This is a genomic window from Actinoalloteichus sp. GBA129-24 (assembly GCF_001941645.1).
Classification (GTDB): Bacteria; Actinomycetota; Actinomycetes; order Mycobacteriales; family Pseudonocardiaceae; genus Actinoalloteichus_A; species Actinoalloteichus_A fjordicus.
Map to the genome: position 1 here is coordinate 1376123 of NZ_CP016077.1, position 115343 is coordinate 1491465.

A 115343-nucleotide genomic window follows, 5' to 3' on the forward strand; every position below is an offset into this window, starting at 1 on the left:
AGGCCGACGGCGGCACCCGCACCGCCGCGATCAGCGGCGCCTACGTCGCCTTGGCCGACGCGATCACCTGGCTGGAGGCGGGCGGGCTGCTGGCCGATCCCAAGCCCCTGTCCTGCGCGGTCGCCGCGGTCAGCGTCGGGGTGGTGGACGGGCAGGTGCGCCTGGACCTGCCCTATGAGGAGGACTCCAGGGCCGAGGTGGACATGAACGTCGTCGCCACCGACGCGGGCACCCTGATCGAGGTGCAGGGCACCGGGGAGGGCGGCACGTTCGCCCGCACGACCCTGGACACGATGCTCGACGTCGCGCTGGCGGGCTGTGCCCGGCTGAACGATCTGCAGAATGAGGCGCTCGCCGCGCCCTACCCGGGCGAACTCCCGCCGAAGGTCAACCGATGACGGCCCGGTCGGTGCGGCTGCTGCTCGCCTCGCGCAACGAGAAGAAGCTGCGTGAGCTGCGGCGCATCCTGCTCGCCGAAGGAGTGGCGGGCATCGAGGTCGTCGGCCTCGGCGATGTTCCCGAGTACCCGGAGGTGCCGGAGACCGGCGCGACCTTCGAGGAGAACGCGCTGATCAAGGCGAGGGCGGGGGCCGAGGCCAGCGGGCTGCCGACGGTGGCCGACGACTCCGGACTGGCGGTCGACGCGCTCAACGGGATGCCCGGTGTGCTGTCGGCTCGCTGGAGCGGCGGCCACGGCGACGACGCCGCGAACCTCGAACTGGTCCTCGCACAGCTGGCCGACCTGCCCGACGAGCGCCGTGGCGCGGCCTTCGTCGCGGTGGCCGCGCTGGCCCTGCCCGGCGACGGGGCCGACTCGGAGTACCTCGTCCGAGGGGAGTGGGCAGGCCGCATCGCGCGGGCGCCGCGCGGGGAGAACGGCTTCGGTTACGACCCGGTCTTCCTGCCCGCCGGGGAGTCCCGGACCTCGGCCGAGCTGACGCCCGAGGAGAAGGACGCGGCCTCGCATCGGGGCCGCGCGCTGCGCGCCCTGCTGCCGCGCCTGCGGTCTCTCACCACCGATCAGGGCGAGTAGAACGCTTCGGCGCCGTGCCGCCGATCCGGTGTGCCGGGGCAGCGTCCCCGGCACACCGACGCGCTCCCGCCCGAAAGGCGGCGTGCTCGGGCGTCAGGCCGACGCGGCCAGGCCCAGGTCGCGACGCAGCTTGGCGACGTGACCGGTGGCCTTGACGTTGTACATGGCCTTGGTGATCCGGCCGGACTCGTCGACGACGAAGGTCGAGCGGATCACCCCGGTCACGGTCTTGCCGTACAGCTTCTTCTCGCCGAAGGCGCCCCACCTGGTCAGGACGGTCTTGTCCGGGTCGGACAGCAGCGGGAAGGTCAGGCCCTGGTCCTCGCGGAAGCCGTGCAGCTTCGCGACCGGGTCCGGCGAGATGCCCAGCACCGTCAGACCGGCCTCGTTCAGGTCACCGAGGTTGTCGCGGAAGTCGCAGGCCTGCTTGGTGCAGCCCGGCGTGTTGGCCGCCGGGTAGAAGTAGACGATCACCGAGGAGCCTCGATGGTCGCGCAGTGAGACCGGGTTGCCCTCGGAGTCGGTGAGGGTGAAGTCCGGGGCCTCGTCTCCCTCGGCCAGGCGTGTCTGTTCGCTCATGGCCGCCGACGCTAGCCCGTCCGGCCGAGGCCGTTCGTCGGGGTCGTGCGGTGGCCTGCGGAACCGGCGTCGTTCGAATCCCGGACGTCGCTGCCGAGGGAGTCGCTGACCGACCATGCGGACGGTGGACCGAGTGACCGATTGGAACCTTGGACATCGGCGTGCAGCGTCGACAGCACCGCCCCCAGCAGTATCCCCACGATCGCGGAGGCGATCATCGCGATCGCGCTGACCAGGAAGAATCTCAGACCCATCGCTTTACATCCTGACTACTCGTGCCTTCCCCCACTCCGTGCCGGGCCGAAGACACCATCGTTTCCCCGTTCGGTGGGTCATGCGAGCGGACGGCGACTGATTAGCCGAGAAGAGTGATTCTCGAGGGACGCCACTCACGCGAAGGTGTCGGGAAGGTGACGATGCAGGTAACTGATTGACATCATCACGCTTGGTAAGCGCTTTCCGGCCCCCGGCGTGATCGACACGGCGCTCCCGGCGAGTGTCCGACCTCCCGCCGCGTGCCGCGTGTCCCGTAAGGTCCGCTGGCGTGAGAGCAGTGCGCCGCTTCACCGTGCGGGCCCAGTTGCCCCGGCCGCTCGCCGCCCTGAGCACCTTGGCCACCAATCTGCGGTGGACTTGGCACCCGCCGACTCAGGACCTCTTCGCCGAGGTCGATCCGCAGGCGTGGGCCCGTGTCAAGGGCGACCCGCTGCGGCTGCTGGGGGAGGTGTCGGTCGAACGCTGGAACGTCCTCGCCGAGGACGACGACTTCCTGGCGCGGGTCGCCGCCGCCGAGGACGACCTCGCGCGCTACTGCGACGACGACCGCTGGTACCAGCGCAGGGCGGGCGAGATCGAGGGGCTGCCCGCAGGCATCGGCTACTTCTCCATGGAGTTCGGCGTCACCGAGGCGCTGCCCAACTACTCGGGCGGCCTCGGCGTGCTGGCGGGCGACCACCTGAAGGCGGCATCGGACCTCGGTCTGCCGCTGGTCGCGGTCGGCCTGCTCTACCGGGCCGGTTACTTCGGCCAGGCGCTCTCGCGGGACGGCTGGCAGCTGGAGCACTATCCGGTGATCGACCCGCGCGGTCTGCCGCTGGACCTGGTCACCGATCCCTCCGGGGCGCCGATCCTCGTCCACGTCGGAATGCCGCGCGGCCGGGTGCTGCGGGCCAGGATCTGGCGTGCGCAGGTGGGTCGCATCCCGTTGCTGCTGCTGGACTCCGACGTCGAGGGCAACGATCCCGACCTGCGCGGCATCACCGACCGGCTCTACGGCGGCGACCAGGACCACCGCATCAAGCAGGAGATCCTCGCGGGCGTCGGCGGGGTCCGCGCCGTGCGTGCCTACTGCGGACTCGTGGGCACGACGCAGCCGGAGGTGTTCCACACCAACGAGGGCCACGCGGGCTTCCTCGGCCTGGAACGGGTTCGCGAACTGGTCGCGGGCGACGGCCTGGACTTCGATCAGGCCCTGGCCTCCGTGCGGGCGGGCACGGTCTTCACCACCCATACCCCGGTGCCCGCGGGCATCGATCGCTTTCCCGTCGACCTGGTGCGTCACTACTTCGGCGACGGTCACGAACAGGACCTCCTGCCCGGCGTCCCCACCCACCGCGTGCTGGCGCTCGGTGCCGAGGACAACGCCAACATGTTCAACATGGCGAACATGGGCCTGCGCCTGGCGCAGCGGGCCAACGGCGTCTCCGCCCTGCACGGCGAGGTCAGCCGGAAGATGTTCCGCGGCCTGTGGCCGGGCTTCGACTCCGCAGAGGTGCCGATCACCTCCGTCACCAACGGCGTCCACGGTCCCACCTGGTCGTCCCGCGAGATGATCGACCTGCTGGGCGACCCGGAGCAGGGCGTCGAGCACGGCGAGGGCGCCCACGGGTTCGAGCCGGTCAGCGACGCCCGACTGTGGGAGCTGCGCTCCACGCTGCGCGGTCGGCTCGTCGACGAGGTCCGCCGCCGGGTGCGTGCGGCCTGGATCGAGCGCGGCGCCGCCGAGCTGGAACTCGACTGGACGGACTCGGTCTTCGATCCCGAGATCCTCACCATCGGCTTCGCCCGCCGGGTGCCCACCTACAAGCGGCTGACCCTGATGCTGCGCGATCAGGACCGCCTGCGGAAGCTGCTGCTCGACCCGAAGCGCCCCGTGCAGCTCGTCGTCGCAGGCAAGTCCCACCCGGCCGACGACGGCGGCAAGGCGTTGATCCAGCAGATCGTCCGCTTCGCCGACGAGGCCGACGTCCGGCATCGCATCGTCTTCCTGCCCGACTACGACATGTCGATGGCCCGCTATCTCTACTGGGGCTGCGACGTGTGGCTGAACAACCCGCTGCGCCCGCTGGAGGCCTGCGGGACCTCCGGGATGAAGTCCGCGCTCAACGGCGGACTCAACCTGTCGATCCGCGACGGCTGGTGGGACGAGTTCTACGACGGCCGCAACGGCTGGGCGATCCCCACCGCCGACGGCGTCACCGACCCGGTGCGGCGCGACGACCTGGAGTCGCAGGCGCTGTACGGGCTGCTCGAGTCCGGGGTCACCCCGCTGTTCTACGAGCGCGGCACCGACGGCGTCCCGCAGCGCTGGATGTCGATGGTGCGGCACACGCTGGCGGGTCTGGGCTCCAAGGTGCAGGCCTCCCGGATGGTCCGCGAGTACGTCGAGTCCTGCTACCTGCCTGCGGCGCGGGCTGCCTCGGCGATGCGAGCCGACGGATACCAGGGCGCCAGGGAGCTGGCGGGCTATCGCGCTCGGCTCCAGGCCGCCTGGCCGCACATCAGGATCGTCGACAGCACACTGACCGCCGACGGCGAGCCCGCGCCCTCGCTGGGCACGCCTGCAACCGTGCGAGCGCGGGTGGAGTTGGGCGGCCTGGACCCGGCCGAGGTGGACGTGCAGGCGGTGGTGGGCCGCGCCGACGAGGCGGGCGAGTTGAGTGACGTCGTCACCCGCTCCATGGATCACCTCGGCGGCGTCGACTACCGCGCCGAGGTCCCGCTGCCCCACGCGGGCCCGTCCGGCTACACGGTGCGGGTGCTGCCCCGGCATCGCCTGCTGTCCACCCCGGCCGAATTCGGGCGCGTGGTGCTGGCGGACTGATCTGGACGACGGCGGCGAACTCCGGGTGTGTGGCTCGGCGCCGCCGTCAGATCCGCTCGTAGACCGAGACGTGCCGCCTGCTGGCCGTGGTGAACGGGCTGCGGTCCCAGTGGTCGTATCGCTCGCGGAGTCGCATTCCGGCGAGGCGGGCCATCAGGTCGAGCTCGCTCGGCCAGCAGTAGCGCAGCCGCAACGGGCTCAGCGTGATGCCGTCGGCGCCGATGCGGACGCGCTGATAGGTGACGGTCTGCTCCACCGGGTCGTGCAGCTGGTACTCCAGCTTCACCGAGTCCTCGGTCAGTGCGCGGGTGGCGACGCGCTGGCCTCGGTCGAACTCGCTCACGTCCTGGATGAAGCACTCGAGGACGAAGAGGCCGCCGGGTGCCAGGACCTTCGCGACATTATGGAAACAGTCGAGCTGACGTTGTTGGGTGACCAGGTTGAACAGCGTGTTGAACACCAGATAGGACAGCTGGAACGGGCCGGTCACCGCGACCTCGGCCATGTCGCCGACGGTCGTCGGGACGGCCGCGCCGCCCGGCTTCGCCCGCAGGCGCTCGACCATCGCGGGCGAGCCCTCGATGCCCTCCACGGCGATGCCCCGCGCCGCCAGCGGAAGCGCGATCCGCCCGGTGCCGACGGCCAGTTCCAGGACCCGCCCGCCGTCGGGAACGAGACCGGCCAGGAACTCCACGGCCTAGAGTCGGGTCGGGATTCGTTCCCTGGTCGTAGTCGGCCGCATAACGATCGAAGAATGCCGGATCACCGAATTCGATCATGCGCGGCAACGTAGTCGGCTGCTCGTCGGCGAGGCCAGCGAGTTTCTCGGTGACGACTTCGCCGGGGTCTCGGCGGCCTGCCGGTCGTCGTCCCGGCAACTCCGGGATTCCCGGCCGTCGTCGAACGTCGTGCGTGGCGGCGCACCGAACTCGCTCGCGACGGTGCACGGGCAGGGCTGATGCAGTCCCGGACGGCGCATGCCCGGCTCGGCGTCAGCCTATTGATAGATCGATGCCGGGGGCCTGGCCGGTGGCGACGGTGAAGGGCAGGTCCTGCACGGGGACCGGTGTGGACCGGGCGGCGGCGACGATCACGAACAGTCCGGAGTGGTGGAACGTGAGGCAGGTGGCGGCGCGCGAGTGCAGCAGCGTCGCCTTCTTCGGCTTGCCGTTGACTCGTGGCGACGCGTGCGACCTCTCCTCGACAGCGGTCCGCGACGGCCGCACTCTGGCGCGGCCGGGGCCGCTGAGGAAGCTCGCCGCCACTGCACCGATGTCCGACTCGCTCCGGTCGTCCGCGCAGGACTGCACCAGAATCTCCTGGTCAGGAAGCGAGAGGCGCAGGCTGATCGCGGACACGATCCCGTCGGTCATGCTGCGCTCGCATTCCACGATCTCGGCGCCGCTGACGGTCACCACGGCAAAATCCGACTCGGTGCGAAGCTCGTCGAAGTCCACCGGCGGCGGGAAGAAGCTCAGGTCCCACTCTGACTGCTCGTGCACGTCCGACACCTCGTCTCGTCTGGGCGGGCCGTCATCGACCTGCGTTCGGCGGACTCTGCCACAGTGCACAGTCGGGCCGGAGCGTGATCGGCGGGACGGAGGCGTCACACGGTTCCCATTCTCAGGGGGCAGTTGAACAGCGTTGGCAGGTCCGCCATCCCGTGCAGGCTGGATTAGGGATCGTCTCTCTCACGAGTTCACAGCTCCCATGCGGTGATGATCCGCCTCATCGGCGACGGCGATCAAATCGTTCCGATCCCGTACCACGGGCCTTCTTCGTGCTGGGTAGTCAGCTCGGCAGCGCGGCCCGGGTATCGGTCAGATAGTCCCGGAGTTCTGCGGCGGCGGGATCTCGTGGGTAGAGGCGGCGGGTCTCGGCATGCACCTCCTGCGCGAGCATCGTGAAGGGCAGCAGTGAACGTCGATCTACCTCGACGGCGGCTCGGGTCCAGGCGTGGGCGCCGTCGAGGTCGCCGTTGCGTAGCGAGCCGATACCGAGGGTGAACCGGGCTTCCGTGGCGCGCATGGGACTGCGCTCTGCCCCATGGGGCAGCCGAGAGAGCCGGAGAACCTCGTGGGCATGGTCGGCCGCACGGGTGTCGTCGCCGACGAGGCGATAGCAGTCCATGGCGTAGAAGTCCCATTTCGTCGGGTCGATGACGAAGTGATTCTCCGGTCGAGTGGGGTGATCGTGCCTGCCGAGGAGCCGGAAGCCGTCGTCGAGTTCGCGATGCACGGCCTGGATGTCGCCCATGCGGGCCTGAGCCTTGGCCGATTGAGCGGCGAGCTGGACGGCGACCGAGGAGTTCGGTGCTGCGCAAGTGCCCGCCGCCGCGTAATCGGACACCGCCCGCAGCCTGCCCTGAGTCAGGGCGAACCAGGCACTGAGTTCGAACGACCAGGCGATGATCTCGCCGTGCCCGATCTCCCTGCCGATCTCCAGCGCCGCCGCGCGGGTGAGGTCGGCCTGCCGAGCCAGGCCGAGGTCGTACTCGAGGCAGCCGAGGAGGAGCATCAGCCAGCCACTGACGAGCAGGACCTCGCGATGTTCCCGCAGGCTGGTCGGACCGTCCAGCAGCGAACTCGCGTAGGAGAGCCAGCCCATGGCCTCGCCATGAAGTTCCCGCGCGTCGCGCCAGGCGTAGTCGCAGCACATCTGCTCCGTGGCGAGTGCGAGCTGGTCGAGTGTGTGGACGCCGACGTCGCTGCGATGGAGTCTCCGCACGATATCGGTAATTCCCCACGGCTTGATGGACATCGGCATCTGCCCCTTCTTTGTCTCGGTGGCGACGAAGAAGGCGGTTAGCGCACCGTTGCCGGCAAGGATCTCGTCCAAGCGTTGAACCGTCGGTGCATCGGGCGTGCACTTGTGGGACTCGGCTCGGCTGATCTGACTTTGACTCCAGTGTGCTGCGTCGGCCAGCTCGGCCTGTGTAAGGCCGGCCTGCCTGCGTAGTCGGGCCAGTACGTCCCCGAAACGCTCCATGTCTGACCGACCTCCCGATGCATGGTCATGCGCATGTCATGCGTGGTTCCCGGATCTCTTCGAATCCGCGAGTACCGAACTCGATAGTAGACGTGACGAGTAGATCACCGAAAGTGACATTCAGCCGATAAGGCGAGAACAGTCCGCATCCCGACTCCTGATTGATCCATGACTTCGATGTGAGGTGCGATGACCAAGGGAATGCCTGACAGTCCGGAATTTGCTGGGCTTGCCGAAGACGCCGCCTGCCGAAGGACTTCTGCCGACGAAAGCGAGCTTCGGACGCTCCTCACGGGGTCCTCGGGATGGTCCTCATGACAACCCCCGCCGCCGACGCCGTCTACGCCGTGCTCCTCGTCCTGTGCATCGGCCTGCCGACAGTAGACGTCGTCTGGCGCTGGTGGCGGGTGGCGCATCCCGCTCGACGGTCGCCGTCCCGTCGTGACTGGGCACGCGTTCGGGCCGCCGAACAGCGGGCCGCCGACGCCCGAACCGTGGCTGGGCGGTCGCGCGTTCGGGCTGATGCCGAGCTGCGGGCGAGGCGTGCCGCCGTGCGGCGTCGGCTCGACGTGGTCGCGGCTCAATGTCGGCAGGCTGCCTTCAAGAATGCCGGTCGGCCTGTCGATCCGCCGCCGCCGGGATGGACGCGGGTGCTCACCGGGACTCTGACGTGACCGGGCTCGTCGTGTGGGCAGGGAACGTGGGACCGCAGCGGGGCGGCGACTCGACGTCGCCGAGCGAAGGACGTCTGCCGCTCCCTCAGCCGCCGCAGCGGTGGGCGGGACGATTCCGTCGGCTGGAACACCGCCGAGACGAGTCGTACCAGACGGTCGACGTGGCGGTGTGCGGGGCGGTGCTGGTGTCGGTGGAGGAGTGGGTACGCCTCCTGCGGTGCCCGAGGTGCTTCCCGGTGGAGGGACCGTGACCGGCATGGCCTGGTTCGTCCGCACGGTGCGCTCCGGCGACACGCACCTCTGGAGCGCAGCCTGGAACGGCTACGACCTGATCCGCCCCGTCTGCGCGCCAGAAGTGGAGTTCCGGGCGATGAACCGGCGACCGATGCGAGTGTGCTTCTACGACGACCAACGCTGCCCGCTGTGCCTCAGACACTCCACCGCGCGGACGCCTGCCCCGCGACCGCTGACGGCGGTGTCCGCGTGAGCGTCGACGACCCGACGTGGTTCACCCTGGACGCGGCGCCCTCGGCCGGGCTGTGGCTTGACCGCCATCTGGTCCTCGGCGCCCGGCCCGTGGACGGCACCGCTGTGACGGCGGCATGTGGGGAGCGGCTACGGGTGGGGCCTGCCCAGCAGTGCGATGTGGACGGTCTTCGGCTGATCGGGCTGCGCCCGTGCTGGTCATGTGCCGAGCGGGCGACGGATCGGTACACCGGCTCCGCTCCGGGACCCTGCGGCTCCGGACGATCCCGCCCCGACCGACCTGCCGACGCCCGCCCACCCTCCGCACGTCGGACGTCGATCGGCTCACGGGTCGCGGCGGCCCGCGATGTGGACGCGGCGCCGATCGGCGGCCATCCCGCAGTCTCGTCCTTCGATCGCCTCGGGGACGCACGACCCCTCGCAGCTCCGGGACCGCGACAGCCGGGCGACTCCGGTAAGGCCGGTCGTCCCGACCAGTGCTGACTCCCGTGCACCTGCTGATGACCCGAATGCTCTGCCGCCGGCCTTCTGCCTGCCTGCCGGACACCCGACCCGGATGACCGGACCTTCTGCGGAAGGGCTCGCGCCAGCAGGCCGAGAACGAGCCGACACCGACCACCCCTGCACCCGACCATCCCGAGGAGAGAACGGCGAATGTCCGCCACCAGTTCGACTGATTCCATCCTGTCCGGCAGGCGGGCGCTCGGCGCTCAGGCCGGCGGTTCGTCGGCGGCCGCGTCAGTGGCCGCGCCGCCGGGAAGGCCGTGCGACGCGCGCCCGCCGATGCCCACTCCGCGCCCTGTCCCGCTCGACGTCGCCGTGGGCGCGAGCGCGGTGGCGGCGGAGCCGTGGGTGATGTGCGAGACGCTGATCGCCGCCGTCCAACGCTGGACGGTCCAGCCCGCCGACGCGCTCCGGAACTGTCACGGCATCTCCGTCTACGACTACCGACTGCTCCGGCTGCTGGCCCGCTCGCCCCGACCGATGCGCAAGGCCATCGCCAACACCGCACTCGACCTACGGCCCCGCAGCCTCGACCACAGCGTGATCCGTCTCGCCGACCGCGGCTACCTCACCGTCACCGGCCGAGGCAACGAGAAACGACTGGCACTCACCGACTACGGCATCGAATTCCTCGAAGCGGTCGTGGACACCCTGCGCACGGCGACGGCCGACGGCCACGGCGCGGCCTCGCTGCCGCCTCGGGAACGGGCCGTGCTGGTCGCGCTCCTCAATCGACTGCGGCGCTGAGCGTTCCGCGAAGACCGATCGCGTCGGTAGACGGGGACGGACGTGCAGGCGCAGGCGCGGCCGCTGCTCAGGCGATGTCCAGCCGAGTCCGCAAGGCGACCACTCGCGGCCACCAGGCGGCGTGCTCCTCCGCCTGCGCCAAGGCCTCGCGGGCGGATCGGTTGTCGCCTGCGGCCATCCTGGCGCGGGCGAGGGTGGCGAAGTTGTCGGCGCGGGCCAGCGGCCCGTGGCTGAAGTCCTCGGCGAGGAGCGCGAGCCGGATGGCCTCGGCGGTCTTGCCTTCGAGCAGGGCGAAGGCGGCCTTCGTTCCGTGCAGCTTGTACGCGGGGAAGCCCAGCTTCTCGGCCTGCTCCAGGGCATGGCCGCCTGCGGGCAGTGCCGCTGCGGCGGGCAGCTGGTCCGCCTCGACCGCCGAGACCACCAGACCCGCGAGGCCCACCAGTGTCGCGGTCCGACGGCGCAGCTCGATGGACTCGTCGGCGCTCAGCCGCATGGCCAGGCCGACCGCCTCGCGGTAGTTCCCCTCCGCCTCCCACACTGCGATCCGGCAGGCGGCGGTGGCCCAGCTGTCGCCGTGTCGGTCGGTCATCTCGGCCAGCGCGGCCCGTGCGTCGGCCAGCCTGCCCGCGTTCAGGGCCTCGGTGATCTGCCCGGCCAAGACGCTCGCGGACATCTCCGCGACCTCGGCGGCACCGATCCTGGGCAGGCTGAGCACTAGCCAGCCGATGGACGTCACGCTGCTGTCCCGGCGCGGCACCAGCGACGCCAGCACCGTCGCCGTCACACCGACGGCCACCCCGCGACCGAGGGAATCCGCCGACAACACCAGCCAGGAGGCGGCGGTGCTCGCCAGGCCCAGCAGCGCGGCCCAGGCTCCGGTGCCCCACATGCGCAGGCGGACCGGTTCCCGGCCTGCGGCCACGCTCACCGAGAGGAAGAGCGGGACCGCGCGCAGCACCACCGTCCGGCGAGCCGCGGTCCACGCGTGCAGCCGAGGGCCGACCCCGATGATCACGCGGGTGATCGCCGCCCTGGTGAGCAGGCCGCCGGTGAGCATCCCGAGCTGAAGCACGAGCTGCGCGACGATCACGCCCGCCGCCGCACCGAGCAGCGCCGTCAGGATGCCGAGCAGGGCCATGGGCAGACCGGTCAGGCTCGTCTCGATCACGATCACCGCGAGCACGCTCGCGACGAGCAGGAGCAGCGCCGGGCGTCGCAGAAACCGCAGGAGTCGCACGCACACACGATGCCCGACGCCGCTGCGCCGCCCTCGACCGGGACTGATCTCGTGGAGCCCCGCCGGGGACCCGTGCCGCTACGCGCGCATCGAGATCACCGACTGCAAGAAGGCCGGCCGACCTTCCCGCCGCGCGCGGGCTCCCGGCGGCCCGCCCGGCCGAAGACAGGCCGAGCAGGTCCGGCGGCGGCGAGCCCCACCCGCTCCGCCGCCGCCCGGACCATGCCGCTCGGCACACCGTCGGCGCCGAGACGAGCCCGCGCGCCCGCCGTCAGTGCGCCAGGAATCGGTGCTGCGTCTGGTCGGCACGGGCCTGCGTGGGTGAAGGCTCCCGCCGACACCGACTCCAGGCCGCATCGGCCCGGGCCGGTGCCGTTCGTGCCTGCGTCAGGGCACGGCGGGCCCGCCCCCGTCGACGACCGGCAGTCCCGCCGCCCGCCAGGCGCGGAAGCCGCCGATCAGGTCCCCGACGTGCCGCAGCCCCAGTTCGCTCAGATCCCGTGCCGCCAGGCTGGAGGCATATCCCTCATTGCAGAGCAGGACCACCGGCCGCTCGGCGTCCACCTGCGGCAGCCGGTGCGCACTCGCCGGATCGAGCCGCCACTCCAGCACGATCCGCTCCACCGGGATGGAGTCGGGGATCTCGCCGTCGGCCGCCCGATCGTCCCTCGGCCGGATGTCGATCAACAGGGCGCCGTCGCGCTGCAATGCGGCGGCCTCCTGCGGATCGTGCCTGCGCAGGCCCGTCCTGGCGGCGGCCAGTCGATCGTCGATGCTCACGACGTCGCCCTGGCCACGCTGGGCAGCTCGGCCGGGACCTGGCTGAGGTCGGCGTACTCGCGGGTGGGCAGCAGCGGCGGGGAGTAGGCGTGCACGGTGGCCGCAGGCCCCGCGCTGAGGTTGAGCACCTGATGGGCGCGGCGCGGGCCGAAGCCGATCCCGGCCCCGCTGTGGTGTGTACGGGTGCGGACCGGGCCGGGCGCATAGACGTAGTGCTCGGTCAGCTCGCCGCTGAGCACGGTGAACGAGCCCGCCGCGCCTGCATGGTCGTGCGGCTCCGTCCCCTGCGCGGGCAGCCAGGTCAACAACCACAGCTCGACGCCTTTGGTCAGCGCCAGCCGCGCCCACCAGCGTTGCGCTGGGACATATTCGGCCAGCTCATGCAGCGGTGTCGCGAGTTCGCGAGCCACCGTGACGGTGAGATCGCGCAGCTCGGTGGGCGTCCACAACAGACGTGCGGCCGGGATGTGCGCGCGCAGTTCCTGATGGTCGAAACCCGGATGCACGTCGAACTCGGGCAGCGCGAGCGACTCCGGCGCGGCAGGGGAGTCGGACAGCGTCGGCAGCGGAGACAGTTCGGGCAGCGTGCTGGTCATCGGATGCTCCTCGGCGTGGTGACGGGCTGCCGAGACGGGGCCGCCTCAGACGGACTCCCGCACTCGGGACACGGCGGCGGGGGAGGCGAACGGACCTCGGCAGGGCGCACGCGACGGCAGGGGCGGTCGTGGATGCCTGGGACACGCCGGTCAGCGGGAGGTCTCGTCCTCTCCCCGACTACAGGTGCTCGAAGAGACCCGCTGGAGGTCGACCGGGCGGTCGGACCACGTCAACAGCGAGCGGAACATGACGTTGATGGTGGCACGCCCGGACGCCGTGGTCACGCACTGCTCACTGGGTGAGACGGCAGGCTGCGGGAGCCCGGCATGAGGAGGATCAGGCCTGCCGTTGATTGAAGCGACCGCGGAGCTTCCTGCTGTTCTTCGAACGACAGGTGGATGACCGATCCACCAGGACGGGCCGAGCTTCCCGGGGGCGAACCGGCGCAGCTGCCCACCGGGTGGGACGCCGAGCCCTGGTCTGCCGCCTCAGCCGTCGGCGCGCACGGCGTCGGCGCGGAAGAGCAGCAGCGTGTGGCCGGGGAGGGCGAGGGAGTCGCCTGCCGGCAGCGACGTGGCGTCCGAGGGCCTTCCGTCGGGGGTGCCGGTGGTCAACACGGGCGTGTACCGGGCACCGAAGACGAGACCGGGCAGGGTGAGCCGAACCTCGTCGCCGCCCGCGTGCAGTACGAGCAGCCACGAATGATCGTTCACCGGCAGTCCGGACCTGGTGTGTGATCGGCAGTCGCCGCCGTCGATCCACATTCCCAGGGTGCGGCGATCGGGGTCGAACCAGTCGATCTCGGTCATCTCCTCGCCGTCGGCACGCAGCCAGGCCAGATCGGGCGCTCCGCTGGGCGTGGTGCGGCCCTCGAAGAACTCGGCCTGCCGCAGGGCGGGGCACTCGCGGCGCACGGCGATCAGAGTGCGGGTGAAGTCGAGCAGCTCCCGCGCCGTGCGTTCCTGCGGGCCGCCCACGGCGACGGCTTCGCCGTTCATCGACCCGGTCCGGGCACCCGGCCAGGCGAGCCAGGACGTCTCGTCGTCGAGGCAGTAGGCGTTGTTGTTGCCGCCCTGCGTCCGCCACAGCTCGTCGCCCGCGGTCAGCATCGGCGTCCCGGTGGACAGCAGCAGGGTGGCCAGCAGGTTGCGTGCCTGGCGGGCTCGCAGCGTCGTCACCGACGGGTCCGTCGTCTCGCCTTCGACTCCGCAGTTCCACGACCGGTTGTCGTCGGTGCCGTCCCGGTTGTCCTCGCCGTTGGCCTCGTTGTGCTTGCGCTCATAGGAGACCAGGTCGCGCAGGGTGAAGCCGTCGTGGGCGGTGATCAGATTGACCGAGGCCCACGGCCTGCGCCCGCCGTCGTGATACAGGTCAGAAGAGCCCGCGAGCCGGTAGGCCAGGTCTGCCACGCCCGTGGCGCCGCGCCAGAAGTCGCGGACGGTGTCGCGGTAGCGGCCGTTCCACTCCGACCACTGCACGCCGAAGCCGCCGACCCGGTAACCCTCGCCGGTCGCGTCCCACGGCTCGGCGATGAGCTTGCGCCGAGACAGCACCGGATCACAGGCGATGGCCGTCAACAGTCCGCCGTCCGGGTCGAACGGACCGCCCCGACCCCGGCCGAGCGCGCTGGCCAGGTCGAAGCGGAACCCGTCCACGCCGAGGTCCTCCGCCCAGTACCGCAGCGAGTCCGTCACCAGCCGGATCACCGTCGGCGATGCCGCGTCGATCGTGTTGCCGCAACCGGTGATGTCCACCGCCCGGCCTTCGGCGTCTTGAAGGTAGTAGGCAGGGGCGTCGATGCCCCGGAAGCTCAGTGTCGGCCCGTCGAGGCCGCCCTCGCAGGTGTGGTTGTAGACGACGTCGAGCAGCACCTCGATCCCTGCCGCGTGCAGGGCCGTCACCATCGTGCGGAACTCCGCGACCTCACGGCCCGGCACGCTCGCATAGCCTGCATGCGGCGCATGGAACCCGAGAGTCGAGTAGCCCCAGTAGTTCTGCGCGCCTCGGCGCAGCAGGCCCGCCTCCGAGGACGCGGCGTGCACCGGAAGCAGTTCGACCGCCGTGACGCCGAGTCGGGACAGGTGATCCAGCGCGGCCGGGTGGGCCACGCCGAGGTAGGTGCCGCGCAGGTGCTCCGGAATGTCGGGATGGCTGCGAGTGAATCCGCGAACGTGCAGCTCGTAGACGACCGTCTCCTCCCAGGGCACCTCCGGCCGCACGTCCCGCAGCGGTGCCGTCGGAGCCGTGACCACCGAGAGCGGCACACTGCCCAACGAGTCGACGTGGTCCGGCCTGCCCGTCATCGGATCGTCGCGGTAGCCCAGTGCGGCATCGACGTCGGTCAGGCTGCCGCTGATCTGTCGGGCGTACGGGTCGACCAGCAGCTTCCTCGGATTGCAGCGCAGGCCCCTGGCAGGCTCGTACGGGCCGTGCACGCGGAATCCGTAGCGGCTGCCGGGGGCCACACCGGGGACGATGCCGTGCCACACGCCGTAGGTCCGCTGCGTCAGCTCGACCCGGCGTTCGACCAGCCCGCCCGCGTCGTCGGAGTCGACCAGGCACACCTCGACGGCATCGGCGACAGCGGAGGCCAGCGCGAACCGTACTCCGTCGGGGGTCAGGTGCGCGCCCAGCGGGAAGGGCCCGCCCGACCGCGTCGGCAGCTCGACGTGCCTGGTCTGCGTCACGTCGACTCCTTCGCCTCGGTCCCGGTCGTCGGTGAGGGTAGCCGGGGCGGCGGGGGCGAGGTAACCGAGTTCGCGCGGGCGGGCGACGGGCGGGCGGCCTGTCGCGGTAAGGAAGGGGTAGGGGTACGTCGGGCGCGAGGTCGGCGACCGTTGAACGGCCTGCGGGCGTGGCAGGCGGCGGGGCTCAGGCTCGCTGTCGGTCCGGCGGCAGCCTCAGGCGAGCTGTTCAGGCGGTCGACCGGGGACAGCCGGATCACCGGAAGCCGCCGTGGCGCGGAGGTGATTCGCGCGGGCGAGCAGGATCGGCCCGAGCTTGTCGGCCTCGGTGATCGGCAGGAGCCATTCGCCGTCGCCGGTGTGCAGGACGAGGGCCGCGCCCGCCGGACACCGCAGACTCTCGAACCGGCCGCGCATCCAGACCCGGCCTCGGTCGGTGTCGCGAACGATGCGGACACCGGTGTCCAGTACCTCGGTGAGGGGCAGCGAACCCTCCACGTCGATCTGCCTGCGGTGATTCCGCTTGCTCAGCGAGCCGCGCAGCGCCTGCCAGCGCAGCAGGCCCTCATCCAGTGTGACGTCCGCAGACCACCGCCTGCATCGAATCCGATGGACCAGCTGGAAGTCGGAGGCTCCGACGACGGTCGCGGGCGACTCGATCAGGATTCGGCCCGCGCGGACCACGAGAATCAGACACACCACGGGAAGCAGCACCGCGATGACGACGAGCGCGCCTCGGAAGCCTGCGAGGTAGTCGACAGGATCTCCGCCGAAGACGGGGAACGCCAGGAAGGGGACGGTGAACACACCGGTCAGCACGGTGCTGGACCGCCACTCGGACGGCGACAGCAGCAGCCTGTTCCGGATGAGCTGCGTCAGCACGATCGCCAGCGGGACGCCGGGCAGGAGCGCGGTGGCAGCACCTCGTGGTCCCAGGTGATCGAGGAAGATTCCCACGAAGACGACCAGTTGACCGGCGGGCAGCACGAGGAGCCCGAGCAGCAGCATCGGGCGGATGCGATCCCAGCGCTGTTGCAGCGCTTCGCGGTTGTGCTCGGGGACGGCGCCGGGAGTCGTGCGGGGGATCAGCGACACTGCGGTGACGACCTCTCTTCGGTCGGGGCGGTCCACGTGCTTCTGATGGTCGAGTATCCGCCTCGTCAGAAGGCCTTGGTCCCGCCCTCTCTTCTGGCGCGGGCGCGTTCGGCGCGGAGGTGCTCGGCTCGGGCGAGGACGATGGGTGCGAGCCGATCGGGTGCGTTCATCGGCATCAACCACTCGCCGTCCTTGGCGTGGAGTACCAGCGCCGGGCCCAATGGACAGTGCAGTTTCCAGAGTTGACCGCGCATCCAGGATCGGTGGTCGTCGTCCTCGCGGACGATGCGGACGCTGGTGTCGAGGACGGCGGAGAGCGGAAACGCTCCGGTGACGTCGACTCGGGAGCCGTGTGATCCATACCCGTTGCCCACTTCGTTGGTGGTCGCTTCCCAGCGCAGCCGATCCTTGTCGAGGATGACCGAGGCGGACCACCGCTCGGAACGGAGCGGATAGGTCAGTACGAAGTCGCTGCCTGCGACGACGGAGACGGGCGCCGCGACGAGGATGCGTCTGGCCTGCAGGACGAGCAGCAGGCACACCGGAGGAAGTAGGACTGCCGTGAGAATGAGCGGACCTCGGATGCCCGCAATGTACTCGACACGGGCCGGGCCTAGCAGGGGGATCAGCAGGAAGGGAATGGACAGGATTGCGTTGATCAGCGTGCTGTATTTCCACTCGGACGGCGTCAGCAGGGTGTTCTTGCGTGCGAGCTGCCAGAGTACGAACGCTGTCGAGAACCCAGGCAAGATCATGAGGAAGATGGAGCCGAGACCCATGCCGTCGATGAACACCCAGCCGAATATCGTCAGCTGACCGACGGGCAGTACGAGCAGCCCGAGGATCAACATCGGGCGCACCTGGTTCCAGCGCCGTCGCAGCGCGGCCCGGTTGGCTTCTGGCACGGCGCCGGGCACCGTGCTGGGAATCAGTGACACCGAGCTGACGACCTCTCTTCGGCTGGTCTGGCAGGGCCTGCGCGTTACAGGTGCGCGTGTCTCTGCGGGATGGATCAACAAGATCGTCGAGGTCGCCGGCACACCGGACTCGCCTACGAGCTCGCTTCCGGTTCAGGCCTATGCGGACGGAACTCCGGTCGTGACGTCCCCTGCTTGATCCTGGCGCGGATGTGCTCGGCTCGTGCCAGCAGTACCGGCTTCAGCGCTTCGGGTCGAGTCATCGGCAGTACCCATTCACCGGAGTGGGTGTGCAGAACCAGCGCAGGGCCGGGACGAATCCTCAATCGCCACAGATGGCCACGCATCCAGACACGTCCCCCCTCGGTGTCGTGCACGATGCGGAGACTCACATCTCGCACCGCGGCCAAGGGGATGGAACTGCTCACGTCGACCTTGTTGACCGCGACCCCGTAACTTCGCGCGAGTGAGTTTCGCCATGCCTCCCAGTGCAGCCGGTCCTTGTCCAGGGTGATGGTGGCGAACCACCGATTGGAGCGCAGTCGGTAGTCCAAGACGAAGTCACTGGCCGCGACAAGCCGCAGCGGTTCAGCCATGAGGATGCGGCGTGCCTGCCAGACGAGTAGCCGGCAGATGACGGGAATCAAGACGATGGCGAGGACGAGTGCTCCTCGGAACCCTGCGGAGTACTGCTGTGCCGCTGTGCCGGTCAAGGGCAGGAGGACGATCGGGATGGACAAGATGGCATTGAGAGCAACGCTCGCCGTCCACTCCGACGGTGTGATCAGCTTCGGTCCACGCCTCAGTTGTCGGACCACCAGTATCACGCCTGCCGTCGGAACGAGGGTCAGCAATACGCCAGGCAGCACGACCCAGCCGATCATCAGGCCACCGAACAACACGACCTGGCCGATCGGCAGTATGAGAAGGGCGAGCATGAGTCGCGGACGTATTTGGTCCCAACGCCGTTGCAACGTCGCCTGATCACGCTCGGCGGCCTCGCTCGGGACCGTACGGGGAAACAACGGCACCGGGGTGATGTCCTCTCCTGTCTACGGAGCGGGATGATGACTCGTCACACGGTGAACAGTAAAAACCCAAGTGTGAAGAGGAACACCGCATCGCGGGATGTGAATGCGAGCGGCGTCCTCGTTCCGCTCAGGCGTGTTGCGTGCCGGAAGTGCCTGGCTCTTGTACCTCCGGCATCGGGACGGAGCCTCCGTCGTTCTGCATCTCAGGCATGGTGGGCGGAGCCGTTCCGGGCGGCCCGAACCATGGCACGTCACTCGGTGCCGGCTGGCTCGAGAACTGCTGGTCGTTGTAATCACCGGGTGAGACGGGGTAGTTCGGCGGGGTGACGTCGAGTGGACGGTCTCCAGTGCGGCCGCCTGGGTTGCCGTCCCAGAGGTTCTGAGCGTGGCCGTTCGCACCGGAGACGGCTCCGTTCGTACCGCCGACAGTTGCGCCCTGGGCACCCGATTGCAAGTAGTCGCCGAAGGAGGAGGCCTCCCCGTTGCGAAAATCGTTGATTCCTCGGTCGAGGAGGTTTGCACCGGCGCCGGTGATCGCTCCGTTCGTGGCGCCCTGGATGGCCGCGTCGGTGAAGCTGCCGACTGCTGCTGTCGGTAGGAATGCGTCGCCGAGGCCGCCAGCGATCCCCGAAGCCAGCCCGGTGATACCTGCGCTCACCGTCTTGCCGGTATCCCAGGAATCTCGGTTCCCAGCGAGCATCTGGCTGCCCTGGATTGCGATGTCGACGCCCAGGTTGATTGCCAGTTGCCTGACGAGTTCTCGGAAGAGAATCTGAACCACCGACCGCGTCGCGGCCTGTGCGATCGGAATTCCGGCCGAACTTGCGCCGAGGGTTACGAACGCGGCCGCGACCATGCTGGCGATCGAGGCGGCCAGCATTACCAGCGCGGCGATGATGCTCAGCTTCGTGTACTCGACTTCCAAGGCCGCGTTGTCACACGCCGCGCCGAGTTCGTCGCACAGCTCCTGAAGTTTCGGCAGGAACTGCGGATCATTGACGACGTACTGGCCCCAGAACTCGCGGAAGGCGTCGGCCGTGTCGCCCTCCATCGTGGACAGCGCGGCCTGTCCGGCCGCCTCCGCCGCCTCCGCGACCGAGCCGACCTCGGCGGCCGTGCTCGTCCAGCCCTCGCCGAGCCTGCGCAGCGCCGTCTCGTCGCCCTCCGGCCAACTCGCGCCCACCACGATGGGGGTCAGCCACTGCACCCATTCGGGAATCTCGATGCCCATGTCAACCCCTCACGCCATCTGGCTGAAGCCGTCGGCCGCGTCCTGGTCGATCGACTCCCAGGTGTCGGCGGCGGCGTCGAGCTGGAGCTTGATTCCGCGCAGCGCCTCCACCAACGCGGAGATGTTCTCCTGGGCGGCCTGCGCAGCGGGGACATAGTCGGTGGCGAAGGTCATGCCGGACTCGTCACCGCCCCAACACTCTCCCTCTGTCGAGACGATGCCGTCAATGGACGTTCCGGCGCCCTCCAACTGGTCCGCGGCCGCGTCGAACTGCGGCGACCGTGCGCGCAGCGCAGGCGGATCGACTTCCATGTTGTCATTTCCCATGGCGGTGTCCTTCTCGATGAGACGGATAGCGGTGCACCGGTCGACGTCCGGACTAAGGACGTCCGACTGGGGACGCCCGGCTGGGGGACGGCATGACTCGGTGCTGCGGGTCTCGGTGAGTCACGGCCGCGCGAATCACCGATGTCGTGGCGCACGCGGACCCTGGTCCGTGTGGTCGCACCGACGCGACGGCTCAGCGCATGAACGAGCCGCCGCCGAAGTCCTCGTCGTCGTCTTCCGGCGGACGCGGCCTGCGCGGCGGCGCGGGCGGCGCCGCGCTGGGCGGGGTGGGCGGCGGCGGCATGGTGGGCAGCAGATCCCGCAGGGCGGGCGCGCCCTCGATCAGGTCGCCGAGATCCATGCTCGGCCCCTGCTGGGTCGCCGTCATCGCCTCGTTGACCTCGGTCCTGGCGCGCGCGGTGGCGCGGACGATCGTCTCCACCACGGTGCGCGAGAGCTTCTCCGGGGTGCTGCGGTTGAACGCCGTCACCGCGAAGTCCAGGCGGGTGATCGTGCCCGCTGCGTCGACGACGGCGGTGACCAGTCCGTCGGGCGACACCGCTTCGCCGGTCACGGCCATGGCCCTGGACTGCGCGTCCTTCAGATCCGACATCTGCTGCTGGAACTGGGTGGTCAGATTCGCCACCTGCTCCCGCATCGCCGCGTTGCGTGCCTCCAGCGCGGCACGCCGGTCAGTCTGTTCGCTCATCCCGTCCCCTCAGCGTCGTTGAGCAGCTGCCAGGGCGGACAGTAGACAACTCCGCTGGACACCGGGGCCGTCTTGACGAAAACCACACGATTAACGCACGACGACACTCCCGGTGCAGGCCCGACCGGCGGCGACGGTCAGAATGGCCTGGTGACCGACCGGGGCTTGCAGGGCACGACAGACGGACGGCCGCACAGCGGCGGCCACGAGGCGGCGGACACCACGGACCTGGTGATCCGCATGGACGGAGTCGGAGTTCGGCGCGGACCGACGAATCTGGTCCGGGACATCGACTGGCGCGTCGAGGTCGACGAGCGGTGGGTGATCCTCGGGCCCAATGGCGCGGGCAAGACCACCATGCTGCGGCTGGCAGGAGCGGAGCTGCATCCCAGCAGCGGCACGGTGCACCTGCTCGGTGAGCGGCTCGGCGGCGTCGACGTCTTCGAGCTCCGGCCGAGGATCGGGCTGTGCTCGGCCGCGCAGGCCGCCCGCATCCCGCCGGACGAGGTGGTGCGCGACGTCGTGGTCAGTGCAGGCTACGCGGTGCTCGGCCGGTGGCGAGAGGACTACGACGCCCTCGATCTCGACCGGGCGACCGAGCTGCTCGGCTCGCTGGGCATGGGCGCGTTGGCCGACCGCAGATTCGGCACCTTGTCGGAGGGGGAGCGCAAGCGGACCCTCATCGCCAGGGCATTGATGACCGACCCCGAGATGCTGCTCCTCGACGAGCCCGCCGCCGGTCTGGACCTCGGCGGACGAGAGGACCTGGTCGCTCGGCTGACGATGCTGGCCTCCGATCCGGACTCGCCCGCTCTCGTGCTGGTCACCCACCACGTCGAGGAGATCCCGCCCGGCTTCACCCACGCGCTGCTGCTGCGCGAGGGCGGGGTCGTCGCGCAGGGACTGCTGGCGGACGTCATCACCGAGGAGAACCTGTCGGCGACCTTCGGCCAGGACCTCGTCCTCCAGCGCTCCGGTGATCGCTTCTTCGCCTGGCGACGCCCCGGCAGCTGACCGCCTGGGCGGTCTACCGCGCGGTAACCTGCGTGCGCGACGGTCGATCTTCGACTGTCGGCGGCGCCGCCGGAGCGCCACGATGATGTCGAGGAGGACGCGGGCGTGGGCGAGTTCGTCAGGCTGGAAGTGGACGCGGGAATCGGCACGATCCGATTGGACCGGCCGCCGATGAACGCCTTGAACATCCAGATGCAGGAGGAGATCCGCGCCGTCGCCACCGAGGCGTCGGTCCGCGCCGACATCCGGGCCGTGGTGATCTACGGCGGACCCAAGGTGTTCGCCGCCGGGGCGGACATCAAGGAGATGGCCGATCTCACCTACGCGCAGATGGCCGACCGCGCGCCGCAGCTCTCCTCCGCGTTCCGCGCGGTGGCGGAGATCCCCAAGCCCGTGGTCGCCGCCGTCACCGGCTACGCGCTGGGCGGCGGCCTCGAACTGGCATTGTGCGCGGATCGCCGCATCGCGGGCGACAACGTCAAGGTCGGTCAGCCCGAGGTCCTGCTCGGCGTGCTGCCGGGTGCGGGCGGCACACAGCGACTGGCCAGGCTCGTCGGCCCGGCCAAGGCCAAGGACATCATCTTCACCGGTCGGTTCGTCGAGGCCGCCGAGGCGCTGACGCTCGGCGTCGTCGACGAGGTCGTGGCACCGGACGACGTCTACGCCACCGCGTTGAGCTGGGCGGATCGCTTCACTCATGGTGCCGCGCAGGCGCTCTCCGCAGCGAAGACCGCCATCGACACCGGGTTGCAGACCGACCTGGCCAGCGGACTCGCGCTGGAGAGCAGGCTGTTCGCGGCGATGTTCGCCACCGAGGACCAGAAGACCGGGATGCGCTCGTTCGTCGAGAACGGCCCCGGCAAGGCGAAGTTCGAGGGCCGTTGAGATGAGCGAGACACCGATGCGACGACCCGGCATCAAACGGCAGGGCACCACTCGTCTCGACGAGGTCGACGACGTCACGGCGCACGACGTCCCGCGCCACGAGCCGACGGGCACCGACGGTCGCGTCCCGACCGATCCAGCGCCCAACCCGCACGCCACCGAGGCCGAGGTCAAGGCCGCCTACGCCGATCCGAAGCTGGCGAACGTCCTCTATCACGACTGGGAGGCCGAGACCTACGACGAGAAGTGGTCGATCTCCTATGACGATCGCTGCGTCGACTACGCCGTCGGCCGGTTCCACTACGCGGCGGGCGTGCCTGCGAAGCCCTACGGTCGAGCGCTGGAACTGGGCTCCGGCACGGGCTTCTTCCTGCTCAACCTGATGCAGGGCGGGATCGTCGAGAAGGGCTCGGTGACGGACCTGTCGCCCGGCATGGTGAAGGCGGCGCTGCGCAACGCGGAGAACCTCGGCCTCGACGTGGACGGGCGGGTCGGCGACGCGGAGCGCATCCCCTACCCGGACGACACATTCGACCTGGTGGTGGGGCATGCGGTCCTGCACCACATCCCCGACGTCGAGGCGGCGATGCGGGAGGTGCTGCGGGTGCTCAAGCCCGGCGGCCGGTTCGTCTTCGCGGGCGACCCCACCCGGATCGGTGACTACTACGCGCGCAGGCTCGGCCGGGCCACCTGGTGGCTGACGACCAGGATCACCCGGCTGCCCGCGCTGGCGGCCTGGCGGCGCCCGCAGCAGGAGCTCGACGAGTCCTCCCGCGCCGCAGCCCTGGAGGCGGTCGTCGACCTGCACACCTTCGTCCCGTCCGAGCTGGAGCAGACCGCTCGGGCGGCGGGCGCGGTGCGCGTGCACGCCAGGACGGAGGAGTTCGCCGCAGCGCTGTTCGGCTGGCCGGTGCGGACCTTCGAAGCGGCGGTTCCGCAGGGCAAGCTGGGCTTCGGCTGGGCGATGTTCGCCTATCGCACCTGGCAACGACTGTCCTGGTTGGACCAACGGCTGGCAGGCCTGCTGCCGCGCGACGTCTTCTACAACGTCCTGATCACCGGTCGGAAGGCCGCTCGATCAGACCGGGCCTGAGGCCTCGGACGCCGACTCTGCCCCGCTGAAGTCGCCGCGCCGCCGGTCGCCGCCGACAGGGGCGACCGGCGGTCGGCGTCGGGTGAACTCCCGCCGATCCCGACCGCGCCGTGGCCGAGGCGATCGGGCGGCGGGGTGCTCGGGCGGCGGGCCGGGCGGAACGCCGTCGAATTGATCGTTCCTCGTCCCGCTCCGCCTCGGGTGCTAGCTTCTGGACCGGTGAGCGGTATGTCGAATCTGCTGATCGGCCTGCGGTCCTGGCTGCGCCCGGACCCGAGGCAGGCTCGCTTCCTCACCAGGGAATCGCTGCGCTGGGTGCTGCGGAATCGCGCCTACACCCCCTGGTACCTGGTGCGATACTGGCGGCTGCTGCGGCTGCGCCTGACCCGGCCGCACATCGTCCTGCGCGGCATGGTGTTCCTCGGCAGGAACGTCGAGATCGACTGCGAGCCCGGTCTCGGCAGGTTGGAGATCGGCCGCTGGGTGCACATCGGCGACGGCAACGCCATCCGCTGCCACGAGGGCTCGCTCCGGATCGGGGACAAGGCGGTCTTCGGCAGACAGAACACGGTGAACTGCTACCTGGACGTCGAGATCGGCGGGGCGACGCTGGTCGCGGACTGGGTCTACGTGTGCGACTTCGACCATGTCATCTCTGACGTCGACCGACCGATCAAGGACCAGGGCATCGTCAAGACCCCGGTGCGCATCGGACCGGACTGCTGGCTGGGCACCAAGGTGACGGTGCTGCGCGGCAGCCGAGTCGGCCGGGGCGTGGTGCTGGGGGCTCATGCCGTGGTGCGGGGCGAGGTTCCGGACTTCGCGGTCGCCGTCGGGGCGCCCGCCAGGGTCGTCCGGGACCGCCACGCCGACTTCGTCGCCAACGCCGATGCCCGCGCCCGCCAGGCCGCCGCGCTGGCCGACATCACCCGCAAGGCGGAGGCGGCCGCCGGACGGCGGCCCGTCGCCGTTCGCCATGACGCCGAGGAGCCTCCCGCCGCGGAGCCGGCCGCCGCCGCGCCTGCGACGAGCACCGCCGCCGTGCCCGCCACCGCATCCGCGCCTGCGTCGATGAGCCCGATGTCCTCGGAGGACCCGACGTCGGCGGGTGCCTCCGACTCGGCAGGCACCGCCGAGAGCACCGCTGACCAGCGCTGAACGCACCGCAGACCGGTCACGGATCTCGTGCCGCTCTCGCGACGTTCTCGAAGATCCGGTGCGGGTCCTCGTCGGCTGATCACGGGGAAACCCGATGGGCGAGGTCCGGTCGGGGGCGGACCCGTCGGGATCGGCCGCGTGTCCTGCCGCCCGGCTCGGCACGAACAGCCGCTCCTGGTGACCAGGACACGGCCCCGCAGGCCCGAACGCCTCGCCGCCCACTCGTAGCCTGCCGACCAGGCGTGCGGCAGGTACGGACGAGCGCCCGCCGTCGGCGCCGTGCGCGAGCAGCCCCGAGGCGACCGGCGAGATCGTGAACCGACCTCTCGAATCGCGGGCCTGCGCCCTGAACCGGCCGGCCAGCCCCGATCAGGACCGCCGGACCGCGAACAGTTCGGCGAGGGCGTCCGCCCGGCCCGCGAGATCGCCGGTGCTCACCAGCCTGGTGAGCTCGTCGGCGCGGCCGACGTCGAGCCTGCGCAGCAGTTCGGCCGCCTCGGTGAGGGGCGCGCGAGCCTCCCAGGCCCGGCCCGCCTCGATCAGCTCCGTGCCGAGCCTGCCGAGGGCGCGGGCGATGCTCCAGTCGTCGTCGGCGATGCGCTGGTAGTCCAGCGCGAGGGAGAACATCGCCACCGCGCTGTCGTGGTTGCCGAGCAGTCGTTGGCATTCGCCGAGGTTGTGCAGGCACACGATCCGGTCGACGGAGTTGTCCGCGATCTCGAAGTCCCGCAGCGCCGCCGCATGCGCCCGCACCGCCTCATGGAGCAGTCCCGCGCGTCGATAGGCCTGCCCGAGCGAGTCCAGGGCCCGCCCGCGGTCATCGTTCAACAGGGGGTAGTCCAGGCCGACCAGCACCTCCAGGCTGCGCCTGCCGGTGGCGACGGCCTCGTCGGCGCGACCGGTCTGGAGATAGCCCATGGTCAGGTTGTTCAGTCCGACGTGCAGGCGCTGTGGTGCGTCGAGCTGTTCGCTCTGCGCCACCGCCCGTTCCAGCAGCTCCACGCCGAGCGCGTCGTCTCCGTGCAGCGAGTGCACGATCCCGAGGTTGCCGACGACCATCAGCTCCGCCTCGACATGGCCCAGTTCGCCGAAGGTCCGCACGCTCTCGGTCAGGGCCTCGATCGACTCGGGCAGCCGATGGAGCTGGGCGAGCAGCTTTCCCTCGGCGTTCTTCAGCCAGGCCCGGCCCTCCCGATCGTCGGCGGCCTGCGCCGCCGAGGTGCCCAGTTCCGAGGTCTCCTGCCACTCGGTGAGGCGAAGCCGCTGCTGGAGATAGCTGGTGAGGCAGTAGCTGAGCATCCAGCAGACCCGGTGGAGGCCCCGATGCATCGCGGTTCTGGCCGCTGCGGCGATGGTGGCGCGTTCGAGGTCCCACCACCGCAGCGTGGTCCAGCCCGCAGGCAGGGCGAAGGCGGCCGGGTCGAAGTCGGCCAGCTCCTCGTCGAGGCCTGTCGGGCAGAACGCGCGGTCCTGTCCGATCGCCGTCCAGGCCCGGCCCAGCTGCCAGCGCAGCACCCGGCGCACCGCGACCGACCGATCCCGCTCCGAGTCCTCGTGGTCGCTGCGTTCCTCCGCGAACTCGCGGACCGCGTCATGCAGGCGATAGCGCCCGGCACCGTGCTGCTGGAGAAGCTGATCTGCGTCGAGCCGGGCCAGCAGTCGGTCGGCGCTCTCGACGTCCCCGTCGAGGACCACGGCCGCCGCTCGCGCGTCGATCTCCGGGCCTGGCAGCCAGCTCAACCACCGAAACGACCGACGGGTCTCCTCGGGCAGCGTCGCATACGACTGATCCAGGACGGTGCGGACGGACGCTGCTGGATCACCCTGGATCTCCAGGGCCGTCAGCAGCCTGCCGGACGCCAGCCGATCCGTCAGTTCCGCGAAGCGTCGTTCCGGGGCCTGCCGCAGCTGCGCCCCCAGGATGCGCAGCGACAACGGCAGCCCGCCCCCGAGCCGGACCAGTGTGTCCAGCAGATCAGGGCGATCCGCCGACTCCGGCCCGATGACCTCGGTCAGCAGGGTCCGCGCATCGGGTTCGGCCAGCGGGTCTAGCGGCACGGTCCGGACACCGTTCGGCGCCGCGAGCCCGTCGAGTCTGCCTCGACTGGTGACGACCAGCCGGGAGCCCGCACTGTCCGGCACCAGCGGGCTCACCTGCGCCGCGTCCCTGGCGTCGTCGGCGAGGATCAGCAGCCGTCGGCCCGCCGAGATCGCGCGGTAGCGGGCGGTCGCCGCGTGGAGTTCACCGGGTATCTCCTCGCCCGACACGCCCAGCGCGTACAGGACCCGGCCCACGGCGGCGAGCGGGCTCAACGGCTCGTCGCCGGAATGCCCACGCAGGTCGATGAAGAGCTGCCCGTCCGGATACTGCTCGGCCGCGGCTCGACATCCGCGCACGGCCAGTGTGGTCTTCCCCGAGCCTGCCATTCCGTTGACCGTCACCACCGTGGCGGCCCGAGGATCGGTGGTGTCCAACAGGTCGCCGAGGACGGCGATCTCCTCGGCCCGCCCTTCGAAATAGGGCGAGACGGGCGGCAGCTCGGAGAGGAAGGCGTCGGGACGCGGCGGCACGGCAGGCGCAGCGCTCACCGCCGACGTCGGGGCGCTCACCCCCAGGATGCGCAGCAGCGCGGCGGGCGGCTCGCCGTCGAGGACGCCGACATAGACCCGTCGCATCTCCTCGCCAGGCTCGATCCCGAGCTCGGTGGCCAGGGTCGCGTGCGCCTGATGAAAGACGTCCATCGCGTCGGCGCGGCTGCCGAGCTGGTTGCACAGCAGTGCCTTGCGAATCCACAGGTCCTCGCTGAGCGGGTGCCTCGTCAGCTCGGCGTCGATCTCACCGCCGAGTTCGCCGAGATCGCCGGTGGCCAGCCGCGCGTCGATCAGGCCGAGCTGGCATCGTCGCATCGTCGCCAGCACGCGGGGGCGCTCGGCGAGGATCAGCGGCGAGGCGGGCACGTCGGAGAACGGGGTGTCGCGCCACAGGGTCCTCGCCCGATCGAAGGAGTCGATCGCCTCCCGGAAATGCCCGGAGCGCATCGCCTGAACGCCCGCGTCGACGTCGGCGGTGAACACGGTGACGTCCACGTCGTCGGGACCGAGGTCGATGCGGTATCCGTCCTGGTCCTGGCGGATCGGATCGCCGCCGTGCTCGGCGAGGAGCCCGCGGACCTCGTCGACGTCGCGCCGTACGGCCGCCGCGCCGTCCTGGGGTGGCTGCTCCGGCCACAGCTCGCCGAGCAGGGCTGCGGAGGAGACGGTGTGGGGTGCGTGCAGCAACAGGACGGCGAGAGTCAGTCGCTGCTGGGGTGAGCCAGGACTGACCCACTCGACGCCCGTGCGGAACTCCAGCGGGCCGAGCAGTCGGTAGCGCACGGCTCATCCTCGCACCGTCGTCGATCGACGACCATCGGCCGCGTAACCGTCGTGACGCAGGGTGTTGGTCTACGGCCGTGCGTCACCCGAGCAACAGGTTGCCAGAGGGAATCTTGGGTCGGGGCAGGTCCCGTCCCCGATCCGCCCCCGGATGATCGACCTGCGGCGGCGAGGCAGGCCTGGGGCGTGCGGCCGCGAGGGTGAGCGCGCTGGCGGCGTAGACGTCCGCCGTCGCGGCGGCGATGGCGGGCCAGGCGAAGTCGGTGCTCAGCCGGTCTCGTGCGGCCGAGGCCCGCCGGGCCGCACTCGCGGGATCGGCCAGCACTCGACGCACCCCGGCCGTCAGCCCCGCGACGTCGCCGGGTGCGAAGGACAACCCCGTCTCGCCGTCGCGAACCACCTCGCCGAGGCCGCCCGCAGTGGACGCCACCAGCGGGGCACCCGCTGCCGCCGCCTCCAGCGCCACGATGCCGAAGGGCTCGTATCGGCTGGGCAGCACCACGACGTCGGCGGCGGCCAGCAGCGCGGCCAGCTCCTGATCGGGCAGCTGGCCGGTGAGTCGCACGGCCCGGCGTACCCGGTGTCTGCGAGCCTCGTCGACGAGTCGGTCCTGGTAGCCGCCCTGACCGGCGATTGCCAACACTGCTCCGGGATGACTGCGGCGGATCGCGGGCAGCGCGGCCACGGCGTCCTGCGCGCCCTTCTCCCATTCGATCCGGCCGAAGAACAACAGCAGCGGGGCGTCCTTCGCCTGCACCGAGGCCCGCGCCTCGGCCACCTTGGCGGGTGACACTCGCCAGGGGTTCGGGCTGATCCCGTTGTGCAGCACGGCGATCTCGGCAGGCTCGACGTCGAAGAGCTGGGCCGCCTCGTGGCGCATCGCGACGGAGCAGGTGATCAGCTGATCGGCCCGATTGGCCAGCCACCACTCGATGGAGTGGATTTGCTGGTTGAGCGGCTGAGACAGCCAGCCGCTGTGGCGACCGGCCTCGGTCGCGTGCAGCGTCGTGACCAGCGGCACCTCGGCGGCCTCGGCCAGCGCGATGGCGGGATGAGCCACCAGCCAGTCATGCGCGTGCACCACGTCGGGTCGCCAGCCGCGCAGCAGCGCGTGTCCGGCCCGGACCATCGCGTGGCCCATCGCCAGGGTCCAGGCCACCAGGTCGTGTTCGAAGGACAGGTGGGCCGGGTCCTCGGCGACGCGCACTACCCGTACCTTCGCCCTGTTCTCCACCTCGGTCGGATGAGTGCTCGCGTCGGTGCCGGTGGGCTGTCTGCACAGCAGGATCACCTCGTGTCCCTGCGCGGCCAGCTGCTCCGCCAGGGCATGGACGTGCCTGCCGAGCCCGCCGACCACCACCGGTGGGTACTCCCAGGACAACATCAGGACCCGCATCCACAGATCCTCGCAAACCCACGTTCAGGATCACCCGGTCGGTACGGTGGAACCACGGTGGTAGCGAGCTGACTTGACTGGGGGAGTCGACATGGAGCCGTTCGGATGGGTGCTGCTGGCGCTGGCGGTCTTCCTGGTCGTCAGCGTGGTGGGCATCGTCGTCAAGGACCGGTTGCGAGCACGGTCCGCGCCGGACACTCCGGCGGCCGTCCGCCCCGTCGACGTCAAGGGGATGCGCGCGGCCAGGCAGGCCGAGGGCTCGCACTACAGCGTGGATCAGTCCACCCAGGGCACCGGCGTCTTGTGATCGCGGCCGGGCATCGAGCCTGCCGACCACGGTTCCTGCCTGCGTGGCGATGCGGGCCGGAACCGTGGTCGGGTCGGGTTCATTCGGAAACCGCCTGATCAGCGTGCCGTGCCGCGCCCGCGAAGCAGACCGCGCGCGTCCAGTCCGCCGAAGGGCGCGTCGATCACCCGCAGCCTGCCCGCCTCCGTCTCGGCCGCGGCACGGTCGCCCGCCGCCAGCAGGTCGGCCAACCGGTCGAACGCGGCGGTGTGCTCGGCCGCACGGGCCCGCGCGTAGTCGGCCGCCGAGTCGCGGGTGACCATGAAGGCCCAGTCGCTGGAGCAGGCCAGCAGGGCCTCCTGCCAGAGCTGGTCGAGCACCCGATCCCGCCCCGCGCCGAAGCGGTGCCCGTCGACCACGGCGAGCAGCCGATGCTGGAGGCGCTCATTGGTCGCCACCAGGTCCGCCACGGCGGGGCCATTCCACACCCGCCAGTCCTTGCCCGCGCCCCAGGACGAGGCGGGCAGCTCCACCGGAGTGCCGACCCGGCCTGCGGCGAGCACGCGGCGGGGCGTGGTCACCGTGACCCCGGCCTCGGGCAGAGCACGCAGGACGCCCGCCAGCCAGGCAGGGCCCTCGTGCCACCAGTGACCGAACAGCTCGGTGTCGAAGGCCGCGACCACCAGGCCGGGTCGGCCGTCCGAGTCGCGGTGCTCCCGCAGCCGCGTGACGACCGCGTCGACGAAGTCCGCGACATGCTCCGCCACCGCCGCCGCCGCGAGATCGGGCCGATAGGGCTGCTTGTCCTCCGGTGCGACGGTGCGACCGGTGACCCTGGCGGGCTTGAGCCCGGTCGGATGGTCGTAGGTGTGGAAGTCCCGATAGGCGGGGTGACCCGGATAACCGACCTTCGGCGACCACACCCGCTCGGCGATCTCGCCGTCCCGGCCGAAGCAGACGACGTCGGAGCCCCACACCGGCCGCGCCGCCGAGGTGCGGCCCGCCAGCGCGGGGGAGTCGACGAGGAAGTGCGTCACCCCGGCGTCGGCGTAGCCGGTCTCCATACCGGGGTCGAAGCCGCATTCCGGCGCCCAGATCCCAGTGCTCCGACTGCCGAGGCGCAGTGCCCCGTCGGCCAGCCCCACCCGCAGGGCCTCGGCCCGCAGTCGGGGGTGCAGGAGTGGTTGGAACGGATGCGTCGCGGGACCGCCCAGCAGCTCGAGCACGCCTGCGTCGACCAGCGGCCGCAGCAACGGCGAGGCGCCGTGCCGCCAGCGGGTCTCGAACAGCTCCAGGGCTCGGGTCGCGCGTCGATGCTCGGCGGCAGCCAGTTCGCGCAGCTCGGGCCTGCCCTGCTGCCAGCGGACGGCCGCGTGTCTGGTGCGCAGCACCCGGTTGCCGAGCCAGTCGTGCAGACCGCGCAGGCTGTACGGATCGTCCAGCTGGGCGGCGAGCACCGGGGTGAGGCCGAGCGCGAGCTGGTCGCGGAGCCCCGCTGTGGCCAGCCGCTCCAGCAGCTCCACCAGCGGCAGATAGGAGTCGGCCCACGCCTGGTAGAGCCATTCCTCGCCGACCGGCCAGCTGCCGTGCCGGGCCAGCCACGGCAGGTGGGTGTGCAGGACGAGACTGAACTCGCCGAGTGGTTCGCCGGACCGGATGCCGGTCACGGTCGCCGTCCCACGGCCACGAGATCCAGGCTGGTGTCCACGTCGGTGTCGGTGATGACGAAGTCCTCGGCGCGCACGGCGTCGACCTCGGCGGCCAGCTCGGCAGGCCAGTCCCGCCCCTCGACCGCCAGCCGGATCTGCTCCTCGATCAGCGAGCCGCCCCGGCGTCGCTCCCGCTCGTGTAGAGCGGGGCCGTGTCGCAGGCCCGCGAGCCGGTCCACGACGAGACCGGCGTCCGACAGCAGTTCGGCCAGCTCGGCAGGGTCGAGCTCGCGGGTGTGGAAGGGGTTCGTGGTGCCGTCCGGCGAGAACGTCAGTCGGTTCGGCGTGGTGAGCAGCAGCAGTCCGCCCGGTCGCAGCACCCGGCGACATTCGGCCAGGAACGCGGTCTGATCCCACAGGTGCTCGATGACCTGGAGGTTCGCCACGACGTCCACACTCGCCGTCGCGACGGGCAGCGTGGTCAGCTCCGCCCGCACGGCACCGACCCCGGGATAGGCCCGCCCGACGTGCGCGACGGCCGGGGCGTCGAGGTCCACGGCCACGACCACTTCGGCCACCGAGGCCAGCATGGCGGCGCCGTAACCCTCCCCGCAGCCCGCGTCCAGCACCCGGGCCCCACGACAGTGCGGCAGCAGAGCGAGATACGCCGCCTCATGACGACGGAACCAGTAGTTCTCCCTGGCGATGCCCGGCAGAGTGCGCTCCCCGGTGAGCGGTAGCGACACGAGGGCGTGATCGGCGGACATCGCCGCACCCTATCCGGCTGCGGCGGGGGCGAGGGTGGGCAGTTCCCCCGGCGGTGAGTGAGACTCCGGGTCGGCCATGTCCTGTCGTGGAAACGTCATTCGCTCTGGATGCCGACGGGCCGTCCGGTGACCTCCTCCACCCGCGCGACGAGGGTCCTGGCCAACTGCTTGAAGTCGCGGAGGCACTTCTGCACGTAGCTCTGCGTGCTGCCGATGGCTCCGTCGGCGGCACGCAGATCAAACATCGGCCTGCGCGCATCGTGTGCCAGCGGTATCAGGCTTCGGTAGGACAGCGGCCGGTGGTTGTCCGCGAGCACCTCTTCCGAGACGAGGGACGGCAGATACGTCGAGCGGAACAGCGCGAGGTCGTCGGTTCGCTCGTCATCGCGGGTCGCCTGGCCGGGTGGCGGGCCCGGGCCGGACCCAGACGACACCTTTCCGTCGGCCTGCCGGGCCGCCCTCGGTGCGACGCGGGGCGCGGCCCGGCAGGGTGCCGAGTGAGTGACTCAGAGACGCCCGAGGATCTTGTCCGGAGTCACCCGCACGGTCGTCATCGCGCCCTCGTAGGAGGCCGTCGGCGTCCGCGCGACGTGCTCCGCGTAGGGGACGCCGACGTACTTCGTCGCCAGCTCGTCGCGCAGCGCGCGGGTGCGGTCCGGTTCGAAGGTCGCGATGCCTCGGATCACCGCGTAGGTGTGCGGGGCGTCGGCGGGGTTCAGCAGCACGCTCACCCGAGGATCGTGACGGAGGTTCTTCGCCTTGCGGCTGTCGACGGCGAGAAAGAAGAGCACGTCGTCGCCGTCACGGCCGACCCAGACCACGGACTGCTGCGCGGTGCCGTCGGGCTGGATCGTCGCGACGATCCCGAAGACGGGCGTGTCCAGCAGGCGGCGCAGGCTCTCCTGCGTCACGGGCTGCATCATGTCGGTTCTCCAGATCGGGGGAGCCGCGGCCTACGCGACCGGGCGGGGCGGGCGGGCGTTCGGGGGAACGGTCCGAGACGGGGGGAGGGCGGCGCGTCGGGTGCGACTGCCTGCACCGAACGGCGGCCCGCTGCTACGAAGGCGGCGGTCATCGCGACAGCAGCCGCTCGGTCTCGGCGTAGAGCCGTTTCGCGTCCTCGACGTCGAACGCCGGTCCTTCGATGCTGATCGGCACGCCCTGGACGACGGCGCTGAGCGGCGCGGCGGGCGGCTCGTCCAGGACGGCGAGGATCGGGCGGACGGCCTGCTCGACCGGTGCGGCGATGTCGCGGATCGCGGCGACGTGGGCCGCGTCCGCCGCGTCGTACTGCCCGGAGAATCCAGTGTCGACGATGCCGGGGTGCAGGAGCACGTAGCGCACCTTCGACGTCGGCTGGCGCAGCGTGAATCCGACGCCGAGCAGGTCGTTGAGCGGGCCGCCGTGCTGCATCGCCGTCCTGCCGTCGTAACCGTGTTCCAGACCGAGGTCGTCCCAGCGGATCTCGGCGGCGCCGGTGCCGGTCGGGCCCGCCACGTTGAGGATCACCGGTTCGGGCGCCGCGTCGAGCAGGTCGACCATGTCGTGGCTCGTCACGAACCGGCTCAGATAGAACAGGGCGAGGTTGCTCTCGAAGCCCTCTGTGGTGACCGTCCTCGTCGAGTGGAAGTGCCGCGCGCACAACACCAGCGCGTCGATCGAGTCGACCAGCGAGCGGACCTCCTCGATCGCGCTCCTGGTCTCCGCGATGAGGCTCAGGTCTGCGGCGATGAAGTGCGCACGACCCGGTGCGCCGCGCCGCGCGGCCTCGGCGAGCAGCGCCGCGCCCTTCGCCGCGTCCCGGCCGATGATCACGACCTCCGCTCCCCTGGCCAGGTAGTGGAGTGCGACCGCCCTGCCGAGGCCGTCCGTGCCGCCGGTGACGACGAGCGTCTTGGCGGCCGAGGCACCAATGTACCCGTCGGTTTGTAAAAATGAACTCACGAGTTCACTATAGCCGGATTGAGGCGCGGAGGGCGTGCGGCGGTTCATCAGGATGAACTCGATGGTTCAGTCAGTCGTCGCCGACGCTAAGGTTTCGGCGTGACCGGAGCGACGACCTCGGCCGCGTCGGGGCACGGCGCCGCACGGGGACGCATCGACAAGCGGCAGGCGATCCTGGCGGCCGCGTTCACGGTGTTCGCCCGTGAGGGGTATGCCCACGCAGGCGTGAGTGTGATCGCGGCCGAGGCGGGGGTGGCGAAGCCGACCGTCTACAACCACTTCGGCGACAAGGAGAGCCTCTTCCGGGCGGCGATCGCCGCCGACGCCGATCGAGCGATGGCACAGAACCTTGCCGCCGTCGAGCGACTGCTCGACCACGGTGACGACGTCCGCGTGCTGTTGGAGGACGTCGGCGAACACCTGGTCCGCTGCTACTGCGACGATCGTTCCTGGGCGCTGCGCAGGCTGCTCTACGCCGAACTCGCCCAGTTCCCCGACCTGATCGACATCGTCCGGGGCCGTGCCACCGACCGAGTGACCGATGCGCTGGCCGATCGGCTGGCCAGGCTCTCCCTTGCAGGCAGGCTGCGCCGATGCGACCCCGTCGAGGCCGCCGAGCAGTTCAGCGCACTGCTCACCGGGCCGTTGGAGGGCCGGGCCAGGCTGGGTACTCGTCGTCTCCCCGACGCGGAGCTGTCGGCCGTTGCGCGGACGGCGGTCCGCACCTTCCTCCATGCCTACGGCCCGGACGTCGCCGAGGCCGAGTAGTCGCCCGGCCGGATGGTCACCGCCGCCGACCCGCCGCCGCCCTGAGCCGCAGCGAAGTCGGTCCCGCGCCGCGTCGAGACGGCGCCGGACGCCGGTCCCAGGTGGGCGAACTCCCTCGCCCGCCCGTCGCCTGCGAGCCGGCCCCGGCAGGCGACCACGGCAGGCGGTCGTTCCGGACGGCGCCCGCAGCGGAACATCGCAGACCTGAGGCGGCGGGAGAGCGACGAATCCGGAAGAGGCGGTCCTCGTCCCGAGAAGAAGCGCCGAGATCGGCGAGCACTGGTCGCTTTCCGATTCCCACCCACTCTTTCGTCGCCCGAATGACACTCGATCGAGATCGTCGGGCGCCTCGGTTCCCGTCTCCCCGAGGAATCCCGCTTGTTAGCCTGCTCACAGATCGGGGGGATGATGGCCGCGATGTTCGATGGGCTTCGACGATGGCTCGGGCGGTCGGGCGAGACCGTGGAATGGCAACGTCGAGCTCGCCCGAGCCAGACCGAGTATCCGTTGTGGTGGGTGCGTGCACTCGACCAACCGGTTCAGCACGGGATCAAGGCCTCGCAGATCGGCCAGCCCGCTAATCCTGCGGGTTACGTCCCGGTCTGTGGTCGGGTGATGGTCCCCGCGGCCAGCGATCTTGACCCGATCGTGGCGCGCTGCGGTCGATGTGCCCAATGGGCCAGGGATCACGTCTACGAGACCCCGCCGCAGGCGCCGTGGAACGGCGACGAGGGCGATGCGGACTTCTACTGAGTCAGTTGCTGCCCGTCCCCTGGCAGAACGGGCATTCGACCGGCCTGCGATCTCTGTCGATCACGGTCCCGGTCCCGTTGCAGGTGGCGCACACAAGCATGTGATCGACTGCCTTTCGGCTGGGCTTCGACAAGCGGAATCGAGCACGTCCGAGATTAGAAGAGGCCGCCGATCTCGGCTACTCAGCGTCGGCAAGCGGTTGCCTCGCGTCGCCGGAAGGGCGCCGGGCGCCGCCGCTCCTCGGGTGCGCCGCGCGGGCGTCGGTCGGAGTGCGCGATCCTCTCTCGAGCAGGTCTTCCCGCCGTGGGCGGTTCTTCGATCGCCGGGTGACGACGGTCACCCGGCGGTTGTCGTCCGCTGCGGGTCGGGAGAGGCTACTCGCAAGTAACATTGGTGTCGGTTGTGGCTGACACCACCGTGCCGCTGGGGCATGGACCTGGCAGGGTCATGGCGATGATCCGCCGGGCGAACCCCGATTCCGCAGGAGGTCGACGAGGACCCATGAACATTGTCGTGCTGGTAAAGCAGGTGCCCGACACCTACTCCGAGCGCAAGCTCAACGACGCCGACCACACGTTGGACCGTGACTCGGCGGACGCGGTGATCGACGAGATCAACGAACGTGCCGTCGAGGAGGCGCTGCTCCTCCAGGAGGCCCACGGCGGGGAGGTCACCGTCCTGTCCATGGGACCGGACCGCGCCACCGAGGCACTGCGCAAGGGCTTGGCGATGGGCGCGCACAAGGCCGTGCACGTCTCGGATGCAGCCCTGCACGGGACGGACATGATCCGGACCGCGACGGTGCTGGCCAAGGCGATCGGCACCGTGGCCGACGTCGACCTGGTCGTGGCGGGCAACGAGGCCACCGACGGCCGTGGCGGCGCCGTGCCCGCGATGCTGGCCGAACTGCTCGGCCTGCCGCAGCTCACCCACGCCCGCAAGGTCGAGATCGACGGGCAGACCATCCGGGTGGAGCGGGAGACCGACGAGGGCATCACGCACCTCGAGGCGGAGCTGCCCGCGCTGGTGAGCGTCGGCGAGAAGATCAACGAGCCTCGCTACCCCTCGTTCAAGGGGATCATGGCGGCGAAGAAGAAGCCGACGACCACGCTGACGCTGGCCGATCTCGGCATCGACCCGGCCGAGGTGGGCCTGGGCGGCTCCTGGACCACCGTCGTGGAGTCCGCACCCAAGCCGCCGCGCGGCGCGGGCGAGCGCGTGGAGGACGAGGGACAAGGCGGCACGCAGATCGCCGAGTACCTGGTCGGCCAGAAGCTCATCTGACGGCTGACGACGAGAGGAAGGCAACGTCATGTCCGAGGTCCTGGTCCTCGTCGACCACGCCGACGGCGAGGTCAAGAAGAGCACCTTCGAACTGCTGACCCTGGCGCGCGGGCTCGGTGAGCCCTCCGCCGTCGTGGTCGGCGCTCCCGGCGTCGCCGCCAAGGCCGGTCAGGCGCTGGCAGGCTACGGCGCGGCGAAGGTCTACGCCGCCGAGTCGGGCGCCGCCGACACCCAGCTCATCACCCCCTCGGTGGATGCGCTGGCGGTGCTCATCGAGCGGTCCGCACCTGCTGCGGTACTGGTCAGCGCGTCGATCACCGGTAAGGAGATCGCCGGTCGGCTGGCCGTGCGCACCGGCTCCGGTGTGCTGGTGGAGATCGACGGCGTCGATGCGGACGGCGTCGCCACTCAGGCGGCCTTCGGCGGCGCCTACGTGGTGAAGTCCAAGGTCACCACCGGCGTCCCCGTGCTCAGCGTCCGTCCCGGCGCGGTGGAGGCCGAGGCCGCCGAGGGTGCTGCGGCCGAGGAGTCCGTCGAGGTCCCCGAGCGAGACGCCAGGCTCATCACCCGCATCACCGGCCAGGAGCCGGTCGTGGGTGGCGACCGCCCCGAGCTGACCGATGCGTCGGTGGTCGTCGCAGGCGGTCGCGGTGTCGGCAGTGCCGAGAGCTTCGCCGTCGTCGAGCAGCTCGCCGACGTCCTCGGTGCCGCGGTCGGCGCCTCGCGTGCCGCCGTGGACTCCGGGTACTACCCCGGTCAGTTCCAGGTCGGCCAGACCGGCAAGTCGGTGTCCCCGCAGCTCTACATCGCGCTGGGCATCTCCGGTGCCATCCAGCACCGGGCCGGGATGCAGACGTCGAAGACCATCGTGGCGGTCAACAAGGACGCCGAGGCGCCGATCTTCGAGATCGCCGACTTCGGTGTGGTGGGCGACCTCTTCTCGGTCGCGCCGCAGCTGACGGAAGAGGTCACCCGGCGCAAGGCCTGACCAGGCCCGCAGGCTGGGGATGACGCCTGGCGGAGCTGATCCACCCGCCAGGCCTGGTTCTGGGCGAGACGGTTCGGCCGAGGCGTGGCCGGGCCGTCCGCCCATGCCCGCCGCCGACGAAGTGAGACGCCGTTCACAGCCGAACCACGGAGAGTCTGGCGGCGCCACGCCTTCCGACCCTCGCGGTTACGCTGGTGAGACCATGGCTTACCTCGACCACGCGGCCACCACTCCGATGCGGCGATCGGCCGTTCTCGCGATGACCGAGGCGTTGACCGTGCTGGGCAACGCGTCCTCGTTGCATGCGTCCGGACGACGTGCCAGACGGCGAGTGGAGGAGTGCCGGGAGCGGCTCGCCGCCGCCCTCGGCGCCCGCCCTTCGGAGATCATCCTCACCGCCAGCGGCACCGAGAGCGACAACCTGGCCGTCAAGGGGATCTACTGGGCGCGGCGTGATCAGGATGCCCGCCGCCGCCGGGTGCTCGCCTCGCCGACCGAACATCATGCGGTGCTGGACGCCGTGCAGTGGCTGGCCGATCACGAGGGCGCCGAGGTCGACTGGCTCCCCGTCGACGAGACGGGTCGCGTCGAGCCTGCCGCGCTGCGCGCCGCGATCGGCTCGGAGCCCGAGACCGTCGCCCTCGTCACGGTGATGTGGGCGAACAACGAGGTCGGCACGATCAACCCGATCGAGCAGCTCGCCGAGATCGCGGCCGAGTACGACGTCCCGCTGCACACCGACGCCGTGCAGGCGGTCGGGATGCTGCCGGTCGACTTCGGCGCCAGCGGTGCCGGCGCGTTGACACTCACCGGGCACAAGCTCGGCGGGCCGATCGGTGTCGGAGCGCTTCTGCTGCGCCGAGACGTCTCCTGCACCCCCTTACTCCACGGCGGCGGGCAGGAACGCGACGTCCGCTCCGGAACGCTGGACGTGCCCGCCGTGATCGCGCTGAGCGCGGCGGTCGAGGAGTCGGCGGCGCAGCAGACGGAGACGGCGGCCCGGATCACCGGACTGCGGGACGAACTCGTCACCAGGGTCCTCGACGCCGTGCCCGACGCGGTGGTCAACGGGGCCGCAGGCGTGCGGACGGCCGCCGGGGCGCCGTCGGCGGCGGCGCTGCCGGGCATCGCGCACTTCACCTTCCCCGGCTGCGAGGGCGACGGCCTGCTGATGCTGCTGGACGCCAAGGGGATCGAGTGCTCGACCGGCTCGGCCTGCACCGCAGGCGTCGCGGAGGCGAGTCACGTGCTGCTCGCGATGGGTGCGGATCGTGCGGCGGCCAGGGGGTCGCTGCGCTTCTCGCTCGGGCACGCCTCCACGCTCGACGACGTCCTGGAACTCGGCGCGGTGATCGGCTCGGTGGTCGACAGGGCGAGGGGCAGCGGTGCGCTCCGGCGGCGCAGGCCCGAGGGGGGCCGCGGCGACTCGCCTGCTTCGGCGGGCGCCCCGGCAGGCAACGGGAGACCGGCGGGCAACGGCAGTGCCGTCGGCTCGACCGATTCCACAGACTCGACTTATTCGGCACGTACCGTGTCGGCGGAGGTGTGAGGTGGCGCGGATACTCGCGGCGATGAGCGGCGGCGTCGACTCCGCCGTGGCGGCGGCCAGGGCGGTCGAGGCGGGACACGACGTCGTCGGCGTACATCTGGCGTTGTCGGCGAAGCCGGGGACGCTGCGGACCGGCTCACGCGGCTGCTGCACCATCGAGGACGCGCACGACGCGCGCCGCGCGGCCGACCTGCTGGGCATCCCGTTCTACGTCTGGGACTTCGCCGAGCGGTTCACCGAGGACGTCATCGAGGACTTCGTCGCCGAGTACGCGGCAGGTCGCACGCCGAACCCGTGCATGCGATGCAACGAGCGCATCAAGTTCGAGGCACTGCTGGAGAAGGCGCTCGGACTCGGCTTCGACGCCGTGTGCACCGGGCACTACGCACGGCTCGCCGTCGACGACGACGGCCGGGTGGAGCTGCGGCGCGCGGTGGACGCGGACAAGGATCAGTCCTATGTGCTCGCCTCGCTCACCGGCGACCAGCTTCGGCACGCGATGTTCCCGGTCGGCGACACGCCCAAGTCGGAGATCCGCGCCGAGGCGGAGCGGCGCGGCCTGACGGTGGCCAAGAAGCCCGACAGCCATGACATCTGTTTCATCCCCGACGGCGACACGCGCCGGTTCCTCGACTCGCGGATCGGCTCGACCGACGGGGCACTGGTCGATGACGAGACGGGCGAGGTGCTCGGCACGCACGGCGGGGTGCACGGCTTCACCGTCGGTCAGCGCAAGGGCCTCGGCCTGCGCACGCCTGCGTCGGACGGCCGCGCTCGGTACGTGCTGTCGGTCGAGCCGGTCTCGCGCACCGTGCGGGTCGGCGCCGCCGAGCGGCTGGAGGTCCGGGAGATCATCACCGACGCGCCGGTCTGGCCGGGCGGACGCCCCGAGGGCGGCCCCGCCGAGTGCGTGGTGCAGATCCGGGCCCACGGTGGCACGGCCTCGGCCGTCGTCGACCAAGAGGGCGATGCGCTGCGGCTGCGGCTGAACGAGGGTGTGCGCGGCGTGGCGCCGGGCCAGGTCGCCGTCCTGTACCGCCCGGACGCCGACTCGGGTGATCTGGTGCTCGGCGCCGCCCGGATCAGTTCCACGCGCTGAATCGAAGACGGCACAAGCGGAGTCGGAGCGGACCACCGGCGGTGGTCGCGTCCGGCTGCGCTGCCGCTCGGGTCGGGTTTCGCGGGCAGGTTCGGCCGCGCCCGATCGCCCGCCCTCGGGTTCGCGGGCCGAAGACGCCGCCGGACGGGGAACGCCGAGGTCGAGAGTGGCCCGGCGTTCCGTCGCGATCTCGCCGTCGGGTGGCGCCGCGCGGAACGGCATCCCCGACTCGTCGCCGTGTGTGCTTGTTTATCCCTCTTATCGAGTGAACGGCTGCCTGAGTGAGCGGCGCTAAGCCGTCTGTCTCTTGATGGGAAAATGCTCCATTGAATCCTCACTTAGGGTGTAATTCCCACGGCGGGGCAATCATTTCCGACACCTTCAGGTAATACGGCCATTTGGGTGTCGAGCCCGCTGTTAGAGTCTTGTCTGTGATCGATTTCGAACACGATCGGCCGAAGACCCTGTCGGACCTGGCCGATCTGCTCACTCCTTGGGCAATTCGGGTGGCCGTCACGCTGCGGCTTCCCGAACTCGTCGACCAGGGCGTCACCACCGTGAGCGAGTTGGCGGCGCGGGTCTCTGCGGACGAGGTGGCGTTGGCCCGGCTGCTCCGTCTGCTCGTGTGCCGCGGTGTGTTCGTGGAATCGGCCGCAGGCGATCTCGCGCTCACCGAGGTCGCTCGCGAGATGATGGGCGGGGCCGCACGAAAGTGGCTCGACCTGGACGGCGCGGGTGGGCGGATGGAGACGGCCTACTCCGGTCTGCTGGAGTCGATCCGCACCGGTGAGGCCGCCTATCCGAAGACTTTCGGCTGTTCCGTGTGGCGTGACTTCGAATCGAGTCCTGCGCTGTCGGAGTCGTTCGGCTCCTATCTCGCCGAACTGGCAGGCGAGTGGGGTCAGGAGCTGGCGGAACGGCATGACTGGTCCGGCGTGTCGAAGGTCGTCGACGTCGGCGGCGGCGACGGGACGCTGATCAGCACGTTGCTGCGGATCCATCCCACGATGCGCGGCGTGCTCGTCGATCTGCCCGCCACCGCGCTGGCCGCGCGGCAGCGACTCGCGGCGGCCGGGCTCGTCGATCGCTGCACGGTGGTCGAGGGCAGCTTCTTCGAACGGCTGCCCGACGGCGGTGACCTGTACGTCCTCGCGCAGGTCCTGCACGACTGGCCGGACGCCGAGGCGGTCGCCATCCTGCGTCGCTGTGCCGAGGCGGCGGGCCGGGGCGGCAGGCTGCTGGTGGTCGAGCGGATCAGGTCGGACGAGTCGCCGAGCCGGGCGGCCGACGCCGCGTTCGCCGCGATGGACCTCCGTATGCTGCTGCTCTTCGGCAGTCTGGAGCGGTCTGCCGATCAGTTCGCGCGGCTCGCCGCCGAGGCAGGGCTGAGCCTGCGGTCCCGAGGGGACGTCGGAGAGCTGGGGCTGCTCGAATTCGTCGTCGATCCCGTGACCGCCGAGCGCGACGAGGCGAGGCGACTGTCGGTGGCGGCAGGCCGGACCTGATCTTCCTGCTCTCGCCGCGCCGCGCCGTGGTCTGCTGACGTCCTGGTCGCCACTGGAGCTGCCGCCGTCGAACCGGCGGGACGTCACCTGGCCGTATTCGACGGCGAAATCTGCTCGATCCGAGAAATCGTGTCGGATCGGCTGCCGTGCCGATCCTGAAATCAGCATGACGATTATTCAAGACTCGATCGACTCGGTCGGGTCACCGTGTGGCGAGATCGGATGATCGTGACGATAGACGACAGACCGGCGGACTGGGAGGCCCTGTCCACCTGGATTGCCGAACTGATCGACGGCGCGGCCGACGACGTGGTGTGGATTCACGGCGATGAGAACGTGACCAGGGGCGATCTGATCGCCCGGGTCGAGGAATTCACGGATCTCTTTCAGCGGGACGGAATCGGCCCCGGCACTACGGTGGCCCTGCGCATCGGGCCCAGTTGCACGTTGTTCTACGTTCTGTTCGGGCTCTGGCGCTGCGGCGCCCAGGTCCTGTTGGTCGATTCACGCGCCAAACCCGCCGAGGTCGATCGCCTGTTCCGTCGGTACGAACCGCAGTTCGAACTGCACTCGGACACCGCAGGCGAGATTAGGGCGGTGTTCCGGGCGACCCGCGAGGTGCTGACCCGATCGACCGGCGGCGGTCGGCCTGCGCAGGGGCCGCACTGTCTGGTGCAGAGCAGTTCCGGGTCCACCGGACGACCCAAGATCATCGGCAGGACCGCGGCGTCGCTCCAGACCGAGCTGGACCGCATCGCCCTGCTGGCAGGCGCGCCCGCTGCGGGCGAACGAGTCCTGTTGCTCGGATCGATGTCGCACTCCTTCGGGCTGATCGTCGGGGTGCTGCACTCGCTGCGGGTGAACGCGACGCTCGTGCTCACCTTCAGCGTCCGACCGCGCGAGCTGCTGGATCTGGCCGCCCGGCAGGACGTCGCGATGATCCTCGGCGTCCCCACCCACTTCGAACTCCTCGCCTCGGTGTTCGACCCGCCCCCGCTGCCGAGCCTGCGGGGTGCGGTGTGCGCGGGCGACGTGCTCGATCGCGGCGTCTTCGATCTGGTCGAGCGCAGGCTCGGCATCCGGCTGGGTCAGGTCTACGGAATGACCGAGGTCGGCGTCATCGCCGCCGACCTGACCGGGCGGCTCGGCCCGCAGGCCGTCGGTGTCCCGCTGCCGGGGATCACGGTGCGCTGCTCGGGCGGCGAGTTGTTCATCGCCATCGACGAGACCCCCTATGTGCGGTCCGACGGCATCGTGCGGGTCGTCGACGGCTGGCTGCGCACCTTCGACCGCGCCGATCAGGACGCCGAGACGGGCGCGCTGCGCATCCTCGGCCGGACCGACTCGGTGATCGCCATCGGCGGACTCAAGGTCGACCTGACCGAGATCGAGGCGGTTCTGCACGAGCACGAGCAGGTCAACGAGGCCGTCGTGACCTACCACGAGGTGATCGAGGCTCACGTCGGCGTCTCGGGCGTGTTGAGCACGGCGGACCTGTTGTCCTGGTGCCGAGAGCGCCTGAGCCACGTGAAGGTGCCCAAACGCGTGCACCTCGGTCCGGCGCTGCCGCGCACCGCCACCGGAAAGCTCATTCGTGACCGTGACCTGCTGCATGCCGCCCGCCCCAGGGTCGTTGACTGAACCGACAGGAGAAGTGAGTGAAGACAGAGGTACGTGACTTCGTCGTCGAGGTGCTGCGTGACGTGCTGCACCTGGAGATCGGGCAGGACGTCACCGACGACACTCCGCTGGAACTGGAGTCCTTGTTCCTGGTCGAGCTGGTCGTGCAGGCCGAGGCGCGGTTCGGCGTCGGGCTGGACGACGAGGAGTTCTATCAGGACCCGCCCGGCACCATCGGCGCCCTCGTCCAGTTCATCGTCGACCGGCGCTCGGCGGCGCAGCCTTCCGGGGCCGTCACGTGATCAGCATGGAGGTCCTGCGTGCACTGCTGACGGAGGCGGGCGTGCCCGGTGCGACGGAGGACGTCGACGCGAACGCCCACGAGCTGGTGCTCGACTCGTTCTCGCTGGTCTGGTTCCTATACGTGCTGGAGGAACGGCACGGAGTCTGGATCGATCCGCGCGATGAGGAGCTGACCGAGTTCACCTCCGTCGCGGGGCTGCACGAGTACCTCAACCGGGCCGGGCGATCAGTCTCGGAGGCACGGAGTGTCTGGTGAGAAGGTCGTGGTGACCGGCTTAGGCGTCTTCACCGCCTTCGGGTTCGGTCTCGATGCGCTGCTGGGCGGCGTCTTCGCCGGTCGAGCCGCCTTCGGCCCCGTCCGGCGGTTCGACGTCAGTCGGTCTCGAGCGAGCCACGCCGCGATCTACCCGGCGGACGGGCCGGACTCGACGCGACTCGCGGCGTGGTCGGGCGGCTCCCCCGGACAGCGGTCCGTGGTGCTCGCCTGTGCACGGGACGCCCTGGCCGGTGCGGGTCTGCAGGGTCCGCTGGATGCCGCGTTGCTGCTCGGAACGGCAGGCGACGACGTCGCACACACCGACTTCTGGTCCGGCTTCGACAAGGCCGAGGCCCGGGCCTCGCAGGAGACCGCCACCTGCCCTTGGGACACCGACGGCGAGACGACCGACGAGGGCGGCGCCCTCGGCCTGTCCGACTGCGTGCCCGCGCATCTCGCCGAGGACGTCGCCCGCCGCCTGGGCCTGACCGGGCCGACCCGTGCCTTCGTCAACGCCTGCGTCGCGTCGACCAATGCGATCGTCCACGGCGCTGCCCTGATCCGCAGCGGTCGAGCCCACACCGTGGTCTGCGGCGGCGCCTCCCTCGTCGGCCCGCACGCCTTCCGGAACTTCGACGCCGCCAAGGCCCTGACGAAAGCTCCTCGGATGCACCCCTTCTCCACGGACCGCGCCGGTCTGCTGCTGGGAGACGGCGCCGCCATGCTCGTGCTGGAGTCCGAGACCAGGGCTCGACGTCGGGGCGCGGAGCCGTTGGGACGCCTGGAGGGCTGGGGGATGTCCGCCGACGCGCATCATCTGGTCCGGCCCGATCCGACCGGGGGAGGGGCGGCGGCCTCAGCGGCCTCGGCGTTGTGTCTCGCAGGCGTCGGCCCCGAACAGGTCGACTATGTCAACGCCCACGGCACCGCGACCCGGTCCAACGACGTTGCGGAGACGGCCGCCCTGCATCGAGTGCTGGGATCACACGCCTCCTCGGTCCCGGTCAGCTCCACCAAGGGCAGCACGGGTCACCTGCTGGAGGCCACCGGAGCGGTCGAGCTGGTCATCGCGCTGCTGGCGTTGCGGGAGGGCATGGTGCCGCCGACCGTGGGCTACGGCGATCCCGATCCGGCGTGCGACCTGGACTACGTGCCGGAGGGACCCCGCCGGATCGCGCTTCGCCGGGTGCTCACGGTGAACTCGGCGGTCGGCGGGCTGAACACCGCGATCCTGGTGGGCAGGCCGTGACCGCCGCGACGGGCTCCGGTCCCGCCAGCTCCGCACCGGTCACCGATGCGCCTGTCCCGCAGGGAGTTCTCGAGGTCGTCGAGGCCGCCTGCCTGCTGCCCTGGGGGGCGGCCGCCGCCGGTCTGCCCGGTGCGGCCGAACGGGCGCTGCCGCCGTTGCCCGGCTTCGCGATGTCCCGGTTCTCCCCGCTGGTGGCCGAGACCGCCCGGCGGCTCCTCAGGGCGGCGGCTGCTCGGGCGCCGATCGACGGCGGTGCCACCGGGATCGTGCTCGCCACCTTGTTCGGCGACTCGACCACCGTCGACCAGCACACCCGCCGCCAGCTTCGCGGCCTGCCGCATAATCCGTTGTTCTTCTACGAGTCGGTGCACAGCGCGGGCGTCGGCATGGTCGGCATCGAACACGGCATCAGCGGCCCGGTCTCCTGTCTCTCGCTGCGCCGCGATTTCACCGCGGAGGCGCTGGCGAGTGCCGATCTGCAGCTGGACGACGACGGAGTCGAACAGGTTCTGCTGATCGGCGTCGAGTTGGCGCCGACCGAGCGCACGCGCGCCGTCCACCGGCAGTGGGCGGCTGCGGACCGAGGTGAATCGCTGCCTGCGGACGATGTCGGCGTCGCGTTGCTGCTCCGTCGACCACGCGATCACGATGCCGTGGTCACCGACGGTGCCGTTCCCGACGACGAGCAGGCCACCGCTCTTCCCGGCCGTCGGCCCCGTCCGGCGGGGAACACCACCGGCCTGCTGCCCGCACCCGGCGACTCGGAGCGCGAGCTGCTGGGACACCTCGCCGGGCTCGTCGCCGTCTGCTCGGCCCTGGACCGGGTCCGTGCCTCGGATCTCACCGGCTCGCTGCTGGTGAGATCCACGTCCGATTTCCGTCCTCACTCGTGACCAGCAGGGAGTGCCACCGTGTCCGCAGCGACGGGTAGCGATGCGATGACCCCACAGCGGCAGGCCGCTGGGGCTCCGGAGCGGCAGGCCGCTGGGGCTCCACAGCGGCGAGCCGCTGGAACGCCGGAGCGGCGAGCCGCTGGAACTCCACAGCGGCAGGCAGCAGGCGGGACGCCGATCGTCTCGGCGGACGACCTGATCGACGATCCCGTCGACGGTGTGTCCGGGGCCTTCGGCGCCGCGATCACCAGGCGAATACTGGAGCATCGCGGTTCGACGACGGCACTTCTGACGGAGCTTTCGGGCGCGACCATCTCGCTACGGCTGCTGGAGCAGCGGATCGTCGATCGGTTGCTGGTGCCCGCCGACGTCGCCTCGGTGCTGCGTGCCACCGCCGAACGGGCCGAGGTGATCCTGCGCCGCTCCGCCCTGTTCGACGTGGGGGAGCGGTTGCTCTCGCTGAACTGCACCGTCGCGCCGGTCGGTCTGCCGGAGGACGTGGCGACGGCGCTGACCAGTGCGCAGACTCCGATCGGGATCGGGCTTGACGGTCTGGGCCTCGCCCAACGACGCGAGTTCAGGGCGCGTGGTCGCACGCGCTGGCCCGGCCGGGCCACAGGACGCTGTGCCTTCCGTGAGTACCTGATCCTGCTGGACGACCAGCCCGTGTTGTTCGTGCACGAGGCTTTCAACCCGGCGCTGTTCCCGGTCGACGAGGTGCCGGTGGGCCCGACGCCCGCCTTTCTGCAGTCCGGGCCCGCAGGCCTGGTGCTCGGCCCGGCGGATGGTCGATCGGCATGACTGACGCGATCGACCCGCCCCAGTCCGTCGGTGCGACATCGCGGGCCGCACCACCCGCCGACGCGGCGCATCCTGCCTCGGCTCTCGGCTGCCTGACCAGACAGGACGGTTCGTCACTCGATGCATCGGCGGCCGAAGCAGGAACGCCTGCCGAGCAGGCGCTTCCCCTCACCGTCGCCCAGAACGAGATCTGGCTGGCACAGCGACTGAATCCCGCCGATCCGGCCTACAACACCGGCGGATGTCTGGAGATCCCCGGTCGGCTGCGTCTCGCGGAGTTCGTGACGGCGCTGCGGACGGCGGTGCGTGAGACGGAGTGCCTGCGGGTCCGTTTCACCGAGCAGGACGGCGAGATCCGACAGATGGTCGGCGACGCGGACGAGCTCGACCGCGTCGTGCGGGAGTGGCTGGTGATCAGGGACGTCAGCGGCGAGCCGCTACGTGGTCCCAGCGGCGAGCCGCGATACGGCTCCAGCGGCGAGCCCGATCCGGCGGCCACGGCGGTGCGGTGGATGCACGAGGACCTGGCGGTGCCGCGTGATCCGCTGCGCGACCGGCTGTTCGGGTTCGCGGTGTTCATCCTGTCCGCCGATCGGGTGCTCTGGTACCAGAACGTGCATCACCTGCTGCTCGACGGCTACAGCAGCGCCCTGCTGCTGCGGCGGGTCGCCTCGGTGTACTCGGCCTTGGTCGCGGGCACGCCGCTGCCCGCGACGCCGTTCGGACCGCTGGCCGCCCTGCTCGCCGAGGAGACCGCCTACCGAGGCTCCGCTGCGGCGGGGCGCGATCACGAGTTCTGGACGGATCGGCTTGCCAAGGCCGCCGAGACGGGCGGCGAGGCCGTCGTCTTCGGCGCCGCGCGGCGCGGACGCGGCGCGGAGGGGGTCGCTCCCGGTGCTTCCGCGGTGGTGCCGCATCGCGCGACGGGTCCGCGCTCGTCGGACGGGGCGACGCCGGAGCGCATCCTGCCCTCGGCGGTCGTCGTCGAAGCCGGTGCGGGGGAGGCCGCCGTCATCCCCCTTCAGCCTGCGCCGCAGGTGCCCGGGACATCCCGGGGATCGGTCTCCCTGCCAGGGTCGACCCTGCCCGGATCGAACCCGATCACCGACTTCCCGCTGTTCGCACCCGTCGTCCCGTTCACCGTGCCTGCCGACACCGTGCCCGTCGTGCCGACCTCGACGGCGTCGGTCTCCACGGCGTCGGTCCCGGTCGACGCCGAGGAGACCGATCGGAGCGAACGGGCACCGTCCGACTCGTGCTCGTCGGCCCAGCACCGCACCTCGGTCCTTGCCGGACCTCCGCCCATCACCCCGCCCGCCCTCCCGGCGGCGTCGGCAGCCTGCTCCGCGCTGCCGGATTCCGCGTCACGGAGCCGATGGCGGCTGCGGTGGTCTCCCGAGGACACCGCCCGGTTGTCGGCGGCGGCGCGTCGATCCGGCACCGGGTGGAGCGTGTTCCTGCTCTCCGCACTCGCGGGCTTCCTGACGCCGCCGAACGGTCCGCAGGAGGTGACGCTCGGCCTGGCCGTCAAGGGCCGTACCGGCGGTCTGGCCCTGAGCGTGCCGGGCATGACGGCCGACATCCTGCCGCTGCGGATTCCGATGCCGCCGTGGCAGACCCCCGCCGAACTCATCCGCCAGGTGGCCGCCGAGGCCAGGGACGTGGTGCTGCATCAGCGGCTTCCGCAACGCGAGCTGCGGGCGATGCGTGATTCCGCCGACCATCGACCGCTCTACGGCGTGACGGTGAACATCAACCGGGTCGGCAGGCCGCTCCGTTTCGCCGGTGAAGTCGCGAGCCTGCATCAGTTCGAGTCCGGCGGGCGCCAGGCAGGCCTGAGCATCGACGTCCACGACGGCCCCGACGGCGGCATCGACATCGATCTTCTCGGTGACCCCGGCCACGGTGCCGAACCGGACCTCGCCGCGCTGGGCCGTCGGCTGGCGGACTACCTGGCCGAGTTCGTCGCTCTCGACGCCGCCCGGCCGATCGCGGCGATTCCTCGGGTCCGGGACGATGAGCGAACGACGCTGCTGCGCTGGGGCGCGGGCAGCCCGCCTCCGCCGGAGCGAACCCTTGCCGCGCTGTTCGCCGAGCAGACCGCCGCCACGCCCGCCGCGCCCGCCGTCGTCTTCGAGAATCGGGAATGGAGCTACACCGAGCTGAGCGCGCGAGTCAACCGACTCGCCAGGCTGCTGGTGTCCCGAGGCGTCGGACCGGAACGAGTCGTGGCTGTCGCGCTGCCTCGCACGCCCGACTCGGTGGTCGCGACGCTCGCGGTGATCGTGGCGGGCGGTGCCTTCCTGCCGATCGACGGCGAGCTGCCCCCCGATCGAATCCGCACCATGTTGTCCGATGCGAGGCCGATGCTGCTGATCACCGATCAGGCGGGCGCCACCGCTCGGCGCGACGACGTGGACCGAAGCTGGACGCTGCTCGATCAGGACTCGGCCGAAGTGCGGTCCGAGCTTGCGGCGCTGACCGCCGAGCCGCTGGAGGACGCCGACCGCCTCGCGCCGTCGGCCCCGGCCGATGCCGCCTATCTGATCTACACCTCGGGCTCGACCGGCGTCCCCAAGGGCGTCGTCGTCGAGCATCGAGGCCTCGCCGCGCTCGCCGCCACCCGGCGCATCGGCTGGACGGTGGAGCCGGGGGATCGGGTCCTGCGGTTCGCCTCGCCGGGATTCGACGCCGCCGTCTGGGAGCTGCTCCAGGCGATCACCAACGGCGCCGCACTGGTCTGCGCGCCCGCGCACCGGCTGCGGCCGGGACCGGAACTGACCCGGCTCCTCGCCGAGCAGCGCGTCACCCACGTGGTGCTGTCGCCGTCGACGGTGGCGGCGCTGCCTCCCGACGGCCTCGCCGACGTCCGGACGCTGGTGGTCGGCGGTGAGGCGTGTCCGCCGGACCTGGTACGGCAGTGGGCAGGCACTCGCGTGCTGATCAACGCCTACGGCCCGACCGAGGTCACGGTGTGCGCGACGATGAGCGATCCGCTGGCCGAGACGGACCGGCCTGCGGTGGGCCGCCCCGTGCCGGGAATGCGAGTGCTGGTCCTGGACGCCTCGCTGCGGCTGGTGCCGCCGGGAACGGTGGGCGAGGTGTATCTCGCTGGCCCCGGCGTGGCCAGGGGCTATCTGAACCAGCCCTCGTTGACGTCGCTGCGCTTCCTGCCCGATCCGTTCGGCCCGGTCGGCGCCCGGATGTACCGGACCGGTGACCTGGCCTGTTGGGATGCCGACGGCAGGCTGCACGTGACGGGGCGGACGGACTCGCAGGTCAAGATCCGGGGCGTCCGCATCGAACTCGGTGAGATCGAGTCGGTGCTCGTCGACCATCCCGAGGTCGCCTCGGCCGCCGTCGTCGTCCGCGAGGACCATCCCGGCGATCCCCGGCTGCACGCCTACCTGCGGCCGGTGGCGGGGGCGTCGCCCACCTCGGACGCCGTGCGCGAACACTGTGCCAGGACGCTGCCCCGACATCTGGTGCCCTGGCGCTGCGAATTCCTCGTTGACCTGCCGCGCACCACCTCGGGGAAGGTCGATCGACGTGCACTGGCCGCCAGGAGCCTGCCCGCCGAGCCGGTCTCGACGCGATTCGTCCCGCCACGCGGCGGGCTGGAGAAGCGGGTCGCCTCGGTGTGGCGGGAGGTGCTCGGCCGCTCGATGATCGGCTCGCAGGACAACTTCTTCGACCTCGGCGGGCACTCGCTGTCGATGACCCGACTGCACACGGCCCTCGTCGACCTCGTAGGCCGTGACATCCCGCTCGCCGATCTGTACGCGCATCCGACGGTGGCCGAGCAGGCCCGACTCCTTGCCGACGGGGCGGAGTCCGCCCCGGGGCACTCGACCCCGAGGCAAGCGGCGCCGTGGGACGGGCGAGGGCGGCCCACGAGCCCGGCAGGCCCGGCGGCCCGGGCAGGCGCGGAGTCGGCGCCCGGTCCGGAGCCGGGGCCGGGGGCGGGTTTCGCGGGCTTCATGGCGGTCTGCCCGGAGTCGGAGCCGGTTGCAGACGGCGCGGAGCCTGCTGCGGCCGCGGAGTGCGAGGTGGCGGCTGGCCAGGAGTCTGATGTGGCGGCCCGCCCGGAATCCGATGTGGCGGCCCGCCCGGAATCCGATGTGGCGGCCCGCCCGGAATCCGATGTGGCGGCCCGCCCGGAATCCGATGTGGCGGCCCGCCGCCGTCACACCATCGCCGCGAGGAACTCGGTCAGGACACGAAGAGGAGCACCGCACGATGGCTGATGGTTTCGCAGGCGCTCGCGAATGGGACGTCGCGATCATCGGGATGGCGGGCCGGTTCCCCGGCGCGCAGGACCTGGACGAGTTCTGGGCGAATCTCGTCGCGGGCCGCGAGGCCGTGCGCCCGATCAGCGACGAGGAGTTCCTCGCCGCCGGGGGCGATCCGGCGCTGCTGACCGACGACACCCATGTCCGGGTCGCGCTGTCCATGCCGGACGCCGATCGCTTCGACGCCGAGTTCTTCGGCTTCCTGCCCACCGACGCGGCGATGCTCGATCCGCAGCAGCGCGTCTTCCTGGAGACCTGCCAGCACGCCTTGGAGGACGCAGGCCACGACCCGGACCGCCCGGCAGGCCCGATCGGCGTCTACGCCGGCTCCAGCCAGAACGAGTACTACCTGTCGCATGTCTACCCGCGTTACGGCGGCGAGTTCTCGATGACCAGCATGGTGGCCAAGGTCGCCAACCTGCCCGACACGCTGGCGAACCGCGTCTCCTACGCGCTGAACCTGACCGGGCCCGCCTTCGCCGTGCAGACGGCGTGCTCCACCTCGCTCGTCGCCGTCCACCTCGCCTGCCAGGACCTGCTGAACCTTCAGTGCGACACGGCGCTGGCGGGCGGCGTCACCGTGATCCCCGACAAGCTGGGCTATCGGTACGTCGAGCAGGGCGCCTACTCGCCGGACGGCCGATGCAGACCGTTCGACCGGGATGCCGCGGGCTTCATCGGCGGCGACGGCGTCGGCGTCGTGGTGCTGCGGCGCCTGACCGACGCGCTCGCCGACGGCGACCACATCCGCGCCGTGATCAAGGGCACCGCGATCAACAACGATGGTTCCGGCAAGGCGAGCTTCACCGCGCCGAGTCGGGCGGGCCAGACCGCCGCGATCCTGGCCGCGCAGGCGAACGCCGAGATCGACGCCGCCGACATCGGCTATGTGGAGGCGCACGGCACCGGCACGTTCGTCGGCGACCCCATCGAGGTCGCCGCGCTGAGCGAGGCCTTCCGACGGGGCACCGATCGCCGAGGCTTCTGTGCGCTGGGCTCGGTGAAGGCCAACGTCGGTCACCTGGACGCCGCCGCCGGAGTCACCGGGCTGATCAAGACGGTGCTCACGCTGGAGCACGGCCTGATCCCGCCGCATCCGAACTTCACCCAGCCCAACCCGACGATCGACTTCGAGAGCAGTCCCTTCCACGTCAACACCGAGCCGATCGACTGGCCGGGCACCGGGCCGCGCCGGGCGGCCGTCAGCTCCTTCGGCGTCGGCGGCACGAACGCGCATGTCATCCTGGAACAAGCCCCGCCGAGCAGCACGGGCGAGGCGGCTCCGGAATGGACGGTGCTACCCCTGTCGGCCCGGACCCGAGGCGATCTGGAGCGGATGAGCGCCGACCTCGCGGACCATCTGGCCGCCCGGCCCGGACTCGACGTCCACGACGTCGGGCACACCCTGCGCGTCGGCAGGCGTGCCCTGCCCTACCGGCGGACGGTGGTGTGTCACGACCGGGACAGCGCGGTCCATCGCCTCCGACTGCCCCTCGCACCGCAGCTCGCCCCGGCAGGCGCCCGCCCCGTCGTCCTGCTCTTCGGCGGCGGCGGCGCCCAGTACGACGGGATGGGACGAGAGCTCTACGAGACGCAGCCGGTCTTCCGCGCCGAGTTGGACCGCTGTGCGGAGATCCTGCGGCCGGTGCTCGACCGGGATCTCCGCGCCGTACTCCACCGAGGCGAGCGGGGCCTCGTGCCCGGCGTGCTGGCCGGGCTGCTGAGCACCCAGTACGCGGTCGCGCGGCTGCTCATGGCCGCCGGCATCACCCCGACCGCCCTGCTCGGACACTCGCTCGGCGAGTACACCGCCGCGTGCCTGAGCGGGGTGATCTCGCTGGAGGACGTCCTGCCGCTGATGGTGGAGCGCGAACGACTGATCAGGCGGGCGGGCGGCGCCACCCTCAGCGTGTTCCTCGGCGAGGCGGAGCTGACGCCGTATCTCACCGAGCGACTGTCGTTGGCGGCGATCAACGCGCCACAGGTCTGCTCGGTGTCCGGTCCCGCCGAGGACGTCGCCGATCTGCGCGCCAGGCTCGACCTGGCGGGCGTCGGGAATCGGCGGCTCGACGTGGCGGGCGCCGCGCACTCCTGGCTGCTCGACGCGATCCTGCCCGACTACGAGGCGGCATTGGGCCGGGTGACGCTGGGCGCCCCGACCGTGCCGTACGTCTCCAACGTGACGGGCGAGTGGATCACCGAGGAGCAGGCGACCGACGTGGGCTACTGGCTCGGCCACCTGCGCGGCACGGTGCGCTTCGCCGACGGTCTGGCCACGTTGGCCGGGCAGGACGACCCGATCCTGATCGAGGTCGGCCCCGGCCGAGGGCTGGGCAGGCTGGCCACGGAGTGCCTCGGATCGGAGACGGTCGTCGTCCAGGCCGCGAAGAGCCGCGAGGAGGAGCGCCCGGACTCGGCCGTGCTGCTGGGCGCACTCGGACGACTGTGGACCGAGGGAGTGGCGGTCGACTGGGCGGGCGTGCTGCCGCCTGGCAGGCGAGTCCCCCTCACCCGCTACCCGTTCGCACGGCGACGACACTGGCTGGACCGGGTCGTCCGTCACGCGACGGGCGAGGCCCTGACCGGCGATTCGGTGGATGCGCCCCTCGCGGCACCGGATCGCCGGGACGGGTCGAACGGCACCGGCGCCTCCGCCGCCGTGGATCGAGCGGAGCGCCGGACGACGGTGAACGGCTCGGCGAAGGACGGGAACGGCCGGGACCTCGGCGATCTACGGCCGACCTCCGATCCTCGGGACGGCGGAGTGGCTGGGAACGACTCGGGAATGCCGTGCGCGCTCGGCCGCAGCAGTCTCCAGCCGCGTCCGATGCTGACCACGCCGTTCCGCGAGCCCGCCACCGAGCTGGAACGAGCGGTGGCCGAATGCTGGCGAACGGTGCTCGGCATCGACCAGATCGGCGTCGACGACGGCTTCTTCGAGCTCGGCGGCGACTCGCTGCTGGTGCTGCGGATGGCGTCTTCGGTCCGCGACCGGCTCGGGGTGCGGTTGGTGGTGCGCATGGTGTTCGACCTGCCGACGGTCGCCGGGGTGATCGCGGCCATCGCGGCGGCCGAGCAGCCGTTGCCGAGCCGAGACTGAGTGAGCCGGTGCGTGCGCGGGCCGAGTACGGGCGGATCGAGTACGGAGCAGCTGCGTGCGAGGGCCGGGCCGAGAACGAATGAGGTGTTCAGACGATGACCGACTTCTTCGCCGACCCGGCGTCGCGGGTCCGGGTGCTGGTGGACGACGAGGGCAGGCATGCGCTCTGGCCGGTCCGCGCGCCGACGCCGCCGGGCTGGCTGGTCAGCATGGCGGAGGGTACCCCGGCCGAGTGCCGCGATCATGTGATCGCGCACTGGCCGGGACCGGTGTTCGGCGTCGACGACCCGGCCGACACGGCCGGGCCGGTCTAGGCCTTCCTGGACGAAGGCGCCCGTCCACCCCGCTGGAGAGGACGGGGCGGATCGGTGACGCCTGCGCCCCGCTAGCGTCGGGCCGACCGGCCCGTCGAGGCGAGATGTCGGGTGAGGTCGCTCGTCAGCTCCGACTCCTGATCGACCAGGTAGAAGTGCCCGCCGACGAACGTGCGGTGCGCGAACATAGCGGTGGTGACCTCCGCCCAGTCCACGACCCTGTCGATCGGCGCCAGCGCGTCGTCCGATGCGGCGTAGGCCACGACCGGGGTGGACAGCGGTCGGCCTCGCGTGGGGCGATAGGTGGTCAACACGTTCCAGTCGGCGCGCAGCGCGGGCAGCATCAACTCCAACAGGGTCGGATCGAGGTCGGCCAGCTGCGGCCCCCCGATGGCCCGGATCTCGGCGAGCATCGTCCGGTCGTCCTGCGGCGCGAAGGGCCGGGCGTCGTGATGCAGCGGTGCGGGGTATCCGGACACGAACAACACGAGGGCGGGCGTGCCGAGCTGTTCCAGCCGCACGGCGACCTCGTAGGCCACGGCGGCGCCCATGCTGTGACCGAACAGGGCGATCGGCTCCGTCCGGAACGGCGCCATCGCGGCGACGATCGGCTCGACGAGATCGTCCATCCGCTCGGCGCCGGGCTCACCGAGCCGGTCCTGTCTGCCGGGATAGCGGACGGCGAGCATCTCGACGTCTCGGGAAAGGCCCTGCGGCCAGCCTCGGAAAGCACTGGCGGCGCCGCCCGCATGCGCGAAACAGAAAAGCCGGACGCGGGGCGCGGTGATCGGCAGGAAACGGCGGAACCACAATACCTCCGCCGGTACAACGGGAATGGTCACGAAGAAACCTCATGGTCTCGGCTGATTGACGGCCGGACTATAGCGACCATTCGGCGCTAGTTCGGGTGGACGGCAATTTTCTACTCGAAAGTGCGATCAATGCCGGGATCGATGCCTGCGAGCCGGACTGCTTAGCGCCGGTCGCTGATCGGCGCTGGAGTCGTGAGCGGGGCCAACGTGGAGGAACCGCCCGGCGGCAGGAGGCAGCCACGGTGGGGGCATGGCGACCGACGACGCCGCGGATCGCCGTGCGGGCCCGCGCAGCAGGAACGCAGGGATCAGCGACGCGCAGCGCTGCGGCGTCGAATGAGCGGTCTCGCCTGCCGCGCGACGAGTCGCCGCCGACTCGTGCCGCGCCGCAGGCGGTCTCCCGCCTCGGCTGTGGAGACGGTCCGTCGCAGCACCGGACTGTTCGGCTGCCCGCAGGTCGTCGCGGGGCTGTCGCGGGCGGAGGCTCCGGGCCTGCCGAGCTGGTGGAACCGGGCAGGCGAGGACGAGGGGCGATGCTCTCCTCGCGCGACGTCGAGTACTCGGCGAGTCTCGGGCCTCTCGAACCAGACCTGCGCAGTGGAGGCCGAACACGTCGCCGGGTCGGTGCGCGCAGGCCGGAGCACAGCGGGGCAGCGCGCCTCGGAGCCCTGCTGACGGGCCGGGCGTCCGGCCCGCCCGGTTCCGTTGCCTTCCCTCGGCGCACCCGTCTCGCCGATCGCGCCGAGGCGTCGACTCCGCGCAGTCGTGATCAACGGTCCTCGGCCTGCCCGCCGCAGGCTCCGCGCTGCCCCCCGCTCAGCCCGGTTCACATCCCGGCGGCTGACAGAGCTGGCTGCCCAGGGCGCCGAGGAAGATCTCGCCCATGTCGGCCGGGTCGTCGGCGGTGAAGACCCGGCCGCCCGTGACGTCGGCGATCTGTTGCAGCGCATCGACGTCGATGTCCGGCCCGATGCCGATCAGCACGATCGGCAGCGGCGCGGTCGGGTCTTGCAGATCGCGCAGCGAGGAGAGCAGCCGGGGAAGCCCGATGCTCTCGGAGTCCTCGTCGCGGCCGTCGGTGAGGACGACGACGGTGTTGGTCCGCCCCGGCTCCCAACCTTGTCTGGCCGCCTCGTAGGCGGCCAGTGTCGTGTCGTAGAGCCCGGTGCCGCCGCCGGGCTGCGCGGTGATCGACCGCAGGTCGTCCAGCCCACTGCCCTCGGTGTGCTCCCGAACCGGCAGCACGGGCAGGACCTCGCGATAGTCCAGGTCGCCGTCGAGCCGGGTCGAGAAGGTCCACAGGCCGAGTCGGGTCGTGGGCAGCAGCATCCCGATGCCCTGCTCCGTTGCGCCGATCGCCAGTTCCATCCTGGTCCGACCGGTGCCGGGGACGTCGTCGTTCATCGAGCCGGACACGTCCAGCGCAGCCAGGAGCCGACCGCTGCGGGAGGCACCCGCCCACATGCCGAGCGTCTCGTCGACGTCCGATGTGTCCGGCTGCGAGACGGGCGGGATCGACTCCGGCGCGTCCTGCTCGCCGATGGCCTCGCCGCCCGGCGTGCGCAGTCGGTGGTCGCCCAGCAGCCGCACGGTCTCGGCGGACCGCAGCACCGAGCCCAGCGCGCCCGCCGCCGTCCATTCGCGCTGGGTGGCGTCGAGCAGCGGGACGAACGGGAAGTCCAGGGAGGGCGCGTCCCGCTCGGGGTAGGCGGCCCGCAGTTCGACCTCGGGTGCGTCGGCCCGGTACTGGAGGAGCCGCTGCTCGCTCGTCGTGAGTGCGGCGGGCAGCTCGTCGGTGTCGGCGAGCCGCTGGTACAGCTCGTCCTCGTCGGCGGCCAGCTCTTCGGCGAGCAGCCGGAAGCGGCCGGTCGCCGCCGCCACCGGGTCCTCGGCGTCTCTCGCCAGTCTGCGCACGCTCCACAACATCGAGGTCGCGGTGGCACTGCGCGAGGGATCGGCCGTCCAGACGCTCGGCTCGCCCGCCTCCGGACCCAGCAGCGCCGACCACGAGGGGTCGTCGCCATGCTCGGCCGCCGCGTCGGGCGGCAGCGCGAGAACCACCGGCGAGGACGCGATCGAGCCGCCGGAGTCGGGCACCTCGGTGGCACCGTTCGCCCGTGCCCGCCGCAACCACATGCTGGACTCCGGGAGCCAGGCCGCGTACTCGGCCGCCTCCCGAGGATCGGCGAGCACCTCCACGGCCTCGGCGGAGTCGACGGAGCGCACGTCGACGTGATAGCAGTCGTCGTTCTCGTCCGTCCTCGGCTCGGTCGTCACCTCGTCGAGCAGCGGCGCCACGGACGGCGCGGCCATCACGGTCAGCGTCACCGAGTCCGAGCAGTCCGGTCCGCCGAGCAGACTCGGGAAGCGGTCGACGGCCGCCCACGCGAGCAGCGCGGTGACGAGGACGGTGGCGAGCAGCAGCCAGGGCAGGCGGCCACGGCCACGGTGCCTGATCGGCTCCGACATCGTGCCTCCTCATGCCTGCCGAACCGGGTCGATCGCGTGCGGGCATCGTGTCTGTCGCGGCCCCGGCGCCGCCGATCCTGTCAAACTCGGTGCATTCTCGACAGGCCCGATATGGCAGGCCCGCGGATCGGCCGACGATAACGCCGACGGGCGGAATAGGAAACACTGATCACGACGCCAAGAACGGCGGCGCGATCCGCAATTTCGATGATTCGTGATCTGCCGGACGGCTTTGTTCCCCCGTTCAGCGGCAGTGGATCAGCCGAACAGCGGGCTCATCAGGCGCGTTCTGCCCATCCGAGCATTGCCACGCCGGGCCGCCGTCGTCGCCGACACGCCGGCCGATGTCAGCCGACCCCGACGTCGTTCGACGGCCCGACCTGCTCCGCCGATCCGAGCTCCGATGCCGGGCCTCGGCTGCGGCGCCTCAGCGCACCGCCGAGCTGCCCAGCGGGGCCCGGCCCAGCAGCCGGTTGACGTCGCGGACGGCGAACCGACCGGCGCGCGTCGCCCCGACGGTGGAGGCGGAGGGGCCGTATCCCACCAGTTGGACGCGCGGCTCGGCGGGGACGCGGGTGTTCTCCACGACGATGCCGCCGCCGGGCTCCCGTAGTCGCAAAGGACGCAGGTGGTCCAGCGCGGCCCGGAATCCGGTGGCATACAGGATCACGTCGGCGGACACCGCCCGCCCGTCGTCCCACACCGGGCCGTCCTGCGACAGACTGTCGAACATCGGCAGCCGATTCAACAGGCCTGCCTCCTGCATCTGCCGCACCTCCGGGGTCAGCAGCAGACCGGTCACACCCACCACGCTCTCCGGCGGACGGCCCGCCCGCACGGCCTCGTCGACCAGCGCGACCGCCGCCCGGCCGTGCTCGTGGGTGAAGGGGCCCTCGTGGAAGACCGGCGGTCGACGCGTCACCCAGGTCGTCTCGGCGACGCCTGCGATCTCGGCCAGCAGCTGGATCGCGGAGGAGCCGCCGCCGACGACGACCACCCGCGCTCCGGCGAACTCGGCGGGGCCCTGGTAGTCCACGGTGTGCAGCTGTCGACCACGGAAGTCGGCCTGACCGGGCACGCTCGGCCAGAACGGGCGGGTCCAGGTGCCCGTCGCGTTGATCACCGCCCGTGCCGAGTACTCGCCCCGGTCGGTCTCCACCCGCAGCCTGCCCTGCGGATCGTCGTCTTCTGGACGCACCGAGCGGACCTGCACCGGGCGATGCACGGGCAGCGCGAAGTGCTTCTCGTAGTCCGCGAAGTAGGCAGGCACCACCGTCGCGGCGCGCGCGGTCTCGTCCACCGGCCCCATGGGCAGGCCGGGCAGGTCGTGGACGCCATGCACGGTGGCCATCCGCAGCGTCGGCCACCGGAACTGCCAGGCGCCGCCAGGACCGGGCGGCGCGTCCAGCAGCACGTAACCGGTTTCGGGCCGATGGCCGGTCCGGCGCAGGTGGAAGCCGGTGGACAGCCCGGCCTGACCCGCGCCGATCACCACCACGTCGACGTCGGCAGCCGCTTCCTCGGTCCTCACCCCTGCTTCAACCCGCAGTGTCCGTCCGCTCTTCCCCGCCGGGCGGCGGGCCTGGTCACGGCCGCTACCGGCTCGGGAAGACCGTTTTGGGGCGTCGAGCCCACTCCGCTGCGGGCCCGTCGTCCGATGGCGAGTTCAAGAATTCATCCGGGAATGTGGGGCGGATGGCTTACGGTCTGCGACATGCCCCCGGGAACGCTCCTGCCCGTCGCCGAGACCGAAGATCAGTACGACGCGATCGCGGACGACGACGACCTCATTCGCCCAGGTGTCGACGCCCTGTGCGCCGAACTCGGACTGGACGGGGAGGAGGTCGACCGCTTCGACGACGGCTCGCTGCCCGTCTATGCGATCGGGGCGAACCGAGTCCTCAAGCTCTACCCCGGCGTCTACGCCGAGGAGGCGGGCATCGAGAGTTCGGTGCTCGACGCGATCGACGGCAGACTGTCGATCCCCACGCCCGTCCCGGAACGGGTGGGCGAGTTCGAGGGCTGGACGTACCTCCTGATGAGCAGGCTGCGCGGCACCAGCCTGGCGCGAGTGTGGCGACGGCTGCCGCCGGACAACCGGGCGTCGGTGGCCGAGAATCTGGGCACCGCCCTCGCCGAGCTGCACGCCGTCAACACCCCGGCCGTCGACGAACTCGGCCCGGCCGACTGGGCGGAGTTCATCGAGGATCAGCGCGCGAACTGCCTGGAGCGGCAGCTCGAATCCGGGCTCGCACCCGCGTGGGCCGAGCAGATCCCGGAGTTCCTGGACTCGGTCGACCTGCACACCGAGGCGACGTCGGCTCTGCTGCACTGCGAGGTGATGGGCGAGCACCTGCTGGTGACGCCGGGGGACGAGGGCTGGGAGCTGTCGGGACTGTTCGACTTCGAGCCCGCGATGCGCGGCGCGTCGGAGTACGACTTCGCCTCGGTGGGCCTGTTCGTCACCGCGGGCGACTCCACCGCGTTACGCACCCTGCTCACGGCCTACGGCTATGGCGCGGACCGGCTGACGCCGGAGACCTCGCGGCGACTGCTCGCCTATGCGCTGCTGCACTGCTCCGGAACGCTGCCCTGGTATCTACGGCGCCTGCCCGCCCCGGCTGAGCCGACCCTGGAGGCGGCGGCGCAGGCGTGGTGGGGATTGGGGTGAGGTGAGGGGCGAGGCCGGGCTCGGGCCCGGCCTCGGCTCGATTCGACGGGCTTGAAACGATGCGGTGGGGGTTCTCGGGCGTCGGTGGGCGGCGGGCTTGGGTGATCAGCGGGGATCACGGCCATGCCCGCGCTGGGCCGAGCGCCGGTTCCGAGGCTTGGAAAACGCAGGTTCCGTCCTGGTAGTAGCCGTCGGCCTGGTAGTCGACGGCGGCGACGATCGGGAGCTCCCGCTTGACTCGCGCGGCCAGCCCCTTGGTGCTATCTCGGCAGGCGCGTTCGGCTGCGGGAGTGGGAAACCTGGCGTCGGGGGATATTCTTGATCAAGTGCTAGTTAGTATTCATCGTTCCAAGCGATGAGATCGCCGACTATGTTGGCGCTGAGCTGGGGTTCCTCCGCCGCCTCGTCAATTGAATGGTGTGATCGGAGCCCCCTGCCGCAGAATTATAGAACGGTCCTTCGTCGTAGCCTGCGAGCATGGCGACGTCGATGGGGAGAAAGTCACTCCGAAGTTGTCGTGAGCGAGCCCCTCCCCGGCTGTTGGTTTAGAAGACGTAGCTTCCCTTGTCGTAGCATCCGTCTGCCTGATAGTCGACGCTGGAGACCACGGGAGACTCTCGCTTGATCTGGGCGGCCAGCTCCTTGCCGCGTTCGACCCAGGCTTGTCGGACTGCGGGACTAGGGAAGGTCGAGTCGGGCGGGTACTCGTGGTTCAGGGTGGCTTGGTACTCGTCGTCCCAGGCGGTGAGAGCGCGGGCTAGGCCATCGGTGAGTCCGAGCTGCTCCGCTGCCTCGTCGACGGCGTGCAGCATGTCCTGGTCCTCGGTCAGCTGATACCAGACGGGGTCGTCCAAGTAGCCAGCGAGAATCGTCACGGAGACCGAAATAATACTCTCCTCGCTCATCGTTTCTTACTTGGCATCACCGGCTGGGCTTGTCAAAAGACGCAGGTCCCGTGCGGGATGCTCCCGTCCGCTTGGTAGTCGACGCTGGCGACTACGGGAGACTCTTGCTTGAGTCGAGCAGCAAGCTCTCGGCCTGTCTCGATCCAGGCGCGTTCGGCCTCCGGGCTGGGGAAACCGGACTCTCGCGGGTCGTTCATGTCCAGGATTCCCTGATAATCCTCATCCCAGGCGGTGAGAGCCTCGACAAGGCTGGGTTTCAGCTGTAGATGCTCCGCAGCCTGCGTGATTGTCCAATTGGTTCCTTCGCCTTTTTTTACATGATAATAGAATGGTCCTTCGTCAAATCCGGCTAGTAGTGCTATGGGCAGTTGGTTCAAGTTCACTCTACTTCTTCCTTCGCTGGTTCTGAATCTTGTCGCTAAGCTTGATCGGATGCGCAGTGATAATGTAGCCGTTGGATCCTATCAGTACTGCAAACCTCATCCTCGTGCCATCGATGTCTATCTCGTAGACTTCCCTGTCTCGTTGGTATCCCACTAGCTGGCCGTGTTCGATGCCTTCGCGGAGTAAGGTCGGGATGCGGCTGACAGGGACACCCTGGTCGGAAAAATTTCCTATCCTAGTGGTCGTCAAGACGTGTCGCAGGCCTGAACGGTCCGTGCCGACTTCTAGCCAGACGAGATGTCCATCCTGATGTCGGATCATCCAGACGATCCGGTCCGGACTGACTTTCGTGCCGCTGCGGCGGAGTTCCGCGATCCAATCGGTGTAGCGGTTTTCGGGTTCGGTAATTTTCGGCGCAGAGGATGACGACGACTGGGCGATGTCGGTACTGCTGTCGCCGATGCCGTGTCCGGCGATGTCGTGGCAGTAGGCGTCGATTACCTCTTGCGCTCCGAGGAGTAGGGCGTGGGCGGTGCGAACGTCCTCGCTGGAGGCGGTGGCGAGGTGGTTGATGTGTCCGACTTCGGGCTGGGTGGAGCCGGCCGTGGCGTTGGCGAAGAGGGTGGCGCCGTCGGTGATGGCTGCGTCGGCTTGGGTGGTGGCGTGGCGGGCTTCGGTGAGCAGCGCGTGTGCCTGGCGAAGCCGGGCGACGACGTCGGTGACCGACAATGCTCGACTCCTCACTGTGTGTGTCCGGCCATGGTGCCGCAGGAGGGGGTCGGGTCGTCAAGCGGGTTTGGGGCCGGCGGGATGCCGATTCAGTCCACTGTGGACTTGGACTCGACTGGTGACGGGACCGCGAGACTCGGCACGGTGAGGCGCAGGAACCCCGGTCGCCGTGTGCGGCCGGGGTCCTGGAGGCAGGTGATCAGCGCAGTCGGCCGTCTTTGATCGCGGTCACTAGCGAGCCGAAGGCTGCCGGCGCGACGGCGAGTGTTCCGCCGTCGCGGTTCTTGGTGTCACGGATGCCGACCAGGCTTAATGCATGAGCGACCTCGACGCAGCCGCCTCCGCCGTTGTTGCTGCGGCTGCTCTTGCGCCACCTTGCGTGTGACAGGTCCGAGGTAGCGGTCATCATCGGTCCCCTTGTCTGATGGTTCATGCGCGGGCCGCATCGGCGATCAGCCGCCGGCTCCGCTCAGGGTCAAGTGCTGTCGCCTTCAACCCCTCGAAGTTCAGGCTATACGCACTTACCTCTTCGGGTTCTTCCAGGTAGATGCCGTGTGTGAGGTGTTCTTCATAGACCACGTCATCGAGATGCGGCTCGGTGAACGACAGGAGTTCGAAGCCACTACCCATCGCTGGAAACGCACCCGTTCCAAGTGGTAGAACCTGGATGGAGACGTTCGGCAGTTGCGACAGCTTGCCGAGATGGGTGAGCTGCTCGCGCATCACGTCCGGTCCGCCGACGCCTTGACGCAGCGCGGGTTCCCAGATGACGGCCTCCACGGACAGACTGCGATCTCCGGTCAGCCGTGACTGTCGTGTTCGTCGCACTTCAGTGCGGTTGGCGACCGTCGTTGCAGATGGTTGGGGTACCCATGCGCGGCCGAGCGCGGCAACGTAGCTCTCGGTCTGGAACAAGCCGGGGACGAGCTGCGCGGTAAAGGTGCGCTCTGCTGCTGCGTCGGCTTCGAGTTCTACGAAGTCTTGGGTTGCCTCGTACAGGACGTCGTCACCGTATTGCTGCCACCACCCAGGCTCTTGGGCTGTCAGCACTGCGTTGCTGAGGCGGTCGCGCTCGGCCTCGGGCACCGAGTACACGAGCGCCAACGCGAGCACGTCGATGACAGTGATCGTCTGCGCAGCGTTTTCGATCTTGCTCAGTTTCGACGTTGACCAGCGGAGTCGCTTGGTCACGTCGGCAAGCTTGAGGTCGCCTTCGTTCCGCCACTTCCGCAGCTCACGGCCGATCCGGCGCATGCGGACCCCTGCGCGGAAGTCCTCTGCCATCTGTCCTCCTGTTCTCGACGTCGCTCGGCCCTTGGCCGCCTGACTCTACGGGGTAGGCGTGACTCGACCAGGTTAGTCCGTCTGGGCTAAATCGAAAATTTTCCCTTCGGCTACCTTGATCCTCGGATATGGGTCGTCCATGCTGGCGGAACTCCAGGAACAGCGAAGGGGCCGGACACCTCCAAGCCTCCGGCCCCTCCACAACGAGAGGAGCTACGACGTGGCAACCGTCGTGACTCATCCCGCCGAGAGCCTAACGGCGGATCGTCCAACACAAGATCTATCTGCTGGCCCGGTGGGTGCGTTGGGATCGGCGCGGTGAGGTTCATCGATGATCATCTGTTCGCCACGTTGACCGCCGTCGGTGCGTCCCTGCTCGTCTTCGGCGTCTTCGACCTCGCCTGGCGGCGGTGGCGGGAGTCGCATCCGCGTCGACGTCCACCGTCGCGAAAGGACTGGCGGCGGATTCGCGCCGTCGAGGAGCGGCTGCGCGCTGCTCACGTGATCGCCAGGGTCCGGGCGGAGGCGGCGTCTGCTGAAGTCGAGGCCGAGGCCCCCGCCCGGCGCGAGTCGCCGTCCCGGCGCCGAGCCGCGCAGTACTCGGCGCCGCCGATCCCGTCGAGCCGGACCGTGGCCGTCGACTCGACGCAGATCCGGCTCTCCACTCCGGTCCCCGCCGTGCCTGCGGGTTGGGTGCACGCCTTCTCGGGGAGCCTCACGTGAGGCGCGCGGTGGGTCAGTGGCTGCACGGGCTGCTTCGCCGTCCTCGGCCGGTGCCGTGCTGTGCCTTGATCTCGGTGGTGCTCGGCGGTGTCGAGCTGCGGGCGCCGCAGCCTGCGGTGTACTCCCGTGCCTCGCGGGTCCGCTACTTCATCCACGATCGCCGCCGCCTTCAGCTGGTGCACCGATGACGGGCGGCGCAGGTGCCTCCGCCACCGTCCAGGCCTGCCGGCCGCCTCGCACCGAGGGGTGCAGGCCCGACCTCGGCTCCCCGACGGCACCGATTCGGAGCGGGGAACCCGCCGAACGGGGCGGCTCCTCTTCTTCCGATTCTCCCGCCGCCGACCCGGCCGCGCCTCGGCCGAAGGAACCCTCGGCGGACCATCCGCCGAGGTGGGGCGGGCGGTTCCGCCGCCTGGAGCATCGGCGGGACGAGGACTACAGCTCACTCGACGTCGCGGTCTGCGGGGCGGCGATCGTGTCGGTGGCCGAGTGGCTTCGCTTGTTGCGTTGCGCCGTCTGCTTTCCGGCGGTTCCGTCGTGACGGCGACGGCCTGGTTCGTGCGGAGCGTGCGCACCGGGGACACCCATCTGGCCCCGGCCGACTGGAACGGCTCCGATCTGATCCGGCCGGTGTGCGCGCCGGCGGTCGAGTTTCGCGCGATGAACCGGCGGCCCTTGCGCGTCTGTTACTACGACGAGCAACGCTGCCCGCTCTGCCTCGGACTCACCACCACCCCCGCCGCACCGATCCCGCACCTGGCATCGGCGGCCCCGCGATGAGCGACCGGACGGCGTGGCCACGGCCGGCCCGCGCACTACGGCAGCGCTTCAGACGCGACGCGGGGATCACCGAGAAGCGAGAGCCGTGAACTCCCTGATCCGGGCGTAGCCCCCGCCCGGCCGGGGCGGTCCGAACCTCCCCCGACGCGGACCCCCGCGTGGTTCGGACCACCGGCGGCGCGGGCGGCCATCCCGCCTGGCGCCCGCGCCGCTGCCGAGGCTGCCTGCTGTATCCGTCCGCAGCAGGCAGGCGGCCCGGGCATCCCCGGACACCGGCGCCCACCCGGTGGCTCGGGCCGCAGCCCGAACCTCTCGGGTGCTCTGCCGTGGCCCGACTCCGGCAGAGCACCCGAGATCCACGAACCACCGCCGCCGACCCCGCACCCTGAGAGCCTGTCTTTGATCCTCCTGGAGTCGTGAGCGGGGATCAGCTGACGACAACGCCGCAGATCGCCGCGTTGGCCCCGCGCAACTCCGAAAGTGGGGATCAAAGGCAGGCTCTTAGCTCAGTCGACCAGCCTGCCCGCCCGCATCGTGACGACGCGACCGGTGAAGCGGGAGCGCAGCATCCGGTCGTGCGAGACGATCACCACGGCACCCGCGTACTGGGCCAGCGCCTCCTCCAGCTGCTCGACCAGCGCGGGGGAGAGGTGGTTGGTCGGCTCGTCCAGCAACAGCAGGTCCACCTCGCGGCGGAACAGCCTCGCCAGTGACAGCCGCCTGCGCTGCCCGATGGAGAGCCCGCTCAGCGGTGTGTCGAGTTCGCCGGAACGGAACAGACCGGAGGCCGTCAGCCCGCCCCGATGCTCCGTCGACGGGCCCGGCAGCCCGGCCGCGAAGGCCTCCGCCAGCGTGCGATCGGGGTCGCCGATCGGGTCGTCCTGCGGAAGCCAGCCCAGCCGCTTCGGCCTGCGCACCCGTCCCCGATCCGGTTCGAGGTCACCGGCGAGCACCCGGAGCAGCGTGCTCTTGCCCGCGCCGTTCGGGCCGGTGATGAGTACCCGATCTCCGCCGCGCACGTCGAAGGACGCCACGTCGAGTCGGTCCCCGACCAGGACCTGATCGGCCGTGACCAGCGGAGATCGCGAGCCGTCCTCGCCGCCGCCGCGCAGTGTGGCGCGGAAGCGCAGCGGCGCGGGCGGACGCGGGACCGGTGACTCCTTGAGTCGTCGCACCCGCTCCTTCGCCTGCCGCACCCGCGCGGAGATCTGCTTCTCCACCGAGCGCTGATGCCGCTGCGACGACTTCTCCGTGTCGCGCCGAGGTCCCGCCGCCAGGACGTTCGCCGCCGACGACGCCAACGCCGTCTGTCGTTCGATCTCCGCCAGCCAGTCGCGATGGGCCTGCTCCCACCGATCGCGTTCGGCCTGCTTGTCCCGCAGGTAGCCCGCATAGCCGCCGCCGTGTCGCTCGACGACGTGCCGTTCGGCGTCCACGGCAAGCAGTGTCGTGACCACCCGATCGAGGAAGACCCGGTCGTGGGAGACCACGACGACGGTTCCCCGATGCCCGCGCAGCCGGTCTTCCAACCAGGTGAGCGCGCCCGCGTCGAGATGGTTGGTCGGCTCGTCGAGCAGCAGCAGCTCCGGCGATGCCGCCAGCAGACAGGCCAGGCCCAGCCGGGACTGCTCGCCGCCGGAGAGCGAGCCGAGCAGCCTGTGCCTGCCGATTCCTGCGAGCCCGAGCCCGTCCATCGCGGCGTCGACGCGGGCGTCGGCGGCGTAGCCGTCCCGCAGCTCGAAGGCCTCGACGAGATCGCCGTAGCGGACGAGTCGGTCGGGCAGTTCCTCCGCCGGGGCGTCGGAGAGGGCCCGTTCGGCATCCCGCATCCGGCGTTCCAGGTCGCGGATGTCGGCCAGGGCATGGTCGATCGCGTTCTGCACGGTGTCGGACGGCGGCAGGTCCGGGACCTGACCGAGGTAGCCGAGGCCGCCGGGCGCGGTGACGGTCACCTCCCCACCATCCGGCCGGTCCAGCCCCGCGATCAGGCGCAGCAGCGTGGACTTCCCGGAGCCGTTCTCGCCGATCACGCCCGCTCGCTCGCCTGCGGCGACGGACACGGTGACGCCGTCGAGCAGCGTTCGCCCGCCCGGCGCCCGCACGGCGTCGCGCAGCGCGAGTTGGAAGACCCGCCCGTTGGCGGCGGTGGGGGTCGCTGGGATCTCCCCGGCTGCCGCCTCGGCGGCTTCTCCGGGATCGGTGCTGGTCAGCACAGTGGTTCTCTGGCGGTTGGTGCGCATGGTGAATCCACCTTCGGTGCGAGAAGAGACGAGATCACCGAGGGGAGCTGCGGGCGGCACGACGAATCCGGCCGCGTGGCACCGTGACCGGCGCGGGACGCGGCGCGGACGGCTTGCTCAGCACGGGACGACCCGCCGTACGCAGCGCAAACGGCTGCGGATCAGCGGAGAACGGTCCGGCGAGAGAGCAGCCGGGCGGGCAACAGCTCAGCGGGGAGCGGCCTGCGGGGTGTGCTTGTCGTGCCGACTCGGGTCGGCTGCACCGAGGACGTCGCCCGGCACGGCGCCGGGACCGTCAAGGCCCGGGACGCGGCGGCTGATCAGGCGACGTCACAGCTCCGACGAGGAGCTTCAGTGGAAGTACAAGCGCAACGTGCGAGCGCCGGAGCATGTCATGTGGTCCACCATACCGACGGCGTCCAGTGGTTTTCTCCCGCGCGGAGTCTGATCGCTCGCCCGCGTGGGGCATGCAGGGGCGGCCGGTCAGCAGGCGTCTGTCCTGCCGGGAACGGGGCGCGGTCCCGGAGGCAGTCTGCAGAATGGGACGCCCGACTGTTTCGCGACAGGTATTCTCCTGGTCGTCGCGAAACCAGTCGACGGCTATCCGGCCGAACGGCTCATTGCATTCATTGGCACGTTTCTGATCCCGAACGGCCGAAGCAGAATCGGCGATCTTCGATTCGAGAGCTGCCTGCCGCTCACCCGTCCGACCGGATGCCGAACCATCCGTGGCGGCTTCTTCATGCCGTCGTGATCGGCCCCGTTCCGGCGACGGTGTTCCGAATAGTGATGAGCCCTACTGGTAATGTCCGGGCGGGAATAGGCGCGGCCGGAAGCAGCGGACCGCGCCCGCCGCCGGTCCACGTCGTTGACGACGTCTCCGGCGCTGCGGTGGTGATCGCCGGTCAGGGCCGGACAGCGCAGTCCTGACGGGCGATTCCGGGATCAGCGAGTGGTGAAGCCGCCGTCGACGGCAAGCGCCGCGCCCGTGACGAAGCTCGCCTCATCGCTCAGCAGGAAGGCGGCGAAGGCGGCGATCTCCTCGGGCTGGGCGACGCGACCGACCGGGTGCAGACCGGCGATCATCTCCCGACCCTGCTGCGTCGCACCAGTGCTACTGCGGTAGGCCGGGGTGTCCACACCGCCGGTGAGCAGCGCGTTCACCCGGAGACCGTGTGCGGCGTTCTCCAATGCGGCGGCCCTGGTCAGACCGACGATCCCGTGCTTGGCCGCGACATAGGGCGCGAGGGCGGCCATCCCGACCACCCCGAGGTTGGAGGCGTTGTTCAGGATGGCCCCACCACCCGAGGCGAGGATGGCAGGCACCTCATGCTTGATTCCGTAGAACACGCTCGTCAGATTGAGGTCGAGTTCGGCTCGCCAGGCGGCCTCGTCGAGGTCCTGCACCGGTGCCATCACGGTGATTCCGCCCGCATTGTTGAACGCGCCGTCCACTCGACCGAATCGCTCGACCGTCGTCCTGACCAGAGCGGCGACCGAATCCTCCACCGTCACATCGGTCGGCACGAACAGGGCCTTCCCGCCCCGGGATCGGATCTCGGCGGCGAAATGTTCGCCTACGTCCGCACCGCGAGCGGCGAGTACGACGGTGGCGCCCTCGGTCGCGACGCGTTCCGCCACCGCCTTCCCCATCCCCGACGTGGCACCGGTGATGATGATGACCTTGGAGTCTAACCGAGACGACATTCTCATCCTCAGATCGAACGAACACAGGTGACAGCTCGGCACCTATAGTCGCCCGCCCAGGGCGCGCAGGCTCGCGATATTCGGACGGCACATTCTGGTCTTCGACGTAATCCGGGCATGGAGAATCCAACATCTGCCGTGAGTGCGGGCGCTGCCGAGTGCGGTCCGGCCGGGGCGGCGGCCGTCGATCCCGATCGCGCCCGGCACACCCGACGCGCGATCAGGAGCGGGCCGTCACGTCGAGGCCGCAGGCGACGACTCGACGGCCCGCTCGACCTCGGCCCGCAACTCGCGCCGCAGCCGAGTAAAGCATCGGCCCCGGTTCATCGCGACGACGCCGGTGAGCCTGCCCTGCCTGCGATAGACGGAGACGAAGTCCCGGTCGGCGAACGAGCCCTCGACCACCGCCAGATCGTCGTCGGCGTCGGGGTGCCCGGCGAGCTGGATGCGGGTCGAGTACTGGTCGGACCAGAAGTACGGCACCCGGTTGGGCACCGGATCGGTGCCGCTCTCGCCGCGCGACCGACCGGTCAGCAGCGTCCGCACCGCGACGGGCGCCTGTTCCACGGCCGCCGTCCAGTGCTCGTGCCGCCGCGAGCCGCCCGCCGGATCGGCGTAGCGCGCGACGTCGCCGAGCGCGACCACGCCGGGCAGCGCGGTGGCGCCTCCGGCATCGCAGCCGACCCCGTCGGCGATGTCCACCCCGGAGCCCGCCAGCCAGTCGACCGCAGGCCGGGAACCGATCCCGATCACGACCACGTCGGCGGCCAGCTCCCGGCCGTCGCGGCCCAGGACGGCCGTGACCCGCGTCGAGCCCGTTCGGTCCGTGTCTCCGCCGGCGCCGTCGCCCCGGTTCGGCTCGGTCCGCAGCCCGGCGACGCCGAAGCCGCAGTGCATCGTCACCCCGTGATCCCGATGCAGCTCACCGCAGATCGCGCCCACCGTCGGACCGAGCACCCGCGCCAGCGGCACGTCCAGCGCCTCCACCACCGTGACCGGCAGGCCGAGCGCGTGGCAGGTGGCCGCCACCTCGGCGCCGACGAAGCCCGCGCCGATCACCACCGTCCTCGGCGTGCCCTCGGTCAACGCCGCACGCAGCGCCCGCGCATCGGCCAGCGTGCGCAGGGTGTGCACCCCGGCGACGTCGGTCAGTCCTGGCAGCGTCCTGGCCAGCGCACCGGTCGCGATCACCACGCCGTCGGAGGCGATCAGCGTGCCGTCGTCCAACTCGACCGTCCTGGTGTGTCGGTCGAGTCGCACGGCCCGGCGACCGGTGCGCCAGTGCGCGTCGACCTCGGCCAGCTCCGCCTCGTCGGCCAGCGCCAGTTCCGCCTCGTCGATCTCGCCGCGCAGGAACCGCTTGGACAGCGGCGGCCGGTCGTAGGGCCGCTGCGGCTCCGCGCCGATCACGGTGATCGTCCCGTCGAAGCCCTGGTCGCGCAGCTCCCGGACGGCGTGCCAGCCTGCCAGCCCCGCGCCGACGACCGTCACGGCTCTCATGCGACCGGCTCCCGCACCGAGGTGTCGACGTGGATCATGTCGCCGACGAGGACCACCGGGTAGGTTCGCACCGGCCGCCGGGCGGGCGGACCCGTCGGCATTCCGGTGCGCAGGTCGAACATCGCGGCATGGAGCGGACACTCGATGAGGCAGCCCTCCAACCAGCCGTCGGACAGGGCGGCGTCCTGATGGGAGCAGGTGTCGTCGATCGCGTACAACTCGCCGTCGGCGTTGAAGACCGCGACGGGTCGGGGCGCGAGGATGCGGACGGATTCGCCGGGCGGGAGTTCGGCCAGAGTGCAGACGGGGATCACGGCGGCCTCCAGTTGCGCAGAGCGGAACATGGTGTGGAGTACGCAACACTGTGCGGCGCGTGTTCCGGCGTCGTCAATACGCCGCTCGGGTTGTCCGAGGGGGCTGTTCCCGGCGGCTACGGTTGGCGCCATGGGCGATGACACGGCGGTGAACGGACGGGACAGGGCATCGGCCAAGACCGGCGGAAACCTGGTGCAGTCGGTGGATCGGGCGATCAGCGTGCTGGAACTGCTCGCGAAGAACGGCGAGTCCGGCATCACCGAGATCGCCGCCGAACTCGGTGTCCACAAGTCGACGGCCTCCCGACTGCTCACCGTCCTGGAGCAGCGCGGCCTCGTCGAGCAGCTCGGGCAGCGCGGCAAGTACGTGATCGGCTTCGGCATCGTCCGACTGGCGGGCGCCGCCACCGGCCGGATGGACCTCGCCCAGCTCGGCCAGACGGTGTGCCAGTCGCTGGCCGAACAGCTCGGCGAGACGGTGAACGTCGCCGTGCCCGACAGCGGAGTGGCCATCAACATCAGCCAGGTGCGCGGCGCCGCGTCGGTCACCACGCACAACTGGGTCGGCCAGCGCACCCCGCTGCACGCCACCTCCAGCGGGAAGGTGCTCCTCGCGCACCTGCCCGACCGGCAGCGCGAGGCACTGCTGGGGGAGGAGCTGGAGAGCTACACGCCCAGGACCGTCACCGACGTCGCCGATCTCCGGGCCGAGCTGGACCAGGTGCTTCGCGACGGCTACACCGCCTGTTTCGAGGAACTGGAACTGGGCCTCAACGCGCTGGCCGCACCGGTTCGAGGACCCGACGGCGCGGTGCTCGCCGCGATCAGCGCCTCCGGGCCCTCCTACCGGCTGTCGCGCAGGCGTATCCGGCAGGTCGCGCCGCAGCTCATCGCCGCCGCCGGGGAGCTGTCCCACCGGCTCGGCTACCTCGGCGACTGAACCAGCGCGCCGCCGATCGAGCGGCCGAGGCTTCCCGCGAGCGGCGAGGCCGTTTCCGCCGCAGGCGACTTCGGGTGAGAACCGCGCATACCCACCGGAGTCTCGACGCCCTCCTCACCCGCTCGACACGCGGACCTGGCCTGTTCGGCATGCACCCTCGGCGACGCCGAAACGGCCTATTGACACTGCCCGACGGGGCGAGGATTTTGTTGCGTATTGAGCGACACACTTCGTGCTGTGCAACAGATGGGGCGGTTGCGGTGTGGAAGGACGGGGTCGGATGAACGATGGCTCGCTCGGTCCGGACACGCCCGCCAGCCGCCCGGCCCACCGCGGAGCAGCGGTGATTCGGCCCGTCCGGCCAGTGTGGACTCTCCTGCCGCGCTGATCCCCCGTCTCGGCGACCCCGGTCGGGGTCTCGTCCCTCTCGCCTCGCTCCGCTGGAGACCGTAGGCGTCTCGTTGTCGAATCCGTAGGAGGTTCCGAGGTGGCCGCATCCCCGAGGGTGGTCGTCATCGGCGCGGGAATCGTCGGCTGCGCGCTCGCCGACGAGCTCACCGAACGTGGCTGGACCGATGTCACCGTGCTCGAGCAGGGCCCGCTGTTCGAGACCGGCGGGTCGTCGTCCCACGCTCCCGGCCTGGTGTTCCAGACCACCGGGAACCAGACGATGACCCGGTTCGCGCGGTACACCGTCGAGAAGTACCGCGCACTGACCGATCCGACGGCGAGGTCGGCGGGGGATGCGCCCTGTTTCCGATCGGTGGGCGGCCTGGAGGTGGCCCGCACCCCACAGCGCTGGGCCGACCTGCACCGTCGACACGGGTGGGCGACCTCCTGGGGAGTTCCCTCGATGCTGGTCGACCCCGAGGAGGCCGCCCGACTGCACCCGCTGCTCGACGCGCAACGGCTCCTCGGCGGACTGCACATCCCCTCCGACGGACTCGCCGTCCCGGTCGCAGCGGCCCGCGCGCAGGCCGACCGAGCCGCGGAGCGAGGGGCCCGCTTCCTGGCAGGCAGGCGCGTGATCGGGATCGACCGCGTAGGCGGTCGGGTCAGCGCGGTGCGCACCGAGGACGAGCGATTCCGCGCCGACGTCGTGGTGTGCTGCGCGGGAATGTGGGGCCCGAGGATCGGCGCGTTGGTCGACCTGTCGATCCCGCTCACGCCGATGGCCCACCAGTACGCCAAGACCACGACGCTGCCCGCGCTCCGGCGAACCGCCGGTCGGCAGATCGACAGTGCGGAGCTGCCGATGCTGCGACATCAGGGGGCCGGGCTCTACTTCCGTACGCACGGCGACCGGCTCGGCATCGGGGCCTACGGCCATCGACCCATGCCGATCTCGGCGTGGGACATCGGCGGTGCTACCGCGAGTGGCGACGGCGGCTCTGCCGCGAATGGCCACGGCGGCTCTGCCCCGCCTGGCCACGGCGATGCCGCCGCGATCCTGCACGTCGGCGAGGCCGTCACGCGGATGCCCTCGGTGCTGGAGTTCACCTCCGAGGACTTCGAACCCTCGTGGTCGGCCGCGCAGGAACTGCTTCCCGTCCTGGGCGATGCCAAGGTGGACGAGGGCATCAACGGGCTGTTCTCCTTCACCGCCGACGGGATGCCGCTGCTCGGCGAGCATCCCTCGCTGGAAGGCTGCTGGTTCGCCGAGGCGGTGTGGATCACGCATTCGGCGGGCGTCGCGCGGGCCATGGCGGAATGGCTGGTGGACGGACAACCCGCCCTGGACCTGCACGGCTGCGATCTCAACCGCTTCGAGCGGGTGCAGACCACGCCCGAGTACGTCCGGGTGCGCAGCGCGCAGAGCTTCGGCGAGGTCTACGACATCGTTCATCCGCACCGGCCGATCGAGGTGCCGCGCACCCTGCGCGCCAGCCCGTTCTACGAACGACAGGAACGACTCGGCGCCCGATTCACCGAGGTCAGAGGCTGGGAACGGCCGCAGTGGTACGCCGAGAACGAGAATCTTCCCGAACTCGCCGAGGTCGCCGCGCCGGGAGAGTGGGCGGCGCGGCACTGGTCGCCGATCGTCGGCGCCGAGGCCCGGCACGCCCGACGTCGGGCGGCGCTGTTCGACATGACGCCGCTGACTCGTCTCGAGGTGACCGGCCCTGGTGCTGCCGACTTCCTCCAGACCATGACCAGCAACGACGTCATCCGGCGGATCGGCTCGATCACCTACACGCTGCTGCTCGGCGACGACGGCGGCATTCGCAGCGACCTCACGGTGGCCCGGCTGGGCGAAGAACGTTTCCAACTCGGCGCCAACGGCCCGCTGGACCTCGACTGGCTACGACGTCACCTGCCCGGCGACGGTTCGGTGCAGGTCCGCGACATCACCCCCGGTACCTGCTGTCTCGGCCTGTGGGGCCCGAGCGCGCGAGAGGTGTTGAGCGGGCTCACCGACGACGACGTCTCGCACCGGGGTCTGCGCTACTACCGGGCACGGGAGATCCACGTCGGCGGAGTGCCCGTCACGGCGATGCGACTGTCCTATGTGGGCGAACTCGGTTGGGAGCTGTACACCACGGCCGATCTGGGCAGGCTGCTCTGGGACACGCTGTGGGAGGCGGGCCGTCCGCACGGACTGATCGCTGCGGGCCGAGGCGCCTTCGACAGCATGCGACTGGAGAAGGGCTACCGGTCCTGGGGGCTGGACATGACAGGCGAGCACGACCCGTATGAGGCAGGCGTCGACTTCGCGGTACGCCTGGACAAGGGCTACTTCGTCGGTCGCGACGTCATCGAGGCTCGGCGGGATTCGCCGCCTGTCCGTCGACTCTGCGCGCTGGTCACCCCGGACCCGGCGGCCACCGTCCTGGGTGCCGAACCGGTGTTCGTCGACGGCAGGCCGGTCGGCCACGTCACCAGCGCAGGCTACGGCCACACGCTGGGGCTGGGCATCGCCTACGCCTGGCTGCCCGCCGAGCACGCGAAGCCCGGACTGCCGGTCGACGTCGAGTACTTCGGCGAGCGACTCCCCTACGAGGTCGCCGCCGAACCCCTCTTCGACCCGGAGGGCACCCGGATGCGCCGATGACCGCCAGGGGGTGAGCAGTCCGCCGCCTGCGGCGCGCGTCAGCAGCGGGTTCGTGATCCGAGCCTGCGGTGCGACGTCGAGCCTCGGTTCCTCGGTGTGACCGACCGCGCGCCCATACCGAGAACCGGCCGATCTCGCCCACGCGCCCGTCGCGATGCGGGCCCCGGCCCCGCAGGCACCGAGGCCTGCCCTGCGATCGCACTCCGCAGCCAGACATCGACCTCCCCGCCGCAGGCCCGGCCTGCGCCGCCCAGGCATCCGGCTCGACTCGGCATCCGAGAGGTGAACGATCATGACGACCACCGACGGCCCCACCGGACTCGTCGCCACCCTGCCCGGCCGCTACTACACCGATCCCGCCGTCTTCGAACGAGAACAGCAGCGCATCTTCGAGGCCGGGTGGATCTGCGCCGCCCGCGCGGCCGACCTGCGTGCTCCCGGCGACTTCCGCACCGTGCAGGTCGGCAGGGAGAGCGTGCTCCTCGTGCTGGGACGCGACGGTGTGCAGCGCGCCTTCCTCAACATCTGTCGGCACCGGGGCGCCCGGTTGTGCGTCGAGGAGTCGGGAACGGTCCGGCGCAGCCTCCAGTGTCCCTATCACGCCTGGACCTACGGGCTGGACGGACGACTGACGGCCGCGCCCAACCTGAGTTCGCTCGGCGCGGTGGATCGCACGGAGTACGGCCTGATCTCGGTCGCCCTGCGGCACTGGCTCGGCTACCTGTGGGTGTGCCTGGGCTCGGCGCCGCCGTCCTTCGAGGACACGGTGATCGACGCCGTGACCGAGCGACTCGGCGACCCGGCAGCGGTGGAGCGGTACCAGGTGGAGAGCCTGTCGCTGGGCAGGCGGATCTCCTACGACGTGCGGGCGAACTGGAAGCTGATCGTCGAGAACTTCATGGAGTGCTATCACTGCGCCACGATTCACCCCGAGCTGACCGACGTCCTCCCGGAGTTCGCGGAGGGCTACGCCGCGCAGTACTACGTGGGACACGGCGCCGCGTTCGCCGAGGAGGCCGAGGGCTTCACCATCGACGGCAGGCCGGGCTTCGCGCGGCTGCCGGGGATCGCGGCGGACCAGGACCGCCGCTACTACGCCGCGACGGTGCGGCCGCAGGTGTTCCTGAATCTGGTGCCGGATCACGTGATCCTGCATCGGATGTATCCGCTGGCCGTGGATCGCACCCTGGTGGAGTGCGACTGGCTCTACGCCCCCGACGTGGTGGCCGCCGGCGCGGACACCTCGGCGTCGGTGGAGCTGTTCGACCGGGTCAACCGGCAGGACTTCGAGGCCTGCGAACGCTGTCAGCCCGCGATGGCCTCCAGGGCCTATGCCCGAGGCGGGGTGCTCGTCCCGGTCGAACACCACATCGGGGGCTTCCATGACTGGCTTCTCGACCGGTTAGGCGAGAGGAGCGAACAGGACGGCGTGCCCGATCGATGACCTCCAGCGGACGGACGGCTGCGGCGGCTGCCGTCGGCGACGACGTGGCGCGGGGGCCGCATCGTCTCGTCGGGCTGACGGACGCGGCCTCGATGGAGCGCGACCGGTGTCGGTGTCCTGCCTGGTCAGGGCGGCTGTGCTGCCCTAGGCGAGGCCCCGCGCTCGGACCGAGCCTCGGCTGATCTCGACGGCATTCGCGGTGTCGACTGCTGCTAGCCTCCCGCCAGGCGGCGCGTCCTCGCGTCACCCCGGCCGGGGCCGACCGGCCAGCGGTTGCCGGGCGCACTTCTCGGCGAACGGCGGCGGAATCCCGGCTGATCGAGATCGGAGCGGCAGGCGATGACGACAGGCGTGACGACCTCGCCCGGCGCAGCCCGACCGCCGATGATCGGCATCGTGGCCTCGGCGGCGGGCGGCCTGGAGCGACTGCGCGCCGGACTCGTCGAGCCCGCGCTGGCCAGCGGCTGGCGGGTCGGCGTCACGCTCACCCCCACCGCAGCCCGCTGGCTGAATGCCGTCGGCGAGGTCGAGGCCATGGCCGCCGTGACCGGACTCCCGGTGCGATCGGAGTCCCGGCTGCCCGGCACGGCCAGACCGCATCCGCCGGTCGACTGCTACGTGCTGGCGCCCGCCTCCGCCAACACGGTCGCCAAACTCGCGCTGGGCATCGGCGACAACCAGGCGCTCACGCAGGTCGGCGAGGCCGTGGGTGATCCTCGGGTGCCGGTGGTGGTCTTCCCACGCGTCAACGCCGCGCACGCCAGACACCCGGCCTGGCCTGGGCATCTGGCCGCACTGCGCAACGCGGGCGTCGGTTTGGTCGAGGGCCCGAAGGTGTTCCCCCTGGCCGAGCCCGCCGAGGAGCCGGAGCGGGATCTGCCGTGGGCGCACATCCTCGACGCGGTCGCCGCCGCGCTGGCCTCGCGGACCTGATCGAAGCGGGGCGAGCCGATCCGGCCCCGGCATCCGCAGCTCGCCGAATTACATGGGAGCGTTCCCATGTTCAGGCGGTGCGAGGACGCGATGATCGTGGCCCGTCGGGGGTGCGCACCGAGGTCCTCGCCGCCCGCCGCGTGGGGTGAATCGCTTCGAATCGACGATTCGACAACCCCGCTGCCTGGGCGTTCCTCGTCGGGGGAATGCGGGACGTCGATATCGGATCGAAGACCGCTCGCGCGAAAAGGGGCCTCGGTCGACGGGGTTCGACGGCCCCGAATGGTGATCATGCACAGCGGGGCCTGATTCTCGACATCCGACGCTCTCAATGCAGGTCAGCGCACGTATCGACGGGGAAGCTCCGGCGGTCGGAGCGTGATCGAGAGTGTTCCCGCCCGTCCTGGACAAGGGCGCCGCCGATGCCCCGTGTCGCCGTCCGGTGATCTGCGTGATCCTTGAACGAATTTCTCGGCCGACCTCTCGGCGAGTTCCCGGCGTCCCTACCTGGTGTTTCCTTCGTCGAAGCGAACGTGGTCGGAGTCGCATCGGTGATCCAGAACACAGTTTTCGCGTTACGCCCTCTTTTCAGCCTGTTACCGCATTGGTACAGTCCGTTCTGGGAGCGCTCCCAATGGTCCGTCGCGAAGCGCTTACCGCCTCGGACAAGGGTGTCGTGAGGTAACAAGCAAGGAGCCGAAATGAGATATGACTCCCCAAGCAAGGCGAGGGAATCACGTCGCCGTCGCGGCACCGCCGCAGCGTCGGCGATGGTTCTCGCCTCTGGACTCTTACTCGCCGTCGGTCAGACGGCCATCGGTGCGGAGAACGATCCGGCACCTGCGCAGCAGCGGGTCGACAATCCGTACGACGGCGCTCAGGTCTATGTGAACCCGATCTGGGCGGCCAACGCCGCCGCCGAGCCCGGCGGCTCGGCCGTCGCTGACCAGCCCACCGCCGTGTGGATGGACCGGATCAGCGCCATCGAGGGCAACGGCAGCCCGACGACGGGTGACTACGGGCTGCGCGACCACCTGGACGAGGCCGTCTCCCAGGGCGCGGACCTGTTCCAGGTCATCATCTACAACCTGCCGGGGCGAGACTGCGCCGCGCTCGCCTCCAACGGCGAGCTGGGCCCCGACGAGCTGCCCCGATACGAGTCGGAGTACATCGACCCGATCGCGGAGATCCTGGCCGACCCGGCCTACTCGAGCCTGCGCATCGCGACGATCATCGAGATCGACTCGCTGCCGAACCTGGTCACCAACGTCGGCGGACGTGAGACCGCGACGCCCGAGTGCGACGAGATGCTCGCCAACGGCAATTATGTCAACGGCGTCGGCTACGCCCTGGCCCAGCTCGGCGCGATCCCGAACGTCTACAACTACGTCGACGCGGGCCACCACGGCTGGATCGGCTGGGAGGACAACTTCGGGGCTTCCGCCGACCTGTTCTTCGAGGCGGCGAACGCCAATGGCGCCACCCCCGACGACGTGCACGGCTTCATCGCCAACACCGCCAACTTCTCGGCACTGGAGGAGGAGAACTTCTCCATCGGCGACACCATCAACGGTCAGCCGATCCGGGGTGAGTCCAGCTGGATCGACTGGAACAACTACGTCGATGAGCTGAGCTTCGCTCAGGCATTCCGGCAGGAGGCGATCTCGGCGGGCTTCAACTCCGACATCGGCATGCTGATCGACACCTCCCGCAACGGCTGGGGCGGCAGCGAGCGACCGACCGGACCTGGCCCCGAGACCAGCGCCGACGCCTACGTCGACGGCGGACGCTACGACCGCCGGATCAACCCCGGGAACTGGTGCAACCAGGCCGGTGCGGGCCTCGGCGAGCGGCCCACCGCCTCGCCCGCCGCAGGCATCGACGCCTACGTCTGGGCCAAGCCACCGGGAGAGTCCGACGGCTCCAGCGAGGAGATCCCGAACGACGAGGGCAAGGGCTTCGACCGGATGTGCGACCCCACTTACGAGGGGAACCCGCGTAACCAGAACAACCCCTCGGGTGCACTGCCCGACGCGCCGATCTCCGGACACTGGTTCTCCGCTCAGTTCCAGGAGCTGCTGGCCAATGCCCACCCGCCGCTCGGCTCCGGCCCCGGCGACCCGGGCGACCCCGGCGACCCCGGTGACCCCGGTGACCCCGGCCCGGTCACCGGCTGCAGCGTGAGCTACAGCGTCCAGTCGCAGTGGAACGCGGGCTACGTCGCCCAGGTGACCGTGACCAACACCAGCAGCACCGCGCTGCCGAGCTGGTCGCTGGTCTGGACGAACCCGAGCGGTCAGCAGGTGACCAGCGCCTGGAACGCCTCGGTCACCCAGCAGGGCAGTCAGGTCACCGCCAGCGGAAGCGGGTGGAACGGGAGCATCCCGGCAGGCGGCTCGGTGAGCTTCGGCTTCCAGGGCACGCTGAGCGGGGCGCACGTCGCACCGGCCGCGTTCTCGTTGAACAACTCCGCGTGTAGCTGACGCTTCGGCGTCCGATCGCACCACCACGGGTGGGGAGAGCCTGACCGGGCTCTCCCCACCCGGTCGTGTCAGGCCGGTCGGATCGCCGTCCTGCCGGGTGACGGCCTCGTGTCGACGGGCCGACCTGCGCAGCACGCCTGCGACCTCGCGATGATCGCCGCGCACCGCATCGCCGCCCTCGGCATCCTCACTCGACCGGATGTCGCTGGATGAGGTGGTCGAACTGGATCATGACCGGCGGCGGTCTTACCGTCGCACTGTCCAGAACCCCTGCCGCCCGACGGACCTGATCTCGGCTGTGCGCCACGGGGAGATCGTGATCGCTCGCGATCGAGTCCGGGCCGGCTTCGGTGACCAGCGGCTCGCGCCCGGCCCGTATGTCGCCTTCGCCCGTGCGGCAGCGGAACTCACGCCCCCACGGAAGAGGCGACCGATGACTGTCTCCGCTCTCGATCACCGCGTGACCGGCTACCAGCTCGACCACGCCTACTGGCTGGGCAAGGCCGCGAAGCTCGCCTATTCGGGGGAGGAGGAGATCCGGGCGGAGACGGCGCGCTGGGGCTTCGACCGGTTCCGCTTCCTGCACGTCGTGCGGGATCTGCCGGTGCCGCTCGACGACACACAGGCGTACCTGGCCGCCAGCGATCACATGATCATCCTCGCCTTTCGGGGCACCGAGATCACGCAGATCAAGGACTGGCTCACCGACGCGACCACTCCCGTCGCTCCTGGGCCTGCCGACCGGGGCCTGGTGCACCTGGGCTTCGACCAGGCCTTGGCGACGGTTCTTCCCCTGGTGTGCCAAGGCATCAAGGAACTCCGCACCAACGACCAGAGCATCTGGCTGACCGGCCACAGCCTCGGCGGTGCGCTGGCGATGCTGGCGGCGGCGACCCTGTACTTCGAGGACCCCAACCTGACCCCCGACGGCGTCTATACCTTCGGCCAGCCCCGCACCTGTGATCCGCGGCTCGCGCATGCCTACGACGAGGCGCTGGAGGGACGAACCTTCCGCTTCGTCAACAACAACGACATCGTCCCCCAGCTGCCGCCCGAGCCGGTGTTCCGGCACGTCAAGGCCGCCCGATACTTCGATCGAACCGGGGCGCTGCACGAGCAGCTGTCGTTGTGGGGCGGCATCGCGGACAAGGTGGGGGGTCACACCGACGAGCTGCTGCTGCCGGGCAGCGACGCGCTCAAAGATCACCCGATGGACCGGTACCTGGAGAACATCGAGAAGAACCTGTAGCCACGGGCTCGCGGCGGCGGGGTCGGCGGGTTGCCTGCTTCGCCGTTCACGGGCGACGATCAGCGCCTGGTCACAACGAGACCATCAGGGCCACCAGGAAGACCGCCGCGTAGAACAGCCAGGGCCACCCGACCCAGCCTACGACGGGCCTGCCCGCGCGGATCGCGCGTTCCCCGCCGATCCCACCGGTGATGAGGCCTGCCAGCAGCGTCGCAGTCGGCCCGTAGAGCAGGAAGACGTTCCGCGGCACCGAGCAGTTCGCAGGCTCGGCACAGGACATTGCGGCGGCCACCACGAACAGCAGGTTCACGTACAGCAGCAGGATTCCGGTCGCCAACAGGCCGCCCAGACCGAGCCACAGGAACAGGCGTGGGCGCCGCACCGACAGTGGTGGCCTGATCTCCGACTGTGACATGCGTCGGACTGTAGGGGACCGGGCGGCAGGGGACCGGCGAAATGCAGTGGGCGGCGTCGATTCCATGTAGCAGAATCGCCGACGTGATCCGACTGCATGACATCGTCGTCGACTGCGCTCGTCCGGCCGCGCTGGCCCGATTCTGGGCCGCCGCTCTGGACGACTACGAGGTCGCCCCCTACGACGAGGAGGAACTCGCGCGCCTGCGCGCCGAGGGCATCGACGACCCGGAGGACGATCCGCTGGTCCTCGTCGAGCCGAGGGCCGACGGGGGACCGAGGCTGTTTTTTCAACTCGTTCCCGAGCCCAAGATCGCGAAGAATCGACTGCACCTGGACCTGCGGTGTGACGACCTGAGTGCCGGGGCCGATCGACTGATCAAACTCGGGGCGCGTGTGCTGAGCAGGACGGACGACTGGATCGTCCTCGGTGATCCCGAGGACAACGAGTTCTGTCTCGGCGCGGAGACGGATGCCGAGGCGGTCTCGTCACCGAGCTGACTCGCCGAGTCGGGCCGCCGCCCGGCGGACTGCCTGCAGCCGTGCCTCGTCCACCCTGCCGATGGTCGCCGCCACCAACTCCGGGTCCGCCGTCGCGGGCGAACCCGCGTCGAACGGCGGCGCCGGGTCGTACTCCAACCGCAGTTGGACCCGCTTCGCCACGTCGTCCCCGAAGATCCTCGCCGCCAGCACGAGCGCGAAGTCGATCCCGGAGGTGACGCCTGCACCGGTGATCCGATTCCCGTCGATCACCACCCGCTCGCTGGTCGGGATCGCCCCGAGTTCGGCGAGCATCGGCAGCGCCGACCAGTGGCTGGTCGCGCGGCGACCCGTGAGCAGCCCCGCCGCCGCCAAGGTGAAAGAGCCGGTGCACACCGAGGTGACCCAGGACGCGCCCGCAGCCTGCCTGCGCAGGAAGTCCAGCGCGACCTTGTCGTCGAAGAGGTCGAAGGCGCCCTTGCCGCCGGGCACGAAGAGGACGTCGGCCTGCGGGCAGTCCGCCAAGGTTGTCGTCGGCACGATCGACCAGCCGCAGTCGGTGACCACCGGCCGGGTGTCATGCCAGGCGAGATGCACCTCGGTGTCCGGCAGTCGGGAGAAGACCTGCGCGGGTCCAGTGAGGTCGAGCTGGGTGACGTCCGGGAACAACAGGGCGACGATCCGAAGCGGCGAAGGGCTCACCACTGGATTTTAGGCGGTGGGCGGGGCCGAGCGGGTCGGTGTGCCGGTACCGGCAGGCGGTGGTGCGAGCGGGTGAGCAGGGCCGTCGATGATCGATTTCATCGATCGTCCTCTGCTAGCTTTGTCGATATGTCGGTTTCTGAGGGTCCCGGATCCGCAGGCACCGTGGGCCCGTGGCTGGCCGTGGTGGGCGCACTCTCCGCCCTCTTCGCCGTGATTCTGCTGGTGGTCGCGTTTCCGCTGTCGCCGATTCCTGGTCTGGCCGCTGTGCTGATCGGCTTCCTGGGCATTCGCAACGGCGCGAGGCGGCATCGTCCGCTGTATCAGACGGTCGCGGCGGTCGGCGTCTTCTGCGTGATACTCGGCGGCGTGGCCATCTTCACGCTTCTCGCGGTAGGCGAGGGTTCAGGCGGGGTGACGACAACGTCGGTCGTGACCAGGCTCGGCTGACGAGTGTTCTTTTCGGATCCTGGACATCCCCCTTGGTCTTGTTGCATCGGTGGCGGCAGCGCTTCAACTCCGCCGAGAGGTCCTCGAACACCTTAGGGCCGAGCTGCATCATTCGCGGGAGCGTCGTCCGGCCCAACGTGGGGCGGGTCGCCAGCAGCGTGTAGGCGCTCGCGGTGGTCTTCTCCACCTCGTGACTGCGCAGCCACTCGTCTAAGAACTGATCGAACGTTGCCCCGGGGTTGGATCTCTTGTGGTCCCGCGCCTCGCGCCCAGGAAGCGGTCCCGGATCTTGATCGCCTCGTCTTCGGTCTTGGCGGACCGGGTGACCATGATCGCCTTGCCGATGTTCGGGTCGTAGCCGGTGAACACTCGCACCTGGTACCGCGAGCCTCGCGCCCGGATGCCGGTCAGGTCCTTGACGCGCTTCGTTCTGGCCATAGACGCACGTTAGCGCCGACCTATTGGACACCCTATTGGACAGGTGCCCGGCAGACCGGCGCTAAGGTGATCTAGATTTACGACATACGCACTGGTCAACGGGATCTTGACCTTAGTGCGGCATCAGGGACTTGAACCCCGAACCCGCTGATTAAGAGTCAGCTGCTCTGCCAATTGAGCTAATGCCGCGTATTCATCTCTCTTCGCCCCGCAGGATGCTCTCCGTGCGGCGCGGCAGAACAGTAACACAGGCCCCGTCGGACCCTGAAATCCGACCCCCGGCCCGACGGCTCGACACAGGTGGCGACACGAGGAGGCCGGTCGGACGACCGGGTGCCGTGCGGGGTGGCCGCCGGCTCGGACGAGCGAAGTCGATCGAGGTTGACGGGCTCCCCCATTAGGCTGACAGGAGAGCCTTGGCATCGATTGGCTTGGGGATGCAACCAGGCGTGGTGTTGCGGCGTCTATCTGGGCAAAGAGGTTTCGGGGGGCACCGGTCCGACTGGGGGCGGTTGTGACTCATACCCCCGTTCAGGCTAGGGATCGAGCCGCCCGATGGCGGCATGGGGGAAACAGTGAGTAGAACGCTTCGTTCCGGCGACCAGGGCGGGCTGCGTGCGGTGCGGAGGCCTGCGTTAGCCGTCGCCGCCGGACTCGTCGCGCTGTTGGTCACGGCATGCACCTCGGAGGCCGGTGGGAGTGCCGGTGGCGCGGGGAGCCCGGAGTCGTCCAGTGCGCCGCCTGCTCCGCCGGTGACGCTCTCCCTGCCCGCTGATGCGGGCACCGACGTCGCGCCGGGGGATCCGATCGAGGTGACCGCCGAGGACGGGGTCCTCACCGAGGTCGTCATGACCAATCCGGACGGCGATGCCGTCGCGGGGGAACTCGCCGAGGACGGGCTGAGCTGGTCCCTGGCCGAGCCGCTCGGGTACGGCCGGGCCTACACGCTCACCGCCACGGGGGAGAACGCCGACGGCGAGACCGTCACCGAGACCTCGGAGTTCACCACCGCCACGCCGAGCGCCGAGGCCTACGTCGGCTTCTCGCCGCTGCCGGGGGCGACCATCGGGGTTGGACATCCGCTGGCCTTCTACTTCGACGGGACGCCGATCCAGGACAAGGCCGCGGTGGAGGCGGCGATCTCCATCACCACGGAACCCGAGGTCGAGGGCGCCTTCTACTGGTTCGAGGACACGCGGGTGCACTGGCGTCCCCAGGAGTACTGGGAGCCCGGCACGGTCATCACCATCGACGCCGACGTCTACGGCAAGCACTTCGGCAACGGCGTCTACGGCAAGGAGAGCCGCCAGTCGACGCTGACCGTCGGCGACTCCTTCATCGCCCGCGCCGACGGCGCCACCCATCAGCTCACCGTCGAGATCAACGGCGAGGTCGTCCGGACGATGCCCACCTCGCTGGGCAAGGCGCCGTTCCAGTCCTGGGACGGCGTGCACGTCGCCACCTCGAAGCACGCGCAGTACACGATGGACTCCTCGACCTACGGCCTCGACGTCGCCTCGGGCGGCTACGTCACCGACGTCCAGTGGGCCACCCGGATCGCCAACAACGGCGAGTTCGTGCACGCGGCGCCGTGGAACGGCCTGTTGGGTCAGGCCAACGACAGCCACGGCTGCATCAACCTCTCCACCGAGGACGCCAAGTGGTTCTACGACAACGTCAAGAGCGGTGACGTGGTGATCATCGAGAACTCCGGCGGGCAGGAGCTGCCCGGCGACGGGGGACGTGGCGGTTACAACGACTGGCAGATCTCCTGGGACGAGTGGAGCGCGGGCGGCCGCCGCTGACCCGATCGTCTCGACCCTTCCCGGACGGCGGGTCCGACGTCTCTGCTGAGGCGCTTCGGGCCCGCCGTCGGCGTCTGCCTGCCCACCCGGCGCCGACCCTGCCCGATTGCCCGAGGCGCGGGCGCGAACCCAGCGTCCCGAGTCGGAGTGCAGCGCCGACGTCGTAGATCAGCCGGGCGGGCTCGCCGTCGGTGCGGTGATGCCGACGGAGGCGGGCCTGCCTGCCGGGGGCAGCCGAGGCGCAGCGCCTCCTCGTGGGCCGCGTCGCGGTACCCGACGCTGGACGCCTCAGGACACCTGGACGAGGCCCGCTTCGACGACGAGTTGTTCGCCCGCGCCGTGGGTGCCATCCCTCGGCGGGCTCGGCGGCGGACGGGCCGACCGATCCGGACCGGACGACCCGACCTGAGAATCAGGCCGTCCGTCGCCAGGGGCACCGGCCGCGTCGGCGGGGCACGAGCCTCCTCACCAGATGACGTGGACGGCCGTCGGGCCTGCATCGGCATGACTGCGTGACCAGCTGACATCGTCGATGCTGCCCCGGAGCGCGAGCGTGGGGAGGCGCTGCGCGAGCGCGTGGAGCGCGGCGCCGATCTCAAGCCGGGCGAGGGCTGCGCCGAGGCAGTGATGCGGTCCACGGCCGAAGGCGAGGTGACCTGCGCTCCGGCCGGGGCGGAAGCTGTCGGGCTGGTCGAACCTGGCGGGGTCGCGGTTGGCCGCCCCCAACCGGACGAGGACTCGGTCACCCGCTCGGATCGTCACGCCGCCCAACTCGACGGCCTCGTGCGCCCAGCGCGGAAAGACCTCGCCGATCAGGGCGATCTGAAGCCGCACGACCTCCTCGACCACCGCGTCGATCGCCGCAGGCTCGATGGGGAACGCCGCGAGCCGTCCTTCGTCGATCAACACGAGCGCACCGACCGAGACGGCGTTCGTCGCGGTCAGATACCCGGAGGCCAGAATCGTGAGGGCCAGCGTGGTCAGCTCGCCATCGGTGAGCTGGTCGTCGTCGCGTTCGTGCGCGGTGATCAGAGCGCTCAGCAGATCGTCCGCCTGCTCCTCGCGTTTCGCGGCGACGAGGCCCCCGACGTACTCGCCGAACTCGCGCCAGGCCTGCTGTGCGGCCTCCCGGTCGCCTTCGGCGGAGAGGAAGTCTGCGGCGCCTGCCGCATCGGCGAGCCTGCGGAAGCGGTCCCGCTCGGCGATGTCGACGCCGAGGAGTTCGCTGATGACGGTGATCGACAGCGGCGCGGCGAAGTCGGCGACGAGGTCGGCAGGCTGGTCGCCGTGGGCGAGTCGGTCGGCCAGTGCGGCGGCGTGCGCCTCGACGCGCGGGCGGAGGGCGGCGATCCGACGTCGGGTGAAGGTCTTTCCGACGAGGCGACGGAGTCGGGCGTGCGGTTCTCCGTCGGTCAGCAGGGTGGCGTCCTCCGACCGGGGATCGCCGGGTCGGGAGACGCCGAATCGGGGATCCCCGAGGACCGTGGACGCCGCGTCGTATGACGTGACGAGCCAGGCAGGCTGCCCGTCTTCTGCGGTGACGGCGGCGATCGGTGCCCGGTCACGGAGGTCGGCGTAGGCGGGCGGGGGAGCCAGCGGGTGGAGGCGGTCGAAGGGCAGGGTCGGCAGCGGCATGGTGGTCGCCTCACTGTGATTTTTGCATTTCGACTGCAATGTAAAAGCGGCGACGACCGTTGTCAATGTGGCACCATGTGCCCGTGCCCAAGCAGGTCGACCATCACCAGCGGCGCACGCTGATCGCCGACGCGCTGATGCGCGTCGCGGCCGAACGGGGGGTCGAGGCGGTGAGCCTTCGGCACGTGGCGGCGGAGGCGGGCGTGACCTCCGGCATGGTTCAGCACTACTTCCGGAGCAAGGACGAGATGATGACCTTCGCCATGGAGGTGATCCGGGAGAAGGTCGCCGTTCGTCTCACCGCTGACGCCCCCGGCGGCGACGCGCCGGTCACCGAGTTGGTCAGACGACTCCTGGTGCAGCTGCTGCCGCTCGACGAAGCACGGCGGACCGAGGGGCGGGTGGCGTTGGCGTTCTTGGCGTATGCCGCAGGCCGCCCGGAGATCGGGGCCGCCGTGCGGACGGACAACGCCCGCCTTCAGCTGCTGGTTGCCGATCATCTCCGTGCCGCGCAGGCGGCAGGGCAGGTGCGGGCGGACCTCGAGCCAGCCCACGCGGCCAGGGCATTGACGGCGTTGGTCGAAGGGCTCGGGATGCAGGCGCTCAGCGGCGACTGTTCGCCGGAGACGGCGCTGGCCGTGTTCGATGCGCAGTTGGACCTGCTGTTCGGGCGGAGTGCCTGAGCTCGAGACGTCACGATCGTCGGTCCGGCCGGTGGACCTCCGCAGGCTCGGTGAGCCGCCCTTGCTGGCGCCGATGCCGCTGATCGCGTGGGCCGGGAGCCGACCGCAGGCACCACGCATCGCGGCGGGGATCGGGCCCGACTGGTCGAACCGGACCAGGAGAACATCGTTGAAACGGCTGCCTGCCCGCCTGCGCCGCGCGGGATGCGGGGAGTGTGCCCGCCCGTGCCGGACAGCGTGCCGTCCAGCGGAGAACGGCACCCTGTCGCCAGGACGACGACGCGGACGGCCCGGCCGGTCGACACCCGATGCGGTGCCGGGATCCAAAGCCGACACGCACGCGCGCCGGAACGGAGAACGCCCCGAAACGAGAACGAGGCCCGAGCCTCGATCAAGGAGAATCCCTCAATCGACAGGCTCGGACCTCGTCCGGCTGGGGTGAGTGACGGGACTTGAACCCGCGGCCCCCGGGACCACAACCCGGTGCTCTACCAGCTGAGCTACACCCACCACGATCCGACGGTCGCAGCCGCCGTGACGTGGCACAGCTTAGCGTGTCCGTACTCGGCATCGGAAACGGGTTCCCCTTTAGCGGCTCGACCCGTCGTTCGCGCCGGTGATCAGGCGTCTCCGCTCGCCTTCTCCTGCGCGAGCGCCGTGCCGCCGACCTCGGCGGTCTCGCCGAGCAGCCGGGTGGCGACGGCCTGCACCTGCTCGGTCGTCGGCCCCGGCTGGGCGACGAACGCCGTCTGCCGGTAGTACCGCAGCTCGCGGATCGACTCTCTGATGTCGGCCAGCGCCCGGTGCGCCAGGCCCTTCTCCGGCTGCGCGAAGTAGATGCGCGGGTACCAGCGTCTGCACAGCTCCTTGACCGAGGAGACGTCCACCATCCGGTAGTGCAGGTGGGCGTCCAGCTCGGGCATGTCGCGGGCGATGAAGCCTCGGTCGGTGCCGATCGAGTTGCCCGCGAGCGGCGCGGTGCGGGCATCCGGGACGTACTCGCGGACGAACTCCAGCACCCGGCGTTCCGCCTCGGCCATCGTCACGGTGGAGCGTCGGACCTCCTCGGTGAGACCGGAGCGGGAGTGCATCTGCCGGACCACCTCCGGCATCCCGTCCAGTGCGGACTCCTCGGTCCTGATCACGATGTCCACGCCCTCGCCGAGCACGTTCAGATCGGCGTCCGTGACGAGCGCGGCGATCTCTATCAGTGCGTCGGACTTCAGGTCGAGGCCGGTCATCTCGCAGTCGATCCATACCAACCGGTCATTCACGACGACGAGTTTAGGTGCTCGACCTGCGCCGTCCCGACGGGCTGCTGGTGTGTCGCGGCGCCGCCGCCCGGCGACTTCGCGCCGATCAGGAACGGCTGCAGCAGATCGGGGACCGCCTCGTCGGCGACGCCGAGCGCCACGGGTTCGCCGACGTCGATCACCGAGTAGGCGTTGCCGCCCGCCGCCGTGGTCGCGGTGAGGGTGACCAGGCCTGCGGAGCGTTGGAACACCGACCGGCTGATGTTCCAGCCGATGATGCCGTCGCGTTCCAGCGCCACGGTGTTGCGGCTCAGCGAGCCGTGGCGCGTGACGAGGTAACGCGAGTCCAGCGAGTGCCCCAGGCTTCGGTAGCGATCCACGCCGAGGAACACCGCCACCGGCACCAGCGCCGTGGCGACCCAGGCGGGCCAGGACGGCCAGGAGCCGAGCAGCGTCAGCGCCCACAGGCCGCAGGCCAGCAGCAGCGCGGGGACCACGGCGCGGACCAGGCGGCGGGAGAGTGCGGCGGCGGGGTGCCTGCTCAGCGCGGTCTGCGTGGGGGAACGGTCCTGACGAGACACCCCGGCCGCGACTCGGTGGGCCTCGCTCACCGGCGCGGGCGGGAGCAGCTGGCTGCTGTCCGGGGAGACCGCGCTGATGCCGACGGCGACTGCGTTGACCTGCCCGGCGTGCGCGCCTCGAAGCAGCAGCGGCTCCTGTAGCTCCACGCCGCGCAGCCGCTTCTCCTCCAGGGAGACCGCGCGCGTGGTCAACAGCCCGCGTCGCACGCGGATGGTGCCGTCCGTCTCGCGGGTGAGGACGTAGTTCCAATAACGGATGGCGTAGACGACCAGCGAGAGGATCGTGCTGATCAACAGCAGCGCGAGGATGATCCCGCCGACGAGCAGCCCGACGGGCAGGTCGTCCAGCCAGGTCAACCCGTCGCGGATCAGCCCGACCTCGTCGAGGGACAGCTCCTGGATCCACTGCATGCTCAGGCCTGCCAGCACGCCGACGGCGGTGAGACCCGCGAGGGTGAGCGGGGCGAAGCGCAGCCAGCGCGGGTCGAGGCGGGACAGCACGGTGCCGGGCTGCTCGGCCTGGACCCGGCCTGCGAGGCCTGCCCCGGTGTCGCCGGGCTCCGCGCCTGCGTCCGCATCGGCGGTGACGGGTGCGGGCGCACGGTGCAGCAGCACCTGACGCAGCCGCTCCGCCTCGGCCCGCGACACCGAGTCCAACGTCATCTCGTCGCTCAGCCCCGCACCCTTACGGCCGCCGGTGCCGATCTTCACCGTGGTGAGGCCGAAGATGCGGTGCATCAGCTTCGCGGTGAGGTCGACGGTGCGGATGCGGTCGCGGGGAACTGCGCGACGTGTGCGGAAGAGCCAGCCGGTGCGCAGCAGCACCTGGTCCTCACTGATCCGGTACCGCGTGGTGAGCCAGCGGATCAGACCGTTGACCAGCAGCAGACCCGCGATCACCGCGGCGACCCGGAACTGCCAGCGATCGGCGCCCTGGACCACCAGGGCCAGCAGCAGCACGGGAAGCAGACCCAACGCCTCGTTGAGGGGCTTGACCGCGATCACGCGCGCGTCGAGCCGCTGATCCGACTGCTCCGCCGCGATCAGCTCCGCCTCGGGCGGGGGCGGCGCAGCGGAGCCGGGGTGGCCCGCGAACTCGCCTGCCGGGTACGGGTACGGCGCGAAGGAGAACGCTCCGCCTGCGGGGGCGAGCGGAGGTTCGGCCGCGGGCACCAACTGGTCCCTCGGCGTCTCGGCTGCCTGCGGGCCCGCCGAGCGGCTGCCGGCTGCGGGGGTCGCCGATTCGGGGTCCGGATCGCCGCTGTCCTGTCCCGCCCCGACGCGCGGTTCGACCTGGCTGCCGTTCTGCGGGGTCGGTGTCGGTGTCGGCGGACTCGGAACGCCGCCGTTCGTCGGGGACTCGGGTTCACGGCCTGCGCGGACGACAGGGCCTTCGGTGTCACCGCTGGTCACGTCGCGTCACCCGGATTCGCCTCGGTGGTGGCGGTCAGCTCTTCGACGATGCGGATGCCCTGGTCCCGGTCCAGCCCGGTGATCTGGAGCGGTCCGGCCGCCGAGGCGGTGGTCACGGTGACGGTCGAGAGGCCGAGGAGCTGTTGGAGCGGCCCGCGTTCGGTGTCGACGGTCTGGATCCGTGAGGCGGGGGCGACCCGCCACTCCTGGTTCAGCCAGCCGCTCTGCGTGTAGACGGCGTGCTCGCTGAGCTCCCAGCGGTGCACCCGATACCGCCACGTCGGCATGACGGCGACGTGCAGCACGGCGACCGCACCCGCGACAGCCGAGGTCAGGTCCAGCGGGATCGGCGGGTCCGTCCACAGGAAGTGGCCGACGAGCAGCGGCGCGATCACGACGATCCAACCAAAGACGCAACGCAGCGTCCACCAGATGATCGCCTTGCTGCTGACGCGGTGCTCGGGTGGGCGCAGCCGCACCTCACGCAGCGGTGTCGCGTTCCCGGCGCCCGTCTCTGTCGAAGTCACGGCCTCACCCTGCCTTATCGCCGCGCGGCTCACTCATGATCCGTCGAATGAGTGTCGGAGGCGCTGCCGTCGACGAACAGCAGTCCCGTCGCGTCAAGATGCCCGAGGTCGCCGGTGAACGCCCGGCCCGCCGGGCCGAACGACTGGGCGATGGTGTCCTGCTCGCGCTGCAATTCCCATCCCGCGCCCTCGACGAAGATTCGTCCGGACTCGCCCGGCGGCAGCAGCGTCCCCTGTTCGTCGCGGATCGTCACCCGGATGTCGCGCGGCGGCCGTCCGACGGTGCCGGGGGCGCGGCGCAGGTCGGCGGGGGTGGCGATGCTGACCCAGGACAGCTCGGTCGTGCCGTAGAGGTTGTGCAGCACCGGGCCGAACTCGTCCCGGAACCGGGCCGCGAGCTCGCCGGGCAGCTGCGCCCCGGTGGAGACGACCGCGCGCAGGGCGGGCAGGCCCTCCGGCGGCGGACCGGCCTCGACCAGCCCGTGCAGCATCGAGGGCCGGGTGAACATCGAGGTGCAGCGATAGCGGCGCAGCGTGGACAGCATCGAGGCGGCGTCGGGCTCGCGCAGCAGGATCAGCGTCGCGCCGAGGACCACGGTCAAGTGCAGCGCCGACATGCCCCAGGTATGGGAGAGCGGCGCCGCCATGAGGGTCCGCTCGCCCGCCTCCAGCGGGATGCGGCCGAACACCGTCGCGGCGGGCGTGATGCGTGAGGGTGTTCGGCTCGGGACGGCGGTGGCCAGTCCGTGGCTGGTGGAGGTGAGGACGACGACGTCCTCCGGGTCCTGTCGCCGCGCTCGCGGTGTCGACGTCGAGTCGATGATCAGCTGCTCGATGGTGATCGCCGAGACCGGTGTCTCCGACCACGCGATGATCGTCGTCAGCGCACGGTCGACGGCCCGTAGCCTCGGGCGGAACTCATGATCGATGACGACGGTGTCGACCTGCTGGTCATCGAGGAACCGCGCGACCTGGGCCGGGGACAGGGCATCGGTGAGCAGGAGGATCTTCGCCCCGAGCTTGCTGCCCGCCACCAGTGTCTCGACCAGTGCGCGGTGATTGCCGCACAGCACGCCCAGCCAGGAGCCCTCCCGCACTCCCTGGCCCGCCAGCCCGTTGGCCAGCCGGGTGGTGCGCTCGCTCAGCTCCGCATAGCTGACGGCGCCGTGCTCGTCGATCACCGCAGGCCGGTCCGGGTGCCGAACGGCGCCCGTCGCATAGCCGAGCGGCAGACTGGTGTTCCACCGCCACATGGCGGCGAGCATCCGGATCAGTCGATCGGGGCGCATCGGGCGGAGCACTCCGTTGTCGATCAGAGTGCGGATGCCGCGCAGGCCGGTCCAGACGCTGTTCGGGGTGTCCGACCGGCTCATCTCGGGCGCCCGCCGCCCGCCGGAGCGCTCGTCATCGACTGACCAGACGCTGTTCGAGGATCTGGCCGGGCCAGCCGTGGTGGTCGAAGGTTTCCATCGGCTCGAATCCGCGATCCTGGTAGTACTTGATCAGACGTCCCTCGCCGCCCGCCCAGCAGTCCAGGCGTACGCGGTCGACACCCTGCTCGACGGCGAACTCCCGCGCCAGTTCCAGCAGTCGGCCGCCGATGCCTCTGGCGGCCGGGTCACGTCCGGACACGAGAGCGACCACGTAGACCTCGGGCACCGTCGTCGGCGGAACGTAGTCGGGAGCCGGGCCGAGCGCGATGGCGCCGAGCAGGGTCCCGTCCTGCTCGGCGAGGTGTACTCGGCCGCTGCGTACCCACGTCGTGACGCGGTCTACCGCGCTCTCCCGTGCGGAGAACGGCGTCGAGCCCCACTGCCCCTCGGAACCGTGTTCGCACAGCCACTTGACGGCGTCGTCCAACAGCGCCAAGAAGCCCGCGATGTCCGCGGTGTCGGCGATCCTGATAGACCGGACGGGCCGGTCGTCGGTGTCGGTTCCGCTCATTCCTTAGAGGCTACGGACGCGGTGACCACCGCGTCACGCAACGCGGCTCTGAGCCTGCCGACCTCCAACGGCGCCAGAACCGCCGTCTCGCCGGGGGGCGCCACGATGACGATCTGGCCGTCATTGACGAAAACGGTCAGATCCCGCTTTCTGCCCGCCACATCTCGGCAGTTCACCGACCATTGGTTGCGGACCACCACGACCCCACATTCCGCCGTCACCGGCTATGTCTTCGCTGTTGTGCCTTCGCAGGCTCTCCCGAGGGAGACTCCACGAGCCCGATCCTGTGACGACAGTTGCTCGGGGCGCTGTCGACCTTCTCATTGAGTCGACGCACCGAACAGCGATGCCAGGCGTCGGTTGTGACGTATGACTCACTCGTTTTCGTGGATTCGTCGCCTGACGGCGGCCCGAATGTTTGCTCTGTGTGAGTTTTTCCGCCACGGAAGTGGCAAGGCTAGGGGGTTGATGATCTCTGGGCGGCTGGCTCGGCCTTCGGGGTGGTCGCGGGAGCGGCGGCGCACCGGACCGACCTGAGTCGGGCCGCCCATGCCCTCTCCCGCCTGCACCGGACGACCTGCCTGCGCAGGCGGACGAGGTCGCGGGACGTCGTCACAGGCGTGTCGTCTTCCGTCGTCGACCGCCTGCGCCCCGCACGGAGGTCACCGGGCGGGGTCGGTGGCGATCGTCGATCCGGTCGGGCCTCGGGACGCCCCGATCGGATCAAGCGAAATCACCCGAGCGGGGGACGGTAGCGAGGCCGTCCCTCGGGGTGATCCGCCATTTCCGCCGCGTGACCGCCGACGTCGCGCTCCCTGCCCCCGGCGCGGGTAGGGCTACCGTCTCGCCCGTGGGCGAGCTGACGAACGGAACACCGACGGCGGGGGCATCGGGCGGTTCGGGATCTCCGGCGGGCGGCAGGCCCGCCGCCCTGCTGCTGGTGATGACCGGTGGCTTCTCCGTCCAGTTCGGCGCGGCGGTGGCCGTCTCGCTGTTCGTCCTTCTCGGCCCGGTGGGCACGGTGGCGCTCCGACTGACGCTGGCCGCCCTGGTCCTGTTGGCGATCACCCGACCGAGACTTCGGGGTCGCACCCGAGGTGACCTGATCTCGGTCGTCGGACTGGGCCTCGCCCTCGCCACGATGAACATCGGCATCTACGAGGCCATGGCGCGGATGCCGCTCGGCCCGGCCGTCACGCTGGAGTTCCTCGGCCCGCTCGGTCTCGCGGTCGTGCTCTCGCGGCGTCTCCGCGACGTGGCCTGGGTGCTGCTGGCGGGTGCGGGCGTCATCCTGCTGAGCAGCGGCGGCTTCGACCGACTCGATCCGGTCGGCGTCCTCTTCTCGCTCGGGGCAGGCGCGGGCTGGGCGTGCTACATCCTGCTGAGCGCGCAGGCGGGCCGACGATTCCCCGGTGTGCAGGGGTTGGCACTGGCCATGTGCGTCGCCGCGGTGATCGCACTGCCGCTGGGCATCGCCTCGGCGGGGACGGCGCTGTTCGTCCCGTCGACCCTGGCCGTCGCACTCGCCGTCGCGCTGCTGTCCTCCGTGCTGCCGTACTCGGTGGAGATGCACGCGCTGCGCCGAATCCCGGCGCGCGTCTTCGGCGTCTTGATGAGCCTCGGGCCCGCGATGGCGGCGCTGGCCGGCTTCCTCGTGCTGGGCCAGCGGCTCTCGATCGTGGAAGTGGTGGCCATCGGCCTGGTCATCGTGGCCAGCGGCGGCGCGACGTTCTTCTCCCGACCGCAGGCCGAGCCCTCGCCCACCTGAGCCGCAGCGGTGCCGGGCCCCTCCGCGGGAACACCCTCGCATGGAGTGGTTCCACACCGATGAGCTTGTGGGCTCCGGACCCGGTGGGCGACGATCAAGAAGACGGCCCGGCGATCGTGCGGGCAGGCGGGACGACTCGCCCGTGTCGGGTCGAGCGGCGGAAGCGGAATCGGTGGTGCACGGGTGAACGAGGAACTGGCCGCCCTGGCCGAGGAACACGGCGTCGCCACCTGGTACGAGGACTGGCGGCACCAGCGCATCGACGTCCCCACCGAGGTGGTCGTCGCGGTGCTCGGCAGGCTCGGGGTGGATGCGAGCACCCCGGTCGCGGTGCGTGCCGCACTCGCGGCGGCGGCCGAGCGGCGCTCCCGGATGCCCGCCACCATCGTGCTGCGACAGGGCGAGTCGGCTGGACTCACCGGCCCCGCCGTGATCGAGCTCGAGGACGGCGGGGCCAGGGCGGTCGTCGATCGACTGCCCACGGACCTGCCGATCGGCTGGCACCGGCTGCGCACCGGGGACGAACTCACCACGCTGGTCGTCGCGCCCCGCTCGGTTCCGCAGGTGCCGCGCGCGTGGGGCTGGATGGTCCAGCTCTACGCCCTGCACTCCGCCGAGTCCTGGGGCATCGGCGACTACGGCGACCTGCGGGAGCTGTTGGGCCGGTCCGCGACCGAGCTGGGCGCCGACGTGGTGCTGCTCAACCCGCTGCACGCCCCCGCGCTGACCACGCCCGTCCAGGCCTCGCCCTATTCGCCGTCGAGCAGGCGCTTCGCCAACCCGCTCTACCTGCGGATCGCCGAACTGCCCGAGTACCAGGCTGCCGGGCAGGGGCTACGCGAGGTGATCGACGCACTCGCGATCCCGGCGGGCGGCGAGCGCATCGACTACGACGCAGTCTGGCAGGCCAAACAGGCCGCCTTGGAGCTGCTGTGGCCATCGGCCGCGCCGCTCGACCTCACCGAGCAGCCCGCGCTCCGGGACTTCGCCACCTTCGCGGCACTGGCGGAACGACACGGCGCCGACTGGCGCGACTGGCCCGCCGACCTACGCGATCCTCGCTCGCCCGCCGTCGACGACGCACGGCGTGCACTGGCCGACCGAGTGGGCTTTCACGCCTGGTTGCAGCGTTGCTGCGTCGATCAGCTCGACGCGGCCCATCGGGCGGGCCGGGACGCGGGGATGCGGGTGGGCGTGATCGCCGACCTCGCCGTCGGCGTCACGCCGGACGGGGCGGATTCCTGGGCGCTCCAAGACGTGCTCGCCACCGAGGTCTCGGTCGGCGCTCCGCCGGACGACTTCAATCAACAGGGACAGCGGTGGGGACTGCCGCCGTGGCGTCCGGACCGGCTGGCGGAACAGGGCTACGCCCCCTACCGCGACATGCTGCGCGCCGTGCTGAGTCGGGCCGACGGCATCCGCATCGATCACGTCCTCGGGCTCTGGCGACTGTGGTGGGTCCCGCCGGGCGAGACCGCTGATCGGGGGACCTACGTCCGCTACGACGCCGACGCGATGCTGGGCATCCTCGCCCTGGAGGCCACCCGCGCGGGTGCGGTGGTGATCGGCGAGGACCTCGGCACCGTCCCCGACGGCGTCACCGAGGCCCTGCACGAGCGCGAGATCCTGTCCTCCTCGGTGCTGTGGTTCCAACGAGCGGATGAGGACGATCCCGACCTGCCGACCGGAACGCTGCTCCCGGTGAACCGTTGGGGCGAGTTCGCCGCTGCCAGCGTCTCCACCCACGATCTCCCGACGGCGGCGGGCTTCCTGCGGGGGGAGCACGTGCGGGTGCGGGCCGAACTCGGGGTCCTCACCTCCGATGTCGAGACCGAGCGCGTCCGGGCTGCCGCCGAACGGGCCGAGTTCGTGGCCTATCTGACCGACGAGGGCGTGCTGCCCGCGCGTGGCTCGGTCTCGACCGGGGCGGGCCTCGGTTCGGCCGGAGCGCCCGGCGAGGGCCTGCGCGACGATGAGCGGAGCGAGGCGGAGATCATCCTGGCGATGCATGCCCTGCTCGCCAGGACACCGGCCAGGCTGCTGCTCGCCGCGCCGTATGACCTGATCGGCGAGCCGAGGCAGCCGAACCTGCCGGGCACGGTCGACGAGTACCCGAACTGGCGCCTGCCGCTGCCGGTGACGATCGAGGAACTGCTGGCCGATCCCAGGGTCCGCGCCGCCGCCACGCTCCTGCGTCGCGACCGGCCGGGCTGAGAGCCTGTCTTCAATCCCCACTTTCGGAGTTGCGCGGGGCCGGCGCGGCGATCTGCGGCGTTGTCGTCAGTCGACACTCCGTTATGTCTCTTTCCTCCGCCTGGCAGCTCAGCCACGCTGATCCCCGCTCACGACTCCAGGGGGATCAAAGACAGGCTCTGAGAACGGGCGTTCGCCCGCGCGACGAGGCTGGCTCCCGATGTCCCGATCGGGCGCTTCTGGCGGGGTGCTGCCTGCGGTCGCCAGTCCGGGTCGACGGCGCGGTGCGCTCGCTCACCGATCCGCCCAAGCTGGAGAAGCAGGAGAAGCGCGACATCGAGGTCGTGATCGACCGGCTCGCCGTGACGGCCTCGGCGAAGCAGCGGCTGATGGACTCGGTCGAGACGGCACTGCGGCCGGCCGGGGCACCGGCCCGTGTCGGCAAAGACACAGGTGACAGCGGCTTTCTCGGTGGTATTCCCGCCGTCGGGAAAGCAGGCTGGGTGCCATGCCGATGCGTGACCGGGGACTGGCCTTGATCGTGGCCCTGCTGTGGGGGCTCAACTTCCTCGCCATCCGCTACGGCCTTGATCACTTCCCGCCGCTGTTCTTCGGCGGGCTGCGCTTCGCGGTGCTGGCGGTGCCGACGATGCTGTTCGTCCGTAGGCCGGGGGTTCGCTGGTACTGGCTGGTCGGGTACGGGCTCGGCTTCGGCACCGTGCAGTTCGCCTTCCTGTTCATCGGCATGGACGTCGGGATGCCGACGGGGCTGGCGTCCCTGGTGCTTCAGGCGTCGGCCCCGTTCACCGTCCTGCTCGGCGGCCTGCTGTTGCGGGAGCGGATCACCGCTCGCCAGGTCGGCGGCATCCTGCTCGCCGTCGCCGGGATGGCGGTGATCGGCTGGCAGCGGGCGCAGTTCGCCGCCCTGCTGCCCGTGCTGCTGACCCTCTGCGGTGCACTGGGCTGGGCGTTCGGCAATCTGTGCAGCAGGCAGGCCCGCCCGGAGAGCCCGCTGCGGCTGACCCTCTGGATGTCGGTGGTGCCGCCGATTCCGATGTTCACGCTGTCGCTGCTGTTCGAGGGCCCGACCGCGGGCTGGGACGCCCTGCGCACCGTCGGCGAGCCCGGCGGGCTGCTCGCGCTGGCGGGCCTGGCCTACGTCGTGGGACTGGCGACGGTGGTGGGCACCGGGATCTGGACGACCCTGATGAGCAGACATCCCGCCGGGGTGGTCGCGCCCTTCTCGCTGCTGGTGCCGGTGGTGGGGATCGCCACGGCCTGGCTGGTCCTGCGGGAGGTCCCCACGACGGTGGAGCTGATCGCCGGAGTGGTCGTGGTGGTCGGCGTGCTGCTCGGCATACCGCCCGCGCCTCGGGCCGCCGGGGGAGCGGGGACGGGTGCGACGGCAGCGGAGGGAGTCGGCGCGGGAGCGGCCGCCGGGCGGGAGGCTCGCCCGGTCGCCGCGACGTCGACGCCGGAAGAGGTCCTCGCGCCGACGCCTGCCCCTGCCGTTGGTGCCCCCGCCGTTGGTGCCCCGGCCGCTGGTGCCCCGGCCGCGCAGGCCGTGTCGGTGGTGGAGCCGTCCGAGCCCGCCGCCTCGGCGGAGCTGCCGAGTCCGCCCGCCTCGTCTGCCGCGTCGAGCTGAGCGGGGTTCTGCGGCGCCGTCGCGTCAGCGCAGGTCGTGAACCATGACCACCCTCGGGGCCACCGTGATCCCCGCTTCGATCTCCAGCTGCCGTTGGGCGGCGAGTTCGGGGCCGTGGTCGCGCTCGGCGAGCACGCGGAAGCCGCGATGCGCGTACCAGGGCGCGTTGAACGCCAGGTCGGCGAAGGTGGTGAGGCTGACCCGGTCGAAGCCGCGCCGTCGAGCCCGGTCGACCGTGGCCCGGAGCAGCGAGCCGCCGATCCCGCGTCGGCCGTAGGCGGGATGCACGGCCAGCTCCGCGAGATGCCAGTCGCCGTCGAGCACGGTCGTTGCGGCGAAGCCGACCGGCCCGGCCGACGGCAGGTCGGCCACCAGGACGTCGTCGGCCTCGGCGATGGTCGCCGCCGGATCGTCCTCGGGCAGGACGATGCCGTGTTCGGCGAACAGCCGGCCCGCCGCCGTGCTGACCGCGACCAGCATGGGCACGTCGCTCGCCAGCATCGGTCGCACGATCTCGTCGCTCACTGCGCGGCTCCGTCCGGTGTGGTTCCGACGGATGCGATGCCGTGCCGGGTGCCGCCCCGACATCGTCGTGGCCGAGGGGAGACGGGAGTGCGGTCCGGGCAGGCGGCCCGTTGCGGGCTGAGGATCACGCGGTGAGTGTGGGAGCACCGCCGTGCGACGGCAACCGCTTTTTTCATCGAGACGAGAACGCCTCGTGTCCTGCGGCGCTGTCACGTGATCATGGTGACGTGGTAATAACGGGGTGTGACCATCGGTGAGGCCCCGCCCCTGGGTATGAGGGGTCATCGCATTCTGGACCGGACTGGGGCTGCGGGTGGCGGGATCGATGTCTGACGTGGACGCGGACGCGACCGTTCGCCGTGCCGCCGTTCTCAGCGAGGCGGGCAGACACACGGCCGCGATTCGACTACTGCGGCCGGTGGTCGCGGCCGCTCCCAACCACGCGTCGGCCCTGTGTCAACTCTCGGCGGCCTGCCTGCATTCGGGGAATGCCGATGAGGCCGAGCAGTTCGCGCGGCGTGCCTCGGTGGTCGACCCGACCCACCACTGGCCGCATCTGCTGGGCTCCCTCGCGCTCTGCGATCTCGGCAGGCACGCGGAGGCCGCCGAGGCCGCCCGCAAGGCCGTCCGGCGCGAGCCCTCGCAGTGGCGGTGTCACGTGGCGTTGGCCGAGGCGCTGATCTGGGGCGGGGATCGGGGCCTGTACGAGCAGGCGGCGACCTCGGCCGCGCGGGCGGTGGATCTCGCCCCGGAAGAGCCCAGGACGCACGAGGTGCTCGGCGACGCCCTGCTGCGAGGCGGCGACCGGCCCGGTGCCGCCGCGGCCTATCGGCGCGCCCTCGGCTTTCCGCTCGATCCCGATCAGCAGGCCGACATCGAGGCGAACCTCCGGATCGCCGAGGAGCGTCGCGGGCCTGCGGGACGCGGCGGCGGTCCGCGCCGGGGCGCGAAACCGGTGGGCAGGCGGCCCGCTCGGGACGACGCTGCGACGAGCACCGCCGCCGAGCCGCCCGCCGATGCGGCCGACGGCGGCACCGGCTGGCGGCGTGTGCTCTCGACCCTGCGCGGCGACCGTCGCGATCAGGACCGGCAGGCGGCGGACGGACCGTCGAGCGGCGGGACGGCCGCCGGTCCTCGGGATGGGGCGACCCGTGGCGAGGCAGGCCGAACCGCGCCGGGCCGGACAGGACCCGCCGCGTCCCCCTCGTCGACTCGACCGGCACGACCGACTCGGACGGCGGGCGTGCCGACCCTGCTGCGGCGGGTCTGGCTGGTCCAAGGGCTCGGCACGCTGGCGCTGATGATCCAGTCCAGCCCGGATTCGAGCCGGTTCGACGGGGTGCTCGGACTCCTGCTCGCGGGGGCGATCGTCGTCGTGGCCTGGCCGATCGTGCTGGACGGACGCGCGGCGGCGTCCTCGTCGCGGGTCATGGTGCGGGACGCGCGCGTCCTGCTCGTCGGGACGCCGTTGGCGGCGGGCCTGCTGCTGCTCCTCTGGTGGGCGGTGTCGGTGTTGATCAGTCCTGGCACGCTGTCGCCGCTGAGCCTGGCGATGGGGTGCACCGCCCTGGGCGCGATCCTCAGCCTGCTCACCGGGATTCGGCGGCGCTGATCGGGGGTGGTCCGACGCGGCGGGTCCTGGCGGCTGCGGCGAGTGCCGACGACGATGCCGATCGGTACTGGCTAGCCTGCTGCCTGCGCGTCGAACGCCGACGTCGACCGCCGCGCACACTCGGTGGTCCGACGCAGGGACGGCCCGGCGCCTCGGCCGGGGATCACGCCGCCCTGACCTGCGATCACGTTCGCCCGCGTCGACGCAGGAACGCTGCCGCAGGATGCCGTCCAAGCCGGGGCTTCAGCGACGTCGGCCGCGAGCAGCAGCGATCCTCGGCGCCGCTGGGTCGTCGGCCTGCTGCCTGCCCGGCCTGCTGCGGCGGCGGCCATCACCTCGTCGACGCGGCCGTCGCCGAGGAGCGCGCCCGTGAGCCCACGCCGCCGGGCGGACTCAGCGCCGGTAGCTCGGCTGGGTCTGCGGGTTGAACTCGTCGTAGCGGACCCGCTTGGCGTCGTTGAGCCTGCGGTCCTTGACCTCCAGCACGTCCAGTCCCATCTGGATGTCGCTGGAGTAGATGTAGCCGTTGTAGTAGTACGCCGACCAGGAGCCCGCCGTCCGGAGGGTCTCCGGGTCGAAGGCCTCGCGGTCGAAGTAGCCGATCTCCTCCGGGTTGGCCGAGTCGGTGAAGTCCCACACGGAGACCCCGCCCTGGTACCAGGCCTGCACCATGTAGTCGCCGTTGCGCGTCGGGATCAGCGAGCCGTTGTGCGCCACGCAGTTCTCCGTCGCGCCCTGGTGCCGGGGGATCTTGTAGTAGCTGCGGAACTCCAGGCTCAGATCGGTGCCGGACCCGGTGACGTCGTAGATGCCGTTCGCGCCGCGCGTCTCGCCGATCTCGGCGTTGCAGGTGGCGGCGCCGCCACCGCCCAGCTCGTCGGTGAACACGACCTTGGTGCCCTCGTTGTTGAACGTCGCCGAGTGCCAGAACGCGAAGTTGACGTCGTCGCGAACCTGCTCGATGACGACGGGAGCCTCCCGATCGGAGATGTCGAGCAGGATGCCGTCACCCATGCAGGCGCCCGCCGCGAGGTCCTTCTCCGGGTAGGCGGTGATGTCGTGGCAGCCGGTGGTGGCGCGGGCTCCCTCGGGCGGGCCGGGGTTCCCGCCCTCCGGGAACAGCACGGGCTCGGCGACGACCTCGGTCGCCGACGGGTCGTCCAGCGGCACCTTCACGATGGAGATCTTGTCGTGGGGCGGGGCGCAGTTCGGGAAGTTCACCGACGGCGCGTACGAGGAGATGTACAGGTAGTCGGCGTCGCCCTCGTGGTCGGGGACCAGCGTGTGGGTGTGCGAACCGCAGTCGGTCGCCACGTCGGCGACGTACTTCGGCCGGGTCGGCTTGCTGATGTCGAAGACCCGGATGCCCTCCCAGGCGTCGGGGTTCGCTGCGTTGCTCGGCTCGCTGTCGCAGGTGTTGTTGCTGCGGGGATAGTCGACCGAGTAGTAGAGCAGGTCGCCGCTCACCGACACGTCACCCTGGCCGCCGGGGCAGTAGACCTGGGTGGCGATCCTGGGCTTCCGGGGATTGCGGATGTCGTAGACGACGAAGCCGTCATAGTTCCCGACGTATGCGTACCTGTCCTGGAAGGCGATGTCTGAGTTGAAGGCCGCCGTGTTGTCGAACGGCGGCTCCTTGGGCAGGGATGCCAGCCTGCGGATGTTGCTGCTGTGCGAGACGCCGTCGCCGGGGGCCTGCTCGATCTGCTCGGCCACGGCAGGCGTGGGCGGGCCGTCGGGCGAGGGGTCCTCGGTGGACTGTGCGGCGGCCCCGGGGACCGTCAGGACGGACGTCGCCAGTAGGGCGATCGCCCCGACGAGAACACCGGCTCTGCGTGCGTGGCGGCGGGAGTTTCTTCGTAGGACTGGTCTCACCAGCTGCTCCCTCACTTGTGCTGCGCGTGGCCTGGAGAAAACATGGGTCCTTGCAGTATGGCCGTCACGGGATCGGTGGCAATAGTTACTCGGAGTCGGTTTTCAGGCTCTGGGACGCTGGCGGAGATCGCGACGGCCCGGAGTCGGGATCGGTGTCGAGATCGGTCGGAAGGGGTGAACAGTGCGTCTCTCACACGTCCTGTCGCGACTGTCGGTGGCGGGGTTGATCGTCGTCGGCCTGACGGGCTGCACGGCCGATCCGCAGGCGGAGACGGCATCGACGGGCGACGGCGCGCCGGTGATCATGCCCGGCGCCCCCGGTGACGAGCCCCGAGACGCGTCCGATGCGGACCTGGCCGACGCAGGCGGGCAGCCTGCGGCCAACGCGGCCGACGAGCATTTCGTGCGGATGATGATCCCGCACCACGAGCAGGCGGGAGAGCTGACCGCACTGGTGCCCGATCGCAGCGATCACGAGCAGCTGCGCAGCCTCGCAAGCCGGATCTCCGACGCCCAGGGTGCGGAGATCGGGGCGCTCGAGGGCTGGCTGGATCAGCAGGGCGACTCCGATGCTGCGGCGCATCCCACCTCGGACGGACACGAGGGACACGGGGACGGTCACGGCGGGTCCGCCGACGAGGCTGCCGACGGCGTCGACCCGGAGTCCTCGGACCATGCCGACATGCCGGGCATGGCCACCGAGGAGGAGATCGCGGAACTGGCCGCGTCCGACGGCACCGCGTTCGACCGGCTGTTCTTCGAGCTGATGATCGTGCATCACGAGGGCGCGGTGACGATGGCCGAGGAGGTCCTCGCCGAGGGAGCGGACGTGCTGGTGGTCGCGATGGCCCAAGACGTCCTCGTCACGCAGGTCGACGAGATCGAGACGATGCGGCGGCTGCTGACCGAGTTGTAGCAGGCCGCAGGGCGGGGCGACCAGATCGCCCCGCCATCCCCGACGCTCGCCGGATGCCGGATGCCGGATGCCGGATGCCGGATGCCGGATGCCGGATGCCGGATGCCGGATGCCGGATGCCGGATGCCGGATGCCGGATGCCGGATGCCGGATGCCGGATGCCGGTCCGTCGTCGCGCGCCGCAGGGCAGTCCGCCGCGTCGGTCGCCCCCGCAGCACGCCCCGTCGAGCGTCGCCGCACCACGGGCTCCCGCCCCCGGACCACGTCGCGCCCGGAACAGATCACGGATCGAATTCGACGACCTCCTCGACTCTTGACAGTGATCCCCCGATGCATGACTGTGAGAGCGCTCTCACCCCTGGGTGAGCGGTCACACACGTCAAGGAGGACGTCATGGGAGGCATTCGACCGGCTCGGGTCGCGGCGACGGCGTTGACCGCTGCGGCGGCGACCCTGCTCGCGGGCTGCGGCGGAGGTCAGGCAGCGGGTGACGCGGACACGATCGTCGTCGCGACGTTCGGGGACTTCGGCTACGACGCGCTCCAGGCCGACTTCGCCGAGGCGTTCCCCGACATCACGCTGGAGACGAGGGTGTCCGAGTTCGACGCCCACCACCAGCAGCTGCAGACCCAGCTCGCGGGCGGTCGCGGTGCGGCGGACATCGTCGCCATCGAGGAGGGCTGGATCCCCCAGTACCGGGAGTCCCATGAGCTGTTCGTCGAACTCGGCGCGCTCGGCGCCTCCGACATCCAGGACCGCTGGGCCGAGTGGAAGTGGGAGCAGGGCGTCGCCGACGGCGGCGAGTTCGTGCTGGGACTCGGCACCGACGCAGGCCCGCTCGCGATGTGTTATCGCACCGACCTGTTCGAGGCGGCAGGCCTGCCGACCGACCGCGACGAGGTCTCCGCGCTCTGGCCGACCTGGGCGGACTTCGCCTCGGTCGCCGACGACTTCAGCGCGGCGACCCCCGACGTCGCCTTCGCCGACTCGGCAGAGAACGTCTACGGCAGCATGATCAACCAGGCGCCGGAGGGCTACTTCGCCGCCGCCGACGACAGCTACATCGCCGATGAGAACCCCGTGATCCGCGACGCCTTCGCCCTGGCGGGCAGCCTGGCCGAGGACGGTCAGACCGCGCAGATCAAGCCGTTCACCCAGGAGTGGAACGTCGGCCTGGCGCAGGGCGGCTTCGCGACGATGGCGTGCCCGGCCTGGATGCTCGCCCAGATCGAGAGCGCGGCGGGCGAGCAGAACGCCGGAGTCTGGGACATCGCCTCGGTGCCCGGCGGCGGCGGCAACTGGGGCGGCTCGATCCTGACCATCCCGGCGCAGGGCGAGAACACCGAGCTGGCCTACCGGGTCGCCGAGTGGCTGACGGCCCCCGAGCAGCAGAAGACGCTGTTCCTGGAGAAGGGCATCCTGCCCAGCCAGCCCGAGGTCTACCACGACCCCGAGGTGCTCGGCGACGTGAACGAGTACTTCAACGAGGCCCCGGTCGGCGAGATCTTCGCGTCCTCCGCCGACAGCCTCCAGCCCAACTACCGGGGCACCCAGGACTTCTCGGTGCGCAGCCGATTCCAGGAGGCGCTCGGCCGGGTCGAGGAAGGCGTGCAGAGCGCCGACGAGGCCTTCGCCGACGCGGTGGAGCAGTCCGAGCGAGACCTGGGCTGAGACACCTCTCCAACACGCTGATCGGGAGAACTGATGGTGGTTGCGTCGACCTCGCCGCCGGACACGCCGTCCCCGGCGGGCGGCGAGCCCGGCCGGGAGCGGGAGTCGTGGCGGACCCGGCTCGCCCGCTGGGACCTCAAGGGCACGCCGTACCTGTTGATCCTGCCCTTCTTCGCGGTGTTCCTCGGCTTCGGGCTGTTCCCGCTGCTCTACACCGGCTGGGTGTCGCTGCACGACTGGCACGTGGTCCTGGGTGATCAGGGCTTCGTCGGGTTCGGCAACTTCACCCGGCTGCTCGCCGACCCGAACTTCTGGAACGCGCTGTTCAACACGCTGAGCATCTTCGTGATCTCCACGGTGCCGCAGCTGTTGGCCGCGCTCGGCCTGGCCGCGCTGCTGGATCGGCGCCTGCGGGGCCGGACTTTCTGGCGGGCCGGGGTCCTGCTGCCCAACGTGGTGTCGGTGGTGGCAGTAGCGCTGGTCTTCGCGCAGCTCTTCGGGCGCGATTACGGCGTGATCAACCACGTGCTCGGCTGGGTCGGCATCGAGCCGATCAACTGGCGCTCCGGCACCTGGGCCTCCCATCTGGCGATCAGCGTGATGGTCATGTGGCGGTGGACCGGCTACAACGCGTTGATCTACCTCGCCGCGATGCAGTCGGTCCCGCGCGAGCTGTACGAGCAGGCCGAGATCGACGGGGCGTCCCGGTGGCGGACCTTCTGGGCGATCACCGTGCCCAGCATCCGCCCCACGATCATCTTCACGGTGCTGGTGTCCACCATCTACGGGCTGCAGCTCTTCGCCGAGCCGCAGCTCTTCGACCCGAAGGGGACGGCGGGCGTCGGCGGCAACTCCCGCGAGTTCCAGACGGTGACCATGTACCTCTACGAGGAGGGCGTCCGACTGGGCGACGCGGGCTACGGCTCCACCATCGCTTGGGCGCTGTTCCTGATCGTGCTGGTCTTCGCAGTGTTCAACTACCGACTGAGTCGACGCATCGCGTCCAAGGACTGAAGGGGCGTGACGATGTCGACGATGACCCCCACCCCGCCCGTACGCCGTGCGCGGCCGCGCCCCGGGGACTCTCGGCGGCGCAGCGGCAGGCCGGGCCTGCTCGTCTACGGCGTGCTGTCCGCCGTGGCGGTGGCCTCGATTTTCCCGTTGTACTGGTCGTTCGTCGTGGCGAGCCGGGACAACAGCGCGGTCGCCCAGGCCGCGCCGCCGATGCTGCCGGGCGGCAACCTGCTGGCGAACATCAGCCGGGTCTTCGACACGGTGGACTTCTGGCTGGCGATTCAGAACTCGCTGATCGTGGCGACCACGGTCGCGGCGTCGAACGTGTTCCTGTCCGCGTTGGCGGGCTTCGCCTTCGCCCGGCTGCGCTTCCCCGGCAGCCGCTGGCTGTTCGTGCTCGTGGTCGGAACGATGATGGTGCCCACGCAGCTGGGCATCATCCCGCTGTACATGCTGATGAGCGAGCTGGGCTGGTACGGCAGGCTCGAAGCGGTGATCGTCCCGGCGCTGGTCAGCGCTTTCGGTGTCTTCTGGATGCGCCAGGCCTGCGAGGAGACCGTGCCGTACGAGCTGATCGAGGCGGCCAGGGTCGACGGCTGCTCGGTGCTGCGGACCTTCTGGACGGTGGCGCTGCCCGCCGTGCGTCCGCAGGCCGCCGTGCTGGCGATGTTGACGTTCATGACGGCCTGGAACGACTTCTTCTGGCCGCTGGTCGTGCTCGATCCGAACGAGAGTCCGACGGTGCAGATCGTGCTGTCCAATCTGGCCAGCGGGTACTTCACCGACTATTCGCTGATGCTGACCGGGGCGACGCTGGGCGTCCTCCCGGTCGTCGTGCTGTTCATCCTGCTGGCCCGCTACATCGTCGGCGGAGTCATGCAAGGCGCTGTGAAGGGATGAGGAAGAACATGGCCGTAACGGACTCAGCGGGCCGAGTCGAGACCTCCGGTGCCGTCACGACCGCCGGATCGCTGATCTTTCCCTCGGACTTCCGCTGGGGAACCGCGACCGCCTCCTACCAGGTCGAGGGCGCCGCGACCGAGGACGGTAGGGGCCCGTCCATCTGGGACGTCTTCGCCGCCGAGCCGGGGCGGGTCCACGCGGGCGACAGCGGCGCGCGGGCCTGCGATCACTACCACCGGTATCCCCAGGACGTGGCGTTGATGCGGGAGCTGGGCATCGACGTCTACCGCTTCTCCGTCGCCTGGCCGAGGGTGCAGCCGGACGGTCGCACGCTGGAGCCGCGCGGACTCGACTTCTACGACCGACTGGTGGACGAGCTGCTGGGGGCGGGCATCGACCCGATGCTCACCCTCTACCACTGGGACCTGCCGCAGGCGTTGCAGGAGACCGGGGGCTGGGAGAATCGCGACACCGCCTACCGCTTCGCCGACTACGCAGGCCAGGTCTTCGCCCGGCTCGGGGATCGAATCCAGGACTGGACGACGCTCAACGAGCCGTGGTGCTCCGCCTATCTCGGACACTTCACCGGGCTGCACGCGCCGGGGCGGACCGACGCCAGGGGCGCGCTGACCGCCGCCCATCATCTGCTGCTCGGGCACGGCCTGGCCGCGTCGACGCTGCGGGCCTCCATGAGTGAGCGGCATCGCCTGTCCATCGTGCTCAACCTCGCGGCCGTCCGCGTCGACGAGGACGACGAGGCGCATCGGGAGGCGGTCCGGCGGGTCGACGGGCTCCAGAACCGGTTCTTCCTCGACCCGCTGCTGCGCGGCTCCTACCCGTCGGACGTGCTCGCCGACGTGAGCTGGCTCGGGGACTGGGACACGGTGGTGCAGCCGGGCGACGCGGAGTTGATCGCCGCGCCGCTGGACCTGCTCGGCATCAACTACTACAGCCCCAGTCGGGTTGCCCCGGCCGATCCCGCGGTGGTCTCCGGCGGAATGCCGGGCCTGCGCGGCGTGCGCCACCTGCCGCCGCGCGGCGCACTCACCGGGTTCGACTGGGAGCAGGAGCCCGCCGCGCTCACCGACCTGCTGGTGCGGCTGAGCAGGGACTATCCCGAGGTGCCGTTGATGGTCACCGAGAACGGCTCGGCCTGGCCGGACCGGATCGAGGCCGACGGCAGCGTGGTCGACCCCGACCGCGAGCACTATCTGCTGGAGCACCTGCGTGCCGTGCACGCCGCCATCGAGGCGGGCGCGGACGTGCGGGGCTATCTGGCCTGGTCGCTGCTGGACAACTTCGAGTGGGCGGCGGGGTACAGCCAGCGGTTCGGGCTGGTCTATGTGGACTATCAAACCCAGCAGCGCATCGTGAAGGGCAGCGGACGGCGGTACGCCTCGGTGATCGCGGACAACGCGGTGCCGACGGCGGCGTCGTCGATGGACTGAGGCGGCGGCCCCGGCCCGCGTGTCCGTGACGACGCGCGGGCCGATCCGGCTCGGCTTCGCAGGCCGGTGGCGAGCAGCCACCCGGCCGGTGTCGGGACGCCCGGTTGCAGGCCCGAGGGCAGGCCTTGCGATCAGGGGCAGGGCGGTTCGGGGACGTCGAGAGCCGCCCACTCCTCGGCCAGGTCCGGGCCCGCGAGCGCGGCGCAGACCTCGGCCACCGCGTCGTCGACGTCCAGCCGCCAGAGGCTCACCGCGCCTGCCTCGCCCAGGCCCGCCAGGGTCACCCCGCCGATGCCGTCCTCGACGAGGATCACCTGATTGATGCCGTTCTGATGACCGGTCAGGGTGGCGAACAGGTCACCCGAGGTCAGGTCCCACAGTCGGATCGCCCGGTCGTCGGGTGAGATCGTCGCGATCAGTTCGGTGGTCGCCGAGATCGCGAGGCCTCGGACGGGGACGGGGTGCTCGGCGAAGGTGCGCAGCAGCGTGCCGTCGTCCAGTGACCACTCCCGCAGCCTGCCGTCGCTGTGGGTGCTGATCACCGAGTCCGTTGTCGGGGAGACGGCGAGGTCGCTGACGGACGACTCGTCCGCCATGACGGTGTGTCGGGGAGTGAGGTCGGCTGCCCACAGCACGTCGATCCGCATCGGCGGACCGTCGGCTCTGTCCTCGTCGAAGGTGACGTCATCGGAGACGATCAGCTCGGTGCCGTCGCGATTGAACCGGACGGCGGCGACCCACGACAGCTCGCGAACCTGCGGCTCGGGGTCCTCGTCCCCGACCCGCCACATCCACAGTCTCGGCGTGTCGTCGGTCAGATCCGGGGTGGACCGGTCGTCGGTGATCGCGACGAGGCGCGTTCCGTCCGGCGAGAAGCGGAGTTCGGCCACCGGCTGGGCCGGTTCGGTGCTCCAGCGGTCGTACTCGACACCGTCGGGCCCGTGCAGCGCGATCGTTCCGTCGGCCCGGCCCACCGCGTGGCCGCCCCCGCTCGGGTCGTAGGCGACGACGGCCGGGCCGCCCTCCGCCGCCGACTCGTGCACGAGCGTTCCGTCGTCCGGATTCCAGAACCGCACGGTGCCCGCCGCGTCCCCGGCCGCCAGGAGATCGCCGTCGGGGGAGAAGTCGCCGACGGTCAGCGGCTCATCGCCGCCGCTCAGCACTCGTGGCGTGACGTTACGCCGGAACGTCCCCTGATCGAGGGTAGTGACAATCAGATCGCTGTCACTCAACCAGCCGACGTCCCAGGCGGTGGCGAACTGTAGCTCCACCGGCTCCCAGGTCCGCGACCGGATCGACCAGAGCCGCACGGTGCTGCCGACGGCCGTGGCCAGCGTCGAGCCGTCCGGGCTGAAGGCGAACGGTCCACCGGTTCCCGAGGACTCGCGCAGCTCGTCGACCACCTCGCCGGTCATTCCGTCCCGCAGCAGGATCAGGCCGTCCGGTCCCATCGTGGCCAACATTCCCGTATTGCGGGCGTAGTCGACGGTCACCATGTGCCCGACCGGGTCCTGAGTGCCCTCTGGCGGGGCGTGACCGTCGAGTAGAACGGGGTCGACACCCGTTTCCATCTCCCATAACAGTGCCGTTCCGTCACCGAAGCCCACCGCGAGCCGCTGACCGTCGGGGGAGAACGCGATGCTCGCGGGCGGCGCGCTGATCGGCAGTTCGGCCAGCACCTCGCCGGACTGCGCGTCCCAGACAGTCAGCCGGTCGCCTGCCTCGCCGCCTGCCGAGGCGATCACTGCACCGTCGAGGCGCACGTCCAGCACGCCGTAACCGGGGAGTCGACGCAGCAGGGTGTTCGTCGTCGTTTCCCAGAGGCAGATGCCGTCCGGCTCCAGCGATCCGGTGGCCAACAGGCCCCCGTCCGCCGAGAAGGCCGTGCCGTAGACGTCGGCGGTGTGACAGTCCCAGTCCGCGTCGACCCGTTCCCTGGTGTCGGCGTCATAGACGTCGAATCCGCCTTGCCCGCCGACGGCGATCCGCCGGCTCTCTGCGGACACCGCCACTGTCCGGGCGGACTCCGCCTCATCGGCGCCGTAGCGTCCCGCGTAGTCGGTCCGCCGCGCGGCGAGCAGCGCGCCCCGCGCCTCCACCGTCGGGGCGGCTCGTAGGGCGGCCAGTGCGAACAGCATCGACTGGCGAGGATTGGTCTCCAGGGCCGCCATGGTCTGCGCTGCGAACTGTCGGGACAGCCCGATCCGCCGCTGCGCCTCGCTCTCCAGGTTCGACCGCCAGGCGATCCCACCGGCGGCCACCGCGATCACCAACAGCACGGCGAGTCCGGTGACCAGACCTCGAAGCCTGCGTGTGACGCGCAGCTCGGCGAGGCGCTCGGCCTGCTCCCCGGCCGTGCTTGCATCGAGGAAGCGACGTTCCTCCTCGGTGAGGTCGTCCCGACCCTCGGCCCACTCGCGGGCGGCGGCCAGCCTGCCCGCGCGGTAGAGCCCGCTCGGGTCCTCACCGGACTCTGCCCAGTACCGCGCCGAGTCGTCGAGTCTGCGGCGGATCACCAGCCCGGCCCGATCCTCCCGGACCCAGCCCGCCAGGCGCGGCCATGCCCAGAGCAGGATCTCGTGGGCGAACTCCACGCTCTCGTCGCCTGCGGTGACCAGTCGCGCGGCGACCAGTCGGCTCAGCAGCCACTCGGGAACGGCGGCGCGCGGCGCCCGACGACGGACCGGCCGGTCGCCTTCGGCGAGGGAGACCAGGCCGAGCATGGTCGTGCGCAGCGTGCGGCGGCCCGTCTCGTCGAGATCCTGATGGATGCGTTCGGCAGTCTCGGCCACCGCCCCGTGAATACCGCCTGCGGCCTGATAGTCCGCAACGGTCATCCGGCGACCGCCGCCGCGAAGCCAGGTCGTGCGCAGGCTGTGTGCCAGGAGCGGCAGCGCGCCCGCCGCAGGCTGCGTGCCGTGGTCGCCGACGAGTTCGGTGAGCAGCAGCTCGACCAGTCCCGGTTCCAGCGTGATGTCGGCGCGGGCGGCGGGCTCGACGATCGCGCTGCGAAGTCCGGCGGGCCGCATGGCCGAGACCGAGACGTGGCCCTCGCTGAGCAGCGTGGCCAGGCGGTCGATCCGCAGGCAGTCCGGGAGGAAGTCGGCCCGGACGGCCGTCACGACCAGTGCCGAGCCCGCGCTGGTCAGCGCGGTGACGAAGGCCGAGCGCTCGGCTTGATCGGTGCACTGGGTGAACAGCTCTTCGAGCTGATCGACCACGATCACCAGCCTGGCGTCCGCTCGACCCGACGTCGCGGCGGCCTGCACGGCCAGTGCGCCGAACGCCGTCGGTGCCGCCCGTACATCGCCGATCGCCTGCACCGCTGAGACCTGCGCCAGCGCCGCCGTCCGGCCGACCAGCTCGGTCAGCGGTGACCGGCCCGGCGTCATCCGGAGCCACGGCCAGCTCTCCGCGCCCTCGGTCGGAAGCCCGCCGTCGGCAACCGCAGGCAGCAGCCCGGCGGCGAGCAGCGAGGACTTTCCCGCGCCGGAGTCGCCGACCACCAGCAGCGGTCCGCCGCCGTCCAGCTGCTCGGCCAGCCTGCTCAACAGCAGCGTGACCAGCTCGTCGCGACCGAAGAACCAATCGGCGTCCTCGGTACGGAAGCTGTTCAGGCCGGGGAACGGCGCCGGACCGTCGGTGCTCGTGTCGGGCGGGTGTTCTGGTCGCGTCGGGCTCGGAGACTCGTCGCCGTCGGTGTCAGACGCCTCGGGGCCGATCGGCACCGAGGGACGGGCGCTCGGCTCTGATGCTGGGGAGCCCGCCGTCGTCGATCGGCGGCGGGGCGCGAGCGCGCGTCGGCGGCTCTCGGTCACCTCGAAGAGCGTGCGCATCGCGAGGTCGGTCTGCTGGCGTTGGGCGACGACCAGCTCGGCGAGCAGTCGCTGTGTCTCGGTGAGCAGCCAGCTCAGCTCATCGAATCGTCCGCCGACCAGGGTCATCGCGGTGGTCAGCTCGCGATGCAGGTCGCCGGTGGCCTCGGCCAAGGCGACCGGCACGGCGTCCACCGAGCGCAGCAGGCCGGTGATCTCCGCGCGGATCGCCCGGCCCTGGTCGTCGGTGGCGGCGAGCAACGGGGCGACGGCTTCGGCGATGGCCTCGCGCCAGGCAGCCTCCGACGGCGGCGGTTCCTCGTCTCCGCTCACTCCGCCCCGGTCACGCATCTTTCCTGCGGTGTCGGCGAGGACATCGCCGAGGTAGCCGCTGCCCATGCTGCCGAGCTGATCCAGCGCGGCGGAGAACTCCTCGGTCGTCTCCAACGCGGGCGCCGCGATCGGTGCGACGGCGGAGGCCGCGAGGAACGCGATGATCCCGTACGGGGTGGCCTTGCGGAGTCCGCGTCCGGCGCCGTGAATCCACGATCGGACGCCACGCGCCGCGCGGTGTCGGAGGGTCGTCTTGGCGGCGTCGGCGGCGTCGGCGGCGTCGGCGGCGTCGTCCTCGGCGGAGGCCAGCTCGGCGGGGGTGCCTGTCGCGGTGGTCGGCGTAGACCCGTCCGGTGGGGACACGGGCGGCCGAGGCACTGCAGGTGGCGACCCGTCCAGTGACAGGGCCGCAGCATTCTCGTCCATGGTGGAGCGCGGGTCGGCGGCGGAAGCCTGCTCGGCACCAGGTGACGCGAGGCCACGGGACCCGACTTCGTGCGCACGTTCGGTCGTCGGCGGCTCGACCGGCTGCGGCGCACTCGGGTCGGGTGCTGTGGGGTCGTGCTTGCCCACGCCTGCTGCGGTCTGCTCGGCCGAGTCCCCCTCGTTCGGCATTCTTCGCGTTCCCCCCGGACTGAAGGAGATCACAATAGGGCCGAAAAGAAGCATCGCAGTTCCGCCGGACGGGTGATCTTGGGTCACAAGGAGCTACCGAGAGACAGAATCAGTCGGCTGGACTCACCGGCGGGTGTCCGCACCTCGCTGTGCGGGCCGGGTCGTGCCGCCCGGCTGCCGCCGTTCTGCGGCGACAGCCGAGGTCGTGCTCCCCGGTCTGGCGCCGTCGCATCGAGGACGTCCTCGCCGTCGGTCGTCGGCCGTTAGCCTTGATCACGACGTCTCGCCGGCGAGGTGCAGCCCGATGGAACACGGCACGGCCGACCGTGTCGAGTTCCGTTCTCGCTCGGACCCCGGTCACGGGCGTGCACGCGGCAGGCGGCGTCGGTCCGGGAGTCGCGATGAAGGAGCTCGCATGTCCCTGCGCTACTACCTCTACATCAGCGACACCAAGGTGGACATGCTGCTGTCGCAGATCGACCCGAGATTCACCGGGCGCCGGACGGCCGAGTTCAGCATGAATCTCACCGTGCTCGGCGCCAAGCGCAGTTCCGAATCGGCGGGCTCGGATCGCGTGGCACGGGTGGAGCGGGTGGTTCGGCACCTGCAGGAACACGGCGACCTCGGCACGGTCGACGAACCCGGCCAGTTTCTCTGGGGCCTGCTGCCCATGCAGTGGGGAGCGCACTTCACCGAGAACGGGACGCCGTTGGTCTATTTCGGCGGGCGCACTCAGCACACGGTCCTCGGGCTGGGCGGCTCGATCGGCCACGTGCTCGGCTCCGCCTCCGCCCCGAACGACGCCGGATTCTCGGGCTCCAGCGGACCGACCATGTTGGACGCGCTCGGGAAGGTCGTGCGGTACGGCACCCGGCGTGCCAGGACCCTTGTCGACGACCTCGGCGTCACAGTGGCAGACGACTCACTGGACACGGCGGCAGGCGATCCTCTGCCGGCGGGCAATCGGGCGGCGTTGGAGCTTGTCGAGCGGGCGAACGCGCTG

The 115343-nt window shown here is 70.6% G+C and carries 99 protein-coding genes, 2 tRNA genes and 3 pseudogenes (2 of these 104 running past the window's edge); 53 read left to right on the forward strand and 51 right to left on the reverse strand.

Features of this window, described 5'->3' with window-relative positions:
• Positions 1-398, forward strand: the 3' portion of a protein-coding gene (rph, locus tag UA75_RS06300; protein WP_075739456.1) for a ribonuclease PH. The gene continues 361 nt to the left of window position 1, outside the view; 398 of the gene's 759 nt are visible here — the last part of the coding sequence; the start codon falls outside the window, past its left edge; it ends in the stop codon at positions 396-398.
• Positions 395-1033, forward strand: a complete 639-nt coding sequence (gene rdgB / locus UA75_RS06305) for an RdgB/HAM1 family non-canonical purine NTP pyrophosphatase (protein WP_075739457.1) — start codon at positions 395-397, stop codon at positions 1031-1033. The genes rph and rdgB overlap by 4 nt, the downstream gene beginning before the upstream one ends.
• 93 nt (positions 1034-1126) lie before the next feature.
• Here the strand turns inward: rdgB and bcp are convergent, their stop codons facing one another.
• The gene (bcp, locus tag UA75_RS06310) at positions 1127-1612 is read right to left on the reverse strand and encodes a thioredoxin-dependent thiol peroxidase (protein ID WP_075739458.1); all 486 of its coding nucleotides are present in this window, start codon (positions 1610-1612) and stop codon (positions 1127-1129) included.
• Positions 1613-1623: 11 nt separating this feature from the next.
• On the reverse strand, positions 1624-1866 hold the full coding sequence (locus UA75_RS06315; protein ID WP_075739459.1) for a hypothetical protein: 243 nt from the start codon (positions 1864-1866) through the stop codon (positions 1624-1626).
• A 290-nt stretch (positions 1867-2156) separates the two neighbouring features.
• Between UA75_RS06315 and glgP the strand changes: the two genes are divergently transcribed.
• Positions 2157-4715, forward strand: coding sequence for an alpha-glucan family phosphorylase (glgP, locus tag UA75_RS06320; RefSeq protein WP_075739460.1), 2559 nt, complete (start codon positions 2157-2159; stop codon positions 4713-4715).
• Between the two features lie 46 nt (positions 4716-4761).
• Here glgP and UA75_RS06325 read toward each other — a convergent pair whose 3' ends face one another.
• From UA75_RS06325 to UA75_RS06335, 3 genes are all read right to left on the reverse strand, one after another.
• Positions 4762-5409, reverse strand: coding sequence for a class I SAM-dependent DNA methyltransferase (locus UA75_RS06325; RefSeq protein ID WP_198042945.1), 648 nt, complete (start codon positions 5407-5409; stop codon positions 4762-4764).
• Positions 5410-5707: 298 nt separating this feature from the next.
• Positions 5708-6217, reverse strand: coding sequence for a hypothetical protein (locus UA75_RS06330; RefSeq protein ID WP_157434023.1), 510 nt, complete (start codon positions 6215-6217; stop codon positions 5708-5710).
• Between the two features lie 289 nt (positions 6218-6506).
• Positions 6507-7703 (reverse strand): helix-turn-helix domain-containing protein, encoded by a 1197-nt coding sequence (locus UA75_RS06335; RefSeq protein ID WP_075739462.1) that lies wholly within the window; start codon positions 7701-7703, stop codon positions 6507-6509.
• Between the two features lie 314 nt (positions 7704-8017).
• Between UA75_RS06335 and UA75_RS06340 the strand changes: the two genes are divergently transcribed.
• The 4 genes from UA75_RS06340 to UA75_RS06360 all read left to right on the forward strand — a co-directional run bounded on the left by UA75_RS06340 (position 8018) and on the right by UA75_RS06360 (position 10114).
• Positions 8018-8377, forward strand: a complete 360-nt coding sequence (locus UA75_RS06340; RefSeq protein WP_157434024.1) for a hypothetical protein — start codon at positions 8018-8020, stop codon at positions 8375-8377.
• A complete protein-coding gene (locus UA75_RS06345) occupies positions 8374-8628 on the forward strand; it encodes a hypothetical protein (RefSeq protein ID WP_075739464.1) in 255 nt (84 codons plus the stop codon). The genes UA75_RS06340 and UA75_RS06345 overlap by 4 nt, the downstream gene beginning before the upstream one ends.
• Complete coding sequence (locus UA75_RS06350) at positions 8625-8864, forward strand: hypothetical protein (protein WP_075739465.1); 240 nt, start codon at positions 8625-8627, stop codon at positions 8862-8864. Before UA75_RS06345 ends, UA75_RS06350 begins: the two co-directional genes overlap by 4 nt.
• A gap of 653 nt (positions 8865-9517) precedes the next feature.
• Positions 9518-10114 carry a hypothetical protein gene (locus UA75_RS06360; protein ID WP_157434025.1) on the forward strand — a complete coding sequence of 199 codons (597 nt, stop codon included), beginning with the start codon at positions 9518-9520 and terminating at the stop codon, positions 10112-10114.
• 67 nt (positions 10115-10181) lie between these two features.
• On the opposite strand, the gene UA75_RS06365 is transcribed toward UA75_RS06360, so the two are convergent.
• The 11 genes from UA75_RS06365 to UA75_RS06410 all read right to left on the reverse strand — a co-directional run bounded on the left by UA75_RS06365 (position 10182) and on the right by UA75_RS06410 (position 20722).
• Positions 10182-11351 (reverse strand): hypothetical protein, encoded by a 1170-nt coding sequence (locus UA75_RS06365; RefSeq protein WP_083682970.1) that lies wholly within the window; start codon positions 11349-11351, stop codon positions 10182-10184.
• Between the two features lie 387 nt (positions 11352-11738).
• Positions 11739-12131 (reverse strand): rhodanese-like domain-containing protein, encoded by a 393-nt coding sequence (locus tag UA75_RS06370; RefSeq protein ID WP_075739468.1) that lies wholly within the window; start codon positions 12129-12131, stop codon positions 11739-11741.
• The gene (locus tag UA75_RS06375; RefSeq protein WP_083690641.1) at positions 12128-12727 is read right to left on the reverse strand and encodes a cysteine dioxygenase; all 600 of its coding nucleotides are present in this window, start codon (positions 12725-12727) and stop codon (positions 12128-12130) included. Before UA75_RS06375 ends, UA75_RS06370 begins: the two co-directional genes overlap by 4 nt.
• Before the next feature lie 150 nt (positions 12728-12877).
• On the reverse strand, positions 12878-13012 hold the full coding sequence (locus UA75_RS34880; RefSeq protein WP_257787614.1) for a hypothetical protein: 135 nt from the start codon (positions 13010-13012) through the stop codon (positions 12878-12880).
• Between the two features lie 204 nt (positions 13013-13216).
• A complete protein-coding gene (glgX, locus tag UA75_RS06380; protein WP_075739469.1) occupies positions 13217-15415 on the reverse strand; it encodes a glycogen debranching protein GlgX in 2199 nt (732 codons plus the stop codon).
• 213 nt (positions 15416-15628) lie between these two features.
• Positions 15629-16543, reverse strand: a complete 915-nt coding sequence (locus UA75_RS06385; RefSeq protein WP_075739470.1) for a hypothetical protein — start codon at positions 16541-16543, stop codon at positions 15629-15631.
• A 29-nt stretch (positions 16544-16572) separates the two neighbouring features.
• The gene (locus UA75_RS06390) at positions 16573-17445 is read right to left on the reverse strand and encodes a hypothetical protein (RefSeq protein WP_075739471.1); all 873 of its coding nucleotides are present in this window, start codon (positions 17443-17445) and stop codon (positions 16573-16575) included.
• A 113-nt stretch (positions 17446-17558) separates the two neighbouring features.
• Positions 17559-18455, reverse strand: coding sequence for a hypothetical protein (locus tag UA75_RS06395; RefSeq protein ID WP_157434026.1), 897 nt, complete (start codon positions 18453-18455; stop codon positions 17559-17561).
• Between the two features lie 127 nt (positions 18456-18582).
• Positions 18583-19686, reverse strand: a complete 1104-nt coding sequence (locus UA75_RS06400) for a hypothetical protein (RefSeq protein WP_075739473.1) — start codon at positions 19684-19686, stop codon at positions 18583-18585.
• Between the two features lie 9 nt (positions 19687-19695).
• Positions 19696-20013, reverse strand: a complete 318-nt coding sequence (locus UA75_RS06405) for a WXG100 family type VII secretion target (protein WP_083682972.1) — start codon at positions 20011-20013, stop codon at positions 19696-19698.
• A gap of 193 nt (positions 20014-20206) precedes the next feature.
• Positions 20207-20722 carry a YbaB/EbfC family nucleoid-associated protein gene (locus UA75_RS06410; RefSeq protein ID WP_075739475.1) on the reverse strand — a complete coding sequence of 172 codons (516 nt, stop codon included), beginning with the start codon at positions 20720-20722 and terminating at the stop codon, positions 20207-20209.
• A gap of 240 nt (positions 20723-20962) precedes the next feature.
• Between UA75_RS06410 and UA75_RS06415 the strand changes: the two genes are divergently transcribed.
• From UA75_RS06415 to UA75_RS06430, 4 genes and pseudogenes are all read left to right on the forward strand, one after another.
• Positions 20963-21736 carry an ABC transporter ATP-binding protein gene (locus UA75_RS06415; protein WP_075743475.1) on the forward strand — a complete coding sequence of 258 codons (774 nt, stop codon included), beginning with the start codon at positions 20963-20965 and terminating at the stop codon, positions 21734-21736.
• A 105-nt stretch (positions 21737-21841) separates the two neighbouring features.
• On the forward strand, positions 21842-22621 hold the full coding sequence (locus tag UA75_RS06420) for an enoyl-CoA hydratase/isomerase family protein (RefSeq protein WP_075739476.1): 780 nt from the start codon (positions 21842-21844) through the stop codon (positions 22619-22621).
• Position 22622: 1 nt separating this feature from the next.
• Entirely contained in the window at positions 22623-23714 is a 1092-nt protein-coding gene (locus UA75_RS06425; RefSeq protein WP_232237653.1) for a class I SAM-dependent methyltransferase, read from the forward strand.
• A gap of 228 nt (positions 23715-23942) precedes the next feature.
• Positions 23943-24662: pseudogene (locus UA75_RS06430) on the forward strand (acyltransferase); the annotation flags it as partial.
• 579 nt (positions 24663-25241) lie between these two features.
• On the opposite strand, the gene UA75_RS06435 reads toward UA75_RS06430, so the two are convergent.
• Together UA75_RS06435 and UA75_RS06440 are read right to left on the reverse strand one after the other, a co-directional pair.
• Positions 25242-28247 carry a BTAD domain-containing putative transcriptional regulator gene (locus tag UA75_RS06435; RefSeq protein WP_075739477.1) on the reverse strand — a complete coding sequence of 1002 codons (3006 nt, stop codon included), beginning with the start codon at positions 28245-28247 and terminating at the stop codon, positions 25242-25244.
• A gap of 82 nt (positions 28248-28329) precedes the next feature.
• The gene (locus UA75_RS06440) at positions 28330-29643 is read right to left on the reverse strand and encodes a glycosyltransferase family 4 protein (protein WP_075739478.1); all 1314 of its coding nucleotides are present in this window, start codon (positions 29641-29643) and stop codon (positions 28330-28332) included.
• A 91-nt stretch (positions 29644-29734) separates the two neighbouring features.
• On the opposite strand from UA75_RS06440, the gene UA75_RS06445 reads away from it, so the two are divergent.
• The gene (locus UA75_RS06445; protein ID WP_075739479.1) at positions 29735-29950 is read left to right on the forward strand and encodes a hypothetical protein; all 216 of its coding nucleotides are present in this window, start codon (positions 29735-29737) and stop codon (positions 29948-29950) included.
• 98 nt (positions 29951-30048) lie between these two features.
• Here UA75_RS06445 and UA75_RS06450 read toward each other — a convergent pair whose 3' ends face one another.
• The 5 genes from UA75_RS06450 to UA75_RS06470 form a co-directional block, all read right to left on the reverse strand.
• Complete coding sequence (locus UA75_RS06450) at positions 30049-31596, reverse strand: glycoside hydrolase family 57 protein (protein ID WP_075739480.1); 1548 nt, start codon at positions 31594-31596, stop codon at positions 30049-30051.
• Complete coding sequence (locus UA75_RS06455; RefSeq protein WP_075739481.1) at positions 31593-32345, reverse strand: class I SAM-dependent methyltransferase; 753 nt, start codon at positions 32343-32345, stop codon at positions 31593-31595. Before UA75_RS06455 ends, UA75_RS06450 begins: the two co-directional genes overlap by 4 nt.
• Before the next feature lie 95 nt (positions 32346-32440).
• Positions 32441-32779, reverse strand: a complete 339-nt coding sequence (locus UA75_RS33730) for a hypothetical protein (RefSeq protein WP_075739482.1) — start codon at positions 32777-32779, stop codon at positions 32441-32443.
• A 72-nt stretch (positions 32780-32851) separates the two neighbouring features.
• Complete coding sequence (locus UA75_RS06465) at positions 32852-33268, reverse strand: PPOX class F420-dependent oxidoreductase (RefSeq protein WP_198042946.1); 417 nt, start codon at positions 33266-33268, stop codon at positions 32852-32854.
• Between the two features lie 148 nt (positions 33269-33416).
• Positions 33417-34289, reverse strand: coding sequence for an SDR family NAD(P)-dependent oxidoreductase (locus UA75_RS06470; protein WP_232251168.1), 873 nt, complete (start codon positions 34287-34289; stop codon positions 33417-33419).
• A gap of 99 nt (positions 34290-34388) precedes the next feature.
• On the opposite strand from UA75_RS06470, the gene UA75_RS06475 reads away from it, so the two are divergent.
• The 16 genes from UA75_RS06475 to UA75_RS06555 all read left to right on the forward strand — a co-directional run bounded on the left by UA75_RS06475 (position 34389) and on the right by UA75_RS06555 (position 55063).
• Positions 34389-35057: a TetR/AcrR family transcriptional regulator gene (locus tag UA75_RS06475; protein ID WP_075739483.1), complete on the forward strand. Its 669-nt coding sequence runs from the start codon at positions 34389-34391 to the stop codon at positions 35055-35057.
• A 417-nt stretch (positions 35058-35474) separates the two neighbouring features.
• Positions 35475-35810: a hypothetical protein gene (locus UA75_RS06485; RefSeq protein ID WP_157434028.1), complete on the forward strand. Its 336-nt coding sequence runs from the start codon at positions 35475-35477 to the stop codon at positions 35808-35810.
• Between the two features lie 501 nt (positions 35811-36311).
• Entirely contained in the window at positions 36312-37094 is a 783-nt protein-coding gene (locus UA75_RS06490; protein WP_075739486.1) for an electron transfer flavoprotein subunit beta/FixA family protein, read from the forward strand.
• Between the two features lie 28 nt (positions 37095-37122).
• Positions 37123-38082 (forward strand): electron transfer flavoprotein subunit alpha/FixB family protein, encoded by a 960-nt coding sequence (locus UA75_RS06495; RefSeq protein WP_075739487.1) that lies wholly within the window; start codon positions 37123-37125, stop codon positions 38080-38082.
• Positions 38083-38284: 202 nt separating this feature from the next.
• Entirely contained in the window at positions 38285-39631 is a 1347-nt protein-coding gene (locus UA75_RS06500) for a cysteine desulfurase family protein (protein WP_083682974.1), read from the forward strand.
• A 1-nt stretch (position 39632) separates the two neighbouring features.
• Entirely contained in the window at positions 39633-40730 is a 1098-nt protein-coding gene (gene mnmA / locus UA75_RS06505) for a tRNA 2-thiouridine(34) synthase MnmA (RefSeq protein WP_257787501.1), read from the forward strand.
• A gap of 431 nt (positions 40731-41161) precedes the next feature.
• Entirely contained in the window at positions 41162-42235 is a 1074-nt protein-coding gene (locus UA75_RS06510) for a methyltransferase (RefSeq protein ID WP_083682975.1), read from the forward strand.
• A gap of 222 nt (positions 42236-42457) precedes the next feature.
• Positions 42458-43876, forward strand: coding sequence for a class I adenylate-forming enzyme family protein (locus UA75_RS06515; RefSeq protein WP_083682976.1), 1419 nt, complete (start codon positions 42458-42460; stop codon positions 43874-43876).
• Between the two features lie 17 nt (positions 43877-43893).
• Complete coding sequence (locus UA75_RS06520) at positions 43894-44157, forward strand: acyl carrier protein (RefSeq protein WP_075739489.1); 264 nt, start codon at positions 43894-43896, stop codon at positions 44155-44157.
• Between the two features lie 5 nt (positions 44158-44162).
• Positions 44163-44414 carry a hypothetical protein gene (locus UA75_RS06525; RefSeq protein WP_075743481.1) on the forward strand — a complete coding sequence of 84 codons (252 nt, stop codon included), beginning with the start codon at positions 44163-44165 and terminating at the stop codon, positions 44412-44414.
• Positions 44404-45663 (forward strand): beta-ketoacyl-[acyl-carrier-protein] synthase family protein, encoded by a 1260-nt coding sequence (locus UA75_RS06530; protein WP_075739490.1) that lies wholly within the window; start codon positions 44404-44406, stop codon positions 45661-45663. The genes UA75_RS06525 and UA75_RS06530 overlap by 11 nt, the downstream gene beginning before the upstream one ends.
• Positions 45660-46556, forward strand: coding sequence for a hypothetical protein (locus UA75_RS06535; protein WP_075739491.1), 897 nt, complete (start codon positions 45660-45662; stop codon positions 46554-46556). Before UA75_RS06530 ends, UA75_RS06535 begins: the two co-directional genes overlap by 4 nt.
• An 18-nt stretch (positions 46557-46574) precedes the next feature.
• Positions 46575-47357 carry a hypothetical protein gene (locus tag UA75_RS06540; protein ID WP_157434029.1) on the forward strand — a complete coding sequence of 261 codons (783 nt, stop codon included), beginning with the start codon at positions 46575-46577 and terminating at the stop codon, positions 47355-47357.
• Positions 47354-51604, forward strand: coding sequence for a non-ribosomal peptide synthetase (locus UA75_RS06545; protein ID WP_075739493.1), 4251 nt, complete (start codon positions 47354-47356; stop codon positions 51602-51604). The genes UA75_RS06540 and UA75_RS06545 overlap by 4 nt, the downstream gene beginning before the upstream one ends.
• Positions 51597-54749: a type I polyketide synthase gene (locus tag UA75_RS06550; protein ID WP_075739494.1), complete on the forward strand. Its 3153-nt coding sequence runs from the start codon at positions 51597-51599 to the stop codon at positions 54747-54749. The genes UA75_RS06545 and UA75_RS06550 overlap by 8 nt, the downstream gene beginning before the upstream one ends.
• Before the next feature lie 95 nt (positions 54750-54844).
• Positions 54845-55063, forward strand: coding sequence for an MbtH family NRPS accessory protein (locus UA75_RS06555; protein ID WP_075739495.1), 219 nt, complete (start codon positions 54845-54847; stop codon positions 55061-55063).
• 71 nt (positions 55064-55134) lie between these two features.
• On the opposite strand, the gene UA75_RS06560 is transcribed toward UA75_RS06555, so the two are convergent.
• The 3 genes from UA75_RS06560 to UA75_RS06570 all read right to left on the reverse strand — a co-directional run bounded on the left by UA75_RS06560 (position 55135) and on the right by UA75_RS06570 (position 59875).
• Positions 55135-55905 (reverse strand): thioesterase II family protein, encoded by a 771-nt coding sequence (locus UA75_RS06560; RefSeq protein ID WP_083682979.1) that lies wholly within the window; start codon positions 55903-55905, stop codon positions 55135-55137.
• Between the two features lie 786 nt (positions 55906-56691).
• A complete protein-coding gene (locus UA75_RS06565) occupies positions 56692-58344 on the reverse strand; it encodes a substrate-binding domain-containing protein (protein ID WP_075739496.1) in 1653 nt (550 codons plus the stop codon).
• A gap of 427 nt (positions 58345-58771) precedes the next feature.
• Positions 58772-59875, reverse strand: coding sequence for an NAD(P)-binding domain-containing protein (locus tag UA75_RS06570; protein WP_075739497.1), 1104 nt, complete (start codon positions 59873-59875; stop codon positions 58772-58774).
• 183 nt (positions 59876-60058) lie between these two features.
• Here UA75_RS06570 and UA75_RS06575 point away from each other — a divergent pair, with 183 nt between their 5' ends.
• The gene (locus UA75_RS06575; RefSeq protein WP_075739498.1) at positions 60059-61015 is read left to right on the forward strand and encodes an aminoglycoside phosphotransferase family protein; all 957 of its coding nucleotides are present in this window, start codon (positions 60059-60061) and stop codon (positions 61013-61015) included.
• A 545-nt stretch (positions 61016-61560) separates the two neighbouring features.
• Here UA75_RS06575 and UA75_RS06580 read toward each other — a convergent pair.
• The 5 genes from UA75_RS06580 to UA75_RS06600 form a co-directional block, all read right to left on the reverse strand.
• Positions 61561-61890 (reverse strand): hypothetical protein, encoded by a 330-nt coding sequence (locus tag UA75_RS06580; RefSeq protein ID WP_075739499.1) that lies wholly within the window; start codon positions 61888-61890, stop codon positions 61561-61563.
• A gap of 62 nt (positions 61891-61952) precedes the next feature.
• The gene (locus UA75_RS32605) at positions 61953-62303 is read right to left on the reverse strand and encodes a hypothetical protein (protein ID WP_157434030.1); all 351 of its coding nucleotides are present in this window, start codon (positions 62301-62303) and stop codon (positions 61953-61955) included.
• A gap of 1 nt (position 62304) precedes the next feature.
• Positions 62305-63033, reverse strand: a complete 729-nt coding sequence (locus tag UA75_RS06590; protein WP_075739501.1) for a hypothetical protein — start codon at positions 63031-63033, stop codon at positions 62305-62307.
• Between the two features lie 199 nt (positions 63034-63232).
• Entirely contained in the window at positions 63233-63442 is a 210-nt protein-coding gene (locus tag UA75_RS06595; RefSeq protein WP_318533345.1) for a DUF397 domain-containing protein, read from the reverse strand.
• Positions 63443-63462: 20 nt separating this feature from the next.
• Positions 63463-64317, reverse strand: a complete 855-nt coding sequence (locus UA75_RS06600; RefSeq protein ID WP_075739503.1) for a helix-turn-helix domain-containing protein — start codon at positions 64315-64317, stop codon at positions 63463-63465.
• A 318-nt stretch (positions 64318-64635) separates the two neighbouring features.
• Between UA75_RS06600 and UA75_RS06605 the strand changes: the two genes are divergently transcribed.
• The 3 genes from UA75_RS06605 (at position 64636) to UA75_RS06620 (ending at position 65820) form a co-directional block, all read left to right on the forward strand.
• Positions 64636-65040 (forward strand): hypothetical protein, encoded by a 405-nt coding sequence (locus tag UA75_RS06605; protein ID WP_075739504.1) that lies wholly within the window; start codon positions 64636-64638, stop codon positions 65038-65040.
• A complete protein-coding gene (locus UA75_RS06610; RefSeq protein ID WP_157434031.1) occupies positions 65037-65228 on the forward strand; it encodes a hypothetical protein in 192 nt (63 codons plus the stop codon). Before UA75_RS06605 ends, UA75_RS06610 begins: the two co-directional genes overlap by 4 nt.
• 301 nt (positions 65229-65529) lie before the next feature.
• A complete protein-coding gene (locus tag UA75_RS06620; RefSeq protein WP_157434032.1) occupies positions 65530-65820 on the forward strand; it encodes a hypothetical protein in 291 nt (96 codons plus the stop codon).
• Between the two features lie 506 nt (positions 65821-66326).
• On the opposite strand, the gene abc-f is transcribed toward UA75_RS06620, so the two are convergent.
• The 4 genes from abc-f to UA75_RS06640 form a co-directional block, all read right to left on the reverse strand.
• Positions 66327-68060: a ribosomal protection-like ABC-F family protein gene (abc-f, locus tag UA75_RS06625; RefSeq protein WP_083682980.1), complete on the reverse strand. Its 1734-nt coding sequence runs from the start codon at positions 68058-68060 to the stop codon at positions 66327-66329.
• Positions 68061-69005: 945 nt separating this feature from the next.
• A complete protein-coding gene (locus UA75_RS06630; protein WP_075739508.1) occupies positions 69006-69767 on the reverse strand; it encodes an SDR family NAD(P)-dependent oxidoreductase in 762 nt (253 codons plus the stop codon).
• A 234-nt stretch (positions 69768-70001) separates the two neighbouring features.
• Positions 70002-71267, reverse strand: a complete 1266-nt coding sequence (locus tag UA75_RS06635; protein ID WP_075739509.1) for an NAD(P)/FAD-dependent oxidoreductase — start codon at positions 71265-71267, stop codon at positions 70002-70004.
• On the reverse strand, positions 71264-71581 hold the full coding sequence (locus tag UA75_RS06640; protein WP_075743484.1) for a bifunctional 3-phenylpropionate/cinnamic acid dioxygenase ferredoxin subunit: 318 nt from the start codon (positions 71579-71581) through the stop codon (positions 71264-71266). Before UA75_RS06640 ends, UA75_RS06635 begins: the two co-directional genes overlap by 4 nt.
• A gap of 130 nt (positions 71582-71711) precedes the next feature.
• Here UA75_RS06640 and UA75_RS06645 point away from each other — a divergent pair, with 130 nt between their 5' ends.
• From UA75_RS06645 to UA75_RS06675, 6 genes are all read left to right on the forward strand, one after another.
• Positions 71712-72521: an IclR family transcriptional regulator gene (locus tag UA75_RS06645; RefSeq protein WP_083682981.1), complete on the forward strand. Its 810-nt coding sequence runs from the start codon at positions 71712-71714 to the stop codon at positions 72519-72521.
• Positions 72522-73008: 487 nt separating this feature from the next.
• On the forward strand, positions 73009-75573 hold the full coding sequence (locus tag UA75_RS06650; protein ID WP_075739510.1) for a GcvT family protein: 2565 nt from the start codon (positions 73009-73011) through the stop codon (positions 75571-75573).
• A 292-nt stretch (positions 75574-75865) separates the two neighbouring features.
• On the forward strand, positions 75866-77017 hold the full coding sequence (locus UA75_RS06655) for an aromatic ring-hydroxylating oxygenase subunit alpha (RefSeq protein WP_075739511.1): 1152 nt from the start codon (positions 75866-75868) through the stop codon (positions 77015-77017).
• Positions 77018-77356: 339 nt separating this feature from the next.
• Positions 77357-77950: a flavoprotein gene (locus tag UA75_RS06660; protein WP_232237655.1), complete on the forward strand. Its 594-nt coding sequence runs from the start codon at positions 77357-77359 to the stop codon at positions 77948-77950.
• Positions 77951-78651: 701 nt separating this feature from the next.
• Entirely contained in the window at positions 78652-80433 is a 1782-nt protein-coding gene (locus UA75_RS06665; RefSeq protein ID WP_083682982.1) for a glycoside hydrolase family 6 protein, read from the forward strand.
• 433 nt (positions 80434-80866) lie between these two features.
• Positions 80867-81682: a lipase family protein gene (locus tag UA75_RS06675; protein WP_075743487.1), complete on the forward strand. Its 816-nt coding sequence runs from the start codon at positions 80867-80869 to the stop codon at positions 81680-81682.
• Between the two features lie 70 nt (positions 81683-81752).
• Here the strand turns inward: UA75_RS06675 and UA75_RS06680 are convergent, their stop codons facing one another.
• Complete coding sequence (locus UA75_RS06680) at positions 81753-82097, reverse strand: hypothetical protein (RefSeq protein WP_075739512.1); 345 nt, start codon at positions 82095-82097, stop codon at positions 81753-81755.
• 83 nt (positions 82098-82180) lie between these two features.
• Here UA75_RS06680 and UA75_RS06685 point away from each other — a divergent pair, with 83 nt between their 5' ends.
• On the forward strand, positions 82181-82597 hold the full coding sequence (locus tag UA75_RS06685; protein ID WP_075739513.1) for a VOC family protein: 417 nt from the start codon (positions 82181-82183) through the stop codon (positions 82595-82597).
• On the opposite strand, the gene UA75_RS06690 is transcribed toward UA75_RS06685, so the two are convergent.
• Positions 82586-83278, reverse strand: coding sequence for a DJ-1/PfpI family protein (locus tag UA75_RS06690; protein WP_075743488.1), 693 nt, complete (start codon positions 83276-83278; stop codon positions 82586-82588). The genes UA75_RS06685 and UA75_RS06690 overlap by 12 nt on opposite strands.
• Before the next feature lie 72 nt (positions 83279-83350).
• On the opposite strand from UA75_RS06690, the gene UA75_RS06695 reads away from it, so the two are divergent.
• The gene (locus UA75_RS06695) at positions 83351-83728 is read left to right on the forward strand and encodes a hypothetical protein (RefSeq protein WP_232251169.1); all 378 of its coding nucleotides are present in this window, start codon (positions 83351-83353) and stop codon (positions 83726-83728) included.
• Between the two features lie 210 nt (positions 83729-83938).
• On the opposite strand, the gene UA75_RS06700 is transcribed toward UA75_RS06695, so the two are convergent.
• Together UA75_RS06700 and UA75_RS06705 are read right to left on the reverse strand one after the other, a co-directional pair.
• Positions 83939-84166, reverse strand: coding sequence for a hypothetical protein (locus UA75_RS06700; RefSeq protein WP_075739515.1), 228 nt, complete (start codon positions 84164-84166; stop codon positions 83939-83941).
• A 116-nt stretch (positions 84167-84282) separates the two neighbouring features.
• A tRNA-Lys gene (locus UA75_RS06705) sits at positions 84283-84355 on the reverse strand.
• A 386-nt stretch (positions 84356-84741) separates the two neighbouring features.
• On the opposite strand from UA75_RS06705, the gene UA75_RS06710 reads away from it, so the two are divergent.
• A complete protein-coding gene (locus UA75_RS06710) occupies positions 84742-85971 on the forward strand; it encodes a L,D-transpeptidase (RefSeq protein WP_232237656.1) in 1230 nt (409 codons plus the stop codon).
• Positions 85972-86436: 465 nt separating this feature from the next.
• Here the strand turns inward: UA75_RS06710 and UA75_RS06715 are convergent, their stop codons facing one another.
• Positions 86437-87606: a cytochrome P450 gene (locus tag UA75_RS06715; protein WP_075739517.1), complete on the reverse strand. Its 1170-nt coding sequence runs from the start codon at positions 87604-87606 to the stop codon at positions 86437-86439.
• Between the two features lie 83 nt (positions 87607-87689).
• On the opposite strand from UA75_RS06715, the gene UA75_RS06720 reads away from it, so the two are divergent.
• Positions 87690-88289, forward strand: a complete 600-nt coding sequence (locus UA75_RS06720) for a TetR/AcrR family transcriptional regulator (RefSeq protein ID WP_075743489.1) — start codon at positions 87690-87692, stop codon at positions 88287-88289.
• A 434-nt stretch (positions 88290-88723) separates the two neighbouring features.
• On the opposite strand, the gene UA75_RS06725 is transcribed toward UA75_RS06720, so the two are convergent.
• From UA75_RS06725 to UA75_RS06755, 7 genes are all read right to left on the reverse strand, one after another.
• A tRNA-His gene (locus UA75_RS06725) sits at positions 88724-88799 on the reverse strand.
• A gap of 110 nt (positions 88800-88909) precedes the next feature.
• Positions 88910-89563 carry an oligoribonuclease gene (orn, locus tag UA75_RS06730; protein ID WP_075739518.1) on the reverse strand — a complete coding sequence of 218 codons (654 nt, stop codon included), beginning with the start codon at positions 89561-89563 and terminating at the stop codon, positions 88910-88912.
• The gene (locus UA75_RS06735; protein ID WP_075739519.1) at positions 89560-91536 is read right to left on the reverse strand and encodes a PH domain-containing protein; all 1977 of its coding nucleotides are present in this window, start codon (positions 91534-91536) and stop codon (positions 89560-89562) included. The genes orn and UA75_RS06735 overlap by 4 nt, the downstream gene beginning before the upstream one ends.
• A complete protein-coding gene (locus tag UA75_RS06740) occupies positions 91533-92063 on the reverse strand; it encodes a PH domain-containing protein (RefSeq protein WP_232237657.1) in 531 nt (176 codons plus the stop codon). The genes UA75_RS06735 and UA75_RS06740 overlap by 4 nt, the downstream gene beginning before the upstream one ends.
• Before the next feature lie 29 nt (positions 92064-92092).
• Entirely contained in the window at positions 92093-93436 is a 1344-nt protein-coding gene (locus tag UA75_RS06745) for an AMP-binding protein (protein WP_075739520.1), read from the reverse strand.
• 31 nt (positions 93437-93467) lie between these two features.
• On the reverse strand, positions 93468-94007 hold the full coding sequence (locus UA75_RS06750) for a GNAT family N-acetyltransferase (RefSeq protein ID WP_075739521.1): 540 nt from the start codon (positions 94005-94007) through the stop codon (positions 93468-93470).
• Positions 94004-94207: a hypothetical protein gene (locus UA75_RS06755; protein WP_157434034.1), complete on the reverse strand. Its 204-nt coding sequence runs from the start codon at positions 94205-94207 to the stop codon at positions 94004-94006. The genes UA75_RS06750 and UA75_RS06755 overlap by 4 nt, the downstream gene beginning before the upstream one ends.
• 650 nt (positions 94208-94857) lie before the next feature.
• Here UA75_RS06755 and UA75_RS06760 point away from each other — a divergent pair.
• The 4 genes and pseudogenes from UA75_RS06760 to UA75_RS06770 all read left to right on the forward strand — a co-directional run.
• Positions 94858-95775 carry an EamA family transporter gene (locus UA75_RS06760; RefSeq protein WP_232251170.1) on the forward strand — a complete coding sequence of 306 codons (918 nt, stop codon included), beginning with the start codon at positions 94858-94860 and terminating at the stop codon, positions 95773-95775.
• Positions 95776-95958: 183 nt separating this feature from the next.
• Positions 95959-97989 (forward strand): 4-alpha-glucanotransferase, encoded by a 2031-nt coding sequence (gene malQ / locus UA75_RS06765; protein ID WP_075739524.1) that lies wholly within the window; start codon positions 95959-95961, stop codon positions 97987-97989.
• Positions 97990-98234: 245 nt separating this feature from the next.
• A pseudogene (locus UA75_RS34365) lies at positions 98235-98390 on the forward strand (hypothetical protein); the annotation flags it as partial.
• Between the two features lie 86 nt (positions 98391-98476).
• Positions 98477-99325 (forward strand): annotated as a pseudogene (locus UA75_RS06770) (EamA family transporter); the annotation flags it as partial.
• A 312-nt stretch (positions 99326-99637) separates the two neighbouring features.
• Here UA75_RS06770 and UA75_RS06775 read toward each other — a convergent pair.
• Positions 99638-100138, reverse strand: a complete 501-nt coding sequence (locus UA75_RS06775) for a GNAT family N-acetyltransferase (RefSeq protein ID WP_232237659.1) — start codon at positions 100136-100138, stop codon at positions 99638-99640.
• Between the two features lie 325 nt (positions 100139-100463).
• On the opposite strand from UA75_RS06775, the gene UA75_RS06780 reads away from it, so the two are divergent.
• The gene (locus UA75_RS06780) at positions 100464-101750 is read left to right on the forward strand and encodes a tetratricopeptide repeat protein (RefSeq protein ID WP_157434036.1); all 1287 of its coding nucleotides are present in this window, start codon (positions 100464-100466) and stop codon (positions 101748-101750) included.
• A 71-nt stretch (positions 101751-101821) separates the two neighbouring features.
• Here the strand turns inward: UA75_RS06780 and UA75_RS06785 are convergent, their stop codons facing one another.
• Together UA75_RS06785 and UA75_RS06790 are read right to left on the reverse strand one after the other, a co-directional pair.
• Positions 101822-102082 carry a hypothetical protein gene (locus UA75_RS06785; RefSeq protein WP_075739527.1) on the reverse strand — a complete coding sequence of 87 codons (261 nt, stop codon included), beginning with the start codon at positions 102080-102082 and terminating at the stop codon, positions 101822-101824.
• 61 nt (positions 102083-102143) lie between these two features.
• The gene (locus UA75_RS06790) at positions 102144-103625 is read right to left on the reverse strand and encodes an LVIVD repeat-containing protein (protein ID WP_404799962.1); all 1482 of its coding nucleotides are present in this window, start codon (positions 103623-103625) and stop codon (positions 102144-102146) included.
• Between the two features lie 181 nt (positions 103626-103806).
• Between UA75_RS06790 and UA75_RS06795 the strand changes: the two genes are divergently transcribed.
• From UA75_RS06795 to UA75_RS06820, 5 genes are all read left to right on the forward strand, one after another.
• The gene (locus UA75_RS06795; RefSeq protein ID WP_083682985.1) at positions 103807-104541 is read left to right on the forward strand and encodes a DUF305 domain-containing protein; all 735 of its coding nucleotides are present in this window, start codon (positions 103807-103809) and stop codon (positions 104539-104541) included.
• Between the two features lie 393 nt (positions 104542-104934).
• Positions 104935-106212, forward strand: coding sequence for an extracellular solute-binding protein (locus UA75_RS06805; RefSeq protein WP_075739529.1), 1278 nt, complete (start codon positions 104935-104937; stop codon positions 106210-106212).
• Between the two features lie 33 nt (positions 106213-106245).
• Positions 106246-107226, forward strand: coding sequence for a carbohydrate ABC transporter permease (locus UA75_RS06810; RefSeq protein ID WP_083682986.1), 981 nt, complete (start codon positions 106246-106248; stop codon positions 107224-107226).
• Positions 107227-107247: 21 nt separating this feature from the next.
• Positions 107248-108126, forward strand: a complete 879-nt coding sequence (locus UA75_RS06815; protein ID WP_075743495.1) for a carbohydrate ABC transporter permease — start codon at positions 107248-107250, stop codon at positions 108124-108126.
• 8 nt (positions 108127-108134) lie between these two features.
• Entirely contained in the window at positions 108135-109577 is a 1443-nt protein-coding gene (locus tag UA75_RS06820; protein WP_075743496.1) for a GH1 family beta-glucosidase, read from the forward strand.
• A 131-nt stretch (positions 109578-109708) separates the two neighbouring features.
• On the opposite strand, the gene UA75_RS06825 is transcribed toward UA75_RS06820, so the two are convergent.
• Positions 109709-114340 (reverse strand): AAA family ATPase, encoded by a 4632-nt coding sequence (locus tag UA75_RS06825; protein WP_075739530.1) that lies wholly within the window; start codon positions 114338-114340, stop codon positions 109709-109711.
• Positions 114341-114755: 415 nt separating this feature from the next.
• Here UA75_RS06825 and UA75_RS06830 point away from each other — a divergent pair, with 415 nt between their 5' ends.
• Positions 114756-115343 carry the 5' portion of a DUF7019 family protein gene (locus UA75_RS06830; protein ID WP_075739531.1) on the forward strand. Its footprint extends 138 nt past the window's final position, so the window shows 588 of its 726 coding nt (coding positions 1-588); the start codon lies at positions 114756-114758; its stop codon lies beyond the right edge, outside the window.

Coding starts and splice junctions, on each gene's coding strand:
- rdgB (WP_075739457.1), top strand. CDS start 395: ATGACGGCCCGGTCGGTGCGGCTGCTGCTCGCCTCGCGCAACGAGAAG.
- bcp (WP_075739458.1), bottom strand. CDS start 1,612: ATGAGCGAACAGACACGCCTGGCCGAGGGAGACGAGGCCCCGGACTTC.
- UA75_RS06315 (WP_075739459.1), bottom strand. CDS start 1,866: ATGGGTCTGAGATTCTTCCTGGTCAGCGCGATCGCGATGATCGCCTCC.
- UA75_RS06335 (WP_075739462.1), bottom strand. CDS start 7,703: ATGGAGCGTTTCGGGGACGTACTGGCCCGACTACGCAGGCAGGCCGGC.
- UA75_RS06340 (WP_157434024.1), top strand. CDS start 8,018: ATGACAACCCCCGCCGCCGACGCCGTCTACGCCGTGCTCCTCGTCCTG.
- UA75_RS06360 (WP_157434025.1), top strand. CDS start 9,518: ATGTCCGCCACCAGTTCGACTGATTCCATCCTGTCCGGCAGGCGGGCG.
- UA75_RS06375 (WP_083690641.1), bottom strand. CDS start 12,727: ATGACCAGCACGCTGCCCGAACTGTCTCCGCTGCCGACGCTGTCCGAC.
- UA75_RS06400 (WP_075739473.1), bottom strand. CDS start 19,686: ATGGGCATCGAGATTCCCGAATGGGTGCAGTGGCTGACCCCCATCGTG.
- UA75_RS06405 (WP_083682972.1), bottom strand. CDS start 20,013: ATGGGAAATGACAACATGGAAGTCGATCCGCCTGCGCTGCGCGCACGG.
- UA75_RS06410 (WP_075739475.1), bottom strand. CDS start 20,722: ATGAGCGAACAGACTGACCGGCGTGCCGCGCTGGAGGCACGCAACGCG.
- UA75_RS06415 (WP_075743475.1), top strand. CDS start 20,963: ATGGACGGAGTCGGAGTTCGGCGCGGACCGACGAATCTGGTCCGGGAC.
- UA75_RS06425 (WP_232237653.1), top strand. CDS start 22,623: ATGAGCGAGACACCGATGCGACGACCCGGCATCAAACGGCAGGGCACC.
- UA75_RS06440 (WP_075739478.1), bottom strand. CDS start 29,643: ATGCGGGTCCTGATGTTGTCCTGGGAGTACCCACCGGTGGTGGTCGGC.
- UA75_RS06445 (WP_075739479.1), top strand. CDS start 29,735: ATGGAGCCGTTCGGATGGGTGCTGCTGGCGCTGGCGGTCTTCCTGGTC.
- UA75_RS06455 (WP_075739481.1), bottom strand. CDS start 32,345: ATGTCCGCCGATCACGCCCTCGTGTCGCTACCGCTCACCGGGGAGCGC.
- UA75_RS06465 (WP_198042946.1), bottom strand. CDS start 33,268: ATGATGCAGCCCGTGACGCAGGAGAGCCTGCGCCGCCTGCTGGACACG.
- UA75_RS06485 (WP_157434028.1), top strand. CDS start 35,475: ATGTTCGATGGGCTTCGACGATGGCTCGGGCGGTCGGGCGAGACCGTG.
- UA75_RS06490 (WP_075739486.1), top strand. CDS start 36,312: ATGAACATTGTCGTGCTGGTAAAGCAGGTGCCCGACACCTACTCCGAG.
- UA75_RS06495 (WP_075739487.1), top strand. CDS start 37,123: ATGTCCGAGGTCCTGGTCCTCGTCGACCACGCCGACGGCGAGGTCAAG.
- UA75_RS06500 (WP_083682974.1), top strand. CDS start 38,285: ATGGCTTACCTCGACCACGCGGCCACCACTCCGATGCGGCGATCGGCC.
- UA75_RS06515 (WP_083682976.1), top strand. CDS start 42,458: ATGATCGTGACGATAGACGACAGACCGGCGGACTGGGAGGCCCTGTCC.
- UA75_RS06525 (WP_075743481.1), top strand. CDS start 44,163: ATGGAGGTCCTGCGTGCACTGCTGACGGAGGCGGGCGTGCCCGGTGCG.
- UA75_RS06545 (WP_075739493.1), top strand. CDS start 47,354: ATGACTGACGCGATCGACCCGCCCCAGTCCGTCGGTGCGACATCGCGG.
- UA75_RS06550 (WP_075739494.1), top strand. CDS start 51,597: ATGGCTGATGGTTTCGCAGGCGCTCGCGAATGGGACGTCGCGATCATC.
- UA75_RS06555 (WP_075739495.1), top strand. CDS start 54,845: ATGACCGACTTCTTCGCCGACCCGGCGTCGCGGGTCCGGGTGCTGGTG.
- UA75_RS06565 (WP_075739496.1), bottom strand. CDS start 58,344: ATGTCGGAGCCGATCAGGCACCGTGGCCGTGGCCGCCTGCCCTGGCTG.
- UA75_RS06575 (WP_075739498.1), top strand. CDS start 60,059: ATGCCCCCGGGAACGCTCCTGCCCGTCGCCGAGACCGAAGATCAGTAC.
- UA75_RS06595 (WP_318533345.1), bottom strand. CDS start 63,442: ATGATGACCGCTACCTCGGACCTGTCACACGCAAGGTGGCGCAAGAGC.
- UA75_RS06600 (WP_075739503.1), bottom strand. CDS start 64,317: ATGGCAGAGGACTTCCGCGCAGGGGTCCGCATGCGCCGGATCGGCCGT.
- abc-f (WP_083682980.1), bottom strand. CDS start 68,060: ATGCGCACCAACCGCCAGAGAACCACTGTGCTGACCAGCACCGATCCC.
- UA75_RS06630 (WP_075739508.1), bottom strand. CDS start 69,767: ATGTCGTCTCGGTTAGACTCCAAGGTCATCATCATCACCGGTGCCACG.
- UA75_RS06635 (WP_075739509.1), bottom strand. CDS start 71,267: ATGAGAGCCGTGACGGTCGTCGGCGCGGGGCTGGCAGGCTGGCACGCC.
- UA75_RS06645 (WP_083682981.1), top strand. CDS start 71,712: ATGGGCGATGACACGGCGGTGAACGGACGGGACAGGGCATCGGCCAAG.
- UA75_RS06655 (WP_075739511.1), top strand. CDS start 75,866: ATGACGACCACCGACGGCCCCACCGGACTCGTCGCCACCCTGCCCGGC.
- UA75_RS06660 (WP_232237655.1), top strand. CDS start 77,357: ATGACGACAGGCGTGACGACCTCGCCCGGCGCAGCCCGACCGCCGATG.
- UA75_RS06665 (WP_083682982.1), top strand. CDS start 78,652: ATGAGATATGACTCCCCAAGCAAGGCGAGGGAATCACGTCGCCGTCGC.
- UA75_RS06675 (WP_075743487.1), top strand. CDS start 80,867: ATGACTGTCTCCGCTCTCGATCACCGCGTGACCGGCTACCAGCTCGAC.
- UA75_RS06680 (WP_075739512.1), bottom strand. CDS start 82,097: ATGTCACAGTCGGAGATCAGGCCACCACTGTCGGTGCGGCGCCCACGC.
- UA75_RS06700 (WP_075739515.1), bottom strand. CDS start 84,166: ATGGCCAGAACGAAGCGCGTCAAGGACCTGACCGGCATCCGGGCGCGA.
- UA75_RS06715 (WP_075739517.1), bottom strand. CDS start 87,606: ATGCCGCTGCCGACCCTGCCCTTCGACCGCCTCCACCCGCTGGCTCCC.
- UA75_RS06745 (WP_075739520.1), bottom strand. CDS start 93,436: ATGAGCCGGTCGGACACCCCGAACAGCGTCTGGACCGGCCTGCGCGGC.
- UA75_RS06750 (WP_075739521.1), bottom strand. CDS start 94,007: ATGAGCGGAACCGACACCGACGACCGGCCCGTCCGGTCTATCAGGATC.
- UA75_RS06780 (WP_157434036.1), top strand. CDS start 100,464: ATGTCTGACGTGGACGCGGACGCGACCGTTCGCCGTGCCGCCGTTCTC.
- UA75_RS06785 (WP_075739527.1), bottom strand. CDS start 102,082: ATGGCCGCCGCCGCAGCAGGCCGGGCAGGCAGCAGGCCGACGACCCAG.
- UA75_RS06805 (WP_075739529.1), top strand. CDS start 104,935: ATGGGAGGCATTCGACCGGCTCGGGTCGCGGCGACGGCGTTGACCGCT.
- UA75_RS06810 (WP_083682986.1), top strand. CDS start 106,246: ATGGTGGTTGCGTCGACCTCGCCGCCGGACACGCCGTCCCCGGCGGGC.
- UA75_RS06815 (WP_075743495.1), top strand. CDS start 107,248: ATGACCCCCACCCCGCCCGTACGCCGTGCGCGGCCGCGCCCCGGGGAC.
- UA75_RS06820 (WP_075743496.1), top strand. CDS start 108,135: ATGGCCGTAACGGACTCAGCGGGCCGAGTCGAGACCTCCGGTGCCGTC.
- UA75_RS06825 (WP_075739530.1), bottom strand. CDS start 114,340: ATGCCGAACGAGGGGGACTCGGCCGAGCAGACCGCAGCAGGCGTGGGC.